This is a genomic window from Acinetobacter sp. V91_7 (assembly GCF_031799075.1).
Lineage (GTDB): Bacteria > Pseudomonadota > Gammaproteobacteria > Pseudomonadales > Moraxellaceae > Acinetobacter > Acinetobacter calcoaceticus.
This window is the reverse complement of record NZ_JAVQNT010000037.1, coordinates 1-86,414: the sequence shown is the minus strand read 5'-3', so window position 1 is coordinate 86,414 and position 86,414 is coordinate 1. Positions and strand designations below refer to the sequence as shown.

The window sequence follows — 86,414 nt, the reverse complement described above, 5'->3', positions numbered from 1 at the left end:
GGTCAACGTGACCGATTGTGCCCACGTTTACGTGTGGCTTATTACGTTCAAACTTAGCCTTAGCCATGTTTATAGTCCTCGTTTACGTCGAACACAATTCTGAGTAAGACCCAGCATCGACATATCGCCTAAAAAATCAAACACCCAATACTTGAAAAGCAGACTAATAAGCCTGCTTTTTAAATCTTTGTAGAAAATCTACTAAACTGTATCTGGAGCTCTTATCGAGATTTGAACTCGAGACCTCTCCCTTACCAAGGGAGTGCTCTACCACTGAGCTATAAGAGCGATTATCCTTCGATGGAGCGGGAGACGAGGGTCGAACTCGCGACATGCAGCTTGGAAGGCTGCCGCTCTACCAACTGAGCTACTCCCGCACGATGCTGGTATACTTAGCACTTCAATCGAAGTTAATGGTGGTGAGAGAAGGATTCGAACCTTCGAAACTTTCGTAGCGGAGTTACAGTCCGCCCCCTTTGACCGCTCGGGAATCTCACCACTTCACACTTATTTCAGTGTTATTCTTCACTTAACAACTTCACACTTTTAGATGGTGCCGGCACACGGATTCGAACTGTGGACCTACTGATTACAAGTCAGTTGCTCTACCAACTGAGCTATGCCGGCGCTTCTTAGTGTTTCGTACGTTTCGTATCGGAACGGTGTGCAGTTTAGCAAAACTTCCAAACGATGCAAGTGGTTTTTTTAAAAAAATCGCTAAAAACTCATAAAATCAATCCGTTTGACGATAATTCAACCGCTTTGATCACTGCGCGAGCTTTTATTTGTGTTTCATTCCATTCTGATTCAGGATTTGAGTCTGCAACCAGCCCTGCTCCAGCCTGCACATACACCTTTTTATCACGGATAACACACGTACGGATTGCTATCGACATGTCCATTTCACCATGCCATCCTAAATATCCCACTGCCCCACCGAAAACGCCTCGCTTAACAGGCTCAACTTCATCAATGATTTCCATTGCACGAATTTTCGGTGCGCCAGATAAAGTACCTGCTGGAAAAGTTGCTTTAAACACATCTAGCGCATCAATATCATCACGAACTTCACCTTGCACATTTGAAACAATGTGCATGACATGCGAATAGCGCTCAATCACCATTTGATCAGTAACTTTGACCTTACCAATTTTAGAAACTCGACCAACATCATTTCGACCAAGGTCAATCAACATTAAATGCTCTGCTATTTCTTTTTCATCAGAAAGTAAATCTTTTTCTAAAGCGATGTCTTCTTCTTTAGTTTTTCCACGCGGTCTTGTACCTGCAAGTGGGCGGACTGTCGCAATACCATTTTCTAGTCGAGAAAGAATTTCTGGTGATGATCCTACAATATGGAATGGTTTGTTATCTGTAATTGTTTGACCCTGCACCAAAAACAAATATGGCGAAGGATTTAAATGACGTAAAGCACGGTAAACCTGCAAAGCCTCACCATCAAAGTCCGAAACCATACGCTGGCCCGGAACAACCTGCATAACATCGCCCGCTCTAATGTATTCCTTTACCTTCTCGATTGTTTCAAGGAACTTAGCCTTACCCGTAATCGATTCAAAATGAGGCGGTGTATGTGGCTTAGCTTGCAAACTCACTGGTGTAGCTAATAACTGCTCTAATTGATCTAACTTTTGCTGAGCATCTTCATAAGCATGTGCCCGCGTTGTATCAGCATGGACAATTAGAAATAAAGTATCTTTAAGGTTGTCGAAAACAATGACTGTCTTTGATAGCATCAACCACAAGTCTGGTAAAGCAATTGGATCAGCGACAGGTACATTCTTTAAGCGCGGCTCAATATAACGAACTGCATCATAGCCCAAATAACCAACTAGCCCGCCAGTAAAACTTGGTAATGCAGGCAAAAGCTCAGCTGGTGGCACTGTAAATTGCTTCTGAAATTCACGAATATATTGAAATGGATCTAGGCAATCTTCTTGTGTGATCGAACCATCAGCATGCTGTATAGACAAGACCCCTGCATTACATGAAAAAACTGTCGATTCGCCTAAACCGATCATGGAGTAGCGCGCCCAGTTTTCACCACCTTCGACAGACTCAAATAAATAAGCTTGTTTTTGGTCCTTAAAACGAGCAAAAACAGATAAAGGTGTTTCCGTGTCTGCTAAACGCTGGCGATAAACAGGAATCGTGTTGTAACCTGATGCCTTAAGTTGTTCAAATTGCGCTAATGTAGTCATGAATTTTTCTCTAATATGGTTTCGATTTAAAACGGTGTTTTTCTAGTTTCGATTTAGACACGCCATCGAAAAACCATACGCTTATTCATGCTGATCTCCATTTCACTCATTAAATAATTAACTCAGCCAAACTATCAACCACTTGCTGAGGTTGGCAATCATAGATATTTTCTCCATGATTATAGCCATAGCTAACCACAATACAATCAATTCCCGCGCGCCGTGCAGCCTCAATATCATTACTTGAATCGCCAATCATTAGCGCGTACGAAGCAGATATCTTTAAACTTTGCATACAATGCAACAAAGGCAATGGATGTGGTTTCCTCTCTGGCAAGCTATCACCACCCAGTACAACTTGAAAATAAGAAGAAAGTTCCAATGCATCCAGTAATCCTTGAGCAAGTTGCACAGGCTTATTGGTAACACATGCCATATGTATATTCAAAGTTTTACAATGCTTTAAAAACTCAGTTACTCCAGGATAAATTTGAGTATTTACACAAAGCTCTGCACCGTATACATCTACAAATTTTTGTAATAAAACTTTATGTTGTTCAGTGTCTAATTTTCCAAATATATGAAGCAAAACACTTTCACAAAGTTTTGAAGCTCCTTTACCCACCCATTCTCGTATTTGTGCTTCAGTTACCGATGGCCAACTTAGCGCTTCTAAACTTAAATTCATGGATCGATATAAATCAGCTGCAGAGTCAACTAACGTTCCATCTAGGTCAAATAAAATTAAATCGCGCTTATTTAGTTGTGCAACAGACATCTTCTTATACTCAAAATTAAAAAGGCATGCGTTTAGCTAGCATGCCTTGATTGTAAAAGCACCAACAAATTATTTAAAGAACAACCATGCCAATAAAGCCAAGATTACTAAAATAATAATAGTGATCAAACCAACTGAGGCATTCTTCTGTTGCTCTTTTTCTTCAGCAACACGAGAAACAGGCTCCTCAAAGGCAACAGGTGTCTGTTGTGGTTGTGCATTAACATCTATCCCTTCTGGGATAGGGGCAGGTTTTGGAATAGAGATATTCTGCGGCATACCATCGCGACTGACTTCTATTTCAGCAGCACGCTCTGTAAGACTTGGCATCCCTTGATCGCTTAAATCTTGAGATGGGGTCGTATTTACAGGTTCTGCTTCAATTTCAGGCAAATCCTCTATTTCCTGCACAGGCGCTAATACAGAAAATTTAAAGCTCGCAAATTGAACAATATCACCATCATGCAGCTGTTTTTCTTGCTCAATACGAATATCGTTTATGAATGTGCCATTCGATGAATTAAGGTCTTGCACCCATAGCAATTGATCTTTTAAAAGCAATGCAGCGTGGCGGCGTGAAATTTCAGCAGCTTGTAACAACACATCAGCATCTTGATGGCGTCCCACCAACATATCACGATCAATACTAATTTCTTGGCCAGTAATTTCGCCAGTAACTGCTTGTAATTTCCAAGTCATGCGTATGTCCTATTTCACTTTTCATCAATCATAACATGCTACTACGGCGCTGTGCTTGGACGCAGTGTCGTTGTTGTTACTGTATTTTTAGTACGATTAATTTCAGGCTCAGGCAACTGTAAGGTTTGCTTTCGAACCGCAGGTTCTACCGCTACGGGTGTTGTTACTGTCGAGCTTTTTCCACCCGAAGGAACCTGTTGATAATTTTTTGGCTGAGCTGCAACACTTGGTGGCGTCATCTTTTGATTATAGACATCATCAACTTGTTCAGGGAGTTTGGCAAAATTGCCATTTTTATCCATCGCCAATTGTAAGCTGTAAAGCTGGTTATAGCGCTGCTGAGACAAACGACGCACATCATTTGCATCACCCACAATTGTTGGATGAATAAAAACCAGAAGATTACGCTTCACATTACTTCGGGTATCCGAACGGAATAACCGGCCCAAATAAGGAATACTACTTAATCCAGGAATACCTTGGTTATTAAACTCAACATCATCAGATACCAAGCCCCCTAAAACCACTGTCTGCCCATGCTCAGCTAAAACAGCAGTTTTAATGGCACGCTTATTAGTAATTAGGTCAGCAGCCTGCCCTTTACTTGATTGAACATTAGAAACTTCTTGTTCAACTTCAAGCCTAACTGTCCCACCTTCACCAATGTGAGGGATAACTTTCAAAGTTACCCCTACATCTTTACGCTCGACTGTCGTATAAGGATTTACTGTTCCCGAAGATCCCGTAGAAACAGAACCAGTCACAAAAGGAACATTTTGCCCCACAACAATATAAGCCTCTTCATTATCCATAGTTACAATGGATGGTGTCGAAAGCAAATTTGATTTAGTATTAGTTTTAAGCGCTTGAATTAATGCACCATAAGCCTTACGAGAATTCTCAAAATTTCCTAAAGCGAAAGTTGCGCCATCACCCTTATTTTTACCAGCTGCTATAGCATTTGCAGCACCTGCCGTACCACTTGATAAATAACCAGCAGCGATAGACGACAAACTAGCACCTATATTACTAAAGCTAAGTAGACCAATTCCACTTGATAAATCACCTAATGCCCATTGAATTCCAAGCTGATCCGCATCATCACCTGAAACCTCAATAATGGCAGCTTCGATTAAAACTTGCTGGCGACGAATATCAAGTTGTTGGATAGCAGACTCTATTTCACGCATTAATTGTGGATCGGCTTTTACAACAAGTGAATTTTGAGCATTATCCGCAATAATGCTCACACCGCCCTGACTAAAACTTGTAATATTATTTTGGTTACTATTAGAACTACTATTAAGATTAATTGAAGGAGTACTAATTGAAGAGCTAGGCGCGCCAGAATTTTGACTATTTCCCATCGAACCATTAGTCGATCCAGAAGAAGCAGCCAAACCACCACTCCCATTTGATGAAGAAACAGCCTGTCCTGTTACAAGACCTTGTAAAATCTCTGATAAATTTTTTGCACTTGCATATTTCAGTCGGAAAACTTTTAAGCCCCCTAAACGATCTGCTGAAGGCACATCAAGCATCTCAATCATGTGGCGAATACGTTTACGCGTTTCAGGGTCACCCTTTACCATAATACGATTCGTTCGATTGTCTGCAATAATACGAATACGTGCGCCACTAAAATCTTTAGATGCTCCTGTTGCACTCATTGCCTCAAGTTGAGTAATGATTTCTTCTGCCTGACTCGATTGCAAGTTAATGGCTTCGATATCATTTTGCCCAGTACCATCGAGGTTACGAATGATATTTTCAAGTTGGTAGATATTCGCAGCTCGGTCCGAAACAATCAGCGCATTAGTGCCTGCTATCGCAGCCATATGTGCAAATTGAGGCATTAAAGGGCGAAGTGCCGGAATTAAGTCATTTGGATTGGTATTTTCAAGCCAAATCACTCGAGTGACGATTTGATCACCACGCAGTCTATTTCTAGAATCGTAAGGAATTCCCGAGTTTTTAACATTGCTATCGGGCACCAGTTTAATGGTGTTCCCAGAAGGAATTGCCACGACCCCATTTACATTTAAGACCCCAAGAAACAGATCATAAACTTCATCTTTATTGAGGGGTTTATTCGATATTACTGTGACATTGCCACGCACTCGCGGATCTACTGCAAAGTTTTTCCCCGTGATGTCCGCAACTTCATTAATAAATGCAGTTAAGTCAGCATCACGTAGATTGATCTTCCATGTCTGGGCATAGACGCTGCTGCTCACTGTCGCAATCAATGGGGCTGCTGCAAGTAATGCCCAAAGTGGACGTTGATGATTCAATAAAGCCATAACTTGCGATAATTCCTAACTCTTATGGTGACGTGTTATCACTAAAAATTTTGTTGTATGGTCATCACTTGATCACCACGTTTTATTTCTATTTTCACTTGTCCAGCTCGACGAGCTTGTTCAAGTAACTGCACATCCGTTTGTCCTTGCCCAACCGTTTGACCATTTAAAGAAACAATCCGGTCACCCGGCCTTAAACCTAACTTATTTCGAAGCGCAGTGGGTGTACGTTCTGTAACTTCAAAACCTTCACTTGAGTTACCGCTTACGCCCATATCACGTAGATATTGTTCACGGTTCCCTTGCATTTGCTGAATAGCCTGTCCAAGCGCTTCTTGAGTCATATTAACAGGTGCCGATGGTTGAGACGCAGTAGCAGTTGGTTGTGAGGCATCTGGCGTCATGGGCTGATATAAACCGTTTGGCAAACCTTTGAACTGAAGTTCACGAGTACTGCCATTACCTTGACGCAATATAACGTGATCCCAATAAACTTCTGCCAACTGATAAGATGTAGAACCTATTGTTTCCCCCACCCGATATCGGTCAGCAGTATTATCAAGCTTAATAACAGCTGAGGAAAAACGGTTCGGATAGCCCACCATCACACCCTGCAATTCTAGGTTGACATTTTCCTGAGCTGCATTGGCTGAAGGTTCATTAAAAATCGAAAAAGTACTAATGTTAGGAATTTGCGGCTGCTGTGATCCCAACTCTACCCGATCGAATTGCATCATTTGGGGAGGGGCAATGACCCACCAAAATAATGAAGCTAATTTCCAACACAGCCATAAAATTAAAAAGGCAAATACGACAATACTTAACCGATCTAATTTTTGCCATTGTAGTTGCTGTAATTTTTCAATCCATACTTTCATTATTAGTTACTCCCTTGTATTAAGGGTTGACGAGAACTAATGACAAAAGTATCTAAACCGGCTTTCCCATCATAAGACGGAATATTCAGTAATAATCTTTGTGTAAGCTGCACATCAAGCATCATATTGGCATCTAATAGAAGATTTGCCATTTTTTGACTGCGTTGATCACGTATATCAACCTGTAATTGGCCATTTTGATCCGTTAATTGCCCATTTAAAGAAGGCATATTCATCCGGTCTTGACGATCACCAATATTATAAATTAAAGCACCACCACCCCAATGCAATTGACCATCAACTGCAGCGAAACCTTGCTCTTTTTTATAATTAAAATCAATATCTTTTAACTGGATACCGTTCACAGGCCATTGCCAGTTCACAATTTGTTTTAATGTTTCAGGCGCAATTTGACCATTCATTGCTCTAACAAGTACTTTTTTACCAACACCATAGGCCATTACCCCAGATAATTGGGTATTTCCACTATGGATATCCACATCAGCCGCGAACCTCAATAGAAACAGGTCAAGAGGTCTAGTTTTCCAATGAATCGAGCCTCTCAAAGTACCGCGCCGCCAATCTGCTTGGCCCTGCCAGATATTTCCACTTACATTGTGTAGAGTTTGATTATTCTTTGAAAATTTAGAAATAAGCCACGTCGCTGGGATCTGTAAAATAATAAAAATTAAAAATGCAATGAGGGCAAATAACCACCACTTCCACTGCTTAGACTTTTTCTTCATTCAGCCTTACCAACATGCAAATTATCGTCCTTATTTTGAGAGTAGCTCCCTAGTCTGACATTATGCATACTTTTTCAACATCGCCAATTCACTTCATATAAAAAAACCAAGCAATCAGGCCTGGCTTCTGTATTAAGACTATAAGTTGAACGTATGACAAAATCATGAAAACTGGCTAATCAACTTACTAAATGTACATTTGATCTCTACAATCTATTTAAAGATGAATTTAAACACTCAAATTCCTAAATAATATTTATAGCAAAATTTTAAATATTTTCACGCATAAAAAAGCCAGGCAAATTTGCCTGGCTTTTTTAGATCAGCAATACGATTAGATTAAGAAATCTTCAAGTTTTGCGCCTTTTTCAATTTCAGCAACTAACCAGCGTGGTTGTTTACCACGGCCAGTCCAAGTCTCTTCAGAATTGTTTTTGTTACGGTAACGCGGTTCAACAGATTTACGTGTTGTTTTCTTACGTTTTTGAGCACCAAACTCAAGAAGTTGTTCAACACTAAAACCTACATTTTCAGCGATCTCGATAATTTGATTATAAGCATCTTCGATTGCTTGATCTTTTTTACTTACAATTAAAGCTTCAGCTTCTTCTTGTAAACGTTTTAACTCTTCAACAGATAATTCACTGATATCCGGCTTCATTAATAAATACTCCAGTCTTACAGACAATTCAAAATAATACAGACAAAATTTAAAAACATAAAATCAAGACCAATATTATTTATAATCTATTCAATAAGCAATAGTTTGAAAGCCGTGTTCATCAGAATAATCAAAAAAATTACCTTTTAATTACATTACCAATTATAAATGACATATATTTTATTAATATTTATTTAAGATAAATGTATTAAGTCATGTCCAACAGATTTTTCTAGCTCAATAATTTTTTGTTTTATCTCTTGAGGTATTTCACATTTTCGTTCTGTTAATTTATCTACGCATACCATAACAGCATCACCCGTAGCTACGATTTGTTGTTGTGTTTCGCTCCACAATATATAAGCCATACGGAATGCACTATTACGGAGCTCCTCCACGCGAACACCAACTTTCAATACATCGGGATAAAAAACGGGCTTTAAGTATTTGCATTGGCTTGAAGCGACAACGGTATATAATTGTGGGGTTAATATATTTATCGCTTCCATATATAAAATACGTGAGCTTTCAATATATCGATAATATTGTACATTATTGACATGACCAAAAGCGTCCATATCTCCCCACGCTACTTTCTGTTCATATATTATCGGGTAGACAGACAGTTCTTTCATTTTTACCTCATATTTTAAATTTTAAAAAATTCGCATCATTTTCAAAGATTAGGTTTAACTGATTGATTAACACTTCATCTTCTTTAAGGGTAGACTTAATACGCAAATAGCTCATTAAAATATTATCTGGATATAATGTTAATAATGTTTCAGCCTCTGCTTGACGTCCAGTTGCCATATAGACATGCCATTTTGCAAAAGTTAAAACTGGCAAATTCATATATTGATTTTCAAGCTCAATAATTTTTTCTTCGACATCAGCATAGTCTGGAACCTGTTTAAGCAATTGTTGCTGAAACCACAGGTAAAACACTTCTGGATCAAACTGCTCTTTTAATAAGTGCAGTGTTAAGGCTGCATGCTGCATGCTCATATCAGGCATACGTGCTAATAGTTTGAGCCATAACAACTTACTGCTATAAGGTCGAGTTTGGATCTCAGACTCTAAATCCAGATAACGTTGTTGCAAGGCATGCAGGTCATCAATAGAAGCTTGATCAAATTGCTGAAGAAGCTGCTGCAACCATAAATCACGGTGTTCAGCATCTAATAATCCATACTTCATTGACCGTAAATATACCCATGGATGTTGCAGCGCTAATTGCCCCCATAACGCAGTTAATCTTTGCTGGTAGGCAGTTTCTATTTCCTCAAGCCAAGGCGATAACTGATGCTGGTATAAAAATTCAAGATGAGTTAATGCACGGTCAGCTTCATTTTGGGCTAAAAAGATTTCGATTCGCTCTAACTCGGCCAATTCAAATGCCATGGGTGGTGATTGATCTAAAGCAGCCAATGCTTTTGGATAGTCTCCACTTAAAACCAGAAACTTGGCATCAATAATATTTTTTAAAAGTCCTGATTGAGTAAAAACACGTTCAATAAATACACGTTGGTCTTCGGCAGCCTCTAATAACCAGACGATACCTAATTGTTCATAGGGATGAAGGTTTTTAAACTGGAAGATGTTTTCACTTTTTCTTTGCTCACGAGAGGAATAACGTTTAATCCAAAGCCATATGAGTTGTGCAATAAAACTCACTACCACAAAAGCAAGGGTTAATCCCCAGACATTTGTTTGCAACTGCAATTGTCGCCAGTAGATATAGACATACCCCATTCCATAGCCATAACTAAATAAAGCTAAAGCGGCAAAGAGTATTAAGCTAATTACGAAATAAACCGACAGGAGGTGTTTCATATCTCCTCCTTATGAGCCAATTAGACCAAGTGTAGATAATTTAGGAACAGGCACGACAGATAAATGTGCCACTTTAGCAATACGTTTTTTTAACTGCTGACTCGTTGCATCAGGCATTTCATCTAGCTTTTGCATTACAGATTGCAACTCGTTTTGGTACTCTGTCATTTTCCCTTCATTGAGTGCCTGTTCAGCAATTAATAATCTTAATTGCACTTCTTTGAGCACTACACTTCGATTCATTAAATTAATAGACGGCGTTTCTACTTTTTCTATACGGAACCATTTTTTCCACCAAGACACAGACTCGGACTGATCCATCTCAAGTTTAGGCTGAGCTAAGGCTTGCTGAATATTTTTATCAATCGTCTGTAATAAATCGTCAATCAATTGATGGCGTTGATTTTGGGCCAATGTGAATTGTTGAACTGCCTGTTTATCCTGCTCAAGCGATTGGTTCAAGCTATGTTGCAATGCAGGGGCAATTTCATAGTGTAGAAGAGATTGCTGTAATTGGTTTAATTGATCAACTGCGTAAATCAATTGTTGCTGATCAATTGCAAATTGAATTAAATCTAACTTTTGTTTTATTAAAACTGTAGGGGCAATACCCATCGGCAGGACTTCTAAATGGCCGGCCGGACTCAGTTTATTCCCTGTATTTACAGGTTGATTCTGTAATTGTCGTTGTAAAGCAACCAATTGATCATTTAGATTGGCATAGTGCTGCTCTGATTGAAGCAAACTTTGCTTAAGCTCGGGAACAGTACGAGAAATTTGCCACATATCGTAACTGAGCTTAGCCAACCAAGCCACGCCCAGTAAAATGATGATAGAAACAAGTTTTCTCATATGAATCCTTATAATGCCTGAATGTGATGAATCATCCCCGAAGGCGATAAATTTTCAAGTTGAATAATGTGAAAATGAGCCTGTTGCTGATCGCGATATTCTTTAACAATTTGAAAAAGACGTGGCCCTAAAACCAAATATACACAATCAGGTTGTACATTACTTTTTGAACAAAGCTCTAACCAATACTTCCAGCTCGCCTCACTCGTAATTAAGACCAGCCATTTGTTTAAATTATAATTTGAATTGTGTGTCAGATGTTTGAATGTGGAATATGAGGTTTCTGGGCACTGCCGATGATATAAAACGAAATTTAAAATCTGAATTCCTTGCTGTTGCAAGGTTTCCATCATAAATTGACGACCACCTTCTCCTCGCCAAAAAGCGACGCTACCAGCTTGCTTCATATTATGGAGAATAGGTAGATTTAACATGCCCTCAGAGGTTTCAACATCTGGAATATGTGCTTCTATTCCATATTCATTTAGACAATTGGCCGTTGACTGCCCAACGGCAATCCACTGAATATGTTTTAAATCACTAAGCTTTAAACCGCTTTGCAGTAAATATTTCATCCCCACATCAACGGCGGTTGGGCTCACTACAACTATAGCTTGTGCTTTAACTAATTGTTGGTAAAGCTGAAGTAAATGTTCGGAAAAGGGTTTAGCAACGAGTTCTAAAAGAGGTAAAGACTCAACCTGACAACCTTCATTTTGCAAAACTTCTGTTAATTCTGCAGCCCGAGAATCAGGTCGAGTATTAATAAACAACATAGCTTAGTAGAGAGCCTTTAATAGCTCACCAGCACCTTGATCAAGTAAGTTTCGAGCAAGGTTTTCACCCAATTGCTGAGCATTGCTGGCTTCATCTGTCAGTTCAGCACGTAATAATGTTTGACCATCAGCACTTCCGACACGACCTTCAATATGGATTTGTCCATTTTGTAGTGTGGCATAACCTGCAATTGGGACCTGACAACCGCCTTCAAGATAAGCATTAAAGGCACGCTCAGCACGCACACAAACATCTGTTTCTTGGTGCAATAACGGTTGAATTAAAGCTAAAACTTCGTTGTCAGCTGCACGGCATTCCAAACCCAATGCACCTTGACCCACAGCAGGTAAGCTAATATCTGGTGTTAAACAATGACGAATACGTTCTGACAATCCTAAACGCTTCAAACCAGCACTGGCCAAAATAATCGCGTCGTATTGACCATCATCTAGCTTCCCTAAACGTGTTCCAACATTTCCACGCAAATCAATAATTTGCAAATCAGGGCGTTGTTTTAAAATCTGAGATTTACGACGTAAACTTGATGTACCAACTTTTGCACCTTGAGGTAGATCAGCAAATTTTTCAAATTGATTTGAAACGAAAGCATCTAATGGATCTTCACGTTCACAAATTACCGCCAAGGTTAAACCTTCTGGCAAAGCCATCGGGACATCTTTCATTGAATGTACGGCTAAATCTGCACGCCCATCTAAAAGTGCTGCTTCTAACTCTTTAACAAACAGCCCTTTCCCACCAATTTTTGCTAAAGGCGTATCTAAGATTTTATCGCCCTGCGTGACAAATTTAACCAACTCCACCGTTAAATCCGGGTGAAGCTCCTGTAATCGGGCACGAATATATTCTGCCTGCCAAAGAGCAAGTGGGCTTTGTCGTGTAGCAATTTTCAAGGTTTTCATAAATTCAAGCATGGGCTGGTCAAACAATACACCCTAAACTTAACTTGATCCCTTAAAATTGCAAGTAAAATCTCGCGCGTCCAAGATAACTCTTTTTAAGTTTAGAGCTGATGAATCCGGTCTCTAAGCATGGATAAATGTCGACGGCTCACCGAAAGTCGTTCATCTAAACCACGTAATCGAACCTGATATTGCCCCGAACTGACCAACTCCAATCCATCTAAATAGGCAACAGCAACTAATGCATTCCGATGAATGCGAATGAATTGATTTGCAAATTCGGTTTCAAGCTCTTTTAATGTTTCATCAATTAATACACTGCCATTTTGATGACGCACCGTGACATATTTTTGATCGGCTAAAAAATAATAGATATTTTCAACAGGAATTAGCTCAACCCCACGATAGGTTTTTGCAGCAATTTGATGTCGCTGTGTTTTTAGATCATGTAAAAAATCATGTTGTGGTAAAGCATTGAGCTGTGCTCGAGTAAGCTGAGTCAGTTGACTAAAAACTTGTTCAAGTTCTTGAGGGTCGATCGGTTTAAGAAGATAAGCTTGAGCCTGAGATTTAAACGCTTCCAATGCATGTTGATCATAGGCTGTACAAAATACAATCGCAGGCCTAGGGTTCAGCTGACTTAACTGTTCTGCACAGACAAGACCATTCATACCTGGCATTTGAATATCAAGTAAAATTACATCCGGTTGATGAAGCCGCGCCTGTTCCAAGGCTTCCTGTCCATGATAAGCCGTTGATACAACTTCATGTCCCATCTTTGAAACTAAACGTGATAATCGCTCCACTGCAAGTGGTTCGTCATCACAAATCAGCACCTTCATTTATCCTCCTTGTCACCGTTAACTTGATCCATTTTTTTATGGTTAACTCTGACTAACTTATTATTTTGTTTGATATTGATAGCTCATAATGGTGGTATATAAGGTTTCACCTTTATAAACCTGAAATCTAACGGAGTTCCCATAATATGCTTTCAGGCGTTGTTTTACATTTTCAAGCGCGATTCCATGCCCTTTCCGTGAATTTATTGTATCGTCTGTATATGGGTTGGTAATGACTATACTGACCTGATTTTGCAATATTTCAACCAATACCCCTATGGTTGCTTTACCTATCATTGGTTCTACCCCATGAAAAATACTATTCTCTAACAAAGGTTGTAATGTCAATAAAGGAATGGTGATCTGTTTCAGTTGCACAGGTGAAAGTTCAATTTTCCAATCTACTTTTAAACGCTCTCCCAAACGTACCTGCTCAATCATTAAATATTGTTTACTCAGCTCGATTTCTTCATGCAGACTCACCAATTTCAATTCTTGGAAGCTTGCGCGAAATAAACGAGACAGGCTAATCAACATACCTTCTGCTTTATCTGGGTCTATCGCAATTAAGCTCACCACATTATTTAAACTATTAAATAAAAAATGGGGATGAATCCGCGCCTGCATGGCCTGAATACGGGCATTTAACTCTGCATATTGTTGATGTAGCCATTGCTCTCTCACATAGAGATAGCGCAAGCAGAAAGCCCCCAGTAATATCCCATAGCTTAGATATAAAGGCACATTGGCAAAATAAATGTTCCAGTCCTGTGTTAAAGAAGCATGTTTATTTAAAAGACCAAACTGAAAAAAATTACTTATTAAGGTCGTCAAAACAACAATACCTTGCAGCATGACAAAACCGATAGCCAAAGCAAATTCTTGACGTAACCCACTAAAAAAATGCTGAAAGCGTTCAACCAAGGCAAAAAACGACAATATTACCCAGTTAATAAAAACGATGTACTGCAAAAGACGTCCACCGCTTAATGCTTGCCATGACTGAGCTTCAGCCAGTGCTAAAACCAGTGCCAAAATGTTACTTGCGATAATTAATTCGAATAAGTGTTGCCAACGACCGTTTTTCGTAAAAAAATAGGAGGAATTTTGATTTCGGTATGCTGTAGGAAACAACTTTGTTTGTTGAGCTTCGGCAAGTGATATACTCTTTTTTATTTTACTGAGCCACCATGACCACATCTTCAAATCCCCCTAATTCAGTAACCCCAGACCAAACCTCAGGTATGTGGGGTGGTCGTTTTTCTGAAGCGACGGATGCTTTTGTAGCCGAATTTACCGCCTCTGTTCAGTTTGACCAGCGTTTTTATAAACAAGACATCGCTGGTTCGATTGCGCATGCTACCATGCTTGCGAAAGTTGGCGTACTCACAGAAGCAGAACGCGATGACATTATTGAAGGTTTAAGCACCATTCGCTCAGAAATTGAGGCTGGAACCTTTGAATGGCGCATCGATCTTGAAGATGTTCACATGAACATTGAATCACGTTTGACTCAACGTATTGGTATTACAGGTAAAAAATTACACACTGGTCGTAGTCGTAACGATCAGGTTGCAACCGATATTCGTCTTTACCTACGTGACGAAATTGATGACATTTTAAAATTATTAGAGCGCTTACAAAAAGGCTTGTTAGGCTTGGCTGCCAAAAATGTAAACACCATTATGCCTGGCTTCACCCACCTACAAACTGCACAGCCAGTGACTTTTGGTCATCACCTGTTAGCATGGTTTGAAATGTTAGTGCGTGACTCTGAGCGTCTTCAAGATTGCCGTAAGCGTGTCAACCGTCTGCCACTTGGTTCTGCCGCTCTTGCTGGCACAACTTATCCGATTGACCGCGCTTACACAGCAGAGTTATTAGGCTTTGAAGCTGTATGTGAAAATTCTCTTGATGCTGTATCTGACCGTGACTTTGCCATTGAGTTTAATGCAGCTGCGTCTTTAATTATGATGCACTTATCACGTATGTCAGAAGAACTGATTCTTTGGACTTCTGCACAGTTCAAATTTGTGAATATTCCTGATCGTTTCTGTACTGGTTCTTCAATCATGCCACAGAAGAAAAACCCGGATGTTCCTGAACTAATCCGTGGTAAATCTGGCCGTGTATTTGGTGACTTAATTAGCTTACTTACGCTCATGAAAGGTCAACCATTGGCGTACAACAAAGACAACCAAGAAGATAAAGAACCTTTATTTGATGCAATCGATACGGTTCGTGGTTCACTCATGGCTTTCGCAGACATGATTCCTGCATTGGTTCCAAATATTGAAATTATGCGTGAAGCTGCACTTCGTGGATTCTCAACCGCAACCGATCTTGCTGACTATTTAGTGAAAAAAGGCGTTGCTTTCCGTGATGCGCATGAAATTGTAGGTAAAGCAGTTGCATTAGGCGTAGCTGAAGAAAAAGATTTATCTGAATTAATGCTTGAGCAATTACAACAATTCTCTGACTTAATCACAGCAGATGTGTTTGATAAAGCTCTAACACTAGAAGCTTCAGTAAATGCACGTGATCATATTGGTGGAACTTCACCAAAACAAGTAGAAGCTGCAATTGCTCGTGCCCATACACGTTTAGAACAGTTATACGCTTAAGGATAAAACATGAGTCGACAAGTATTTTGCCGCAAATATCAAAAAGAAATGGAAGGTCTAGACTTCGCTCCATTTCCTGGTGCTAAAGGCCAAGATTTTTTTGAAAATGTTTCTAAACAAGCATGGCAAGAATGGTTACAACACCAAACAACGCTGATTAATGAAAAACGCCTAAATGTGTTTGAACCAGAAGCGAAGAAGTTTCTTGAAGAACAACGTGAGAAGTTTTTCAATAATGATGAAAGCGTAGAAAAAGCTGAAGGCTGGAAACCAGAATAAGCGGTTTGTTTTAACCTAATCATCATTTAAAAGGCGGATCTATATACATAGATCCGCCTTTTTTTACGTGAAACTTACACAAGCATAAAAAGCCTTACATAGAGCGAACAGGACTCTACATGACATAAAAAAGCGAAGAACTTAATATCAATTCATAGCAAGAAGAACACGATCCCTGTCGTGTTTATGCACTTGATTTTCTGTCCTGAACTTCCCCCCAAAGTTCGGGACATTTTTTTATCTATTATTTTAAAAAATAAAAAAGCCTTGTTTCAAACAAGGCCTTTAAATATTTCAGCTTAAGATTACTTTTCGTGGACTTTGGCTTCAATTTCTTCAATTTTGGTATGGCGGGCATCAAAGCCTTTTGCCATGTAAATCACTTGCTCAGCAATGTTACGGGCATGATCACCAATACGCTCTAAAGAACGTAACACCCACATCACATTAATTACACGAGCAATATGACGTGGGTCTTCAATCATATAAGTCATTAAAGTACGTGTTGCTGACTGGTATTCACGGTCAATATCTGCATCGGCTAAAAGCACACGCAAAGCTTGATCTGCATCTAAACGCGCAAAAGCATCAAGTGCGTCATGAATCATGACACGAACTTGGTTACCAATATGACGAGTTTCCATGTAGCCACGCGGAGAACCACCCTCTTCACAGAGGTTTTGTGCAATGCGGGCAATTTTTGCCGCTTCATCACCAATACGCTCAAGGTCAGTATTGGCTTTGCTCATTGCAATAACCATACGCAAGTCGATCGCTGCTGGATGACGACGTGCCAAAATTAGCGTAAGACCTTCATCAATATCACGTTCATATTGATTCACGGCGTTATCTTTAAATTGAACATCAATCGCTAAATTTGCATCTGTATCAAGCAAGGCATGAATTGCGTTCGCCACCTGTTGTTCGACCAAGCCACCCATGGTCATGAACTTTGTGTTTACATCTTGCAAATCTTCATTAAATTGAGAAGAAATATGATGGCTTAACACCGGATTACTTGGACTCAAGGGAAGCCTCCAACATGATGGCGCAGGAATAAAATGATTGAGCATTAGAACACAGCAATCATTAAGTTTTTATGACAAAATTAAAATTCAGATAAAAGCTTTTTTTGCTCACTGATAGGTTAGCCAGCTGTTTAATTCGACCAGATCTTTTTCGCCTAACTGGCCCACCGCAGCTTTTAACCGAAGTACATTCAATAAGTAGTCATACTGACTATTAAGATAATCCTGTTTTGCCGAAAAAGCATTACGCTGCGCTAATAAAACATCAACCATACTTTTTAAGCCTTCGTTATAACTCGCTTTTGAAGCTTGAGAAACAAGCGAAGATGAATCCATTGCAGCTTTTCGTGCTTCGAGTTTTGCTTGGTCTGTATCTACCTGCATAAAGGCACTTTTCACATCAACATTGGCACGGCGAATAGCTGCATCAAGTTGTGCCTGAGCTTTACTGGCCTCTACAGTCGCTTTTTTAATTGATGTTTTAGTACGCCCACCATTAAATAAATTCCAGTTCATTTCCACACCGACCTGATCAAATTTTCCATCAGTCGAGATGAGTGTCTCTGGTGTCTGCTTTGTATATCCATAACTTGCAACAGCATCAATTTGAGGATAAAGCGCGGCCTTTTCCACACGACGCTGATCTTCGCTATATTGTTGCTGTAAGCGCGCTTGCTGAATCTTTAAGTTTTTTTGCTGGGCCAAAGAAAGCCAATCATTAAGCTGGGCTGGATACGGCTTTTGAAAATTAAAATCACTTCGCAGTACAGCAAGCTTATCTTGATAAGAACCAATATATTCGGAAAGCTGTTCTTGCGCTAAAAGTAATTGAACATTGGTTGAAATACGATTGGCTCTGGCATTTTGGTATTGAGCATTTGCTTCACTCACATCACTACGCGCCACCAAACCTTCTTTGAGTTTGGCATTCATCATATTGAGTTGCTCAAGCAAAGCTTTTTCTTCTTGTAAGTATGCAACGCTTAACGCCTGCTGACGCAGCACATTAAAATAGGCTTCTGCTACATTGAAAACATGATCCTGCTTTTGCAGTCTTAAAGTTATTTCACTTAAGGCAACTGAAGTTTTAACTTGCTTATAACCTTCCCAAGCATCCATTCGAAACAGTGGCTGACGTGCAGTTAAAGTCGCTTGACGAGTAGTAGACGTATTACTCACCAAGGCATCTGAAAGCCCTTCCTGATCAACTCCAGGAAAATTAGAACGCTTCACCGTTTGCCGATTACGAGTAATATTTCCTGACAATGTGACCGTTGGTAATAAGGCACCAGTTGCCAAGCCTAAATTAAGTTGATCTGCTTCAAATTGTTGTTGATTGGCTTGCCATGTTGGGTCATTTTGTTTTGCGCGCTCATATGCTTCAACTAAATCTAGAGCAAAACTGGAAGATGCAAAACTCCAAAGGCCAACAGCGACCATTAATTTTACTTTCATTGTTCAAATCAACGATAAAACTTGCCTTTAAGACTAAGAAAAATTCCAAGCAAACTCAAGCCATTAAAAGTTTTAGTTTTTTAAGCTTTCTCATTTTTTGACAATATTAAAATACAAATAAAAATCAAAAACATGCCTATCCAACCCAACCATGAAATATGCTCACCAACCAACACGATGGCAAAAAGCGCGGCAACTAGAGGTTCAAATAAAGTTAAGGTCGTCGCTTTACTGGCATTTACTGTTTTTAGACCAAAGCCAAAAAGTAAATAACCCAAAAACATAGGAATCAGCATCATATAACCAGCAACAAGTAAATTGGTTGAACTTTGCAACAACCCTCCACCTGTAACCAGTAAAGTAGGAAGCAAAATAACTGCCCCACCACCCATAATCATGCCCATTGCAGCTTTAGCAGCAACACCCCGATCTATTAATCTTTTAGCAGCCCATGAATAAAGTGAATAAGTTGTAGCCGCGACAAGCCCAAGAAAAATACCGAAGATTTTATTCCATTCATTTGTACCCTCTTGGACCGCATGGTTTTCACCCATGGATAATAAACTTACGCCAATAACACCAAAAATAAAACTTAAGAACCAGATCGCTGACAAAGACTTACGATCAAAGAATCGTTCTAAAATCGCTGCAATCAGTGGCGCTGCACCAATAGAAACCACGGTGCCAATCGTAATTCCGGCATAATGCATTGAGGAATAAAAGGCCAAAGGATAAATACCAACTGCCGCAACCCCTAAAAGCAGTATTAGAAGGTTTTGCTTTATAAATTGACGGTTTTCTCGAATAGCCCGCGATGCAACCAAAGCTTGCAAAAGACCTCCGCCACCCATAGCCACAGCACCAATGGTGAGTGGTCCAAGTGTTGGTGCAAATGCGGCAGCAGTACCTGTTGTTCCCCATAAAACAGAGGCAACTAAAATTGCAATTGTGCCACCATAACTACTATTTTTAATGAGGCTAATCATGTTGGCCTTCTCTCTTTAGAAGATCTTCTGCCATTTGTCTTGCTAATAGAAGCTGACGACTACTTCCTTCCAACCCAGCTCTTGCCATAGAACCCTCTAAAAGAAAGGAAAGCTGCGTAGCCACGTAGCTAACGCGCTGTGAGTCTGGTATTAATTTTTTTAAATGTTCAGCAACAATAGCCTCGACTTCTTCTTTATGCTGCCTTACCACACTTCGTCCTGCGCTATTCGCTGGAAATTCCGCTGCTGCATTAAGCAAACCACAACCTCGAAAGCCTTTTTCATAGGCAAATTCCGCATGATCTTGATAGGCATCAAACACTGCCAAAATAGCTTCTGTAGCTGATTTCGTTTGTTCTAAACGTTTTTGATAAAGATCAAGCCATTCTTGATGCCGCGCAGCAATGTAGGCATCAACAAGCTCACCTTTTGAAGAAAAATTATTATAAAGCGACATCTTAGCAACATCTGCTTTAGCCGTAACCGAGTTAATTCCAGTTGCAGTAATGCCATCGTTATAAAACAAAGTTGCTGCAGCATCGAGAATTTTCTGTCTCGCTGTTTTATCATTCATAGTTTTATTTTTAAGTAGACCGATCTACCTAATAATAAAGATTTCTAACAATGATGCAATCTTTTTCCGAGTTATAATTTGAGCAATGTTCACTTCGATAAAAATACAATGATGAAAAAATTTCTAATGATGAGTGTGTGCAGCGCACTCATTTTATCTGGATGTAATAAAACATCGCAGCAAGATCAAGCTGTTTCTAAAGAGCAAAAATCAACTGAACAAAAGGCCACTCAAAAACAAGACAGTAGCTGCTTACAAATTATGGCTGCTATGCAGAAAATCAATCAAACCAGCAAAATAGAAGACTTAAATCAAATTAATGAGAAGCTAAAAACGTGTGTTCCATCTTTGAAGAATGATGAACAGCTTAAGCTTATTAATGCATCAACTACCATGTATCAACGTTTTCTAAAGCAAGACTACACTGACAAAACAGCCAGAGCTTTTGAAGCTTTTGGCTATGCCGTTTTAGAACAAAAACAACGAGACCCTAAAAAAGTCATTCAAAGCCAGAAAAAATTATTCGACCAACTTAGTCCACGTGACCAATACTTACTTCAACATAATGGTGAAGCCTATATTGACCTCCTTTATCAAGGCGAAGGCATGTTTACCTATCGACGTCAGCCAAACTATCTAGTCGATGTTTTTTCTAAAGCCTTAACCACGGACCAAAAAGAGTTCTTAACTCGTATGGCCAAAGACAATCAGGATATTTTCTATAACGATGGTGCTTTGGCTGTTTCATGGAAGGAACTTACTGAACGAGCACTTTTTTGGGAAAAATTTATTCAAAAATATCCAAAAAGCCACTTTATTGGTGATGCAAAACTACTCTTTAACGAATATCGCTATTTTATTTTCTTTGGCCTAGATAACACCCCTGTTTCAGATGAATATGCTCCGAACACATGGTTTGATAAAGATGCACTTCAACAAATCCGTTTTCTATCTACACAAAACCAATCGAGTTTAGCAAAACCTGCCCAGCAATTTCTTAAGTTTATTGCCACACCTGTAGAGGAACGTAATAAGCAATTTAAAATAGATTTAACTGAAAAGAATGGCGATAAAAAATCAAATTATCAGATTACCCATGAACAACTTGAGCAGCTATTAAAATTTGATTCGCCATGGAACACTGAAGTCTATCGTGACTGCCATATAGATGCGGTTTGTATAGATACAAATTGACAATGCCAGCCAACCTAAATCATGTTAGTCTGTAATTCGCTTGACGGAGCGCGAGTAATAGCTCGCTGAGATTGTGTAAATTTCGTGTTATCGCAACACAAGTTTGATCACAAGTACCGTTGAACCTGATCAGGTTAAGACCTGCGTAGGAATCAAGCCATCTAAAAACTAAAGCCTCAAATTTATCTAGTAAAGATAAATCCGCCATCGTTTTTGGTCGTGCTTGATTCGTTGATGTTATTCATAAGGATCATGTAATGAACCAGTTAACGAATCTCTCTTCTGTTGAAATTTCAGCGCAACATGAACAAGATGCAAAAGATTTAACTCGCATCTTACCCGCTTCAAAAAAAGTTTATATTGAAGGCTCTCGCCCTGACATTCAGGTTCCAATGCGGGAAATTTCTCTCACCGATACCCCAACCGGACTTGGTGGCGAACATAATCCCCCTGTAATGGTCTATGACACTTCAGGTGTTTATACCGACCCAAATGTTCAAATTGATTTAGACAAAGGTTTACCTTCAGTTCGCCAAAACTGGATTGAAGAACGTAACGATACTGACGTACTTTCTGGTTTAACTTCAACGTTTGGTCAAGAACGTTTAAAAGATATCCGTACCGCAGATATTCGCTTTGCCCACATTCAAAATCCACGCCGTGCCAAAGCTGGCAAAAATGTCTCTCAAATGCACTATGCCAAGCAAGGTATTATCACACCTGAAATGGAATATATTGCAATTCGTGAAAATCAGCGCCAGCGTGAAGGTGTTGATACGCGCCAGCATCCGGGACAAAATTTTGGTGCAAAAAATTTAAAAGAAATTACACCTGAATTTGTTCGCCAAGAAGTTGCTGAAGGTCGTGCAATTATTCCTGCAAACATTAACCATCCAGAACTTGAACCAATGATTATTGGTCGTAACTTCTTGGTTAAAATTAATGCCAACATTGGTAACTCAGCGCTTGGTTCTTCAATTGACGAAGAAGTTGCCAAAATGACATGGGCAACCCGTTGGGGTGCTGACACCATTATGGATTTGTCGACAGGTAAGAATATTCATGAAACACGTGAATGGATTATTCGTAACTCACCTGTTCCAATCGGCACCGTACCAATTTATCAAGCACTAGAAAAAGTGGATGGTGTTGCAGAGGACCTGACTTGGGAAATCTTTAAAGACACGCTCATCGAACAAGCTGAACAAGGCGTTGACTACTTCACGATTCACGCAGGCGTATTACTTCGCTACGTACCACTCACTGCAAATCGTTTGACCGGTATTGTGTCTCGTGGTGGTTCAATCATGGCACAGTGGTGTCTAGCGCATCATGAAGAAAACTTCTTATACACACATTTCGATGAAATCTGTGAAATCATGAAAGCCTACGATGTTTCGTTCAGTTTAGGCGATGGCCTACGTCCGGGCTGTATCCAAGACGCAAATGACGAAGCACAATTCAGCGAACTTAAAACACTCGGTGAACTCACTCATCGTGCATGGGAACATGATGTTCAAGTCATGATTGAAGGCCCTGGTCACGTACCAATGCACATGATTAAAGAAAACATGGACTTGCAGCTAGAAGTTTGTAAAGAAGCGCCATTCTATACTCTTGGGCCTTTAACGACTGATATCGCTCCTGGTTACGACCATATTACTTCTGCAATTGGTGCAGCCATGATTGGTTGGTACGGCACGGCTATGCTTTGCTATGTCACACCAAAAGAGCATTTGGGTCTACCAAACAAGAAAGATGTTAAAGACGGGATTATTACCTACAAGCTTGCGGCTCACGCGGCCGATCTTGCTAAAGGACATCCGGGTGCACAGGTTCGCGATAATGCCTTGTCAAAAGCACGTTTTGAATTCCGTTGGGATGATCAATTCAACCTAAGTCTAGACCCTGACACAGCTCGTAGTATGCATGATGAAACCTTACCAAAAGAGGCTCACAAATCTGCACACTTTTGCTCAATGTGTGGACCAAAGTTCTGCTCGATGAAAATCACCCAGAATGTTCGCGACTATGCCAACAACCTCACCAATATCAATACAGAGGTTGAAGAAGGCCTCAAAACCATGAAAGAGGTTTATCAAGAACAAGGACAAAAACTGTATCACAAAGTGTAAATATTCAAAAAAAACACTTGCCTAGCCATGATTCTCAGTTAGGATGAAATAAATAGATTTTATCCTGACTGGCTCATGAGCATTGTTGAACATCCAAGCTATATATCTGAAGATGTCGAAATAACATCCCGTGAATATGTATTCCGCGGTTTTATTCAGGTTGAAAAAGTCAGCCTTCGACATCGTCTATTTAACCAGTCTGAATATACTCCTGTAATACAGCGCGAGCTTATTCATCGCCCAGAGGCTGCAGGCGTTTTACTCTACAACGATCAAAAACAACAGTTCGCATTGATTGAACAGTTTCGTGTTGGTGCTTTAGATGACCCTCACTCCCCATGGCAACTGGAAATAATCGCAGGCGTGTTAGACGGTGATGAAACACCCGAAAGTTGTATTCGTCGAGAGAGCCTCGAAGAGTCAGGGTGTGCAGTTCAGGATTTACAACATCTATTTAGCTTTTATCCGTCAGCTGGTGCGTGTTCAGAGTTATTTCATCTCTATGTTAGCGAAACCGATTTACCTGCTGAAGGCGGCGTTTTTGGTGTAGATAATGAGGGTGAAAATATTCAACTGCACTTATTTAATTATAGTGAAATCCAGACGTTACTCGACAGCGGACGTTTAAGAAATGCTCCTGTCATTATGGCATTACAATGGCTGTCTCAACACATCACAACGATAATAAAATCCGACGAGGTAGGACGGTGACTTTTCAAGTCTCAACACTTTCACAAAAAGACCATGTCATTATACAAATTACCGATACTCACTTATTGGAGTATCCGCACTTAGAATTTGTGGGGATGAATCCTGAAGAAAGTTTTCATGCAATTATTCAACAGATCCTGAAAAAACATCCTGAAACTGATGCCATTATCCATACCGGAGATCTGGCTCAAGCACCAACGCCTATTACGTACAAACGTTATATTCAATATATGCAAACGTTAGGTCTGCCATTTTTTCAGACACTGGGTAATCATGATAACGTTGACCATTTTCCATTGCATAAAGAAAACCATCAGGAACCTGTGGTGATTGGCTTAGGAAACTGGCGTGTTATTTTATTAAATAGTGCGGTACAAGGTCAGATTGATGGACATCTGTCACCAGAACAACTACAAAATTTAGCGACATTACTCGAAGAATTTTCAGATAACCCTGTTTTATTGGCTTGTCATCATCATCCTTTTGCAATGAAATCCAAATGGATTGATCATCACAAGTTACAAAATTCTAATGCGTTGCTTACAACATTAGCTCCATTTAAAAATGTAAAAGCTTTAGTCTGCGGGCATGTTCACCAAGACTCACTCAACACTTGGCAAGGGATCGAGTTTTTCTCGACCCCATCGACCAGTGTTCAGTTTAAACCGTTTAGTAATGACTTTGCCCTAGACCAAAATGCTCCCGGCTACCGTTACATTCGTCTAAAAAACGATGGTAGTTTTGAAACCGAAGTCTTCCGTCTTGAAAATTTTCAGGGCCTTATAAATACTGATATTTCAGGCTATTAGCTCTATTTTTTATATGCTTATATGCAATTATGACTAGGGTAAACACGTTTTGAAAATATTTACGGGTCGGAATGACTATCATCTTGCAGGAAAAATCTATATGATGACGACCCGATGGTAAAATCCATCGATGGTTTTCTATAAAAACACTTGCATATCACCATATTTTTTGCGTATAGATAATACGTGTATGATGAGGAATGCCCTATTATGGCGAATGACAACCACAACCAAGTTTTGGATGAACATACAGAAGTTGTAGTGGAAGGTGAAAAAGCTTCTGCAAAACGTGCACGTAAAGTGAAACCTAAAACTTCTGATATAGGCACAACTGCAAGTTTATTTGGTATTGCACCTTATCAACCTAAGAAAAATGAAGAGTACATGTCTGAAGGACAGCTCGAGCATTTCCGACAAATTCTGCAAGCATGGAAAGCTGAATTGATGTCTGAAGTTGATCGTACGTTGAATACGATGCAAGACGAATCAACTGCATTGCCAGATGTAAATGACCGTGCTACCCAAGAAGAAGAGTTTGCAATTGAATTGCGTACACGTGACCGTGAACGTAAGTTAATTCGTAAAATCGAACAATCTATGGAAGCCATTAAAAATGAAGACTATGGTTTCTGTGAAACGTGTGGTATCGAAATCGGCTTACGTCGTTTAGAAGCACGTCCAACGGCAACTTTATGTATTGATTGCAAAACTTTGGCAGAAATCAAAGAGAAGCAAAATAACGGTTAATATGACCGAGGTAACTCCTAAAGAGAAACCTAGCTTTGCATATTCAGGCCGGTTTGCGCCATCGCCAACCGGCCCTTTGCATTTTGGATCACTCATTACTGCCGTTGCCAGTTATTGTGATGCAAAGGCCCATCATGGCACATGGCTCGTTCGTGTCGAAGACACAGATATCCCTCGTATTTATCCCGGCAGTGAAGATCATATTCTCACATCACTGGAAGCCTTCCAGTTCGAACCCGATGCAGAAATCATCTTTCAAAAAAACCGTTTAGACATTTATGAAAGCGTATTAGACCAACTTAAAAAAGAGGGTCTTGTCTATGCTTGTCAATGTACACGCAAAATGTTGGGTTCAAATGCAATCTATGCAGGGACTTGTCGCAATCTAAATCTTGATTTTCAAGGTCAAGCGATTCGGGTAAAAGTTCAAGATCAGCAGATCTGTTTTGAAGACCGACTACAAGGAACTCATTGTTCTAATCTGCAACACGACCTTGGAGACTTTGTTCTTAAACGCCGTGACGGGATTATTAACTATCAACTTGCCGTAGTCGTTGATGATTATCTGCAAGGCATCACCCATGTCGTTCGAGGCGCAGACCTATTAGATAATACTGAACGGCAGATCTGGCTTGGTGAGCTCTTAGGTTACCCTAAACTGAGTTATATGCACCTTCCCCTCGCCATGAACGATCAAGGGCAAAAGCTTTCTAAGCAAAACCTTGCTCAAGCACTCGATTTGTCAAAAGCTCCTCAATTACTACAACAAGCAATACAAGCACTAGGACAACTTAACGTTGATTTAGACCAGCCTAAAGTTATGCTTAAACAAGCAGTAGCGCAGTGGAATGTAGATTTAATTCCACATGTAGAGCAGCTACGCGGAACCTACCTATAAATAAAAAAAACCCGATATCAAATCGGGTTTTCTAATACCTAAATACTCAACTAGAAGTTTGATTCTTCCCTTTCTGGGTTAACTTCTTGGGTTGAAGCATCAATCTTTAAGATCAAGCTAATCATCGCAGCACACATCATTAAAGATGTACCACCATAACTAATAAATGGCAGAGTCAAACCTTTAGTCGGCATCAACCCCATATTCATGCCCGCATTTACCAAAATCTGGAGCAAGAAAATAATACTAATGCCGTACGCCAAATAACCTGCGCGAAGGTAATGATGTTTCAATGCACGATGACCAATTTTGATACAGCATGCCAACATCAAGAAAGACAAACCAATGACAATCGAAATACCAAAGAAACCGAACTCTTCACCTAACACAGCCAACATAAAGTCAGTATGTGCTTCTGGCAAATAAGATAGCTTTTGTACACTGTGCCCTAAGCCTGTACCAAACCATTCACCACGGCCAAAGGCCATTAACGCATTTGATAACTGGTAACCCACCCCTAATGGATCTGCCCACGGGTCAGTAAACGAAATCAAACGTTGGAAACGGTAAGGTTCAAACAGAATCAAAAACACAATACCGGTTACGATTGCACCAAGCATGATTAAGAACTGTGTTGGCGGCGCGCCAGCTAAAAAGAATACACCGACCATCATCAACACAATTACGATCGTAGCACCCAAGTCAGGCTCAGCAATAATCAAACCGACCGTGATTGCCATGACCCCACTTAAACGTAATAAGCCTTTCCAATGAGTACGAACCTCTTTGGCACGGCGCACAACGTAGTCTGCGGTAAAGATTGCCATCATGACTTTGGCAACCTCGGTTGGCTGCAAAGTAAAGCCACCGATCTTAATCCAGCGTGTAGAACCGTTGACTTCTGAACCCACCACCAAAGCAGCAAGCAAAAGAACCATGGTCAACAACCACAACGGGAAAGTATTTTTAAACCACGTATTGAGTGATATCCGATAGGTCAAATAAGCCACCACAGCCGCAGCGACAATCGAAATACCATGACGAATCACATAGTGAAATGGGTTTTCATGCATATATTCAGCATAGGGCATCGAAGCAGATGCGACCATCACTGAACCGATACACAATAATGCAACGACACAGAAAATCAGGACATTACGTGGCGTCACTTCCGCTGGCCATTTAGGCAATATCCGTTCATACCAATGATTGATTTTCTGGATTGTGGTCTGAGCTAAGCCTGCCATACTACATTCCTAATCATGTTTTCTTTAAACCAACGAATTGACGCAGGCAACAAACTGCTGACCACGGTCATTATAACTTTTAAACATATCAAAACTTGCACAGGCTGGTGATAACAGCACAACATCTTCAGCTTGTGTTTCACGTTGACACAGCTCTACAGCTTCTTTGAGCGTTGCTGCATGCAAAATTTTGGTTGCGCCCTGAATAGCTTGTTCAATAACTGGAGCATCCTCACCAATCAATACCACAACTTTGGCATATTTTTCGATAGAAGAACGTAATGGAGCAAAATCTTGACCTTTGCCCTGCCCACCCAAAATCAAGGCAACCTTACCCTTTTTAACCTCAATTGCAGCGCCTAAACCATCAATTGCTGCAAGTGTAGCACCAACGTTAGTTCCTTTAGAGTCATTGTAATAACGTACATCATGTACAGTTCTCACATACTCACAGCGGTGCTCTAATCCTTTAAATTGTTTTAACGTTTCAAGCATAGATTCCATCGGTAAGCCAATTGCTTCACCTAATGCTAAACAAGCTAAAGCATTGGCTACGTTGTGCATGCCTTGAATATATAAATCTGAGCTTTTAATTAAACGCTGCAAACCACGTGCAAGCCAAAGCGTGCCATCGCCATCTCTTAAAACACCATATTGATTTAAGTCTGGAGCATTTAGACCAAAGCTTTGCATTGGTGTTGTATCTGGAACAAGAGGACGACTTAAAGCATCATCACGGTTAAATATGACTTTTTTAACGCCTTGGAAAATACGGTGTTTTGCTTGGTGATAACCCCACATATCACCATGACGATCTAGATGATCTTCACTCATGTTAAGAACCACAGCAACCTCAGCATTCAAATGAGACGTGGTTTCTAATTGAAAACTTGATAACTCAAGTACAAGCAACTCTGGTTGATCTTTTAATAAATCTAGAGCTGGGCGTCCAAGGTTTCCACCAACAGCAACTTTCTTACCAGCATCTTTAGCCATTAAGCCAATTAAAGTCGTTACTGTACTTTTCGCATTAGAACCCGTAATCGCCACAATAGGTACTTCGGTCGCACGGCGTAATAATTGAATGTCACCTACAACTGAAATCCCTTGAGCAATAGCTGCCTGAATTTCTGGTAATTGCGGTGCAAGGCCTGGGCTTAAAATAATTTCTTCTGCTTGTAATAATAATTCTTGGTCAAGTTGACCGAAACTGGTTTTAACGCCAGCTGGAATCTGGTCATAGCCTGGGGGTGTGGGACGAGAATCCGTTACTGCAACTTGGTAGCCTTGTTCATGCAGGAAATTAACAGCAGAAACGCCTGATATTCCTAAGCCTGCGACAACTTTTAATCCACCACGTTGTATTAACATTTTTGCCCCACAATTTATCAATCGACAGAATGGCAAAAATGTTAGCACTTTGCTGTTTTGAATGCTTTTTCAGTTTGAACTTTATTCATCTTTTTTTGTGTCAGTGCGTAAAAAAGCCATCAATATGATGGCTTTTTAGACGAAACAAGAAATACTAAATTTATTGCCATTTAATCGGCTTAATTTCTTGAACTGTATTCTTAGGTTTATCTTCACTTGAGCAACCACAGCCGCCAGCACAGCCAAAGGTCATTTTTGGCTTAAGCCATTTTGCCAAGGTTGTCCAACCCTGCTTTTCACAAAATGAAGAGAGTGTAGAAAAGACTGAATTTGCTGTTTTTGGAAATACTTTCTTAAAAACAACAACAGCACTCCAACTCACTAAAACCGCAATAATCAGATATTGAATCATGTACAACCTCCTTTCTTGCCTTAACCCCAATAGTGGGAAGCAATTTGATAGGTAACAAACGATGCCAAATAAGCCAAGCCGAACAGATATGCAGTCATGACAGCAACATGTTTCCATGAACCTGTTTCACGTCGTACCGTTGCCAATGTGGCCAAACAATGTGGAGCATAAATGAACCACACTAAAAGCGATAATCCTGTTGCCAAAGACCAACCCGAGCCATCTGCACTAATCAGATGTGACAAACCTTGAGCTACAGCATCGTCACTCGTTGCAGACAAGGCATAAACTGTACCTAATGCTGCCACTACGACTTCACGTGCTGCCATTGCTGGAATTAAAGCAATACAGATTTGCCAGTTAAAACCAATTGGAGCAAATAAAGGTTGAATAAGATGTCCGAGCATACCGGCAAAACTATAATCTATCGCAGGTAATGTCGCCCCTTCTGGTGGCTGTGGGAAAGTACACAAAAACCAGAGCAAAATAGAAAGCGCAAAAATGATTCCACCGACACGTTTCAAGAAGATCTTTGCACGATCCAGCAAACCAATTCCCACACTTTTTAAATCGGGGAAACGATAACTTGGTAGCTCTAGCAGTAAAGCATGCTGTGACTTATCTTTTTGCAAAAACTTCATTAAAAATGAAACGCAAAGAGCACTCACAATACCAGCCATATACAGACCGAATAACACCAGACCTTGTAAGTTGAAAATACCCCAGATCATTTTCTCTGGAATAAATGCCGCAATAAGCAAAGCATATACGGGCAAACGTGCCGAACAGGTCATTAAAGGCGCAACCATAATGGTCGTAAAACGATCACGAGGGTCACTAATACTACGCGTTGCCATAATTCCTGGTACTGCACAGGCAAAGCTTGAAAGTAAAGGAATGAAAGCACGTCCGCTTAGACCCGCTTGAAACATTAATTTATCAAGTAAGAATGCTGCACGTGGTAAATAACCCGATTCTTCTAATACTAAAATGAAGAAGAACAAGATTAAAATTTGTGGCAAGAACACAACTACGCCACCTGCACCCGCAATAATTCCGTCAACGACCAAACTATGTAGTAGTGGCTGTGTAATCACAGTTCCCACCACTTCACCTAACCAACCGAAGAAGCCTTCAATGCCATCCATGAACGGAGCTGCCCAAGCAAAAACTGCCTGAAACACAATAAACATCATGAGGGCAAGGCTAAATAGGCCTAAAACTGGGTGTAAGAAAATTCGATCTAGAAAATCAGTACGCTTATCTCCCTGATCGACATATTGAACAACATCTTTAAAAATCATATCGATTTTTTGATGATGCGTCCCAGTTAAACCACTCAGTTCTGTTTGTGGCACACTGTATTTTTCTTGATCAAGGGCATGTAATAAATTTTCAATACCCGCATTGCGAACAGCAACTGTTTCAACGACTGCTACGCCCAAACGTTGAGACAACTTTTGAGTATTAATTTGGATACCACGACGACGCGCTTCATCCATCATATTCAGTACGAGTAAAATCGGACGGCCAAGCTCGATCATTTCGAGCACTAGCCCTAAATGCAATTTTAAGTTAGTCGCATCGACTACACATAAAAAAGCATCTTGCTGACCTTCTTCGGCAATCTTACCCAAGCAAACATCACGGGTAATAACTTCATCAGGACTGGTTGCATTTAGACTATATGTACCCGGTAAATCGAGTACACGCACTGAACGCCCTGAAGGTAACTGAAAATGACCTACTTTACGCTCGACCGTTACGCCCGCATAGTTTGCAACTTTTTGTCGAGTTCCAGTTAAATGGTTAAAAAGAGAGGTTTTACCACAGTTTGGATTTCCCACAAGGGCAATACGTAACGCATCACTCATGCGGGTACTCCTTCTTCTACTTGAATTTCGATTTTGTCCGCTTCTGCTTTACGCAAAGCGAAACGAGTAAAGCCAATTTGGATCAAGATCGGATCACCACCAAAAATACCCTTGGTAATCACTTCCACTCGTGTGCCTGGCACAAAGCCCAAACTTTCCAAACGAATTGCGACCAAATCTTGCTGCTCGGACTCTACTGATATCCGATTCACTTTGCTGATGGTCGCCGCTTGCTTCACTTTTAAAGCTGATAAACGCACCGCATCCGATCCTAAACCTTTTTTTCTAGTATACATATAAATGAGAATAATTACCAAATAAGGTTAAATTTCACTTCCTATTTAGTTTAATCGACAAACCTTAAAGTTTCTTTTACAGTACAGAGGTTTAGAGGATGTAGTGTATGTTAAATAAAAAACCGCGTATTCCAAGCCCTGTTCAAATTCCAGAACATTTAAGCTTTTTACAAGGTTTTCGCGACTATCTCGTTGCACAGACTGTTAGTCCACATACACGTAATGCTTATTTATCTGACCTCATTCAATGCAGCGAACTCCATAAAAAAAATGCTCTTCCACAATGGTCAAGTGATGATATTGCAGATGTTCTTATCGAACTGACAAAAGCAGGAAAAAGTCCCCGCTCAATTGCACGGTGTTTATCTGCCCTACGTCAATTTTACAAATTTTTACGTGAACAGAAGTTACGGAGTGATAATCCAGTTGCGACCCACCACTCTCCTAAAATTGGGCGAGCACTACCGAAAGACCTATCTGAAGAAGATGTCGAATCACTAATTCAAGCACCAGATATCAATACAGCACTTGGCTTACGTGACCGAGCAATGTTTGAAGTGCTTTATGCATGTGGTTTGCGTGTTTCAGAATTACTTAACTTGCGTCTGGAACTCATTAATTTAAAACAAGGCTATTTACGTGTTACAGGTAAAGGCAATAAAGAGCGTTTGGTGCCGTTAGGACAATTTGCCTGTGAGTGGGTAGAACGCTATTTGAATAATGCTCGACCTCAACTCTATAAAAGCTCGACTGACTATCTCTTTTTAACCCAACATGGCGGGATTATGAGTCGACAAAACTTTTGGTATGCCATTAAACGCTATGCGCTACAAGCCAATATTCAAGCTGAACTCTCGCCTCACACCTTACGCCATGCATTCGCAACGCATCTGCTCAATCACGGCGCAGACCTACGCGTCGTGCAAATGTTACTGGGTCATAGCGATTTATCTACGACTCAAATCTATACACATGTAGCACAAGTGAGAATGCAACAATTACATGAAAAACATCATCCTAGAGGATGATAAAGCTTTGAGGCTCCACTCAAGTATTTCAGATCAATCGTTTGATTTCGTTCACAAAGGTTAAGAAAGTTTTAACAATACACGTTAGATTTTTTGGTATGCTTAGCAGCTTCTGACTATAAATACTGATGAAATAAGGGTTATCTATGTCTTTTACCCGCTCTCAAATTTTTCTTGCCTGTACTTTGGCATCTAGCCTTTTGTTCAGTGCTTGTTCTAAAGAAAACAAACCACAAAAAGAAGATGCGCTCACAGCGACTGCACCTGCTACAGGGGAAGCTTCAACCATTATCGAGCGTAATGCCAAGCAGCGCTTAATCGAAACTTTGCAAAAACAATTTAAAAATGCAAATATCAGCGCCAAAATTTTAGATATCAAGCCGACTGAAGTTCCTAATTTATATTGGGTAAATCTTGAAGGGATGACATCAGTTTATACAACAAGTGATGGTAAATATTTAATTCAGGGTGATGTAATCCGATTAGGAGGCAAAGAGCTTCATAATATTGGTGACTCACTTCAAGCATCAGAAAATAAAAAGCATCTTGCCGCTTTAAAAAATGAAGATCTTATTGTCTACCCTGCAAAAGGCAAGGCTAAGCACGTGATCTATGTGTTTACCGATGCAAGCTGTCCTTATTGCCATAAGCTACATGAGCACATACCCGAAATTAATGAAAAGGGTATTGAGGTACGTTATATCGCTTGGCCACGCGGCGAACAATTTATGCCGACCATGGAAGCTGTATGGTGTAGTGCAGATCGTAAAGCTGCCTTTAATCAAGCAGTACAAGGTATCAACATTCCACCAGCTCAATGTAAAAACCCTGTTCGAGAGCAATATCAACTTGGCTTGAATATGGGTGTAAATGGTACACCTGCTATTTATAATGCTGATGGCGAGTACTTGGGTGGATATCTAACACCAGATGAATTAATTAAACGTCTGGATAAATAATCCACTTAAAGTTGATGAATGATTAATCATCTGGCTCTTAAGAAAAGCGCTGCTCTTATTGCAGCGCTTTGTTTTTTCACTAATTAATACTTTATCCACCTGTGTTTAAAGACTGATCTACTCTTCTTTTCCAAACATCGCACTCTAATTCATTGAACAGGCACTAAAAGCGCTAGAGTCTGGCGTTTTTTTTAGCTATGATCTAGCTTCAACTAAATGATTAAATGATGAATGGAGTGTGACGTGAAACCAGTTCGCCTGGCAATACTCGGTCTAGGAACCGTAGGTGGAGGAGCCCTTAAACTACTACAAGAAAATGCCGCTGAAATTAAACGTCGCACCGGTCGAGAAATTCAAATTACCCACGTTGGAACACGCCGCCCTCGTCCAGATCTCGAATTAGAAGGGATTAAACAAAGCGCAGATTTACTTGATATCGTTCGTCAACCAGATGTTGATATGGTTGTTGAAGTGATGGGTGGTATACACCCTGCTTACGAAGTCATCATGGAAGCGATCAAACACGGCAAACAAGTCGTTACTGCAAATAAAGCTTTACTCGCTGAACATGGCAACGAACTATTTAAAGCAGCTGAAGACAATGCTGTACAAATCGCTTATGAAGCAGCAGTTGCTGGCGGTATTCCAATTATTAAAGTCATCCGTGAAGGTCTTGCTGCAAACCATATTCAATGGTTGGCAGGTATCATTAACGGCACAGGCAACTTTATTCTGACCGAAATGCGTGAGAAAGGCCGTGCATTTGATGATGTATTAAAAGAAGCTCAAGAACTTGGTTATGCAGAAGCAGATCCAACGTTTGACGTTGAAGGTATCGATGCTGCGCACAAACTTACAATTTTAGCGTCTTGTGCTTTTGGTATTCCGCTTCAGTTCGATAAAGTCTATACCGAAGGTATTAGCAAAATTACTGCACAAGATGTGAAATATGCCGAAGATCTCGGTTTCCGCATTAAACACCTAGGAATTGCGCGTCGCGCTGAAAAGGGTATTGAACTACGTGTTCACCCAACACTCATTCCAGATGAGCAGCTTATTGCGAATGTAAATGGTGTTAAAAATGCTGTTTTAGTTCAAGCGCATGCTGTAGGCCCTACACTCTATTACGGCGCTGGTGCTGGTGCTGGTCCAACTGCTTCTGCTGTTGTTGCCGATGTAATTGATATTGTCCGTGATATTTCTTATACCGAAGATGGTGCTGGAACTATTCCTCAACTTGCTTTTGAAGCATTAACAAATGTGCCAATTTTAAGCCGTGAAGAAATGACCACAGGTTATTACATCCGCTTAAATGCCGAAGATCAAACTGGCGTACTTGCAGATGTCACTACAATCTTAAGCCGTGCTGGAATTAGTATTGATGCCATCATGCAACAATCTCGTTTAAAAGACCTTATTCCAATCGTGATTCTCACTGATCCAATCGTCGAATCTAAAATGGATGAGGCACTTGCACAAATTCAAGCATTACCTGCAATTCGTGGCGAAATCGTAAGAATTCGTTTAGAATCGCTCGATAGTTAATCAGGTTGAGGGAAAGATTCCCTCTCCCGCTTCATCTCTAATTGGAACACCATCATGTCTAATGCCAATCGTTATACTGGTCTTGTAGATCGTTATCGTGACCGTTTGCCAGTTTCGGCAACTACTCGTGCTATCTCTTTGGGGGAAGGCAACACCCCACTCATTAAACTAGAGAATATTCCACGTATTATTGGCAAAGATGTTGAAATTTATGTGAAATATGAGGGTTTAAACCCAACTGGTTCATTTAAAGACCGTGGTATGACCATGGCTGTAACCAAAGCGGTTGAAGAAGGCTCTAAAGCGATTATCTGTGCATCTACTGGTAACACTTCTGCTGCTGCTGCTGCTTATGCTGCACGTGCAGGTATCAAAGCGTTTGTTTTGATTCCAGAAGGCAAAATTGCGATGGGTAAAATGGCGCAAGCGATGATGTATGGTGCGATCACTATGCAAATCCGTGGTAACTTCGATGATGGTATGCGTCTTGTAAAAGAAGTCGCTGATCAAGCGCCTGTAACGATTGTAAACTCAATCAACCCTTACCGTTTGCAAGGCCAAAAAACCATTGCTTATGAGATCGTTGAAGCTTTAGGCCGTGCACCTGATTATCACTGCTTACCTGTAGGTAACGCAGGTAACATCACAGCTCACTGGATGGGCTATACTGAAGCAGTAGCAAATCAGCCTGCTGATCAGTTTGAACAAGTTATTTATGACGCAGCCACAGATCAGTTTACTGGTCCAAAACCTGAAGGTTTACCAACAATGGTAGGTTATCAGGCTTCTGGCGCAGCTCCATTCTTACGTGGCGCTCCAGTTGAAAATCCAGAAACAGTGGCCACTGCAATTCGTATTGGTAATCCACAAAGCTGGAACCATGCTAAAGCGGTAGTACGTGACTCTAAAGGCTGGTTTGATGAACTTCAAGACAGCGAAATTTTAGAAGCTCAGCGCTTACTTTCTATGTACGAAGGCGTATTTGTTGAGCCAGCATCTGCTGCTTCTATCGGTGGTGCGATTCGTGACATTAAAGCAGGTAAAATTGCTGAAGGTTCTGTCATTGTATGTACAGTGACTGGTAATGGCTTGAAAGACCCTGATACTGCAATCAAACAATGTGCTGATGCAGTCATGTTGTCAATTGATGCAACAATGAGCCAAGTAAAAGATTCGATTTTATCTAACATGTAAAATCTGAGTTTTCATAAAAACGGTTGTTCAACACAGCCGTTTTTTTATGTCTTTTTTTATAGCTATTAAAAAACGCTTCTATCTAGAAGCGTTTTTAGAATAATTAAATTAAATACGTTTTGGTAAATTACTTAACCAACTCAATAGGTTAGTTGCATCATTATTACGTGCTTGTGAACTTGGCTCACCAAGCAATACAATCACTGCTGGACGTGAGTTTACAGTCGTATGCATGACAACACAGCGACCTGCTTCATTGATATAACCCGTTTTAGACAAGTTAATATTCCAACCACCATTACGCACTAGAGCATTGGTATTATTAGATTTCAATACGCGATAACCCAAGTTGAAATCATAAGTTGGTGTGGTTGAAAATTGACGAATCAAACCATATTGAGATGCTGTACTCGCCAAAATCCCTAAGTCACGCGCAGAAGATACATTGCGCGGATCTAAGCCTGTAGATTCATAATAATGAGTTGCGTTCATACCTAAAGCACGTGCTTTAGAGTTCATTGCAGCAACGAATGCAGGGCGACCACCCGGATAAGTACGCGCTAAAGCAGCCGCTGCCGGATTTTCAGACTTCATTAAAGCAAACAACAACACTTCTGCACGGTTCATCTTGTCGCCAACACGGAGTGTTGAACTTGAATTTTTACCGTTTGCCCCCGCAAAATCAATTTGCTCAAGCATAATTTCTTCTGACATGTTTAAACGAGCATCTGCCGTTACCACTGCTGTCATTAACTTAGTAATAGATGCAATTGGCACAGAAGCATTCGTATTTTTACTAAACAACACTTCACCAGTTTGCGCATCCATCACTAACGCAGCGCGAGCACTTACACTCGGCTGGGCATTGTAACCAGAGGTATCGCGGATTTGAGCAAATTTTGGTGCAGATGCCACAACTTTGGGTGCATTACCACCACGTAAAGTTGTAGTTACAGATGTTGACCCTTGTATAGTTGGCTCATCATCTTCATCATTCAAAAGTTGACTAGCGTCAGCTGAAGACCAATTTAAACTTGCACTCCCACCACTCCCTGAGGACGGGTTATTGACGAGTTCTGCAAAGCTTGTTGAACTCAAACTAAGCAAAATAGACATGCTTAGCACATGTATTAAAGACTTTTTAGAATTTTTCACGGCACAATACTCGACTCAGGGTGATACACATTTGCGCTTACTATAATTATGCCTTACATTTGAGGTATAAGGTATAACGCTTTTACCGACACAATTGTGCACAACTATTCGCTCACTATATAAGAATAGGATTGCTAATTTTGTCATTCCATTGCAAGCTAATTTTGCTTTATGTAACAAAAAACTTGTTTTTTGAAAGAAAGGAGGTCTTCTTGATTACAGTTTTAGTTGTGGATGACCATGAACTTGTACGTACAGGCATTTGCCGTATGTTAGAAGATCATGCCGATGTAGAGGTCATTGGACAAGCCGAATCGGGTGAAGAAGCAATTGCTATTGTTCGTCAGAAACATCCTCAAGTTGTGCTACTTGATGTCAACATGCCAGGCATCGGGGGCGTAGAAACAACACGTCGTTTACTACAAACCGCACCAGATACAAAAGTTATTGCTGTAAGTGGCTTATCAGAAGAACCTTACCCTTCTCTTTTGCTTAAAGCAGGAGCTAAAGGCTACATCACGAAAGGTGCTCCAATTACAGAGATGGTTCGAGCAATCAACAAAGTCATGCAAGGTGGTAAATACTTCAGTGCAGATATTGCTGAGCAGTTGGCGAGCTCTTATCTGTCTGACACACAGCAATCACCTTTTGACGCCCTATCCGAACGAGAAATGCAAGTTGCAATGATGGTTGTAAATTGTATTAGCGCTCAAGAAATTGCGGACAAACTTTTTGTAAGTGTCAAAACGGTGAATACTTACCGCTACCGTATTTTTGAAAAGCTCGCCATCGATAGTGATGTTAAACTAACTCATCTTGCGATTCGGTATGGTCTGATCAAACCATAATCACACTATATGCAATTTCCCTTAAACTCATCGTTGTCCAATACGATTTTTCGTTTGGGCACGTGGTATGGTTTATATCGTCTTATTATTGCGGTTAGCCTCAATATTATTTTGGTTTTAACCGATGCTCAAATAGACAATAGTCTACAACAACCCGCTTTATATTCTTACACACTGCTTGGCTATTCCATATTAAGCCTTCTTCAGCTTTTGTGTTTTAAGTTTGTTGCAACTCAGGCAACAAAGCAGCTTATTTTATTTTTTGTAGTTGATGTTATCTGCCTGAGTTTACTTACATTTTCTGTAGGCGAACCAAATCTACAACTCAGCTTGCTATATGTTATTGCTATATTTACCTCGGCAATTTTACTCAGCGCAAGAATGTCTTTACTCATTACATTACTTGCTGTCATTGCCGTTATTTACCAACGTTTTGTCGGTAGTTTATTTGACTACAATAATCTAAATACAATTGGTAATAGTGCTTTATTAGCCTTCTTATTTTTTGTGGTGCATGGGATCGGACAAATTGCAGTTCAGCGCTTTAAATTACTTGAGGCGCTAACTTTCCACCAATCAATAGAACTCTATCAACTACAAAATATTAACCGCTATATTCTGGAACAAATTGAAGAAGGCTATCTTGTTCTAGATGAAAACTATGACATAGTTCTAAGTAATCCGGCTGCCTGCTCTCTGTTAGGCATTCCGCCACAATTTGCCAGTGAAAAATATCCTTTAGCTAAATGGCACCCCGATTTATTTGAAATTCTTAAGTTTGATAACCTACAAGAAGGTGATCGATTTATTTTTGAGTCTCGGCTGTCGGCTTACTCTATTAACATTAAAGTGCAGCATCTTGTGGTGCCGCAACAAGCATTGACGCTGCTCATTTTACAAGATGCACAACACATTAATCAGCAAGCTCAACAACTCAAACTTGCTGCTTTAGGGCAACTTTCAGCCAGTATCGCACATGAAATCCGTAATCCTCTGGCAGCAATTGTTCAAGCAAATGAATTACTTAAAGATAGTGATTTAGAGCAGCAAAATACTTTACGCCGTATGATTGGCAAGCAAACAAAACGCATCGATAGTATTGTTCAAGACACCTTAGGACTTGCCAGCAGCGAAAGAACTCATCCAATCCAGATTGAATTAAATGACTTCATAAAGACGTTATTAGACGAAGATCTATCGGATGTTAAACATTCTATACAGCTTAAAATCTCTGATTCATCCTTAAAATTATTATTTGACGAGAAACAACTCAGACAAGTGCTGATTAACCTTGTCAGGAATGCTTTACGACATAATGCCCCCGATTCACCCCATGTTCTGATCAACATTCACTCACAAACAAATAAAATTTATATTGATGTGATCGATTACGGCGAAGGTGTTTCAAAACGTGATATATCTCAATTATTTAAACCATTTTTTAGTACCGAAATTAATGGAACTGGTTTAGGATTATATTTGTCTCATAGTTTTTGTGAGGCAAACCATGCAAAGCTCACGTATGTAGAGCAAAAACAAGGGGCATGCTTCCGAATGGCATGCCCAATAATATATTGATTTTTTTATTAGGTTTTTGGGGAAATGGCAGAACAGCAACCACTAGTTTTGCTTGTAGACGATGAAGAAGATTTGTGCCTTTTAATGCAAATGACTCTTGCACGAATGGGGATTAAAACACATCTTGCTTATCGGGTTGAACAGGCCAAACAACTCTTTACTCAGTTTCATTACGATGTATGTTTAACCGATTTAAACCTACCCGACGGTAGCGGTTTAGAATTAGTTAAACATGTTTCTCAAACTTACCCACACACACCAATTGCAGTTCTAACTGCGTACGGCAATATGGATATTGCAATTGCAGCATTAAAAGCGGGAGCTTTTGATTTTGTAAGTAAACCTATTAACCAAATTCATTTAGATCAATTATTAAAAAAAGCATTAAATCAGCCAAAACCAGAGCATGAGTTCGGTGAAACAACTTTGGAAAATGACCTATTAATTGGTCGTTCTCCTCCAATACAAAACTTACGAACAGCTATTAAAAAAATAGCCCGCTCTCAAGCTCCAGTGTTTGTTACAGGCGAGTCTGGTACAGGTAAAGAGGTTGTTGCTAATCTTATTCACCGTTTGAGTAACCGCAGTGAAGGTCCATTTATTGCGATTAACTGTGGAGCAATTCCAACTGAGCTCATGGAAAGTGAACTTTTTGGACATAAAAAAGGCAGTTTTACTGGAGCTACCCAAGACAAACAAGGCCTTATTTTATCCGCTCATGGCGGCAGCTTATTTTTAGATGAAATTGCTGAATTGCCTTTAAGTATGCAAGTCAAATTACTTCGGGCAGTACAAGAGAAAAAAATTCGTCCAGTAGGTTCCGATCAGGAAATCGATGTTGATTTTCGGGTGATTAGCGCCAGCCACCAAGATTTAGATTTATTAGTTCGACAAGGTAAATTCCGTCAGGATTTATTTTTCCGTATTCATGTTATGGATATCATGTTGCCGCCACTGCGTGAGCGCGGTGGAGATATTTTGTTATTAGCCAATCATTTTATTCAAAAGGTTTGTATGGAATGGGAAATTCCAAGCAAACAATTAACCACTACTGCTGAAACTTATTTATTGCAGCAAGATTTTCCAGGTAATGTTCGTGAATTAAGAAATATGATTGAACGAGCTATTACCTTAAGTGATGATGAATGTATTGATTTAACACATTTAGCACCTCCTCTCAGAGGCAGTAGCGTTAACTCGCAAATCGCAACTAAACCAGTGAATGACACATCAACTGCGATTGCTCAGACTCGACCAAAATTACCAATGGAAGGCTTAGAACGCTACTTAGAAAATATTGAAAAAGATATTCTACTGAACGCGTTGGACATGACACATTGGAACAGGACCTTAGCAGCTAAGAAGTTAGGAATGACCTTCCGTTCTTTACGCTATCGATTGAAAAAGTTTGGCTTAGATACTGAATTAGGAGAGGAAGTATAAAAGACTATTTTTTCTTTAGAAATAAGTCTGCAACACGATCTAAATATACGTCTTCTTTCATTTCTGGGGGCAAAGGATAGGTCTGGTTAGGCTGAATACCTTGCCCTTCAATCATATTGCCATTTGGCGTGTAATAGTGTGAAACTGTCATTTGTAGTGCCGCACCACTTGGCAAAGGAAACAGTTTCTGCACTACGCCTTTCCCATAACTTTTTTCACCGATTACCCAAGCACGCTGATGTTCTTTCATGGCCGCAGTAAAAACCTCGGCTGCCGATGCAGAACGATGATTAATTAATATACCTAATTTTATATTCTGAAATTCATTGCCTGGCAAAGCCTGAAATTGCTGATTACCTTCCGAACGGCTTTTAGTTGAGACGATAATCCCACTATTTAGAAATAAATCTGCCGACTCGACTGCTGCCGATAACAACCCACCTGGATTGTTTCGTAAATCGATTAAAACGGCTTTTAAACGTGGTGAACTATTTTCTTCAATTAACCGTTTAATTTCATTTGCCGTGTCTTGCTGGAATACTCTAATTTTTAGCACCAAAACCTGATTATGCAGCATTACAGGTTCTATATCGGTTTCTATTTTTTTATTACGAACTAAGTTGAGGTTTCCATTTAAATCTTCTGCTTGTACTTGAAGCGTACTTCCGATAGAGCCATAAAGCAGCCCAAGCACCTGATCTTGGTTTAAATTTTTTAAGTCTTGATTATCAATCTTGAGAATCGCTTGACCATTTCTCAAACCTAATTTGTATGAGTCGGAACCAGTTTTAAGATCACGAATCATCCATTTATGGACATGCACTTCAGGGCTTAAAGCAAAATCAACCGAGGCGAGGTCACCTTCGGTATATTGAATCAATTGACGATATTCTTCTGCCGACAAATATCGCGAGTAACGATCTAGCCCACTCACTAGCCCTTTAATGGCTTGCTGAAATAAGGCATCGTCGGACTTCACGTCAACGTAATTATCTCGAACGATTCCATAGATTTGAACAAACTGTTGAATCGACTCAATCGGTACCTCTGCATAACTATGTTCCGGTTCTTCCGAATCGGAATGCAGAGGTGACAATTTCTCTTTTACAACTGGCGCCGCAAAAGAAAATTGGCTGCAACACAGCAACATACTTACAATAAGTTTTTTATATTTAATGTGTTGCAGCATCCAATCACCTTTGGCTTATGCAGATAATGTAATCAGATTACGCCCTTGCATTTCAGCAGGAACAGGAATCTGCATTAAATTGAGAATCGTAGGTGCTACATCGGCAAGCACACCACCTTCTGCAATGGTTGCTTGTGTTGGGCCAACATAGATAAACGGTACAAGTTCCGTTGTATGTTGAGTGTGAACTTGACCGCTTTCGTAGTCTTGCATTTGTTCCACGTTACCATGGTCAGCAGTAATCAGCATATGGCCTTTCTTTGCCATTACCGCTTCATAGACACGTCCTAGGCAGAGGTCGACTGCTTCAACTGCTTTAACAGCAGCATCAAAAATACCTGTATGACCTACCATATCACCATTGGCATAGTTCACAACCAATAAATCGTATTCGCCAGAATTAATGGCTTTAACCAATTCATCAGTTACTTCATAAGCACTCATTTCAGGCTTAAGGTCATATGTTGCAACGTTTGGAGATGGAATCAAAATACGTTTTTCACCTGGATATTCATCTTCACGCCCGCCACTAAAGAAGAACGTGACATGAGCATATTTTTCAGTTTCGGCAATACGTAACTGAGTTTTTCCAAGAGAAGATAAATATTCACCCAATGAATTTTTTAATGCTTCTGGCATATATGCAACTGGCGCATCAATGCTAGCTTGATAACGGGTTAGCATGACAAATTTAGAAAGGTTTGGTACAACTTTACGCTCAAAACCTGCAAAGTCTTTTTCTACAAATGCACGAGTAATTTCACGAGCTCGGTCAGCACGGAAATTCATAAATACAACGCTATCGCCGTCTTGCACTTTAGCAACATCACCAATACGAGTCGCTTTTACAAACTCATCGTTTTCATTGGCTGCATAAGCTAACTCTAACCCTTCCACTGCTGTTTGCGCAGTACGAAGTGCCTCGCCTTCAGTTAACAAGCGATAAGCTTGTTCAACACGATCCCAACGGTTATCGCGGTCCATTGCAAAGTAGCGGCCAATCATGGTCGCGATACGGCCTTGACCTGGATATTGAGCAAATAATGCATCTAATTTTTCTAAAGATGGCTGAGCACTACGTGGCGGTGTATCACGACCATCAAGGAAAGCATGTAAATAAACTTTTGCACCACGTTTTAATGCAAGCTCACACATCGCCACAATATGGTCTTCATGTGAATGGACGCCACCTTCTGAGAGCAAGCCCATAATATGAACAGCACCATTAGCAGCTTTGGCCTTTTCAACAGCGTCGATCAACACTTCATGTTTAAAAAAGTCGCCAGTACGAATATCTTTAGTAATACGGGTAAAGTCTTGATATAACACACGACCTGCGCCAAGGTTCATATGGCCAACTTCAGAGTTACCCATTTGTCCATCAGGTAAACCAACATCTTCACCAGAACCAGAAATTAGACTATTTGGATGCTTTGCGGTCATTGCCGCCAAATTCGGTGTTTTTGCTGCAAGAAAAGCATTATCTTCAATCGCTTCACGGTGACCAACACCATCCATAATGACCAGAACGTGAGGGATCTTGCCAGCAGTTGCATCCGTCATAATCTATTTCTCTTTTGTCTACAATTTCGTCACGATATCTTACCGAATTTTCGGTCAAGACTCTATTTTTTCCTATGGCTTTCACCAATATCTACGATTGATGAAAACCATAAATATCAATTATTACTAGCGAGCGCGGTAAAGCAAATAACTTCCGGCACCAAACATTAACAAGATAGGTACGAGTACGAACCATGCAGGAGATGGGGCATAAACCAAGCTGGCATAACCCAAGAAATCTTGCAAATAATAGAAACTCAAACCAATAAACAATGCGATTACCAAACGGAAACCCATCGATTGTTGGCGTAATGGTCCAAAAATGAATGAACATGCCACGAGAACCAAAGCAATCAACGAAAATGGCGAGGCAACTTTTTGCCAGAAAGCCAATTGATAGGTCTTTGGAACCTGACTATATTCATCCATATAGCGCATGAAACTAATGAGCTGGCTTGGAGATAAATCTTCAGGATCTAAAGTCACCATGTGCACATATTTAGGCTGTAATGCCAAAGAAAGTGATTGTTCGTCATGGTCGGTTTTGATGGCATTTCCTGCCGCCAAAATATCCATTTGTTGTGCTTTCTTCAAAGCCCATTGACCATCTTTTACGAACTGTCCTTGCTGAGCATTGATTAATGATTGCAAGTAATAGTTCTGGTCAAAATCGACCACTTGAATATCTTTTAAATTGCCCTGAGAGTTAGCATAGTCAATATAGATAAATCGCTGTCCTTCACGTGACCAATAACCTTTCACTTCGCCTAAAGCAGCTACAGAGCGGTGGCTTTTAACACTTTCTGCTTTTTCATTGGTATATGGAATAACCCATTCACTTAAAGCGAAAGACAAAATAATAAGCAGTAAAGCTGAGCGCATCACCCAACCAACAATACGCCATAAGCTAATACCAGCAGAGCGCATAACAATAAGTTCACTGCTGGTTGCTAGTGACCCTAAACCAATTACAGCACCAATCAAGGCAGAAATAGGCAAAATTTCATATAGATAACGAGGAGCACCCCATAACACATAGATGAGAGCTTGCCATGCGTTATAGTCGGGTTTGAGCTCACCCAACTCACCAAGGTACGTAAATAAGATCTGTAAAATCGACAAAACAACTGTGGTGCCAAACATCGCAAGCGCAGTGGTTTTCGTCACATATTTGGCGACTATTCGACGTGCTAACATTATAATTTCACTCGCTTGATCTGTTTCTTGATTTTTGGTGCCAACTTCTGTTTACGTGAAAATAAGGCTGCTGCAACGCCATAAACCACCAACACGGCAGGATAAGCCCAAATATCGAGTTCTTCTTTACTAATACGAGTCTTGATTGCAATCATTAATACAATCAGACTGGAAAAAATAAAAATCGCCGGAATAAGACGGTAATAACGACCTTGTCGTGGACTCACCTCAGACAATGCCACAGAAAGCATTAAAGCAATCATAATGGTGAATGGTCCAAACAAACGCCATCCCAACTCGCTTCTTATGACTGGATCATTTGTTTTTGAAAAGAGTTTAGTCGTTGATAAGGCTTCTACATCGCCACTCTCAAACTTAACATCTTTATCATTTTCTAAACGTAGACGATAAGACTGAAACTCTGCTTGTGTATATTTTGGTTGTCCCGGGAATATTTCATAACGACGGCCTTGCACCAGATCAACGACATTGGCTGTGTCATTTGCAACTTCTACACGAGTCGCTTCTTTTGCCAAGATCATGACATCTGGCTTATCTTCTTTGGTCGCACGTTGATAAAAGAAAATATCCTTCAAATTCTTTCGGTCTTCTGACAATGAACCTGCATAAATCGTATAGGGTCCAGAAGAAATAAATTCTCTTGGGCGAACCAAATCGAAGCCTGTCCGAACCGCTTGGGTGGTGGTTAATTTTTCAAACTCACGTAGTCCCCACGGCGTCATCCAGAGCATAAGCACAGACTGACAAACCATATAAACAAGCGTCATTGGAATGAGTAATCGTGCTAATTGATGACGGCTCACACCACTACCGTTCAGTACTGCCATTTCATGGTCAACATATAAACGACCAAACACCAACATTAAACCAATGAAAAAACCCAGTGGTAAAATGAGTGTTAGAAATTCAGGTAAACGATATCCAATGATGCTAAACAAGATGCTGGCATCTAAACGCCCCTGCGCCGCCACACCAAAGTATTTGATCAGACGACCACCCATCATGATTAAGGTCAATAAAGAAATGACCACCAATGAGGTAGAGACAACTTGCTTGACGAGATAACGCCGAATAATCAAAGTAATACTTCCAAAAGGCTAATCGGGACGACTGCTAGTTTACCCGAATGTTAAAAATATAAAACCGCACATTGCAACGCTATGCTTGAAAGTGTTTCAATGTTTTAATTCATCATAACTTTCTATAGGCAATCACGACAGCCATGAAATTTACAACTTATACAACTTTTCCCGAACAGACATCTAATGAATCTTTGTGGGTTTTAGTTGATTCAGAACAGCTACAAAGCAACGTCAACACATATCAAATCAATAACCTAGAAAGCGTTCTTAGCGCTACCCAATTTAAAGGCAACTTCAATGAAACTCTGCCTTTATTTGGTCAGATTTCAAATCAGCCTCACAGCCAATTACTTGGCTTAGGAAAAACAGCTGAACTTCAGACAGTTAAGCTCGCTAAACTTGCCCAAACGATTATCAAATCGACACAAAATAAATTTAAGCATATCGCAATTGATATTGCTGCGTTACCTGTCGAGCACCATTATTTATTTGCTTTAAGCTTAACTCAAGCAGCTTATGGTTATGATGAGTTTAAATCTAAAAAAAATGAATTTGTGTTACAACAGGTTGATTTAATTAGTTCAACGACTAGCCTAGATGAAAAACAACTGGCTTTAGTACATGCAGTACAGTCTGGTCAGTCTTATGCACGTGATCTTGGCAACCGCCCAGGTAATATTTGTTTCCCAGAATATTTGGCAGAACAAGCTCTAGCTTTAGCCGCAGAATTCCCTGACTTACTTAAAGTAACTGTTTTAAATGAGCAACAAATGGCTGATTTAGGCATGTACGCTTTTCTTGCAGTAAGCAAAGGATCTGAACGTCCGGGTCGTATCGTAACTCTCGAATATCAAGCACAGATTGATCAAGCTCCAGTTGTTCTCGTTGGTAAAGGCGTAACTTTTGATACAGGCGGGATTTCTTTAAAACCAGGCCTTGGCATGGATGAAATGAAATTCGATATGTGTGGTGCAGCCTCTGTACTAGGTACCATTCGTGCATTATGCGAAGCAAAACTTCCTATTCATGTAGTAGGTGCAATTGCAGCAGCAGAAAATATGCCTTCTGGTAAAGCAACCCGTCCGGGCGACATTGTGACCACCATGAGCGGTCAAACTGTTGAAATTTTAAATACAGATGCTGAAGGCCGTTTGGTGCTGTGTGACACTTTGACCTATATCAAACGCTTCAATCCAGCAGTCGTGGTTGATATCGCAACATTAACTGGTGCATGTGTAGTCGCTTTAGGCAAAGTACTCAGTGGTTTGTTCTCACCAGATGATGCTTTGGCAGCCGAGCTCCAACAAGCTGGCGAGCAATCATTTGACCGTGTATGGCGTATGCCAGTCATTGACGATTATCAAGAGTTGCTTGATTCACCATTTGCAGATATTGCGAACATCGGTGGTCCATACGGCGGCGCGATTACGGCTGCATGTTTCCTTGAGCGATTTACACGTGAATATCGTTGGGCTCATTTAGATGTAGCAGGAACAGCATGGTTATCTGGTCCAGCTAAAGGTGCAACAGGTCGCCCAGTACCATTACTCATGCAATTTTTAGCGAATCGTGTAAATACGAATGGCTAAAGTTAGTTTTTATCTGTTTGAAACCAGCGAAGAACGGCAAGTCGATAGTGCTTGCCGTTTATGTCGAAAAATATTACTGAAGCATCCTAAAATCTGGTGGTATTGCCCAGATGTGCAGCTACAACAGATTCTTGATGAAAGATTATGGGACTTCGACCCTGTCAGTTTCATTGCGCATGGAGTTGACCAGACTGATGCTGCTGTATGTATTTCGGCTAAACAACCACTTGAACAAGGCCTGTTAGTATTTAATTTTAACAATCATGCACTTGAACAAGTTGATCATTTTAGCCACATTATAGAAATTGTTGAAAATAATGAAACAGCCAAGCAAATTGGTCGAGAAAAATTTAAAATGTATCGCCGTTTGGGTATAGAACCGCGGACCTTTAAATTATAACGCGCTAAAATGTAAATACTGTTGATCAAGGAGAAACATGGTGGCATTAAATGTCGGGCAAGATTTTAAAAAAAGATGGTTAAATGCGCCTGAAGCTGTCCGTCATACCTATCAACAGGATCTGGCACGTATTTGTGACTTACTAGAGCCTCAAACGCCTATTCAGCTTTGGGTTTTAAATGATGAAAAAGCGCAGTTAGAATCACAGCAAAAAATTGAACAAGCCTACGCAGATCTTAAAGCAGAGCTCATTGAGCAAGCACGTATTCGTCGTCAACTTGCTTTAGAAAAATCGCTTGCTGACAAACGTGCATCAGAAGCTGCTTATGCTGCGGAGTTACAAGCAGACGAAGTTCGAAAATTTAATGAACAGACTGAAACATTACACACATTACGTAGTCATTTAGAACAAGAGGTTGCAGAGCAAACCGCGCGTTATCAGAAAAATCCTGAAACACCAGCAGTCAATTACTCTGCTGGCGTAAAACTTAGTATTACCGATGATCAAATCTTATCTGAGCTTGAAAGTTTACGCATTCGTTTAGAACTTGAAGCTGAGAGCTTAATTGAGCAGTCTGTAACGGCTTTCCGAGCCAAGCTACATTCGGCAGCTCAAGAAGAAATTGAATACATTTTAAAGAATTCTAAGTTTTCTGATGAAAAAATAGAAAAGTAAACCTTTAAATATTTCTTTTGTCATAAAAGTGACACGTATATGTCACAGAATAGACATATAGATTATTCTTATAGATCAATTAATTATAAGAATGAAAAGTAGCTATTCAAGATAATTAATGAGGATAAGAGATGGACATTCTGCATCAGATTTCAAAGCAAGTTGAACAGCTAAATCAGGGTGAGCAATGGACGTTTTCAGCACAAGAATTTTATATGAGTCATAACGACTTTAACTCCTTATCTATCTTACTTACACGCGAGTCTGAAAACCGTGATTTTACAATTACTCGCACTCAGCATAACAAACCATGGGTCGGCACACACTCGGTTACTCTAACCAAGCATTAAACTTTTAAAATAAAAAAACCGGAACATGTGTCCGGTTTTTTTATTTTAACGATCTAGCTTTTTATTTTAAAAAACCATTCTCAGCTAAAAAAGCCATACTAATATTTGACTCTGTTTTTTGTTCAGCAGCCTTGTCACCTAGCAATAAACGCTCGATATAACGCGCCAAAACATCGACTTCAAGATTTACCTTACTGCCTACTTGCCATGTTCCAATGTTAGTACGCTCTGCTGTATGCGGAATTAGGTTCAAGCTTAAAATATTTCCACGTAAGTGGTTAATCGTTAAACTAATACCATCTACGGTCACAGAACCTTTTTCCGCTAAATATTTAGCAAGTTCTGCGGGTGCCGTCACTTCATAATAGATTGAGCGAGCATCTTCACGCACTACGGTAATTTCGCCCACGCCATCAACGTGACCACTTACAATGTGCCCACCAAAGCGTGTTGTCGGTAACATTGCTTTTTCAACATTGACACGTTGCCCGACTTTCCAATTACCCAAAGTCGTTCGATTTAAACTCTCACGAGAAACATCAGCTGCATACCAATTATCGCCCCATTCAATCACGGTGAGACAAATTCCATTGGTCGCAATTGAGTCACCCAAATGCACATCTGACATATCCAGATCAGTCTGAATACGTAAACGCACATCACCACCTACGCTTTGCAGGCTTTCAACTTTTCCTAAACTTTCAATAATGCCTGTAAACATGGCTCAATCTCCAAATCTTTTTACACTGCTTAAATTGCAGCGCTTACCAAAGTGCGAGCTGTGTACTATTACCTGAAGTATCTACACCACCTAGCTCGGCGAAGTGGTAAAGCTGGCCTAATAACTGACGTAATGGTGGTCCTGACTTGGCATGAGTATCAGTAATCACAATAAACTCAAGCACGCGTGCACGTTCAGACTGTCGTTGTTTACTCACTCGATAGCGTGGAACATCTTGTGTTAACAAGGTCACTTTGCCCCGCTCCAGATTAGCCATCAGCAAATCTTTCGGCTCGATATTACCATCAGTTGAATAACTGGTCAGAATATAGCGGGCATTGATGGTTGAAAGTAGTTTTTCATACGCATCTTTCGCATATTTAGAAGAGTTATATGGGCTTGGACGTTCTTTACGCCAAGCTCTATCAATTCCACTCTTATAACCTTTGGTATCTGGTGAAGGTAAATCGACCTGATCCCATAAAGTTAATGCATTTAAAACATGGTAATTACTACTATATGCATGCTGGTTATACGGTGGATCGAGATAGGCAACATCTACTTCAAAACCACTCATTTGATTTGCTAGATGCTGTGAATCTACACACCACATTTCAGCAGCAGGACGTTTACGGTCACCAATCTCGCAAAAACGACTTGGTGTTAACCAAAGTAATGACTCAATTCGCTCTAATGCAGTTTGTGTACGTCCGCCCCACCCTTGGTGGAAGCTTTTAAATACGCCACTGGTGTTACTGACAAAACTTGCGGAATAGAGCAATGGTGCGAGCAAAGCACTCATCTCTACATCATTAATTGCGCCTTGAGATTGCCATGTTGCAATCTGCTGGCGAATCGCATCAATACGCATACCATTACGGCGTTTAAAGAACAATCGGTCACGAGCTGGATCATAAATATCATCATTACGTGGGCAAAGGTTATGGGTTACCCAACCTTTAACTTCAGGTAAGCGATTTAAATAATCGATTGCCTTCTGATACCCGCCTAGCTCTTTAAAAGCAGGTGCATCAATACAAGCTAAAATCGCATGATTTAACGCATGGCTATAAGGTTCCCAGTCATTCGCAATCACTCGGTAACCATTTTGACGCGCCAAACGAGATACTACGCCACTGCCGGCAAAGAAATCGGCAAAAATCGGAGGATTCTTTTTCTTGCTATTCAGCGTCCCTGTAATTTCAAGGGCTTCTAAAATTAGATGGAGCAATCGGCGCTTATTACCCAAGTAAGGAACAAGCTGATGGAAAAGATATTCGTCTGTCGTACGGGCTGCATGACGACGTTTGTGATAAACCGAAGGCTCTGGATTCATACTTTCTCTTGCGTAGGGATTAACCTTAAGCGTATATCTTGATCAAGTTGTGTCACATCAAGAAGTGTAAAACGAAGTTGTTGTGCCATATATTCAAACTCTGCATTGAACATGGCTCTTGCACTTTTCCCCAATAATGTTGGGGCAATATAACTGATCAACTCATCTACCAAACCTTCTTGTAAAAAGGCAGTAGATAATGTTGCACCGGCTTCTACCAATACATCATAAATTTGATATTGCTTAGATAGGGTCTGTAACAGCACTTTTAAAGGCTGAATTTCTAATTGTATCACGCCTAAATCGGCAAGTTCTTGACGATATGGCCCCATCACCATCACAGTTCCAGGGTTTTCTAAAATTTTAGCAGCAAGCGGCAAACGACCTTGGCGGTCTAAAATAATCCGTTTTGGCTGTGCAATTGTCTCAATATCAACACTGTCCAGACTTCGTACATTAAGTTGACAGTCATCTGCAATCACAGTATCAATCCCTGTAATCACTGCTCCTGAAATGGCACGCCAATGCTGTACATCTTGACGCGCAACTGCACCGGTAATCCACTTCGATTCACCAGATGCCATTGCAGTACGGCCATCTAGGCTTGAAGCTACTTTTAAGCGTACATAGGGCATGCCCGTAGACATCGCTTTTAAGAAACCTTGGTTTAATTTTTCTGCCAAATCTTCACAAATGCCAACTTCTACTTCAATTCCGGCATTTTTCAAAATCTGAACACCCTTACCCGCAACGAGTGGGTTTGGATCAGGACATGCCACAACCACCTTTTTAACCTGTGCCTTAACCAATGCTTCGGCACAAGGAGGAGTTCTTCCATAATGTGCACATGGCTCAAGCGTCACATACGCTGTTGCACCTTGAGCCTGCTCAGCTGCCTGACGTAAGGCAAAAACCTCTGCGTGTGGTTGACCTGCTTTAGGATGGAAGCCCTCACCGATTAACTGATCATCTTTGACAATGACACAACCAACATTTGGATTAGGCTTAGTCGAATATAGACCTCGTTTGGCAAGTTCAATAGCTTGTTGCATCCAATATTGATCTTTTTTCAACTCAGACATAAAAATCTCAAATAATTATTGTTCACGTTGCTGCATTTGCTCAATTTGTCGGCGAAAAGCTTCAACATCCTGAAAATCTTGATAAACAGAAGCAAATCGAACATAAGCGACATGGTCGAGTGCAAATAGAGATTGCATGACGACTTCACCAATTGTTCTAGACTTCACGTCACGCTCACCTAAACGGCGAATCTGCAATTGGATATCACTTAAAACAGTTTCTATCTGTTCTTGGGTGACCGGACGTTTTTGCAATGCATGCATTAACGAACGGCGTAGCTTGGCCTCATCGAAAGGTTCATTCTTTCCATTCGATTTGATCACACGGGGCATCACCACTTCATAGCTTTCAAAAGTGGTAAAACGTTCACCGCAACTTACACACTCACGACGTCGACGAATCTGACAGCCTTCGGCGGCTAAACGTGAATCGATGACTTTACTATCTGCGGCGTTGCAAAATGGACAATGCATAGCGGATTTATAGGGTCGATTACTTTGACCTAGTGTAGCAAAGTTTCTACACTTACAGAACCAGCATTCTATGAGACAAAAAAACAGTCCTGAGCAAGATCAAAGCATCGCTTTGATCACAGCGCAAGACTGTTCTTTTAAGACAGCAGATATATTACGAATTATTCAATACGTTCGCCATGTTGGCTTAAATCCAGACCCATGCGTTCATCATCAGCGTTAACGCGGATACCAATCACAAGATCAATCACTTTAAGAATTACAAAAGTCGCTACACCACTGTAAACCATGGTTGCCAATACGCCTTCAACTTGTACCCATAATTGACCAGCGAAGGTTGGAGCTAAGGTAACGTTGGCTGCTTTAATAATTTCATCACTGTAAAATACGCCAGTTAAAATCGCACCGACAATACCACCTACAGCATGTAAACCAAATGCATCCAAAGCATCATCAGCTTTAAGTAAGCGTTTAAGTGCAGTAATACCCCAGAAGCACACTACGCCACCGATAAGGCCCATGACTAAAGCACCGCCTACACCGACAAAACCTGCTGCTGGCGTAATCACAACCAAACCAGCGACAGCACCAGAAGCACCACCTAATACAGACGCTTTACCGCGAATCATACGTTCAACAACTAACCAAGAGAACGCAGCAGCAGCGGCAGCAACTTGAGTCACTAAAATTGCCATGCTTGCACGAGCGCCAGCACCTAAAGCACTACCACCGTTAAAGCCAAACCAACCTACCCAAAGTAAGCTTGCACCCACTACAGTTAGAGTCAAGTTATGCGGAGCCATAGATTCACGGCCCAAACCAATACGTTTTCCAAGCATGTAAGCCGCAACGAGACCTGCAACACCTGAGTTGATATGTACAACTGTACCACCAGCAAAATCTAATGCGCCTGCTTTAAATAACCAGCCATCTGCCGCCCAAACCCAGTGAGTAATTGGTGCATAGACTACGAGAACCCAAACTGCAATAAACACCATGAAAGCTGAATACTTCATGCGGTCTGCAATAGAACCGCTAAGGATCGCAACTGTAATAATGGCAAAGGTCATTTGGAAAATAACAAAGAGACTTTCAGGAATTGTCCCACTCAATGCATCAAACGCGACTCCGTTTAGCATTGCTTTAGACAAATCACCAAAAAATGCACCTGTGCCAGAGAACGCGATTGAATATCCTGCAATCACCCACAGCAAACTGACTAAAATCGCAGCAGAAAGGCTGAACATCATAGTACTGAGTACATTTTTTTTACGGACCATACCGCCGTAGAATAATGCCAACCCTGGAATGGTCATCAATAGAACCAATGCGGTTGAAACTAAAATCCAAGAGGTATCACCCGTATCAAGAGTAGGTGTCGGTGCTGGAGCTGCCGGAGTTTCAGCAACTGGTGCTTCTGCAGTGGTTGCAGTAGCTTGAGATGTTGATGTAGCCGCAACTTCCGATGTAGGCGTTGTTACAGCTTCTTCTGCCCAAACGGCAGTACCACCCAAAAGAGCGCCTGATAGACTCAGCGCCATAAGCATTTTTTTCATTCGTGTCCCCCAACCTCATTTGCGAGTTATTTTCTACTCAGCAAGCTTTGTGCCAATTAGACAGCATCTGGTCCAGTTTCACCCGTACGAATACGGATTACTTGTTCCAGGTTAGTCACAAAAATCTTACCATCGCCAATTTTTCCTGTGCTTGCTACACGTGTAATTGATTCAATTACCGCATCGACCATTTCATCACTAATCGCAATTTCGATTTTTACTTTAGGTAAGAAATCAACCACATACTCCGCGCCACGGTAGAGTTCTGTATGTCCTTTTTGACGACCAAAACCTTTAACTTCAGTTACGGTAATCCCTTGTACACCAATGTCAGAGAGCGCTTCACGCACATCATCCAATTTAAACGGTTTTACAATTGCAGTTACAAGCTTCATGTTTGTTTCCTTCGGCTTCTTTTCACCAGTAAGGTTTTATGTTCAATTTTCATGCCAATATTTCAAAGGTTGAGGGAAATGAATCTATTGCATGAACTTTCTTTATAACCTATTTAGTGATCAAGATGTAGATGAGCTATTAAAAATAAAATGAATTTTCAGTATGTTTACATGCTGATTTAATGTTCTATTTGTACTAAAAGAATTGAAACCTATATCCCACCTTCAAGCAGTGGTAAACTGTAAACTATAAGGTAATACAACACTTTGGATATTTCATGCTAGAAACTTTATTACAGGCCATTCTGGAACAAATTGATGAGCCTAAAAAAGATTTGGAAAAAAATTTACGTGCATTATTAAATGAAGCAGTCGAAAAGTTAGATCTTGTTTCCAGACAAGAAATTGACCGCCAAAAGACCGCACTGCAATCAGCCAACCAACGTTTAGCAGAGCTACAAAAACAAGTGGAACTATTAGAAGAAACTTTAAAGAATAAAAAATAAGCACCAATGTAGCGCACTTATACTTTACAACGATTAAAAATGAAGCACCATAATGGAACAACAAGATGTCTTTTTCTAAAATTTATACACGGGGACTTTTGGGTTTACATGCACCTCTCATTGAAGTAGAGGTACATGTGAGTCAAGGCTTACCTTCTCTTACCATTGTAGGCCTAGCCGAAGCGGCAGTAAGAGAAAGTAAAGACCGAGTTCGCTCGGCGATTATTAACAGTGGATTTCAATTTCCGACTAAACGACTAACCATTAATCTTGCACCAGCAGATTTGCCCAAAGATGGTTCACGTCTAGATTTACCAATTGCTTTAGGTATTTTAATTGCCTCTGGCCAGCTCCCAGAAAACTGTGCCGAAGATTTTGAATTTATTGGAGAGTTAGCACTTGATGGTCATGTAAGGCCAGTGTCAGGTACTTTAACTTTGGCAATGGCTTGTCAACAAGCCAAGCATAAAATGCTTTTTCCGATTGATAATAGTCAGGATATTAGCCACTTATCTGACTTTAAATGTTATCCAGTGAGTCACTTAAAAGAAGTCTGTGAACATTTTTTGGGCACAAAGTCTCTATCTTCGGTTGAGCCTACGGCCACTTCAAACCAAATGCCTTATAAATTTGACCTTGCAGATGTAAAAGGTCAGTTACGCCCACGCCGTGCACTTGAAATTGCTGCTGCTGGGGGGCACTCCTTACTTTTTAAAGGACCACCCGGCACAGGTAAAACTTTACTCGCCTCAAGGCTTCCTTCAATTTTACCGCCTCTATCTAATCAAGAAACGCTTGAAGTTGCTAGCATTTACTCTATTTCAAATACATCACATACTTTTGGTCAGCGACCATTTCGAGCGCCCCATCATACAGCATCAGCGATTGCACTCGTTGGGGGCGGTTCTCACCCTAAACCGGGCGAAATTACATTATCGCATTTAGGAGTACTTTTTTTAGATGAGCTCCCCGAGTTTGATAGAAAAGTATTAGAAGTCTTACGCCAGCCGCTTGAGTCAAAAGAAATCATTATTTCACGAGCAGCTCGGCAAATTACTTATCCGGCTAACTTCCAACTGATTGCAGCAATGAACCCATGTCCATGTGGTTATGCATTTAATCAAGATAGTCGTTGTCAGTGTTCACCTGAGAGTATTAAGCGCTATCAAAACCGTATATCAGGACCTTTACTTGACCGTATCGATTTACATATTGATGTGCCACCGTTAAAGGCCCAAGAGCTACAAGATCCAACGCCTGTTGAAGATTCAAGTAGTGTTCGACAACGTGTGATTTATGCCTATGAACAACAGATTCAAAGACAAAATTGTTTAAATCAGGCGCTTTCGCCGAAACAGCTAGAACAACATGCTGTACTTGATAGTACTTCTCAACGAATGATTGAAATGGCTCAACAACGTTTAAATTTATCGGCCCGCGCTTATCATCGTGTTTTACGGGTTGCTCGTACTATTGCCGATTTAGCTCAAAGTGAAGTGATTCAAAGTTCTCACCTTACAGAAGCTTTATCCTATCGAGGAAATAGTTAACAAATGAAAAAACAGCGGATCGTGAGTCCGCTGTTTTTTAATATTTATATGAGTTGTTAATTAAAGAATTTATTACTGCCTATATAAAAAGGCAAAGAGGAAGCTATGAAAATTTTGGCTATATCCGGCAGTGCAAGAGAGGCATCAGCAAATACAGCGCTATTGCGAGCAATGAAAGATATAGCACCGTCCAGTATTGAATTTTCAGTTTTCCATAGCCTTAATAAGCTTCCCATTTTCTCTCCAGATGATGAGGGAGAAAAAACGCCTGCTATAGTAGAAGAATTTATCAAATCTATTTCTGCATCAGATGGCATTATCATCTCAAGTCCTGAATATATCCGTTGTATTCCAGGCGGTCTTAAAAATGCAATTGACTGGATGGTTTCCCGCACCGAAATCATAGACAAGCCTATCGTTCTAGTTCATGCATCTAGCCGCGGTGACGATATGCTGGTTTCTTTAAGAAGAGTACTTTCGACAGTGAGTAGCAATTTTTTTGAAGATTTATTTTTACGCTTCTCTCTTCTTAGCAAATCGCCTGAACAAATTGTTGAGATGCTACAAACTGAAGAATATAAGTCACAAATTACACCTTTTCTGCTTAGCTTTGTCTCCGAGATTCAAAAGTATCAAGATCAATAGAGTAAGCTGATCACCGTGTTTACGAGTAGCACGAGCCATTGTCGATTTGGCTCAAAGTGATGTAATTCAAAGCTCTCATCTTACAACGGCGCTGTCTTATCAGAGATAATCAGCACTAAGATTAGAACAAAAGATTATGAGTCCACTGTTCTTCAAGAAGAAAAAGCGGGTAAAGAAACCCGCTTTTTTACAACATAAACTTAGAATGTTTTAGTTAAACTAAACACTAAGCCTGTGTCATAAGGTTTTTTACCAGCATCAGTCATACCAGAAGTGCTAATGTCTGTACCCACAACATCTAGCTCAGCGACAATACCCAAAATATTATAATTCACACCCACTTTATAATCGATATAGCTATCGTCTTCACCTGGTCCACCAGCAACTACAAGTAAAGAGTCTTTATTTTTGAGTTTGTTATAGCCAACTGAAGCGAGCCCTGTGAAGCCTGTATCTGCAATTGGTGCTGAATAACCTACGTTAAAATACCAGAACTCATCAGAGTGACCCCAATAATCATCTGAATAGCTTACGCCCACACTAAGTGCATCACCTTTAAATAAAGAATCAGCAAAAGTTAATTTTCCATAAAACTCTGTAAAGTCAAAACCAGTATCCCCATTGTATGGGTTAGTAAATTTTGAGTCAGAACCAATATAGCCATAATGAATTACACCTACATCATAAGTTGGTGCAAGCGTATCAGACAGTTTTAATGTATTTGTATAACCTAAAGAGATATCGGTTTCAGTTGAAACACCCGGCGTATTAAAGTCAACGCTGGAACCCCATAGCGCGACATAGGCACCTGACTTATGAGAAAAAGTAAAACCACCTTGAATGGCTGGGTTATTTGACGATTGTGTAACACCGCGGAAGCGGTAGTCTGTAGTTGCCGCTACACTACCTGTTGCAGTGATACCATAAAAAGATGGTGCTTCTTCAGCCATAGCCATGGTTGAACCAGCTGCGAAAATACCAAGACCTAAGGTCTTAAGTGCAAATTTCATCATTTTGATCTCCCCCATAATGAATGCACGATTTATGTATATAAAACACATTGTGTTACTTAAGCTTTAGCAATTGCTGTGCCAAGTCCATATTCCCCTTCGCTGCATATCATTAATATTGAAATCAAAATATCTCTACAATAAAAATTCCATTTAATTTTTATAAAAATATATTCATAAAAAACAATATTATAAAATAAGACATCTATCCGATTAGAAAAGAGCAACATGAGAAAACACCTTGTCGGAAATAAATTAGCGACGTCAGAAGTATCCATTTACTCAATGTAAAATTTCTATTTAAACTTAAATAAGAGATATAAAAATTACGTAAATTTCTTAAGGCCGAGCTTGTAATGGTCTGTGAATGGGCATTTCTTTTAATTAGATTTCTTCATTTTTTTCTGTTTTAAAACTTATGAACTATTTTGGGTCTTTTTTAAGCAATAGTATGAGCAAAAAGAGTAATGCACAAAATTTACGCAAAATATCGCACTAAATTTGATCAAATTAACTAAAGTCTATTGGCTTATTATAGTGATCTCTTTTTGCACATCATGCATTAAAAATAATGTTATATAGTAACAATTTAGAGAGCATCGGAAATAAACAGTAAAAAAAATCAACTTAAGAGAAGATTAAAAAGTAAACATATCCACCAAAAAAGATCAAAAAATAAACACAAGAATCAACTATTTTTTGAGCTTAGAATATAAAATAAATGGTAAAAATCCACTAAAAAATAAATTACTTTTTTTATTTTAAACAATACATTAAGTATAAAAGCTTAATAGTAAATTTAGTAAACAACCAGTAACACATTAATCAATTTCTGCATAGGATATATAAAATAAAATCAACAAAAATATATCTTTTTTATAGATTACTTATACAATTGATTCAAATCCTAGGCCCTGAACAATAACAAGGCACAGGATTTATCGTTTTTATGAGGTTCTTTAAATATGCTAAATGCACAAAAACTTACATTAGCAGTTCTCATTTCTGCGGCAATAATTTCCTCAGCTCAGGCAAGTGAGCAAAGTGAGGCAAAAGGATTTGTTGAAGATGCGAACGGTTCTATTCTCTTCCGTACAGGTTATATCAGCCGTGACAAAAAACAGGGCGCGAAAGATACTAGCTCATTTGCTCAGTCAGCAATTGTAAGTATCGATTCCGGCTTTACCCCTGGTATTGTTGGCTTCGGTGTTGGCGTTGTTGGTGATGGTTCATTTAAAATCGGTGAAAATAAAAATGCCGGAAACCAAATGATTCCATTACATAACGATGGCTCAGCTTATGATCACTGGGCTCGTGGTGGTGGTAGCGTTAAAGCACGTTTCTCGAATACAACAGTACGTTATGGTACTCAAGTACTTGATTTGCCTGTTCTTGCAAGTAATACTGGACGTATGGTTCCTGAATATTTTACAGGTACTTTATTAACCAGCCATGAAATCAAGGACCTTGAATTGGTTGCTGGTAAATTTACTAAAGACCAAATGTCTGATCAAATCAATACCGATGCGGATGTAAATGGTAATGGGCTTGATCGCGCCATTGTTTGGGGTGCTAAATATAAGTTTGATGACAATTTAAATGCATCTTACTACGGTTTAGACAGCAAAAATGCTCTTGAACGTCATTATGTGAATGTGAACTTTAAACAGCCTCTGGCTAATGACAGTTCATTAACTTATGATTTCAGTGGTTATCATACTAAGTTTGATGAAAATGCTATCACATATTCAGAAACTACTGATGACAAGTCTAACCGTAAGAACAATATTTGGGCAATTTCTACAGCGTACAACACTGGCCCACATAATGTAATGGTTGCCTACCAACAGAACAGTGGTAACGTAGGTTATGATTACGGCCAAAATGCTGATGGTTTCCAAAGTATTTATTTACCAAACTCTTATATGTCTGACTTCATCGGCAACGATGAAAAATCTGCACAAATCCAATACAGTCTTGATTTTGGTAAGTTAGGCGTATTACCTGGTCTAAACTGGACAACTGCATTTGTATACGGTTGGGACATCAAAGTTAAAGGTTTAACTGATGATGCTGAAGAACACGAATTCTTTAACCAAGTGAAATACACAGTTCAAAGTGGTTTCGCTAAAGATGCGAGCCTTCGTATTCGTAACTCTTACTACCGTGCAAGTGATGCTTACCAATCTAATGCGTACATCGGTGATACAAACGAATGGCGTATCTTCCTTGATATCCCTGTGAAATTATTCTAATTCATAGATCTATCAAGCATAAAAAAACCTACGTCTGGCAACAGATGTAGGTTTTTTATTAGGCTCAGAATCTCAATTGAGAAACTCTGAGCCTTATCAATTAAAGCTTATTTAGCAGCTTCAATTGCTTTTAGTACTTCAGCTTTAGCAACATCAGCACCTTCCCAACCACTGATTTTTACCCACTTACCAGGTTCTAAATCTTTATAGTGACTGAAGAAATGCTCAACTTGGCTAATCAACAATGGAGGAAGATCTGTATATTCCTTCACATCTTTGTAAAGTGGAGACAATTTTTCGTGTGGAACAGCGATTAATTTCGCATCGATACCACCGTCATCTTCCATTTTTAATTTGCCCACTGGACGGCAACGAATTACAGAACCAGCAGCAACAGGATGTGGAGTTACAACAAGTACGTCTAACGGGTCGCCATCTTCAGACAAAGTATTTGGAACATAACCATAGTTCGCTGGATAGAACATTGCTGTGCCCATGAAACGGTCTACAAACAATGCATCAGAATCTTTGTCGATTTCATATTTAATTGGTGCTGCATTTGCAGGAATTTCAATGATGACATAGATGTCATTTGGGGCATCTTTACCTGCTGGGATATCGCTGTAACTCATATCAATACTCTTTCGTTATGAAGTCAGATGTAAAATCCACTCGATTATAGCGTGGATATCATCAAAATGATGCCGATTATACAATGCGCACACGCGAAAGTTGATATGAATGATGACAGAATGACACTCAAGTCAGTTTAATCGTGACCACTAATAAGAAGATTGGACACAATATAGATAAGAACCAGACAATCGAGCGTAAAGTTGCCCAATTACTTAAATAGCAGATCCCATAAATAACTCTTAAAATAATATATGCCCAACCTAATCTCAGAATAAAATATTCTGGAACAACCATATATTCGGCCATTAAAATAGCCGTTAAGAATAAAGGTAGGCTTTCAAAACTATTTTGTTGTACGGCATTAGCGCGAGCAGCCAGACCAGTTGTTTTGGCAAAAAAAGCTCTCGGGTTTTGATTATCGGCAGGCTGAAAACCACCTGTAATTTTTGCAATTGCGGTAAATGCGTATGGCAGCAAACATGCCACTAAAATAATATAGATAATGCCGCTGATGCCCTGCATAGTGCCATCCATCACTGAAAATACTGTTGATCATGCTATCATAACATTGCGTTTTTACCTGAAATTTTATGCAATCACTTGTCAACACTGATGAATAGGGCCATGTATGCAACAACCTGATCAAAAAGAACTGTTTGAAGTCTTGGATAAGCAAAAACAGAATCAACTTCAGATAGATCGCATATTAAAGATCGTACTCCCTATTGTCGCTTTTTTACTGAGTGTGATTTGTGCAAATTTGAATTGGCAATCTACACTTGGCACCTTTGTTATTTTAACAATTACCTTTATTGCAGTTGGTATTAAACGACTTCCTTTGTGGCACTGGCTCATTGTGATTACGATATATTGCTTAGCAGATAATTATTTAAGTTATGGTCAGCTTGATTTAACTCACCTACGCCTGCAACTCGGCACAATGCTTGTTTTTGTGGGGATGGTTGGAATTGGACGCCCTTATATAGACCGCTGGTTTATAAAAAGTCATAAAATTTAAAATAAAAAAAAGCGCCCTAAGGCGCTTTTTTTTATTAACTAATTAGGCTGGTTTACGTAAGTCTTTACGTAAAATTTTGCCTACGTTTGATTTTGGTAATTCATCCATAAACTCAACATAACGAGGGCGCTTATAGCCTGTTAAATTCTCTTTAGCAAAGCTCAAAACTTCTTCTGTAGTCAAGCTTTGATCTTTTTTCACAATAAAGAGTTTTGGCACTTCACCTGATTTTTCATCTGGAACACCAATCGCTGCAACTTCCAATACTTTCGGATGTTTAGCAATAATTTCTTCGATTTCACTTGGGTAAACGTTAAAGCCAGAAACCAAAATCATATCTTTTTTACGATCTACAATTTTGACATATCCACGGCTGTCCATAACGCCGATATCGCCAGTACGGAAGAAACCATCTGCTGTCATGACTTTAGCTGTCTCATCTGCACGGTTCCAGTAGCCTTTCATGACTTGAGGCCCACGAATCGAGATTTCACCTTGCTCACCTAAAGCAACTTCTTTACCGTCATCATCTAAAATGGCAACTTCAGTTAAAGGTAACGGAATACCAATTGTGCCACTAAATTCAGTAGAAGCAGGTGGATTTACAGTTGCTACCGGTGAGGTTTCTGACAAACCATAACCTTCAATAATGGTAGTGCCAGTAATTTTCTTCCAAGCTTCTGCTGTAGAAGGTAAAACGGCCATACCACCGCCCATCGCCATTTTTAACTTGCTATGGTCAAGTTGTCTGAACTCTTCATTATTCACTAAAGCATTAAATAATGTATTTACTGCTGGGAAGAATGATGGTTGATATTTACGCAGTTCGTTAATAACAGCTGGTAAATCACGAGGGTTCGGAATCAAGATATTTGCCTGACCTTTATACATACCGTACATGGCACAAACCATGAACGCAAAAATATGATAAAGCGGCAATGCACAAACAATACGATCGCCTTTAGCGCCATCGTTTGCTCCAAATTTACTTTGGAAAATACCATCACACTGAAGTAAGTTTGCGACAAGATTACGATGAGTAAGCTCTGCACCTTTTGAAACACCAGTAGTACCACCAGTATATTGAAGTACAGCCGTATCACTTAAAGTTAAAGTCGGACGCTTATAATTACTTGCATTTTCTTTGTTCAATGCTGAATTAAATTTAACGTGCCCCGGAATATTCCAAGCCGGAATTTGCTTACGTACTTTACGTAATACAAAGTTAACTAGAGTACCTTTAAGTGTACCAAGCATATCTCCTACTGATGCAACTACAACATGCTTCACTGGAGTTTTACCTAAAATGCTTTGGTAAACACTAGCAAAGTTCTCGATGATCACAAGTACTTCTGCACCTGAGTCATTTAATTGATGCTCAAGTTCACGCGCGGTATAAAGTGGATTAACATTCACTAATACCAAGCCCGCACGTAACACAGCTAATGCAACTACAGGATACTGCAACACATTCGGCATCATCACTGCCACACGAGTTCCTTTTGCTAACCCCAAATTTTGCAAATAGGTCGCGAACTTACGGCTCGCAAGCTCTAACTCATTAAATGACATCGCTTTATCCATAAAGATAAAGGCATCACGAGAACCAAATTTTTGGAAATTACTCTCAAAAATATCAACAAGTGAGGTATTTTCCGCAGGCAATGCTACTGTTTCTGGAATCCCTGTCTTTTGGTATTCTGCAAACCAAATTTTTTCCATAATGCCATTATCTCCGATTCGTAATCCTTAGTAATAACTGTTATTCAATGCCCCAGCTATTCTTTAGCTTCTTGGTGCCAGAACATATTTAAAACTTATTGGCACATTCATGACACTTCGAACAAGATTATGAGACAGAAATTTTGACAATTTGACCCTGTCAATTTTTTGCATGGAGTACAAATTACGTACTCCAAATTGCTGTCCTTTTAATCATTATTCAATACCAACAAGTTCAGTTCATTGCTTGAACATGTTGCCATATATAGCGTATTTATGTTGCCAGACGCTAGCTTTATCTCTGAATCAACAGTTTATTTGCTTTTTGATATCCACGTGGTAAGAGCTGACCTTTTGAAGCTCGTTTACCCAGGTATTTTTGTAGATCATCACCTTTTAATTTTAAATGTTGTTGCCCTGCAACCACCTGAATTATTTCATCTAAGTTCAGGGTTGTCATGGATAAAATTTGCTCTTTCGCTTCAAGTTGTATCAACTTATTACCTTTACCCTTATTTAAATTTGGGAGCTCTGCCAAATCAATGATTAAGAGTCGACCTGCTGAACTGAGCACAGCCAAATGTGTCATATTTTGAGCAGATATTAATGGTAAAGCTTTTGATTTATCAGGCACCGACAAGAATGTTTTCCCTGCCTTAGCATTGGTATCTAACTGTTTAGCTTGAGTTTTAAATCCATAACCTGATGTACTAGCAGCGATAAGTTCAGACGCTTCATCTTCTAGATAAACCTGAATAAACGACACGCCGCTTGCAGGAGCAAGTTTGGAACTTAATGGTTCACCTAAACCTCTTGCTGATGGCAAGCTGCTGATAGGTAAAGCATAACTACGCCCTGTCTCATCAAGGAAATAAATCCGTTGATTGGTTTTGCCCACAGCGTGACTTAAATATTGGTCGCCAGCACGGTAGTTTAAGTTTTCTGCATCAACATCTGCACCTTTTGCGGCACGAATCCAACCTGCTTCAGATAAAACAACCGTTACTGTTTCTGCTGGTACAAGGTCTTGTTCTTTAATCTGAACAGCTTCAGCACGTACCACAATTGGAGAACGGCGTTCGTCACCAAACTTTTTCGCGTCTTCTTTTAATTCACCGATAATCAGGTTCTTTAAAGATTCTGGATTTCCTAATTGCTCACGGATAATTGCTGCTTTTGCTGCAAGTTCATCCTGCTCTTGACGGATTTCCATCTCTTCGAGCTTTGCTAAATGACGTAACTTGAGTTCTAAAATTGCTTCTGCCTGTATCTCATCAATCTTAAAGTGTTCCATCAATACAGGTTTAGGCTGATCTTCTTCACGAATAATACGAATAACCGTATCAATATCAAGATAAGCAATTAAAAGACCTGCCAAAATATGCAGACGCTTTTCAATTCGGTTTAAATGATATTCTAAACGGCGGGTTACCGTTTTTTTACGGATCTCAATCCATTCCAGCAGAATACGACGAATCGATTTAACCTGAGGACGCCCATCTTCACCAATCATGTTTAAATTAACACGATAGCTTGACTCTAAGTCCGTCGTTGCAAATAAGTGGCTCATCACCGCTTCAGCATCAATACGATTTGAACGAAGTACAATCACTAATCGTGTTGGGTTTGCATGATCCGACTCATCACGTATATCCACCACCAATGGTAGCTTCTTAGCCTGCATTTGATCAGCAATTTGAGTAATGACCTTAGAGCCCGATACCTGATAAGGCAATTCAGTAATCACGATTTCATTTTTTTCGATGGTGTACACCGCTCGCATGCGGTAACTACCACGACCAGTAGTCTGGATTTTGAGTAATTCTTCTGGTGGAGTAATGATTTCAGCTTTTGTTGGTAAATCTGGCGCTGGAATATATTCAGCCAATTTTTCATCTGAAGTTTGCGGATTACGAATTAAGGCAATCGTTCCTTTAATCACTTCACGTAAATTATGCGGCGGAATATCTGTCGCCATACCAACAGCAATCCCTGTTGTGCCGTTGAGTAGAATATTAGGAATACGTGCTGGCAACGTAATGGGTTCTTTTAATGAACCATCAAAGTTATCTTGCCAGTCAGTTGTGCCCTGCCCTAACTCATTTAACAATAACTCACTGTAGGCAGAAAGTTTTGCTTCGGTATAACGCATCGCAGCAAATGACTTAGGATCATCTGGTGCCCCCCAGTTACCTTGTCCTTCAATTAAAGGATAACGATAGCTAAACGGCTGTGCCATCAATACCATGGCTTCATAACATGCAGAATCGCCATGGGGATGGTATTTACCGAGTACATCACCGACTGTACGTGCTGATTTTTTTGGCTTACCACTATTTTTCAGCCCTAATTCGCTCATGGCAAATACAATACGGCGCTGTACAGGCTTTAAACCATCACTGATATGTGGCAATGCACGGTCCATGATGACGTACATGGCATAATTCAGGTAAGCCTGTTCAGTAAATTCGGCTACAGAGCGGTTTTCTGTCGCTTGATGCGCAAGGCTGGTCATAGTCAGCTTATCTTCCAAATCAGTCGTTATTTTAAATGAGTCTTATGCTAAGTGGGCTATGTTACAGACACAAGAGGGAGTCTGTCACCTGAGCGTCAAATTATGTCTCATCTCTCTATATTTTTAGTTACTTGCTATAAAGTTAGGCAAAACTAGAGGCCTATCGACTCTAATCTTTTCCCTTGGGTTTCTTCACCCAATATCAAAATTACAGCAGCAACCAAAAGCAAAACAACTGTAAACATCATAAAAACGTGGCTAAATCCATTCTTAGCCACCATCATATGTGTGACAACGATCGGCGCCAAAATCCCGCCTAAACGCCCCATTGCCGAAGCCCAACCAGAACCAAAAGCTCGAATATTGGCTGGGTATTGCTCTGGCGTATAGGTATACAGCACGCCCCATGCTCCTAAATTAAAGAATGACATGAGGCAGCCCCAAAACATAATGCTGTTCACACTGTCGGCTTGTCCAAAGAAATATGCAGACAATGCACAAAAGCCAATAAAAGAAGCCAGTGTAATCTTTCTTCCCAAGCGCTCTACAAACCATGCAGCTGCCAAGTAACCGGGTAGCTGTGCCAAAATCATAAGAAGAACATATTCAAACGATTTAACAATGTCATAGCCTTGTTTCACCAATAAACTCGGTAACCAAGTGAAAATGCCATAGTATGAATACACAATCCCAAACCAAATGAGCCAGAGCATTAAACTACGGCGTGCAAAAGGACCACTCCAAAGTTGTTTAAAAGAAACCTTTTGTCGTATAGCTACCGGCATGACTTCAATATGATGAACAATTTGAACACCAGCTTGAGCTTCTAATTTTTGAACTAATGCATGCGCTTCTTCAATACGGCCACGATTAATGAGATACGGTATCGACTCAGGAAGTTTTTTCCAAATCACTAAAATATAAATCAGTGGGAGGCCACCCATGAGAAATGCAATATGCCAACCAAACTTAGGAATAATAAAATAAGAAATTAATGCAGCAACTAACCAGCCTAAACCCCAAAAACTTTCAAGGAGTACAATAAAACGACCACGTACATGTGCGGGTATATATTCACTAACCAGTGTTACAGCAACAGGCAACTGTCCACCAAGACCAACGCCAACAATAAAACGAAAAATTAATAACCACTTTAAATCTGGCGCAAAAGCACATAAGGCTGTGGCAATACTATAAATTGCCATGGTGGTCGCAAATATTGTCTTACGGCCAAAGCGATCTGCTAAAGCTCCCGAACAAACTGCGCCAATCGCCATTCCCACAAAGCCAATACTCACAATCCAGCCACTTTCGGCTGGAGTTAGCGCCCAGTCTTTGACTAAGGTTGTCATGATAAAAGCAATGATTCCTGTGTCCATCGCATCAAACATCCAACCTAGCCCAACCACCCACAATAATGTGTAGTGGAATTTGCCGATTGGAAGATTTTGTATACGTGAAATCAGGTCCATAGGAAAAACTCTACTGGAAAGAATTAGTGAGCAAGACAATATATTTAATTGTTATAGCATGCTCACATAGCATTCTGCATGATTAATGTTCGTCGGTTGAAGAAGCCGATTCTGCATCATCATCTTTATAAATAAATTTAGGCATTTCTAAACCAAAATAGATGGCTATCAAACGCAGGGTAAAACCAAAAATTAAGGTTGAAATGACGGTTAACTCTAAACTTAATCCTAAATCCTGGCATACCCAGTAACAGATGACCGCCACAAAAGAAATACTCGCATAAAGTTCGCGGCGGAAAACAAATGGGACATCGTTACATAAAATGTCACGTAAAATACCGCCAGAAACTCCGGTCAATACACCAGCTACAGCTGATACGACAAAACCGTGTCCCATTTGCAATGCAATTTGGCAACCAATGATGGTAAACCCGATTAAACCTAAAGCATCGAGCACCAAAAAGATGTTATGTAAGTGACGCATCCATTTGGCAATAATGATTGTGACAAATGCAGCGCAACAAGTCAGAACCAAATATTCAGGATGTTTTACCCAAGTTAAAGGATAGTGGCCAAGTAGTACATCACGTACAGAACCACCACCCAAGGCCGTCACACAGGCAATCAGTACGACACCGAACCAGTCCATACTCCGTCGCCCAGCAGACAATGCACCTGTCATGGCTTCGGCAGTAATCGCAATAATATAAATAACGGTGAGTAACATCGCCCTTTCCCTCAGGCCAAACGGTGGGCGTATTTTAAGGTAAAGTTATATGAATTGTGCACAGCATTGTTTAAATTTTTTTCCGGAGCCACATACACACGGTTGTTTCATCGTGACATGCATATCTACAGTCGGATCAAGAAAAAACCATTGTTGTTGGTGACACACAAAATGTGAAACCTCATGGTGGACCTGAGCTTTTTGTCCATCATGATAATGGGCCTTGAACTCAACCTGCGCATGCGTTTTGTCTAGTTTTTCTTTGGCATTGACCACCTCTAAACCCAACCATTGATTTTGTTTGCTCCAGTCTGCAATAGCCTCTTTATCAAGCGCAGTTTGCTGACCCAAAGCAGTTGTTTTCACAATATAATCAATTTGTTGTAATGCAAATGCACTATAACGCGAACGCATAAGCTGCTCTGCTGTTAGGGCTTTTTCTGTACCTAAATGTAAAGGCTCACAACATTCTGCATAGTTGCCTTTTCCACATGGACAAGTGTGTTGAGTCATTCTGTGTTTCTCAAATAAAAAAATAGCTCAGAGTTGAGCTATTTTATGATGTTTCTAGACTTGAAATGTATTTTAATCTTTTGATTCATCTTGTTCGATAGAAACAATATGAACTTTCTCGATTTTATGGCCTTCCATCGTCACCACTTCAAAGCGATAACCATCGGCTTCAACAGTTTCACCATTTTCAGGCAAGCGACCTAAATGGAATAATAAATAACCCGACAAAGTTGAATATTGCTCACTTTCATCAACCAAATCACGACCTAATAACAAAGATACGTGGCGAATGTCGGTTGAACCTTCAAGTATTAATGAACCATCTTCCAAGCTCTCAGCAGCTGCATCTAGTTCATCTTCATCTGGGAATTCACCCGCAATTGCTTCTAAGATATCGATTGGTGTTGCAATACCTTCAATTGAACCGTATTCATTTAAAACGATTGCCATTTGTAAGGGCGCTTGACGTAATTGCTCCATCACCATAAGTACCTGAGCATTTTCATGCACAATGACAGGTTCACGTAAATGCTTTTGGAAATCGACCACACCAGTTTCAATAAAGCCATTCAAAACTTTATGAGTGAGTGCAATACCCTCAATATTATCAAGCTCACCACGTGCAACAATCAAACGAGAGTGTGTCATTGACATTAAACGTTCTTTTAAAACTTCCGGCTCATCGTCTAAATCAATCCATTCAAGTTCAGGTCGTGGCGTCATTACGGACTTTACTGGACGTTCTGATAAACCAAGAACACCTTGCACAAGTACACTATGATAAACACCATTGTCTTCATCAAAAACTTCATCTGCAAAAGCTTGAGTAGCTAATACGTCCTCTTTATCAGAAGATTGTGTATCTGAGCTAGAACCACTGCTTTTACTTCCTAGCATACGTAAAACCGCAGAGGCAGTGCGATAACGCAAGTCTGTGGTTGTAACCAGCTTTTCCTGATTGCGGCGCATGCTCTGATTGATAATTTCTACCAAAACCGAGAAGCCAATTGCAGCGTATAAGTAGCCTTTCGGAATATGGAAACCAAAACCTTCCACGACCAAAGAGAAACCAATCATCATCAAGAAACCAAGACACAGAATAACGACCGTTGGATGCTTATTAACAAAGTCCATGAGTGGTCTTGATGCCCACAACATGATTCCGATAGCAATTACAACGGCAACCATCATGATTGATAGCTCTTTCACCATACCTACAGCTGTAATCACACTATCTAACGAGAACACAGCATCAAGCACAACAATCTGGACAATGACCATCCAGAACGCAGCATGAACAGGATTATCTTCTTTATGAAGTTGGTTACCTTCCATTCGTTCATGCAATTCCATGGTGCCTTTAAAGAGCAAGAACACACCACCGAACAACAAAATCAAATCACGACCAGAGAATGGATGATTAAGAATATGGAAGAGTGGTTCAGTCAGAGTCACAACCCAAGCAATCGAAGCTAAAAGTATTAGACGCATTCCTAAGGCGAGTACCAGACCCACTACACGCGCTTTAGCTCGCTGCTCTGGCGGCAGTTTTTCGGCCAAAATAGCAATGAAAACGAGGTTATCAATCCCCAGAACAATTTCGAGAACGATTAAAGTTGCTAAGCCCACCCAAGCAGCGGGATCAGACATCCACTCAAAGATCATCGATCCTGCTCCTGCGCTGACTGGATTTTATCTTTATTTGGCAACACAGCAGGCATGCCCATACAAAGGAGGGAAAATGTTTTTTTAGGACAAGAAATTAAAACGGAGCGACTACAACCACTACCCATATTTGTTCATATGTTGTTAAACGAATTTTTAGTATAGGCAAGATTTAATAGAAATTCATCATTTTTATTTGTTCATGAAGGGCATTCACCAAACCCATACAAAACATGAATCTTTCTTATAAATCTGCTTATAAAGTTGTCATATCTTTGGCTTAGTGTAGACAAGAAATATGAACGTGATAAGGTGAAAATAAAGCAATGAATAGCGTATTAACAATGGCAGTAAATGATTCATCTATAACAGCTGTAAAAACAAAACAACCTCTTATTGCATTATATTGTGGTTCACGTGTAGGAAATAATCCAATCTATCGAGAAAAAGCAATTGAGCTCGCTCGCGGCATTGCTGAGCAAGGCTTTGGTTTGGTCTACGGCGGTGCAAGCATTGGCTTAATGGGACAAGTAGCCGACAGCGTACTTGAAAATGGCGGTGAAGCTGTGGGAGTGATCCCTGATTTTATGCTTAACTATGAAGAAGCACACTCAAGATTAACCGAATTACACGTAGTAGAAACCATGCATGAGCGTAAAGCCATGATGGCTGAACGTGCAAGTGCATTTGTTGCATTACCGGGTGGTTTAGGAACATTCGAAGAGATATTAGAAATAGCCACTTGGGGTCAACTTAACCAACACCAAAAACCCATGATTTTGTATAACGTAAATGGCTTTTATAATGCATTGATTGCCCAGCTAGACCATGCGGTTCAAGAAGGTTTTCTTCCCCTTCAACACCGAGCTAAATTAATTGTATGTGATGATGTTGATCAGATTTATAACGTGATTAAAAACTTAAAAATGCCGAAAAGATTTGTTGTCTAGTTGCCCACCTACTCTCCATAAAAAAGCGGTTCTGCCGCTTTTTTTATTTTAACTATTTTCACCGTTGCCTTCAAAAGCAATTAGATTTAGTAAAGGGGTACTCAACATTGTCTTACTTTTTTTACTTTCAATTTGTTTTACACTAGACCAAAACGTTAACTTTCAAATGTTATGAATGCCACGCCGACCCACCAAGCCTTGCAACCTGAATATCGCTTACTCGTACTTTTGGTTTCCATTGGCTTTTTTATGCAGGCTTTGGACACAACGATTGTAAATACCGCTATTCCTGCAATGGCTCATCATCTAAATGAAGATCCATTACGCATGCACAGCGTAGTAGTGGCCTATGTCTTATCAGTAGCTGCCTGTATTCCTTTAAGTGGCTGGTTAGCAGACCGCTTTGGTGTTAGAAATATTTTCTTATCGGCAATCGTTATTTTTACTCTGGCTTCTTTAGGTTGTGGTCTTTCTCAAAGTCTCAATGAGCTGTTAGTTTTCCGAGTTATCCAAGGCGTGGGTGGAGCATTATTACTCCCTGTTGGTCGATTATCTCTTTTAAAAATTATTCCTCGAACTCAGTTCTTAGCTGCAATGAGCTTAATGAGTCTTGCAGGTTTACTCGGACCTTTGGCTGGTCCAACTTTAGGCGGCTGGTTAGTTGAAGTTGCAACTTGGCACTGGATTTTTCTCATCAATATTCCTATGGGTATCTTAGGCATATTAATGACATTAAAAGTAATGCCAAATGTCAAAGAGCCTACAGTTAAGACATTTGATCTGATCGGTTTTATATTATTAGTGGTAGCAATGATCGGATGGTCGTTGGGTATCGAACATCTAGCATCACCTGAATATTCAAAATGGTTCAGCATTTCGCTATTGGTGGTCGGCATAATCGCAACCCTTTGGTATGCCTATCATTCTCACACCCATCAAAACGCATTATTCCGCAGTCGACTCTTTAGAAATAAAATTTATGCGATTGGTATTTTAGGTAATTTCTTTGCCCGCTTTGGTGGTAATGCTTTACCTTTTGTTTTACCGCTCATGTTACAGGTCGCTTTTGGTTTTGAACCTTTTATTGCGGGTTTAATGATGATTCCTCTGGTCTTAGGTTCATTATTTTCAAAGCCAATCGTCAGACCGATTATTCAGAAAATTGGCTATAGACGTTTTTTACTCATCAACACAACGCTGGTCGGGTTATGTATTGCATCTTTTGCCATCATGACAGTCGACACTCCAACTTGGTTTAGAGCCTTACACTTTTTCTTATTTGGTACATTAAATTCATTACAATTTGTTGGAATGAACACTTTGACCTTAAAAGATTTGCCTCAACAAGATGCGAGTAGCGGTAATAGTTTTTTATCGATGATCATGATGCTATCAATGAGTATTGGCGTGGCGCTGGCAGGTACACTCATTAATGTATTTACCAGTTATTATGGTGCCGATCACGTGACAACAGCATTCCATGTCACCTTAATTTGCCTCGGTTGTATCAATGTCATTGCTGCACTTATCTTCTGGCAGATTCCCAAAAATACCCCCGTATAAGCCGTTGCACTTTTAGCGTGGTTTATCACTCTTGAATCACGTTATGATGTCGGCCTAACATCTTTAATGAGTTTTGCATGACCAAACTGGCTAAAACCTTTTTCACAGCACGGCACTACAATACCCTAATGGGAATTGGCTTGGCATGTGTTATGGGAGTTCTGGCTTATTTTGGTCTGTTCTATCAACAAAAAGCCGTGGCACAAGATTATCCAGTTCAAGGATTCGATGTCTCTCACCATCAAGGTGACATTGACTGGAAAAAAATATCACCAGAAAAGTTCCAATTCGTTTATTTAAAAGCGACTGAAGGTGGTGATTATAAAGATTCAAAATTTCAAGAAAATTGGCTTAAGGCTCGTGAACATGGGTTTCATGTAGGGGCTTATCACTTTTACCGTCTATGTCGAGATGGTAAAACACAAGCAGATAACTTTATTGCGACTGTGCCTAAAAAATCAGATGCGCTTCCGCCAGTTATTGATCTGGAATACGACAGTAACTGTATTAATACATACACCAAAGAGCAGTTAATTAAAGAAATTGGCATCATGCATGACCGTTTAAAACAGCATTATGGCAAACAGCCTATCTTCTATATTTCTAGAACTTTTTATCACATTGTCCTAGTTGGAAATTTTTCTGCTACTCCCCTTTGGGTTCGTGATTATGAAGCTAAACCTGAACTCAAAGATAAAAGAAAATGGCTCTTTTGGCAGCATAGTAATCAAGGTAAAATTGAAGGGGTGATAAAGCCTGTAGATCTCAATGTCTATGAAGGTTCAGTCAAAGAATGGCACCAATTTTTACAGCATCAAGGCATCGTGAAAGCACAATAATATGCGCAAAATCATTCATATCGATATGGATGCCTTTTATGCATCAGTCGAGCTACGGGAACAACCTGAATTAAGGCATTTACCCGTTGTTATTTCATCTCATCATCCGCGAGCTGTGATTGCTGCTGCATCTTACCCTGCCCGTGAATTTGGTTTGCGTTCAGCCATGTCGATGAGTCAGGCAAGAAAACTATGCCCTCAAGTCGTTATTATTGAACCAAATTTTGAAAAATATCGCACAGTTTCAGCTCAAATTCATTCTATCTTTCAGCAATATACGCTACTTATTGAGCCATTATCTTTAGATGAAGCTTATTTGGATGTCACTGAGAATTTAAAACAGATTGCGAGTGCAACTGAAGTTGCCATGCATATTCGAGAAGATATTTTTAGATTAACTGGACTGACTGCATCGGCAGGTGTAGCACCCAATAAGTTTTTAGCAAAAATTGCTTCGGACTGGAATAAACCGAATGGTTTATGTGTAATAAAACCTTCGCAGGTTGCTAATTTCATTCAAGATCTTCCACTTAAAAAAATTCCCGGAGTCGGCAAAGTCACTCAGGAAAAATTACAACAGCTTCAGTTGCATACGCTGGGTGACTTACAAAAAATTGAAGAGGCTATTTTAATTCACCATTTCGGTAAATATGGTCAACAGCTCTATCTATATGCGCAAGGGATTGATCATAGACCTGTTCAAGCTGAAAGAGCTCGCCAACAAATTTCAAAAGAGACTACCTTTGATAGTGATTTTACTTTAACTCAATGTCAGCCCTATTGGCAGGGATTAGCCGAAAAAGTCTGGCAAAGCTTAGAGAAAAAACAGCTCAATGCACGTGGTGTTAATGTCAAACTTAAACTCAAGAATTTTCAGACTTTACAACATAGTAAAAGCTTTAAAAGACCGATCCAGTCGCTACACGACCTAATCCAAGTTTTATTTTTATTATTAAATGAAATGCAGATTCCCGAACATTTCCAGTTTCGCTTAATTGGTATAGGGGTTTATCAGTTACAAACTCAATCAGATGACTTTCAACTTAACCTTTGGTGATTGACTACTTTTCACTCAAAAAGAGTGGATTTTGAACAAAATCTATTCCCTTTTGCTCCAAGTTTAGAGTAACCTAATCAGCGCATATTCATTACCCATGTATTTGCAACATGCTTAAAGCAACCTTTACTTTTGGCATACCGTCCTGTGATTGGCGTGACGACCAAATCCGAATATTACAGGGCCCTTCCGATACATGGTTGATCTGATACTCCTCATCACAATAATCTACTGAAATTCTTTTCTACTTGCTTGCACCTACCTAGCAACTCTTCATAAAATCAAAACTATTAAATAAAGCCACTCTAGAGCATTTTTATGACGGTAAAGCGTTTACATGTTACTTCACGCTACTGCGAAGTCGCGATTTCAGGTAATTTAGTACACTTAGCTGGGCAACTCGCAGATGATACAAGCGTAGATGTTACATCACAGACTCAGCAAACTTTAGATAATATTGATCGCTTATTGGCAGAAGCTGGAACCGATAAAACCCACATTCTTTCTGTCATGATTTTTCTAAAAGATATCGAAAAAGATTATGCAGCGATGAATGCTGTTTGGGATGCATGGATTAGTGAAGGACATCCACCAGCGCGTACTTGTGTAGAGTCCAAACTTTATACGCCGGACGTGCTTGTAGAAATGACTGTTGTTGCAGTACTTCCATAATTTTTATAAATATAAATCGAGATTAAATTGAGCAATATCTCTAGTTATATTGCTCAATTTTTTACTGCTTAAATAATTAATGTCAGTATCTTATTAGGGCTTATCAAATTGCTAAGCTTGTCCATACTTGTTATTCAAGATGAGGCACAATTATTTTTAATCTTTATTGCACCGAACGCTTATCTCAATCCGACGTTATCTACTTTTTAAGACTTCACAAAAGCATTTGACATTCTTTCTAGCTGCGGCGTTGCATGTAAAGTTGCCATCTCTGTTTCTGGACTCAATAAGTCTCTTCTTAGATCATGATAGTCAGGTACCTCACCGTAATGCAGCACACGATAACCAGCGAGTTGCAACAGACGACGTTCATATTGTTGATGCGCTCGGCGTAAACCATTTTCGCCAAGAACAACAACGACAACAACCTGATAATTTTGATCAAGTACAACAAAATCAGCTGCCATATTTTGATATTTTCGACGTGTATGCGCATATTTTGTAGTTAATAGTGCATCAAAGGATACATGTGCCAATACCGTAAATTTAGGCAAAACTGTTTGTAGTCTGGTTAATGTTATTTGCTCATGACTCGTTAATACTGCACGGCGCTTCAAGGCACTATCATGTTGATGCCTTCGTGAAAGACTTTTCACTGCCATCACAACAGCCAAAAATAATAATAAGATCGTAATTAGATAATACATGGGCTTAATCCTTTAAGTTTTTTATAATGATTTTGCTAGATCACACTTTGTTTTAATTGATAACGACACAGCCGTTCTTTAAAAGGTTCACTTAGTAATTTCACTTGTAGTTATCAAGCTTGGCTTAAATTTAGCCACCCTCACATTATTTATAATCATAGAATCAACAACAATCAAGTGCAGCTCGTCAGATTTATGGTATTTATCATTTTTCGTTACGTTTTTTGTACTTTAAATCTGCAAAAATCTCACTATGCGATTTAAATAGACACATTAAAAACAAAAAAGGCTCTGTTTAAGAGCCTTTTTTATCATTATCCACGAGCTTTTGATTTTGGTTTACTTTTACCACCAAATGGTCTCTTCTCGCCTGTTTCACGAGGAGGCAAACCAGTATGCTGGGTTAGAACCTGTCCTTTTTGTGGACGTTTCTGCCCTGCTGCTGAGCGAGTTTGCCCCTGACCACGTTTTGCTGAATCTCCCGCCACAGACGAGTTCTTCTTACGCGCAGATTTATATTCACCTTCAGCAGTACCTTGTGGCTGATAGGTTGGAATCAAATGCTGCTTCGAATTACCAATTAAATCGGCACGGCCCATTTCTTTTAAGGCCTCACGAAGTAATGGCCAGTTGTTTGGATCATGGTAACGTAAGAATGCTTTATGCAAACGACGACGCTTCTCACCTTTTACAATATCAACTTTTTCAGTATAGCGAGCTACTTTAGCAAGCGGGTTCTTACCCGAATAGTACATGGTGGTTGCAGTTGCCATTGGCGATGGATAGAACGTTTGTACCTGATCAGCACGGAAACCATTTTTCTTAAGCCAGATTGCAAGGTGCATCATGTCATAATCTGAAGTACCCGGATGTGCAGCAATAAAGTAAGGAATTAAGTATTGCTCTTTTCCTGCTTCTTTACTGAAACGGTCAAACATTTGCTTGAAACGATCATACGTACCAATACCCGGTTTCATCATCTTAGATAAAGGACCATTTTCGGTATGCTCTGGAGCAATTTTTAAATAACCGCCAACATGATGTTGTACCAGTTCTTTTACATATTCCGGATTCAGTACTGCAAGGTCATAACGTAAACCTGAACCAATTAGAATCTTCTTCACACCTTTAATCGCACGCGCTTTACGATAAAGCTGTACTAAAGGTGCATGATCGGTATGCAAGTTTTGACAAACACCCGGATATACACAAGAAGGTTTACGGCAGTTCTTTTCAATTTCAGGGTCTTTACAGTGCAAACGGTACATGTTTGCGGTTGGACCGCCTAAGTCAGAAATAATGCCTGTGAAGTTTGGTGCCGTGTCACGAATTTTCTCAATCTCACGTAAAATTGAGTCTTCAGAACGGTTTTGAATAATACGTCCTTCATGTTCTGTAATCGAACAGAAAGTGCAGCCACCAAAACAGCCACGCATAATGTTGACCGAGAATTTGATCATATCAAATGCAGGGAAACGAGCATCGCCATAAGTTGGATGAGGCAAACGTGCGTATGGAAGATCAAACACATAGTCCATTTCCTCAGTGGTTAGAGGAATTGGAGGTGGGTTAATCCATACATCACGCTCACCATGGCGTTGAACCAAAGCACGGGCATTACCTGGATTAGTTTCAAGATGCAAAATACGGTTTGCATGCGCGTAAAGCACGTGATCATTTGATACTTCTTCAAAAGAAGGTAAACGAATGACCGCTAACTCGCGTGGAGGTAACTTATGTTTAATTGCTTTTGACGGTGCCAGCTTTAATTGAACGATTTGAGTGTCGTCATCTAGTTTGTCGCCTTCACGCACAATCGGATTTGCAACAATCTCTTTCTGGAAATCTTGATACTGAGCTAATGAGTTACCTTTTTCTTTTTCAACCTCACAGCCATCAATATCTTCAGTCATGACATATGGGTTAATAATTGGATCAACACGTCCAATCGTATCTACATCATTACTCGCAACTTCAACAAACTTTGCTTTTGATGCTTTGTTATGTTTATTAATAATAAATGCTGTACCACGAACATCTGTAATCTCGTGGATTTTTTCACCTTTAGCCAAACGATGCATCACATCAATAATGGCACGCTCACCATTACCATACATAAGCAAATCGGCTTTTGAATCCATCAAAATCGAACGACGAACTTTATCTGACCAATAATCGTAGTGTGCAATACGACGTAAACTGCCTTCAATTCCACCTAATAACACAGGTACATCAGGGAATGCTTCACGACAACGCTGGCAATATACTGTTGCTGCACGGTCAGGACGTTTGTTCGGCTCATTGTTTGGAGAGTAAGCATCATCTGAACGAATTTTACGATCTGCCGTATAACGGTTGATCATCGAATCCATATTACCTGCCGTCACACCCCAAGCAATGGTGGGCTTACCTAAAACGCGGAAGCTTTCAACATTGGTCCAGTCTGGCTGTGCAATAATTCCGACACGAAAACCTTGTGCCTCAAGCACACGTCCAATCACACCTGAAACAAACGATGGATGGTCAATATAGGCATCACCGCAAACTAAAATGAAGTCACACGCATCCCAGCCGAGTTGATCCATTTCTTCTCGTGACATCGGCAAAAATGGCGCTGGTTCAAAACACGACGCCCAATATTTGTCGTAATCAAACAACGCTTTTGGCGCAGTTTGCATGGTGTAGGCAGTAGACATGGCTTGCGAATCTCGGCTAGCAGATGGAGGAGAGACATCTAAAGATGAAAGCCGATCATTTTAACATGAATTCCATTCATTTTCCCTGTTTATAAAACAAACGAAAACAAGGATATAAAAAATAATTTGATTAAAGTTTATCCAATATTTTATTCTTCTAATAAATGCGGTGGAATAAAAGCCGCCGCATTTTTAACTCATTTATTTATAGGGCTTAGAACAAAGCTTTTGGCAAACGAATTTGAATAATCTCATTATCGTCAGCCAATTTTGCGTTACGCCCTGTAGACCCAGGGAAGTTATTATCATTTAGAACAGTCAACGTTGTACTATTTTCAATGATGACATCTTCAATAGTTTCAAAAGGGAAAGCGAAAACCTGTCCTGTCCCAACATCTCCTGCTCTTGCTGCGCCATAAAGTAAATTAGGATTGGCAATTTTAATTAAATCGACTAAATCTTCACGGCTTACTAGTTGGCCTGACTCATTTAATTTAATACGAATTAATTTTTTATATCCGCCTAAATTATTCTGAGTCGCATCACGCTCAATAATAATACCTTCTTTATCATTAAGGAGTTGGAAGTCACCAATATTGGTTGCCTTACTGTCTAACTGGAACCAATAATATTTTCCTGTATACGCTTTTTTCTTCAGATCAAATTGGGAAATCAATAATTGTCTTTCCGTTTCTCGAATTGATTTAAGCGGTTTCTCTACAAGAGGATAGAGATATTGGCCATCTGGAGAGATTGCCATTCCTTCAAAACCACCACTTTGCTGAACTAGAGGCTCTACAAAATTAATTTGCGCTTTATTAAACTGATTTTGAGGAGAGCGAAGTTCTTGCGTCGGATTTAGTGGATTTGGCAAAGCAATCGGAGCATCCAACAACACACCATCTGCAGAGAAATGAAGTAAATAAGGACCAAACTCATCCCCAATCCAATAAGTCCCATCACCAGTACGTTGCATTGACTCTGGGTCAAAATCAGCACCTGTTAATAAACGCTCAGCTGTATCGCCATTGACGATACTAAATGGAATTAACTTGTTTGGATCACGCAGTTGGATAAAGCTTTGCACAGTAACTTGACCCGCGCCTTTAGCTTTAGTTTTGAAATCAGGCTTTATTTTATAAATACGAAGTAAAAAGTCTGATGAATTAGCTTGAGTTCCAAAGCCGTTATCGGCCATTGCCATATAACTGCCATCTTCATTTTTTAATGCAGCAGAAAACCCTGTACAGGCTGGCCTTTAAATGGAGGATAAATTCCATTTGCACCTTTCACATATGCGCCAGAGTCTGGACCAGCAGCGTAGGTTTCTACAGGTAACTTGGCAAAAGAAATTAAGGTCGGTTCCGTAATATTTTCAGTGGGTGAAGTTCGTTCTTGATCGTTATCATCGTTACATGCCGTCAATCCTAAACTGGCACAGCATAATAATGCGACTAAAGTTTTTTTGCTCATGGTTTTATACAGTCGGTAAAAAATTAAGCAAATTTAATCAAGCTTATATGAAGTTTTTACTTCAAAAAGATGAAATCTTTATGGCGAAAATATGACAAATATATCTGTTAGATCAATGTTAAAAAACTATTGGCTCAAGATTTCACTAAAGTTTCGTTGGCTGATATTCTCCAGCAATTGCTGCTTTCAAAAAATTCTGAAAGGTAGGACATAGCATATGATTTTCAGCAGGACACACTGCCGCATGTTGTAATCCTTGACTAATAAAATGTAATCGCTTTGCCATTTGCTCTAATTGTTCAGCTTTATCTTTTAATTTTTGACGATCAAGATCAGGTTTACCATCTTGTCCAAACATTGTGGCAATCTCATTTAAAGAAAAACCCGCAGCACGACCTAAAGCAATTAATGCCAGTTGATCAAGCACCTGTTTACCATACTGCCGGCGTAAACCTTGCCGCCTTATCGACTTAATTAATCCCTTCTCTTCATAAAAACGTAGCGTTGCTGTTGTGACTTTTGCCTTTTTCGCGACTTCACCAATATCCATAATACCCTCTTGACTTCAAGTGAACTTCAACTTGCACAATAAATTTATCACGTTTCATACGTATAAAAGCAAGGTGTAAAAATGAATATCTCTACATTGTTCTTTCAAGCTTTATGCCTCGGTATCGGGGCAACAGTAATTATGGATATCTGGCTGTTAATATTAAAGATATTCAAAATTCCGACCTTAAACTTTGCCTTTCTCGGACGCTGGGTTGGTTGGATATTTCAAGGCAAATTCATACATCAATCCATTGCCCAAAGCTCTCAAATTAAGGGTGAATATTTACTGGGTTGGATCACACACTATAGCGTTGGGATGATTTTTGCCTTGAGCTTTCTTCTCATTGTCGGCTCCGATTGGCTCATTCATCCTCAGTTTTACTCAGCGCTCCTGTTTGGTTTAGTCACTGTTCTCATTCCTTTTTTTATTATGCAACCTGCGATGGGTAGTGGTTTCGCTTCTTCAAAAACCCTTCATCCATTTTTGAATTGTCTAAAAAGTTTGCTTAACCATAGTGTTTTTGGCTGTGGTTTATATCTCACTGCAAAAATCTTTCAAATTTAAAATAAAGGAAAATCTCATGAAAACCGTTGCCATTATTTACTATAGTCGTCAGGGTCATACCCAGTTTATTGCTCAGCAAATTCAAACTGGCGTATTAAGCCAAAAAAATATTAAAGTAGATCTACTGAGTGCTGAACATCTCATTGAAAACCCTGAAATACTTATCCAATACGATGGCTTGATTTGGGGAACTCCCACTTATTTAGGTGGTGTATCCTCGAAATTAAAACAACTCATGGATGCAACTGGCCCACTATGGAAAAAACAGAGCTTTAAAGGAAAACTAGCGGCTGGGTTTACCGTATCATCCCTTCCCGCGGGTGATAAACAATCGACATTAATTTCACTTTTTACCTTTTGTATGCAACACGGCATGTTATGGGTCGGTAATCCAATTCTGCCCGAGCAACATCAAGGTGTACCTTATGCTGAAGCAGCTAATCGTCTCGGTTCATGGTCAGGCTTAATGGCTCAGGCTGAACACGGCAGTAGTCCCGATAGGTTTGATGAAGGAGACATTAAAACTGCCCGATTATTTGGAAATAACTTTGCAATGACCTTGAATGCTTATCTTGGAGTGTAAGATTATGACAGCACAAAGGATTTTATTACTCTTAATTTTATCCGCAACGATGTCATTTATAATTTCAGGAATTACGACTTTTAAAGCACTAGGCTCGGTTCAAAATTTCTTTTCATTATGGATATCCGCATAGGGTATTGCATGGATATTTGCTTTCCCAAGTGTGTTGATCTGTACTCCTGTAGCACAAAAACTAGTCGACATCGTATTTAAGAAAGTTGAAAAAGTATATCTGTAAGTTAAAACGTACAAAACTTGCGGTGAATTGCGGATATCCAGCTTTAGTATTTTTTTATAATATATGAAACATAGAGAGACAGGATGTCTCATTGAAGAAGAATAAGAACGCAGGAAGCGGTAGTTGACAGGAGTTAGCTACATAAGCTGAATACGAAGGAACCTCGACAGGATGTCGGGGTTTTTTCATTTTAATCATACAAAATTCTCACTATTTTCTTGTGCTGAGCAACAGAACTTATATTGATCCATTAGTTACAGCTGAATACCATGATTTCATTTGAAACTTGATTATCGGTTTTATATTTTGCTTACCTCATCTTTATCTAACAATTATTTTAAACCAACTCAAATACACATTTTGAGCCTCAAATTTTTTACAATTGTTTTAATGACAATAATGACGGGGTGTACGAGCTTAGGCCCGAATAGTGGTTCATTTTCATGGCGTTCAAATAAACTCTCGTCTGGTTTACAAAAAGCTTATTCTGTTCCACAAAGCACAGCTAATCGGTTATCTCCAATTATTATTCAAAGTGCTGATCAATATAATGTGCCGCCTCTTTTACTTGCCGCGGTCATAAGACAAGAATCTAGTTACAATACTAATGCGCTATCACCTACGGGTGCAGTCGGTTTAACTCAAATTATTCCTAGCTATTGGCAACAAACTTGTGCTGGTAATTTGTATGATGAATCTACAAATATTCAATGCGGTGCATATATTTTAAATCATTATTATCAGTCAGCTGATAGTTGGTTTAAAGCCACTGCTTATTACAATGTTGGACCTACAGGATATGAGCGAAGTTTCTGGACACGTCACAAAGCTAAGAAATATGCCCGATCTGTTAAACGTCATCAAAAAGCTCTAAAAAGCGCCTTATAAATTAAAGTCAAATAAAAAAGCCCATCTGTTGATGGGCTTTTTTATACAAGTAATTTTATTCGTCAAATAAACCTTCAAATAGAACAGAAGATAAATAACGCTCACCACTGTCTGGAAGAATAACAACAATCGTTTTGCCAGCATTTTCAGGACGTTCTGCAATTTTAGCAGCCGCAGCCAAAGCTGCTCCACTTGAAATACCCACTAAAATGCCTTCCTGCGTTGCACAATTTCTTGCCCACTGAATTGCTTCTTCACTAGTTATTGGTAGGACTTCATCAACAAGATCTAAATCAAGATTCTTTGGAATAAAATTCGCACCAATTCCCTGAATTTTATGCGGTGCAGGTGTAATATTCTCACCATTTCTAGTTTGAGTAATAATTGGAGACTCAGCAGGTTCAACGGCTACAGAATACAAAGGTTTATTTTGAACTTGTTCGAAATAACGAGAAATACCAGTAATTGTGCCGCCAGTACCTACACCCGCAACCAAAATATCGACTTGTCCATCTGTTGCTTGCCAAATTTCAGGACCAGTTGTATCCACATGAATTTGTGGATTTGCTGGATTTTCAAATTGTTGAGGTAGGAAATAAACATCTGGTTGTTCAGCTACTAATCGCACAGCTTCATCAACTGCACCTTTCATCCCTTTCGCTGGTTCAGTTAAAACTAAATTGGCACCGAGTGCTTTTAACACTTTTCTACGCTCAAGACTCATGCTTGCAGGCATAGTTAAAGTAATGGGGTAACCCTTAGCTGCAGCAACAAAAGCCAATGCAATCCCCGTGTTACCACTGGTTGGTTCAATAATATGCATGCCTTCTTTTAACACACCACGCTTTTCTGCATCTGCAATAAGTGCCGCTCCAATACGACATTTCACAGAAAATGCAGGATTCCGACTTTCTACTTTTGCTAATACAGTTGCATCAGTTTTAATCAAACGATTGATACGAACTAAAGGTGTATTACCAATTGCTTCTGCATTATTTGAATAAACTGCGATCCCTAAATTATTGGGTGTTGGAAATTGCTGGTCGGTAGACATGTTATATCCTTATTAGATTTGGAATGATTCTTAATCATTATAGGCCTGTCAAATAAACAGGAAAGTAGAAAACATTAAGTTTTAGAAAAATTTATACTTTTAAGATAATAAAGCTTTTTTCATGAGGGACTAAAGTATAAATCATCAAACTTTTTATATAGAAGAATATCTAAAATTAATCATTTGATATAGCTAGAATTTTTATATTTTAATGTACCATTTTCTAATATTAATGTAGATTTCGTTACGCTATTACTTGTAACCACTTCTTTATAATTTCCTCTTTCTAACAAAAACTTAGTTTCACTTTCTAACACTACTTCTGCTGACTGCTTATTTTCAGATATATAAAGGGACTTGATCTTAGCATTATGAAGAATTTTGGAAGCATTAATAAAGGTTATAATTACTCCCTCTTTATAACTCTCTTTAGTGAGAGGGGTACCATCCTTCTTAGCACCCAAAAAATCTTCTGATAACAAGGCCATAAAACTCATTATTTCCTTGTTTTGTACTGATGTTTTTTCTTTTTCTAAAAGATTTAAAACCAATTTTTCATCAATAGATTCAGCTGGATAACTATAAAAGGCAAAACAAGCAAATAAAAAAACTATTATTCTCATAAAATACCTAAATTAAAATTATAAAAGGAAATTAAGATATTATTTCTTCGTTTATACCTTCCTATTTTGCTTATTTTTTCATCTTTTAGATTAAATTACTATAGGAAATCAGCGCACTTATTTTAAATTAGATATAAAAAAACACCCTCAACTGTAAAGTTGAGGGTGTTTAGAATAATGAGCTGGCG

Annotated in this window: 80 protein-coding genes, 4 tRNA genes, 4 pseudogenes and 1 riboswitch; of the genes and pseudogenes, 34 read left to right on the top strand and 54 right to left on the bottom strand. The window is 39.7% G+C overall.

Annotated features, from left to right (window positions below; genetic code table 11):
- From RMB03_RS12070 to RMB03_RS11980, 19 genes and pseudogenes are all read right to left on the bottom strand, one after another.
- A pseudogene (locus RMB03_RS12070) lies at positions 1-67 on the bottom strand (elongation factor Tu); the annotation flags it as partial.
- A 146-nt stretch (positions 68-213) separates the two neighbouring features.
- Positions 214-288 (bottom strand) — tRNA-Thr (locus RMB03_RS12065).
- A gap of 13 nt (positions 289-301) precedes the next feature.
- Positions 302-377: transfer RNA gene (locus RMB03_RS12060), tRNA-Gly, on the bottom strand.
- A gap of 37 nt (positions 378-414) precedes the next feature.
- A tRNA-Tyr gene (locus RMB03_RS12055) sits at positions 415-498 on the bottom strand.
- Positions 499-551: 53 nt separating this feature from the next.
- Positions 552-627, bottom strand: a tRNA-Thr gene (locus RMB03_RS12050).
- Positions 628-725: 98 nt separating this feature from the next.
- Positions 726-2,219, bottom strand: coding sequence for an anthranilate synthase component I (trpE, locus tag RMB03_RS12045; RefSeq protein ID WP_231764199.1), 1,494 nt, complete (start codon positions 2,217-2,219; stop codon positions 726-728).
- A 109-nt stretch (positions 2,220-2,328) separates the two neighbouring features.
- Positions 2,329-2,997 (bottom strand): phosphoglycolate phosphatase, encoded by a 669-nt coding sequence (locus RMB03_RS12040; protein WP_311076366.1) that lies wholly within the window; start codon positions 2,995-2,997, stop codon positions 2,329-2,331.
- Between the two features lie 69 nt (positions 2,998-3,066).
- On the bottom strand, positions 3,067-3,696 hold the full coding sequence (locus tag RMB03_RS12035) for an FHA domain-containing protein (RefSeq protein ID WP_311076364.1): 630 nt from the start codon (positions 3,694-3,696) through the stop codon (positions 3,067-3,069).
- A 41-nt stretch (positions 3,697-3,737) separates the two neighbouring features.
- The gene (gene gspD / locus RMB03_RS12030) at positions 3,738-5,999 is read right to left on the bottom strand and encodes a type II secretion system secretin GspD (protein WP_132068579.1); all 2,262 of its coding nucleotides are present in this window, start codon (positions 5,997-5,999) and stop codon (positions 3,738-3,740) included.
- 41 nt (positions 6,000-6,040) lie between these two features.
- Positions 6,041-6,877 (bottom strand): type II secretion system protein N, encoded by an 837-nt coding sequence (locus tag RMB03_RS12025; RefSeq protein WP_311076361.1) that lies wholly within the window; start codon positions 6,875-6,877, stop codon positions 6,041-6,043.
- Positions 6,878-6,879: 2 nt separating this feature from the next.
- Entirely contained in the window at positions 6,880-7,623 is a 744-nt protein-coding gene (gene gspN / locus RMB03_RS12020) for a type II secretion system protein N (protein WP_311076359.1), read from the bottom strand.
- A gap of 334 nt (positions 7,624-7,957) precedes the next feature.
- Positions 7,958-8,284 (bottom strand): H-NS family nucleoid-associated regulatory protein, encoded by a 327-nt coding sequence (locus RMB03_RS12015; protein ID WP_003654486.1) that lies wholly within the window; start codon positions 8,282-8,284, stop codon positions 7,958-7,960.
- Between the two features lie 194 nt (positions 8,285-8,478).
- Complete coding sequence (locus RMB03_RS12010) at positions 8,479-8,919, bottom strand: thioesterase family protein (RefSeq protein WP_004640721.1); 441 nt, start codon at positions 8,917-8,919, stop codon at positions 8,479-8,481.
- Positions 8,920-8,926: 7 nt separating this feature from the next.
- On the bottom strand, positions 8,927-10,120 hold the full coding sequence (locus RMB03_RS12005; RefSeq protein ID WP_017391168.1) for a membrane protein: 1,194 nt from the start codon (positions 10,118-10,120) through the stop codon (positions 8,927-8,929).
- Between the two features lie 9 nt (positions 10,121-10,129).
- Positions 10,130-10,972 (bottom strand): hypothetical protein, encoded by an 843-nt coding sequence (locus RMB03_RS12000; protein ID WP_311076354.1) that lies wholly within the window; start codon positions 10,970-10,972, stop codon positions 10,130-10,132.
- An 8-nt stretch (positions 10,973-10,980) separates the two neighbouring features.
- Positions 10,981-11,748, bottom strand: a complete 768-nt coding sequence (locus RMB03_RS11995; protein WP_311076352.1) for a uroporphyrinogen-III synthase — start codon at positions 11,746-11,748, stop codon at positions 10,981-10,983.
- A gap of 3 nt (positions 11,749-11,751) precedes the next feature.
- Positions 11,752-12,669: a hydroxymethylbilane synthase gene (hemC, locus tag RMB03_RS11990; RefSeq protein ID WP_035362332.1), complete on the bottom strand. Its 918-nt coding sequence runs from the start codon at positions 12,667-12,669 to the stop codon at positions 11,752-11,754.
- A 101-nt stretch (positions 12,670-12,770) separates the two neighbouring features.
- The gene (locus tag RMB03_RS11985; protein WP_311076349.1) at positions 12,771-13,511 is read right to left on the bottom strand and encodes a LytTR family DNA-binding domain-containing protein; all 741 of its coding nucleotides are present in this window, start codon (positions 13,509-13,511) and stop codon (positions 12,771-12,773) included.
- A gap of 60 nt (positions 13,512-13,571) precedes the next feature.
- Entirely contained in the window at positions 13,572-14,711 is a 1,140-nt protein-coding gene (locus RMB03_RS11980) for a histidine kinase (protein ID WP_311076347.1), read from the bottom strand.
- Here RMB03_RS11980 and argH point away from each other — a divergent pair.
- Together argH and RMB03_RS11970 are read left to right on the top strand one after the other, a co-directional pair.
- Positions 14,702-16,135: an argininosuccinate lyase gene (gene argH, locus RMB03_RS11975; RefSeq protein ID WP_311076345.1), complete on the top strand. Its 1,434-nt coding sequence runs from the start codon at positions 14,702-14,704 to the stop codon at positions 16,133-16,135. The genes RMB03_RS11980 and argH overlap by 10 nt on opposite strands.
- 9 nt (positions 16,136-16,144) lie before the next feature.
- Positions 16,145-16,414 (top strand): oxidative damage protection protein, encoded by a 270-nt coding sequence (locus tag RMB03_RS11970; protein WP_000089995.1) that lies wholly within the window; start codon positions 16,145-16,147, stop codon positions 16,412-16,414.
- A 305-nt stretch (positions 16,415-16,719) separates the two neighbouring features.
- Here the strand turns inward: RMB03_RS11970 and phoU are convergent, their stop codons facing one another.
- The 4 genes from phoU to RMB03_RS11945 all read right to left on the bottom strand — a co-directional run bounded on the left by phoU (position 16,720) and on the right by RMB03_RS11945 (position 20,457).
- A complete protein-coding gene (phoU, locus tag RMB03_RS11965; RefSeq protein ID WP_003654470.1) occupies positions 16,720-17,442 on the bottom strand; it encodes a phosphate signaling complex protein PhoU in 723 nt (240 codons plus the stop codon).
- 108 nt (positions 17,443-17,550) lie between these two features.
- Complete coding sequence (locus RMB03_RS11960) at positions 17,551-18,882, bottom strand: TolC family outer membrane protein (protein ID WP_311076341.1); 1,332 nt, start codon at positions 18,880-18,882, stop codon at positions 17,551-17,553.
- 95 nt (positions 18,883-18,977) lie between these two features.
- On the bottom strand, positions 18,978-19,883 hold the full coding sequence (locus tag RMB03_RS11950) for an EamA family transporter (protein ID WP_311076337.1): 906 nt from the start codon (positions 19,881-19,883) through the stop codon (positions 18,978-18,980).
- A complete protein-coding gene (locus RMB03_RS11945; protein ID WP_311076336.1) occupies positions 19,876-20,457 on the bottom strand; it encodes a TetR/AcrR family transcriptional regulator in 582 nt (193 codons plus the stop codon). The genes RMB03_RS11950 and RMB03_RS11945 overlap by 8 nt, the downstream gene beginning before the upstream one ends.
- 108 nt (positions 20,458-20,565) lie before the next feature.
- On the opposite strand from RMB03_RS11945, the gene RMB03_RS11940 reads away from it, so the two are divergent.
- The 6 genes from RMB03_RS11940 to gluQRS all read left to right on the top strand — a co-directional run bounded on the left by RMB03_RS11940 (position 20,566) and on the right by gluQRS (position 26,951).
- Positions 20,566-21,651, top strand: a complete 1,086-nt coding sequence (locus tag RMB03_RS11940; RefSeq protein ID WP_311076333.1) for a hypothetical protein — start codon at positions 20,566-20,568, stop codon at positions 21,649-21,651.
- A gap of 34 nt (positions 21,652-21,685) precedes the next feature.
- Positions 21,686-21,820, top strand: a riboswitch (TPP riboswitch).
- Between the two features lie 88 nt (positions 21,821-21,908).
- The gene (gene thiC, locus RMB03_RS11935; RefSeq protein ID WP_003654459.1) at positions 21,909-23,786 is read left to right on the top strand and encodes a phosphomethylpyrimidine synthase ThiC; all 1,878 of its coding nucleotides are present in this window, start codon (positions 21,909-21,911) and stop codon (positions 23,784-23,786) included.
- Positions 23,787-23,861: 75 nt separating this feature from the next.
- The gene (locus tag RMB03_RS11930; protein WP_045437255.1) at positions 23,862-24,497 is read left to right on the top strand and encodes an NUDIX domain-containing protein; all 636 of its coding nucleotides are present in this window, start codon (positions 23,862-23,864) and stop codon (positions 24,495-24,497) included.
- Complete coding sequence (gene cpdA / locus RMB03_RS11925; RefSeq protein ID WP_005037307.1) at positions 24,494-25,306, top strand: 3',5'-cyclic-AMP phosphodiesterase; 813 nt, start codon at positions 24,494-24,496, stop codon at positions 25,304-25,306. Before RMB03_RS11930 ends, cpdA begins: the two co-directional genes overlap by 4 nt.
- A gap of 210 nt (positions 25,307-25,516) precedes the next feature.
- Complete coding sequence (dksA, locus tag RMB03_RS11920; protein ID WP_004640678.1) at positions 25,517-26,053, top strand: RNA polymerase-binding protein DksA; 537 nt, start codon at positions 25,517-25,519, stop codon at positions 26,051-26,053.
- A 1-nt stretch (position 26,054) separates the two neighbouring features.
- Positions 26,055-26,951, top strand: a complete 897-nt coding sequence (gene gluQRS, locus RMB03_RS11915; RefSeq protein WP_311076328.1) for a tRNA glutamyl-Q(34) synthetase GluQRS — start codon at positions 26,055-26,057, stop codon at positions 26,949-26,951.
- Between the two features lie 50 nt (positions 26,952-27,001).
- Here the strand turns inward: gluQRS and ftsW are convergent, their stop codons facing one another.
- The 5 genes from ftsW to RMB03_RS11890 form a co-directional block, all read right to left on the bottom strand.
- Complete coding sequence (gene ftsW, locus RMB03_RS11910) at positions 27,002-28,198, bottom strand: putative lipid II flippase FtsW (protein WP_004795141.1); 1,197 nt, start codon at positions 28,196-28,198, stop codon at positions 27,002-27,004.
- A gap of 24 nt (positions 28,199-28,222) precedes the next feature.
- Entirely contained in the window at positions 28,223-29,569 is a 1,347-nt protein-coding gene (gene murD / locus RMB03_RS11905; protein ID WP_005037314.1) for a UDP-N-acetylmuramoyl-L-alanine--D-glutamate ligase, read from the bottom strand.
- A gap of 160 nt (positions 29,570-29,729) precedes the next feature.
- Positions 29,730-29,981 (bottom strand): DUF6587 family protein, encoded by a 252-nt coding sequence (locus RMB03_RS11900; RefSeq protein ID WP_017391155.1) that lies wholly within the window; start codon positions 29,979-29,981, stop codon positions 29,730-29,732.
- A 20-nt stretch (positions 29,982-30,001) separates the two neighbouring features.
- Positions 30,002-31,855, bottom strand: a complete 1,854-nt coding sequence (locus RMB03_RS11895) for a ferrous iron transporter B (protein ID WP_311076325.1) — start codon at positions 31,853-31,855, stop codon at positions 30,002-30,004.
- Entirely contained in the window at positions 31,852-32,115 is a 264-nt protein-coding gene (locus RMB03_RS11890; protein ID WP_016801736.1) for a FeoA family protein, read from the bottom strand. The genes RMB03_RS11895 and RMB03_RS11890 overlap by 4 nt, the downstream gene beginning before the upstream one ends.
- Before the next feature lie 143 nt (positions 32,116-32,258).
- On the opposite strand from RMB03_RS11890, the gene xerD reads away from it, so the two are divergent.
- The 4 genes from xerD to thrC all read left to right on the top strand — a co-directional run bounded on the left by xerD (position 32,259) and on the right by thrC (position 36,877).
- Entirely contained in the window at positions 32,259-33,179 is a 921-nt protein-coding gene (gene xerD, locus RMB03_RS11885) for a site-specific tyrosine recombinase XerD (RefSeq protein WP_004640667.1), read from the top strand.
- A gap of 146 nt (positions 33,180-33,325) precedes the next feature.
- Positions 33,326-34,138 (top strand): DsbC family protein, encoded by an 813-nt coding sequence (locus RMB03_RS11880; protein WP_056484281.1) that lies wholly within the window; start codon positions 33,326-33,328, stop codon positions 34,136-34,138.
- A 243-nt stretch (positions 34,139-34,381) separates the two neighbouring features.
- Positions 34,382-35,683: a homoserine dehydrogenase gene (locus RMB03_RS11875; protein WP_004640662.1), complete on the top strand. Its 1,302-nt coding sequence runs from the start codon at positions 34,382-34,384 to the stop codon at positions 35,681-35,683.
- A 54-nt stretch (positions 35,684-35,737) separates the two neighbouring features.
- Positions 35,738-36,877 carry a threonine synthase gene (gene thrC / locus RMB03_RS11870; protein ID WP_003654438.1) on the top strand — a complete coding sequence of 380 codons (1,140 nt, stop codon included), beginning with the start codon at positions 35,738-35,740 and terminating at the stop codon, positions 36,875-36,877.
- Positions 36,878-36,985: 108 nt separating this feature from the next.
- Here thrC and pbpG read toward each other — a convergent pair whose 3' ends face one another.
- On the bottom strand, positions 36,986-38,032 hold the full coding sequence (gene pbpG, locus RMB03_RS11865; protein WP_003654437.1) for a D-alanyl-D-alanine endopeptidase PBP7/8: 1,047 nt from the start codon (positions 38,030-38,032) through the stop codon (positions 36,986-36,988).
- Positions 38,033-38,244: 212 nt separating this feature from the next.
- Here pbpG and RMB03_RS11860 point away from each other — a divergent pair, with 212 nt between their 5' ends.
- The 3 genes from RMB03_RS11860 to RMB03_RS11850 are packed head-to-tail and all read left to right on the top strand — an operon-like array spanning position 38,245 to position 41,901.
- Positions 38,245-38,880: a response regulator gene (locus RMB03_RS11860; RefSeq protein WP_003654436.1), complete on the top strand. Its 636-nt coding sequence runs from the start codon at positions 38,245-38,247 to the stop codon at positions 38,878-38,880.
- Between the two features lie 9 nt (positions 38,881-38,889).
- The gene (locus RMB03_RS11855; RefSeq protein WP_311076319.1) at positions 38,890-40,458 is read left to right on the top strand and encodes a PAS domain-containing sensor histidine kinase; all 1,569 of its coding nucleotides are present in this window, start codon (positions 38,890-38,892) and stop codon (positions 40,456-40,458) included.
- Positions 40,459-40,482: 24 nt separating this feature from the next.
- Positions 40,483-41,901 carry a sigma-54 dependent transcriptional regulator gene (locus RMB03_RS11850; RefSeq protein ID WP_311076317.1) on the top strand — a complete coding sequence of 473 codons (1,419 nt, stop codon included), beginning with the start codon at positions 40,483-40,485 and terminating at the stop codon, positions 41,899-41,901.
- Between the two features lie 4 nt (positions 41,902-41,905).
- On the opposite strand, the gene RMB03_RS11845 is transcribed toward RMB03_RS11850, so the two are convergent.
- From RMB03_RS11845 to lptF, 4 genes are all read right to left on the bottom strand, one after another.
- Positions 41,906-43,090 (bottom strand): S41 family peptidase, encoded by a 1,185-nt coding sequence (locus RMB03_RS11845; protein ID WP_080026167.1) that lies wholly within the window; start codon positions 43,088-43,090, stop codon positions 41,906-41,908.
- Positions 43,091-43,105: 15 nt separating this feature from the next.
- Positions 43,106-44,653, bottom strand: a complete 1,548-nt coding sequence (gene gpmI / locus RMB03_RS11840; RefSeq protein ID WP_151744795.1) for a 2,3-bisphosphoglycerate-independent phosphoglycerate mutase — start codon at positions 44,651-44,653, stop codon at positions 43,106-43,108.
- Between the two features lie 126 nt (positions 44,654-44,779).
- Entirely contained in the window at positions 44,780-45,850 is a 1,071-nt protein-coding gene (gene lptG / locus RMB03_RS11835; protein ID WP_151744796.1) for an LPS export ABC transporter permease LptG, read from the bottom strand.
- Positions 45,850-46,950 carry an LPS export ABC transporter permease LptF gene (lptF, locus tag RMB03_RS11830; RefSeq protein ID WP_151744797.1) on the bottom strand — a complete coding sequence of 367 codons (1,101 nt, stop codon included), beginning with the start codon at positions 46,948-46,950 and terminating at the stop codon, positions 45,850-45,852. Before lptF ends, lptG begins: the two co-directional genes overlap by 1 nt.
- Before the next feature lie 143 nt (positions 46,951-47,093).
- Here lptF and RMB03_RS11825 point away from each other — a divergent pair, with 143 nt between their 5' ends.
- The 4 genes from RMB03_RS11825 (at position 47,094) to RMB03_RS11810 (ending at position 49,968) form a co-directional block, all read left to right on the top strand.
- Positions 47,094-48,542 carry a leucyl aminopeptidase gene (locus RMB03_RS11825; protein WP_151744798.1) on the top strand — a complete coding sequence of 483 codons (1,449 nt, stop codon included), beginning with the start codon at positions 47,094-47,096 and terminating at the stop codon, positions 48,540-48,542.
- A complete protein-coding gene (locus tag RMB03_RS11820; RefSeq protein WP_311076309.1) occupies positions 48,535-48,942 on the top strand; it encodes a DNA polymerase III subunit chi in 408 nt (135 codons plus the stop codon). Before RMB03_RS11825 ends, RMB03_RS11820 begins: the two co-directional genes overlap by 8 nt.
- A 37-nt stretch (positions 48,943-48,979) precedes the next feature.
- Positions 48,980-49,618: a hypothetical protein gene (locus RMB03_RS11815; RefSeq protein WP_311076306.1), complete on the top strand. Its 639-nt coding sequence runs from the start codon at positions 48,980-48,982 to the stop codon at positions 49,616-49,618.
- 131 nt (positions 49,619-49,749) lie between these two features.
- Positions 49,750-49,968 carry a hypothetical protein gene (locus RMB03_RS11810; RefSeq protein ID WP_311076304.1) on the top strand — a complete coding sequence of 73 codons (219 nt, stop codon included), beginning with the start codon at positions 49,750-49,752 and terminating at the stop codon, positions 49,966-49,968.
- 61 nt (positions 49,969-50,029) lie between these two features.
- Here the strand turns inward: RMB03_RS11810 and RMB03_RS11805 are convergent, their stop codons facing one another.
- The 6 genes from RMB03_RS11805 to glnK form a co-directional block, all read right to left on the bottom strand.
- Positions 50,030-50,689 carry a riboflavin synthase gene (locus RMB03_RS11805; RefSeq protein ID WP_005301612.1) on the bottom strand — a complete coding sequence of 220 codons (660 nt, stop codon included), beginning with the start codon at positions 50,687-50,689 and terminating at the stop codon, positions 50,030-50,032.
- Between the two features lie 43 nt (positions 50,690-50,732).
- Positions 50,733-52,025, bottom strand: coding sequence for a DNA adenine methylase (locus RMB03_RS11800; RefSeq protein ID WP_003654420.1), 1,293 nt, complete (start codon positions 52,023-52,025; stop codon positions 50,733-50,735).
- Positions 52,022-53,107 (bottom strand): bifunctional diaminohydroxyphosphoribosylaminopyrimidine deaminase/5-amino-6-(5-phosphoribosylamino)uracil reductase RibD, encoded by a 1,086-nt coding sequence (gene ribD, locus RMB03_RS11795; protein ID WP_311076300.1) that lies wholly within the window; start codon positions 53,105-53,107, stop codon positions 52,022-52,024. Before ribD ends, RMB03_RS11800 begins: the two co-directional genes overlap by 4 nt.
- Before the next feature lie 15 nt (positions 53,108-53,122).
- Entirely contained in the window at positions 53,123-53,581 is a 459-nt protein-coding gene (gene nrdR / locus RMB03_RS11790; protein ID WP_003654416.1) for a transcriptional regulator NrdR, read from the bottom strand.
- A gap of 161 nt (positions 53,582-53,742) precedes the next feature.
- Complete coding sequence (locus tag RMB03_RS11785; protein WP_080026161.1) at positions 53,743-55,137, bottom strand: ammonium transporter; 1,395 nt, start codon at positions 55,135-55,137, stop codon at positions 53,743-53,745.
- 56 nt (positions 55,138-55,193) lie between these two features.
- Positions 55,194-55,532 carry a P-II family nitrogen regulator gene (glnK, locus tag RMB03_RS11780; RefSeq protein WP_000780326.1) on the bottom strand — a complete coding sequence of 113 codons (339 nt, stop codon included), beginning with the start codon at positions 55,530-55,532 and terminating at the stop codon, positions 55,194-55,196.
- Between the two features lie 278 nt (positions 55,533-55,810).
- Here glnK and RMB03_RS11775 point away from each other — a divergent pair, with 278 nt between their 5' ends.
- The 4 genes and pseudogenes from RMB03_RS11775 to RMB03_RS11760 all read left to right on the top strand — a co-directional run.
- On the top strand, positions 55,811-56,038 hold the full coding sequence (locus RMB03_RS11775) for an accessory factor UbiK family protein (RefSeq protein WP_003654412.1): 228 nt from the start codon (positions 55,811-55,813) through the stop codon (positions 56,036-56,038).
- Positions 56,039-56,103: 65 nt separating this feature from the next.
- Entirely contained in the window at positions 56,104-57,588 is a 1,485-nt protein-coding gene (locus tag RMB03_RS11770) for a YifB family Mg chelatase-like AAA ATPase (RefSeq protein WP_311076297.1), read from the top strand.
- 105 nt (positions 57,589-57,693) lie between these two features.
- Positions 57,694-58,233, top strand: coding sequence for an NADPH-dependent FMN reductase (locus RMB03_RS11765; RefSeq protein WP_311076296.1), 540 nt, complete (start codon positions 57,694-57,696; stop codon positions 58,231-58,233).
- Positions 58,234-58,252: 19 nt separating this feature from the next.
- A pseudogene (locus tag RMB03_RS11760) lies at positions 58,253-58,342 on the top strand (ATP-binding protein); the annotation flags it as partial.
- A 91-nt stretch (positions 58,343-58,433) separates the two neighbouring features.
- Here RMB03_RS11760 and RMB03_RS11755 read toward each other — a convergent pair.
- Positions 58,434-59,246 carry a TorF family putative porin gene (locus RMB03_RS11755; protein ID WP_003654402.1) on the bottom strand — a complete coding sequence of 271 codons (813 nt, stop codon included), beginning with the start codon at positions 59,244-59,246 and terminating at the stop codon, positions 58,434-58,436.
- A gap of 962 nt (positions 59,247-60,208) precedes the next feature.
- On the opposite strand from RMB03_RS11755, the gene RMB03_RS11745 reads away from it, so the two are divergent.
- Complete coding sequence (locus RMB03_RS11745) at positions 60,209-61,498, top strand: OprD family outer membrane porin (RefSeq protein WP_281833249.1); 1,290 nt, start codon at positions 60,209-60,211, stop codon at positions 61,496-61,498.
- Positions 61,499-61,605: 107 nt separating this feature from the next.
- Here the strand turns inward: RMB03_RS11745 and ppa are convergent, their stop codons facing one another.
- Both ppa and RMB03_RS11735 read right to left on the bottom strand, forming a co-directional pair.
- Positions 61,606-62,130, bottom strand: coding sequence for an inorganic diphosphatase (gene ppa / locus RMB03_RS11740; RefSeq protein WP_003654399.1), 525 nt, complete (start codon positions 62,128-62,130; stop codon positions 61,606-61,608).
- A 127-nt stretch (positions 62,131-62,257) separates the two neighbouring features.
- Positions 62,258-62,656 (bottom strand): MAPEG family protein, encoded by a 399-nt coding sequence (locus tag RMB03_RS11735; RefSeq protein WP_003654397.1) that lies wholly within the window; start codon positions 62,654-62,656, stop codon positions 62,258-62,260.
- A 106-nt stretch (positions 62,657-62,762) separates the two neighbouring features.
- Between RMB03_RS11735 and RMB03_RS11730 the strand changes: the two genes are divergently transcribed.
- On the top strand, positions 62,763-63,152 hold the full coding sequence (locus RMB03_RS11730) for a hypothetical protein (RefSeq protein WP_005037366.1): 390 nt from the start codon (positions 62,763-62,765) through the stop codon (positions 63,150-63,152).
- 42 nt (positions 63,153-63,194) lie between these two features.
- Here RMB03_RS11730 and RMB03_RS11725 read toward each other — a convergent pair whose 3' ends face one another.
- The 6 genes from RMB03_RS11725 to RMB03_RS11700 all read right to left on the bottom strand — a co-directional run bounded on the left by RMB03_RS11725 (position 63,195) and on the right by RMB03_RS11700 (position 71,766).
- Complete coding sequence (locus tag RMB03_RS11725; protein ID WP_311076295.1) at positions 63,195-64,874, bottom strand: long-chain-fatty-acid--CoA ligase; 1,680 nt, start codon at positions 64,872-64,874, stop codon at positions 63,195-63,197.
- A 295-nt stretch (positions 64,875-65,169) separates the two neighbouring features.
- The gene (parC, locus tag RMB03_RS11720; protein WP_005037371.1) at positions 65,170-67,389 is read right to left on the bottom strand and encodes a DNA topoisomerase IV subunit A; all 2,220 of its coding nucleotides are present in this window, start codon (positions 67,387-67,389) and stop codon (positions 65,170-65,172) included.
- Positions 67,390-67,541: 152 nt separating this feature from the next.
- Positions 67,542-68,861: an MFS transporter gene (locus RMB03_RS11715; RefSeq protein ID WP_005037373.1), complete on the bottom strand. Its 1,320-nt coding sequence runs from the start codon at positions 68,859-68,861 to the stop codon at positions 67,542-67,544.
- An 82-nt stretch (positions 68,862-68,943) separates the two neighbouring features.
- Complete coding sequence (locus tag RMB03_RS11710; RefSeq protein WP_002121256.1) at positions 68,944-69,588, bottom strand: trimeric intracellular cation channel family protein; 645 nt, start codon at positions 69,586-69,588, stop codon at positions 68,944-68,946.
- Between the two features lie 45 nt (positions 69,589-69,633).
- Positions 69,634-70,101, bottom strand: coding sequence for a YchJ family protein (locus RMB03_RS11705; protein ID WP_311076291.1), 468 nt, complete (start codon positions 70,099-70,101; stop codon positions 69,634-69,636).
- Between the two features lie 72 nt (positions 70,102-70,173).
- Positions 70,174-71,766, bottom strand: coding sequence for a TerC family protein (locus tag RMB03_RS11700; protein WP_005037379.1), 1,593 nt, complete (start codon positions 71,764-71,766; stop codon positions 70,174-70,176).
- A gap of 326 nt (positions 71,767-72,092) precedes the next feature.
- Between RMB03_RS11700 and RMB03_RS11695 the strand changes: the two genes are divergently transcribed.
- The 5 genes from RMB03_RS11695 to RMB03_RS11675 all read left to right on the top strand — a co-directional run bounded on the left by RMB03_RS11695 (position 72,093) and on the right by RMB03_RS11675 (position 76,847).
- Positions 72,093-72,716, top strand: a complete 624-nt coding sequence (locus RMB03_RS11695; protein ID WP_311076288.1) for a TIGR00730 family Rossman fold protein — start codon at positions 72,093-72,095, stop codon at positions 72,714-72,716.
- Positions 72,717-72,887: 171 nt separating this feature from the next.
- On the top strand, positions 72,888-74,279 hold the full coding sequence (mdtD, locus tag RMB03_RS11690; RefSeq protein ID WP_017391137.1) for a multidrug transporter subunit MdtD: 1,392 nt from the start codon (positions 72,888-72,890) through the stop codon (positions 74,277-74,279).
- 77 nt (positions 74,280-74,356) lie between these two features.
- Positions 74,357-75,118, top strand: coding sequence for a GH25 family lysozyme (locus RMB03_RS11685; protein ID WP_311076286.1), 762 nt, complete (start codon positions 74,357-74,359; stop codon positions 75,116-75,118).
- A 1-nt stretch (position 75,119) separates the two neighbouring features.
- The gene (gene dinB, locus RMB03_RS11680) at positions 75,120-76,175 is read left to right on the top strand and encodes a DNA polymerase IV (protein ID WP_307013529.1); all 1,056 of its coding nucleotides are present in this window, start codon (positions 75,120-75,122) and stop codon (positions 76,173-76,175) included.
- A 318-nt stretch (positions 76,176-76,493) separates the two neighbouring features.
- Positions 76,494-76,847: a RidA family protein gene (locus RMB03_RS11675; protein WP_209831395.1), complete on the top strand. Its 354-nt coding sequence runs from the start codon at positions 76,494-76,496 to the stop codon at positions 76,845-76,847.
- A 206-nt stretch (positions 76,848-77,053) separates the two neighbouring features.
- On the opposite strand, the gene RMB03_RS11670 is transcribed toward RMB03_RS11675, so the two are convergent.
- The 4 genes and pseudogenes from RMB03_RS11670 to RMB03_RS11655 all read right to left on the bottom strand — a co-directional run bounded on the left by RMB03_RS11670 (position 77,054) and on the right by RMB03_RS11655 (position 82,273).
- A complete protein-coding gene (locus RMB03_RS11670) occupies positions 77,054-77,554 on the bottom strand; it encodes a DUF2726 domain-containing protein (RefSeq protein ID WP_311076280.1) in 501 nt (166 codons plus the stop codon).
- A 314-nt stretch (positions 77,555-77,868) separates the two neighbouring features.
- Positions 77,869-80,250, bottom strand: coding sequence for a YgiQ family radical SAM protein (locus tag RMB03_RS11665; RefSeq protein ID WP_311076279.1), 2,382 nt, complete (start codon positions 80,248-80,250; stop codon positions 77,869-77,871).
- A 214-nt stretch (positions 80,251-80,464) separates the two neighbouring features.
- Positions 80,465-81,723 (bottom strand): annotated as a pseudogene (locus tag RMB03_RS11660) (esterase-like activity of phytase family protein).
- 145 nt (positions 81,724-81,868) lie between these two features.
- Positions 81,869-82,273, bottom strand: coding sequence for a helix-turn-helix domain-containing protein (locus tag RMB03_RS11655; protein WP_311076277.1), 405 nt, complete (start codon positions 82,271-82,273; stop codon positions 81,869-81,871).
- A gap of 81 nt (positions 82,274-82,354) precedes the next feature.
- On the opposite strand from RMB03_RS11655, the gene RMB03_RS11650 reads away from it, so the two are divergent.
- The 4 genes and pseudogenes from RMB03_RS11650 to RMB03_RS11635 all read left to right on the top strand — a co-directional run bounded on the left by RMB03_RS11650 (position 82,355) and on the right by RMB03_RS11635 (position 84,549).
- Positions 82,355-82,840: a DUF2938 domain-containing protein gene (locus tag RMB03_RS11650; protein WP_311076275.1), complete on the top strand. Its 486-nt coding sequence runs from the start codon at positions 82,355-82,357 to the stop codon at positions 82,838-82,840.
- 16 nt (positions 82,841-82,856) lie between these two features.
- Positions 82,857-83,423, top strand: coding sequence for a flavodoxin family protein (locus RMB03_RS11645; RefSeq protein WP_311076273.1), 567 nt, complete (start codon positions 82,857-82,859; stop codon positions 83,421-83,423).
- Positions 83,424-83,427: 4 nt separating this feature from the next.
- A pseudogene (locus RMB03_RS11640) lies at positions 83,428-83,661 on the top strand (DUF2798 domain-containing protein).
- 279 nt (positions 83,662-83,940) lie between these two features.
- Complete coding sequence (locus RMB03_RS11635) at positions 83,941-84,549, top strand: lytic transglycosylase domain-containing protein (RefSeq protein ID WP_080592970.1); 609 nt, start codon at positions 83,941-83,943, stop codon at positions 84,547-84,549.
- Between the two features lie 55 nt (positions 84,550-84,604).
- On the opposite strand, the gene cysK is transcribed toward RMB03_RS11635, so the two are convergent.
- Together cysK and RMB03_RS11625 are read right to left on the bottom strand one after the other, a co-directional pair.
- Positions 84,605-85,603, bottom strand: a complete 999-nt coding sequence (cysK, locus tag RMB03_RS11630; RefSeq protein WP_281833207.1) for a cysteine synthase A — start codon at positions 85,601-85,603, stop codon at positions 84,605-84,607.
- A gap of 179 nt (positions 85,604-85,782) precedes the next feature.
- On the bottom strand, positions 85,783-86,226 hold the full coding sequence (locus tag RMB03_RS11625; RefSeq protein WP_311076270.1) for a nuclear transport factor 2 family protein: 444 nt from the start codon (positions 86,224-86,226) through the stop codon (positions 85,783-85,785).
- Positions 86,227-86,414 lie beyond the last annotated feature (188 nt).

What these genes read in the sequence shown, in the direction of transcription:
- trpE (WP_231764199.1), bottom strand. Translation starts at nt 2,219, where the DNA reads ATGACTACATTAGCGCAATTTGAACAACTTAAGGCATCAGGTTACAAC.
- RMB03_RS12040 (WP_311076366.1), bottom strand. Translation starts at nt 2,997, where the DNA reads ATGTCTGTTGCACAACTAAATAAGCGCGATTTAATTTTATTTGACCTA.
- RMB03_RS12035 (WP_311076364.1), bottom strand. Translation starts at nt 3,696, where the DNA reads ATGACTTGGAAATTACAAGCAGTTACTGGCGAAATTACTGGCCAAGAA.
- gspD (WP_132068579.1), bottom strand. Translation starts at nt 5,999, where the DNA reads ATGGCTTTATTGAATCATCAACGTCCACTTTGGGCATTACTTGCAGCA.
- RMB03_RS12025 (WP_311076361.1), bottom strand. Translation starts at nt 6,877, where the DNA reads ATGAAAGTATGGATTGAAAAATTACAGCAACTACAATGGCAAAAATTA.
- gspN (WP_311076359.1), bottom strand. Translation starts at nt 7,623, where the DNA reads ATGAAGAAAAAGTCTAAGCAGTGGAAGTGGTGGTTATTTGCCCTCATT.
- RMB03_RS12015 (WP_003654486.1), bottom strand. Translation starts at nt 8,284, where the DNA reads ATGAAGCCGGATATCAGTGAATTATCTGTTGAAGAGTTAAAACGTTTA.
- RMB03_RS12010 (WP_004640721.1), bottom strand. Translation starts at nt 8,919, where the DNA reads ATGAAAGAACTGTCTGTCTACCCGATAATATATGAACAGAAAGTAGCG.
- RMB03_RS12005 (WP_017391168.1), bottom strand. Translation starts at nt 10,120, where the DNA reads ATGAAACACCTCCTGTCGGTTTATTTCGTAATTAGCTTAATACTCTTT.
- RMB03_RS12000 (WP_311076354.1), bottom strand. Translation starts at nt 10,972, where the DNA reads ATGAGAAAACTTGTTTCTATCATCATTTTACTGGGCGTGGCTTGGTTG.
- RMB03_RS11995 (WP_311076352.1), bottom strand. Translation starts at nt 11,748, where the DNA reads ATGTTGTTTATTAATACTCGACCTGATTCTCGGGCTGCAGAATTAACA.
- hemC (WP_035362332.1), bottom strand. Translation starts at nt 12,669, where the DNA reads ATGAAAACCTTGAAAATTGCTACACGACAAAGCCCACTTGCTCTTTGG.
- RMB03_RS11985 (WP_311076349.1), bottom strand. Translation starts at nt 13,511, where the DNA reads ATGAAGGTGCTGATTTGTGATGACGAACCACTTGCAGTGGAGCGATTA.
- argH (WP_311076345.1), top strand. Translation starts at nt 14,702, where the DNA reads ATGACCACATCTTCAAATCCCCCTAATTCAGTAACCCCAGACCAAACC.
- RMB03_RS11980 (WP_311076347.1), bottom strand. Translation starts at nt 14,711, where the DNA reads ATGTGGTCATGGTGGCTCAGTAAAATAAAAAAGAGTATATCACTTGCC.
- RMB03_RS11970 (WP_000089995.1), top strand. Translation starts at nt 16,145, where the DNA reads ATGAGTCGACAAGTATTTTGCCGCAAATATCAAAAAGAAATGGAAGGT.
- RMB03_RS11960 (WP_311076341.1), bottom strand. Translation starts at nt 18,882, where the DNA reads ATGGTCGCTGTTGGCCTTTGGAGTTTTGCATCTTCCAGTTTTGCTCTA.
- RMB03_RS11950 (WP_311076337.1), bottom strand. Translation starts at nt 19,883, where the DNA reads ATGATTAGCCTCATTAAAAATAGTAGTTATGGTGGCACAATTGCAATT.
- RMB03_RS11945 (WP_311076336.1), bottom strand. Translation starts at nt 20,457, where the DNA reads ATGAATGATAAAACAGCGAGACAGAAAATTCTCGATGCTGCAGCAACT.
- RMB03_RS11940 (WP_311076333.1), top strand. Translation starts at nt 20,566, where the DNA reads ATGATGAAAAAATTTCTAATGATGAGTGTGTGCAGCGCACTCATTTTA.
- thiC (WP_003654459.1), top strand. Translation starts at nt 21,909, where the DNA reads ATGAACCAGTTAACGAATCTCTCTTCTGTTGAAATTTCAGCGCAACAT.
- RMB03_RS11930 (WP_045437255.1), top strand. Translation starts at nt 23,862, where the DNA reads ATGAGCATTGTTGAACATCCAAGCTATATATCTGAAGATGTCGAAATA.
- dksA (WP_004640678.1), top strand. Translation starts at nt 25,517, where the DNA reads ATGGCGAATGACAACCACAACCAAGTTTTGGATGAACATACAGAAGTT.
- gluQRS (WP_311076328.1), top strand. Translation starts at nt 26,055, where the DNA reads ATGACCGAGGTAACTCCTAAAGAGAAACCTAGCTTTGCATATTCAGGC.
- ftsW (WP_004795141.1), bottom strand. Translation starts at nt 28,198, where the DNA reads ATGGCAGGCTTAGCTCAGACCACAATCCAGAAAATCAATCATTGGTAT.
- murD (WP_005037314.1), bottom strand. Translation starts at nt 29,569, where the DNA reads ATGTTAATACAACGTGGTGGATTAAAAGTTGTCGCAGGCTTAGGAATA.
- RMB03_RS11900 (WP_017391155.1), bottom strand. Translation starts at nt 29,981, where the DNA reads ATGATTCAATATCTGATTATTGCGGTTTTAGTGAGTTGGAGTGCTGTT.
- RMB03_RS11895 (WP_311076325.1), bottom strand. Translation starts at nt 31,855, where the DNA reads ATGAGTGATGCGTTACGTATTGCCCTTGTGGGAAATCCAAACTGTGGT.
- xerD (WP_004640667.1), top strand. Translation starts at nt 32,259, where the DNA reads ATGTTAAATAAAAAACCGCGTATTCCAAGCCCTGTTCAAATTCCAGAA.
- RMB03_RS11880 (WP_056484281.1), top strand. Translation starts at nt 33,326, where the DNA reads ATGTCTTTTACCCGCTCTCAAATTTTTCTTGCCTGTACTTTGGCATCT.
- thrC (WP_003654438.1), top strand. Translation starts at nt 35,738, where the DNA reads ATGTCTAATGCCAATCGTTATACTGGTCTTGTAGATCGTTATCGTGAC.
- RMB03_RS11855 (WP_311076319.1), top strand. Translation starts at nt 38,890, where the DNA reads ATGCAATTTCCCTTAAACTCATCGTTGTCCAATACGATTTTTCGTTTG.
- RMB03_RS11850 (WP_311076317.1), top strand. Translation starts at nt 40,483, where the DNA reads ATGGCAGAACAGCAACCACTAGTTTTGCTTGTAGACGATGAAGAAGAT.
- RMB03_RS11845 (WP_080026167.1), bottom strand. Translation starts at nt 43,090, where the DNA reads ATGCTGCAACACATTAAATATAAAAAACTTATTGTAAGTATGTTGCTG.
- gpmI (WP_151744795.1), bottom strand. Translation starts at nt 44,653, where the DNA reads ATGACGGATGCAACTGCTGGCAAGATCCCTCACGTTCTGGTCATTATG.
- lptG (WP_151744796.1), bottom strand. Translation starts at nt 45,850, where the DNA reads ATGTTAGCACGTCGAATAGTCGCCAAATATGTGACGAAAACCACTGCG.
- RMB03_RS11825 (WP_151744798.1), top strand. Translation starts at nt 47,094, where the DNA reads ATGAAATTTACAACTTATACAACTTTTCCCGAACAGACATCTAATGAA.
- RMB03_RS11820 (WP_311076309.1), top strand. Translation starts at nt 48,535, where the DNA reads ATGGCTAAAGTTAGTTTTTATCTGTTTGAAACCAGCGAAGAACGGCAA.
- RMB03_RS11815 (WP_311076306.1), top strand. Translation starts at nt 48,980, where the DNA reads ATGGTGGCATTAAATGTCGGGCAAGATTTTAAAAAAAGATGGTTAAAT.
- RMB03_RS11810 (WP_311076304.1), top strand. Translation starts at nt 49,750, where the DNA reads ATGGACATTCTGCATCAGATTTCAAAGCAAGTTGAACAGCTAAATCAG.
- RMB03_RS11805 (WP_005301612.1), bottom strand. Translation starts at nt 50,689, where the DNA reads ATGTTTACAGGCATTATTGAAAGTTTAGGAAAAGTTGAAAGCCTGCAA.
- RMB03_RS11800 (WP_003654420.1), bottom strand. Translation starts at nt 52,025, where the DNA reads ATGAATCCAGAGCCTTCGGTTTATCACAAACGTCGTCATGCAGCCCGT.
- ribD (WP_311076300.1), bottom strand. Translation starts at nt 53,107, where the DNA reads ATGTCTGAGTTGAAAAAAGATCAATATTGGATGCAACAAGCTATTGAA.
- nrdR (WP_003654416.1), bottom strand. Translation starts at nt 53,581, where the DNA reads ATGCATTGTCCATTTTGCAACGCCGCAGATAGTAAAGTCATCGATTCA.
- RMB03_RS11785 (WP_080026161.1), bottom strand. Translation starts at nt 55,137, where the DNA reads ATGAAAAAAATGCTTATGGCGCTGAGTCTATCAGGCGCTCTTTTGGGT.
- glnK (WP_000780326.1), bottom strand. Translation starts at nt 55,532, where the DNA reads ATGAAGCTTGTAACTGCAATTGTAAAACCGTTTAAATTGGATGATGTG.
- RMB03_RS11775 (WP_003654412.1), top strand. Translation starts at nt 55,811, where the DNA reads ATGCTAGAAACTTTATTACAGGCCATTCTGGAACAAATTGATGAGCCT.
- RMB03_RS11770 (WP_311076297.1), top strand. Translation starts at nt 56,104, where the DNA reads ATGTCTTTTTCTAAAATTTATACACGGGGACTTTTGGGTTTACATGCA.
- RMB03_RS11765 (WP_311076296.1), top strand. Translation starts at nt 57,694, where the DNA reads ATGAAAATTTTGGCTATATCCGGCAGTGCAAGAGAGGCATCAGCAAAT.
- RMB03_RS11755 (WP_003654402.1), bottom strand. Translation starts at nt 59,246, where the DNA reads ATGATGAAATTTGCACTTAAGACCTTAGGTCTTGGTATTTTCGCAGCT.
- RMB03_RS11745 (WP_281833249.1), top strand. Translation starts at nt 60,209, where the DNA reads ATGCTAAATGCACAAAAACTTACATTAGCAGTTCTCATTTCTGCGGCA.
- ppa (WP_003654399.1), bottom strand. Translation starts at nt 62,130, where the DNA reads ATGAGTTACAGCGATATCCCAGCAGGTAAAGATGCCCCAAATGACATC.
- RMB03_RS11735 (WP_003654397.1), bottom strand. Translation starts at nt 62,656, where the DNA reads ATGCAGGGCATCAGCGGCATTATCTATATTATTTTAGTGGCATGTTTG.
- RMB03_RS11730 (WP_005037366.1), top strand. Translation starts at nt 62,763, where the DNA reads ATGCAACAACCTGATCAAAAAGAACTGTTTGAAGTCTTGGATAAGCAA.
- RMB03_RS11725 (WP_311076295.1), bottom strand. Translation starts at nt 64,874, where the DNA reads ATGGAAAAAATTTGGTTTGCAGAATACCAAAAGACAGGGATTCCAGAA.
- parC (WP_005037371.1), bottom strand. Translation starts at nt 67,389, where the DNA reads ATGACCAGCCTTGCGCATCAAGCGACAGAAAACCGCTCTGTAGCCGAA.
- RMB03_RS11715 (WP_005037373.1), bottom strand. Translation starts at nt 68,861, where the DNA reads ATGGACCTGATTTCACGTATACAAAATCTTCCAATCGGCAAATTCCAC.
- RMB03_RS11710 (WP_002121256.1), bottom strand. Translation starts at nt 69,588, where the DNA reads ATGTTACTCACCGTTATTTATATTATTGCGATTACTGCCGAAGCCATG.
- RMB03_RS11705 (WP_311076291.1), bottom strand. Translation starts at nt 70,101, where the DNA reads ATGACTCAACACACTTGTCCATGTGGAAAAGGCAACTATGCAGAATGT.
- RMB03_RS11700 (WP_005037379.1), bottom strand. Translation starts at nt 71,766, where the DNA reads ATGATCTTTGAGTGGATGTCTGATCCCGCTGCTTGGGTGGGCTTAGCA.
- RMB03_RS11695 (WP_311076288.1), top strand. Translation starts at nt 72,093, where the DNA reads ATGAATAGCGTATTAACAATGGCAGTAAATGATTCATCTATAACAGCT.
- mdtD (WP_017391137.1), top strand. Translation starts at nt 72,888, where the DNA reads ATGAATGCCACGCCGACCCACCAAGCCTTGCAACCTGAATATCGCTTA.
- RMB03_RS11685 (WP_311076286.1), top strand. Translation starts at nt 74,357, where the DNA reads ATGACCAAACTGGCTAAAACCTTTTTCACAGCACGGCACTACAATACC.
- dinB (WP_307013529.1), top strand. Translation starts at nt 75,120, where the DNA reads ATGCGCAAAATCATTCATATCGATATGGATGCCTTTTATGCATCAGTC.
- RMB03_RS11675 (WP_209831395.1), top strand. Translation starts at nt 76,494, where the DNA reads ATGACGGTAAAGCGTTTACATGTTACTTCACGCTACTGCGAAGTCGCG.
- RMB03_RS11670 (WP_311076280.1), bottom strand. Translation starts at nt 77,554, where the DNA reads ATGTATTATCTAATTACGATCTTATTATTATTTTTGGCTGTTGTGATG.
- RMB03_RS11665 (WP_311076279.1), bottom strand. Translation starts at nt 80,250, where the DNA reads ATGTCTACTGCCTACACCATGCAAACTGCGCCAAAAGCGTTGTTTGAT.
- RMB03_RS11655 (WP_311076277.1), bottom strand. Translation starts at nt 82,273, where the DNA reads ATGGATATTGGTGAAGTCGCGAAAAAGGCAAAAGTCACAACAGCAACG.
- RMB03_RS11650 (WP_311076275.1), top strand. Translation starts at nt 82,355, where the DNA reads ATGAATATCTCTACATTGTTCTTTCAAGCTTTATGCCTCGGTATCGGG.
- RMB03_RS11645 (WP_311076273.1), top strand. Translation starts at nt 82,857, where the DNA reads ATGAAAACCGTTGCCATTATTTACTATAGTCGTCAGGGTCATACCCAG.
- cysK (WP_281833207.1), bottom strand. Translation starts at nt 85,603, where the DNA reads ATGTCTACCGACCAGCAATTTCCAACACCCAATAATTTAGGGATCGCA.
- RMB03_RS11625 (WP_311076270.1), bottom strand. Translation starts at nt 86,226, where the DNA reads ATGAGAATAATAGTTTTTTTATTTGCTTGTTTTGCCTTTTATAGTTAT.